Source organism: Pseudomonas sp. 29, assembly GCF_002754355.1.
GTDB lineage: Bacteria > Pseudomonadota > Gammaproteobacteria > Pseudomonadales > Pseudomonadaceae > Aquipseudomonas > Aquipseudomonas neuropathica.
The window spans coordinates 850,001-963,095 of the sequence record NZ_PEEY01000001.1 but is presented as its reverse complement, the minus strand read 5'-3'; the positions used below and the strand labels follow the sequence as shown (position 1 = coordinate 963,095).

Annotated in this window: 102 protein-coding genes and 1 rRNA gene (2 of these 103 cut by a window edge); 43 read left to right on the top strand and 60 right to left on the bottom strand. The window is 59.9% G+C overall.

The window, feature by feature from the left end; all coding sequences use genetic code 11:
* Nucleotides 1-352: the 3' portion of a universal stress protein gene (locus CLU80_RS04460; protein ID WP_099756851.1), read on the top strand. 152 nt of this gene lie to the left of the window's left edge; the window shows 352 of its 504 coding nt (coding positions 153-504); the start codon falls outside the window, past its left edge; the stop codon is at nt 350-352.
* 113 nt (nt 353-465) lie between these two features.
* The gene (gene cysB, locus CLU80_RS04455) at nt 466-1,440 is read left to right on the top strand and encodes an HTH-type transcriptional regulator CysB (protein ID WP_003183769.1); all 975 of its coding nucleotides are present in this window, start codon (nt 466-468) and stop codon (nt 1,438-1,440) included.
* A 9-nt stretch (nt 1,441-1,449) separates the two neighbouring features.
* Here the strand turns inward: cysB and CLU80_RS04450 are convergent, their stop codons facing one another.
* Both CLU80_RS04450 and CLU80_RS04445 read right to left on the bottom strand, forming a co-directional pair.
* Nucleotides 1,450-1,932 (bottom strand): GreA/GreB family elongation factor, encoded by a 483-nt coding sequence (locus CLU80_RS04450; protein ID WP_034155245.1) that lies wholly within the window; start codon nt 1,930-1,932, stop codon nt 1,450-1,452.
* A 2-nt stretch (nt 1,933-1,934) separates the two neighbouring features.
* Entirely contained in the window at nt 1,935-2,342 is a 408-nt protein-coding gene (locus tag CLU80_RS04445) for a hypothetical protein (RefSeq protein WP_093435173.1), read from the bottom strand.
* Nucleotides 2,343-2,466: 124 nt separating this feature from the next.
* Here CLU80_RS04445 and earP point away from each other — a divergent pair, with 124 nt between their 5' ends.
* On the top strand, nt 2,467-3,609 hold the full coding sequence (earP, locus tag CLU80_RS04440; RefSeq protein WP_099756850.1) for an elongation factor P maturation arginine rhamnosyltransferase EarP: 1,143 nt from the start codon (nt 2,467-2,469) through the stop codon (nt 3,607-3,609).
* Between the two features lie 48 nt (nt 3,610-3,657).
* On the top strand, nt 3,658-4,227 hold the full coding sequence (locus CLU80_RS04435) for an elongation factor P (RefSeq protein ID WP_007908599.1): 570 nt from the start codon (nt 3,658-3,660) through the stop codon (nt 4,225-4,227).
* Nucleotides 4,228-4,417: 190 nt separating this feature from the next.
* On the opposite strand, the gene CLU80_RS04430 is transcribed toward CLU80_RS04435, so the two are convergent.
* The 3 genes from CLU80_RS04430 to CLU80_RS04415 form a co-directional block, all read right to left on the bottom strand.
* Complete coding sequence (locus CLU80_RS04430) at nt 4,418-4,837, bottom strand: organic hydroperoxide resistance protein (protein ID WP_093435168.1); 420 nt, start codon at nt 4,835-4,837, stop codon at nt 4,418-4,420.
* A 327-nt stretch (nt 4,838-5,164) separates the two neighbouring features.
* Entirely contained in the window at nt 5,165-5,620 is a 456-nt protein-coding gene (locus CLU80_RS04420; RefSeq protein WP_257355723.1) for a MarR family winged helix-turn-helix transcriptional regulator, read from the bottom strand.
* 72 nt (nt 5,621-5,692) lie between these two features.
* The gene (locus CLU80_RS04415) at nt 5,693-6,649 is read right to left on the bottom strand and encodes a LysR family transcriptional regulator (RefSeq protein ID WP_099756848.1); all 957 of its coding nucleotides are present in this window, start codon (nt 6,647-6,649) and stop codon (nt 5,693-5,695) included.
* A 109-nt stretch (nt 6,650-6,758) separates the two neighbouring features.
* Here CLU80_RS04415 and CLU80_RS04410 point away from each other — a divergent pair, with 109 nt between their 5' ends.
* Nucleotides 6,759-7,508, top strand: coding sequence for a sulfite exporter TauE/SafE family protein (locus CLU80_RS04410; protein WP_175553567.1), 750 nt, complete (start codon nt 6,759-6,761; stop codon nt 7,506-7,508).
* Here the strand turns inward: CLU80_RS04410 and CLU80_RS04405 are convergent.
* Entirely contained in the window at nt 7,498-8,352 is an 855-nt protein-coding gene (locus CLU80_RS04405; protein WP_007908606.1) for a LysR substrate-binding domain-containing protein, read from the bottom strand. The genes CLU80_RS04410 and CLU80_RS04405 overlap by 11 nt on opposite strands.
* Nucleotides 8,353-8,448: 96 nt before the next feature.
* Here CLU80_RS04405 and CLU80_RS04400 point away from each other — a divergent pair, with 96 nt between their 5' ends.
* Together CLU80_RS04400 and CLU80_RS04395 are read left to right on the top strand one after the other, a co-directional pair.
* Nucleotides 8,449-8,670, top strand: a complete 222-nt coding sequence (locus CLU80_RS04400; protein WP_093435156.1) for a DUF1127 domain-containing protein — start codon at nt 8,449-8,451, stop codon at nt 8,668-8,670.
* 80 nt (nt 8,671-8,750) lie between these two features.
* Entirely contained in the window at nt 8,751-9,977 is a 1,227-nt protein-coding gene (locus CLU80_RS04395; RefSeq protein WP_099756847.1) for a winged helix-turn-helix domain-containing protein, read from the top strand.
* Nucleotides 9,978-10,075: 98 nt separating this feature from the next.
* On the opposite strand, the gene CLU80_RS04390 is transcribed toward CLU80_RS04395, so the two are convergent.
* Nucleotides 10,076-11,422: a class II 3-deoxy-7-phosphoheptulonate synthase gene (locus tag CLU80_RS04390; RefSeq protein WP_077573929.1), complete on the bottom strand. Its 1,347-nt coding sequence runs from the start codon at nt 11,420-11,422 to the stop codon at nt 10,076-10,078.
* Between the two features lie 153 nt (nt 11,423-11,575).
* Between CLU80_RS04390 and CLU80_RS04385 the strand changes: the two genes are divergently transcribed.
* Nucleotides 11,576-12,331 (top strand): spermidine synthase, encoded by a 756-nt coding sequence (locus tag CLU80_RS04385; RefSeq protein ID WP_095125136.1) that lies wholly within the window; start codon nt 11,576-11,578, stop codon nt 12,329-12,331.
* A gap of 132 nt (nt 12,332-12,463) precedes the next feature.
* On the opposite strand, the gene CLU80_RS04380 is transcribed toward CLU80_RS04385, so the two are convergent.
* Complete coding sequence (locus CLU80_RS04380; protein ID WP_034155234.1) at nt 12,464-13,255, bottom strand: crotonase/enoyl-CoA hydratase family protein; 792 nt, start codon at nt 13,253-13,255, stop codon at nt 12,464-12,466.
* A 422-nt stretch (nt 13,256-13,677) separates the two neighbouring features.
* Here CLU80_RS04380 and CLU80_RS04370 point away from each other — a divergent pair, with 422 nt between their 5' ends.
* Nucleotides 13,678-15,351, top strand: a complete 1,674-nt coding sequence (locus tag CLU80_RS04370) for a DEAD/DEAH box helicase (RefSeq protein WP_008088238.1) — start codon at nt 13,678-13,680, stop codon at nt 15,349-15,351.
* A 105-nt stretch (nt 15,352-15,456) separates the two neighbouring features.
* On the opposite strand, the gene CLU80_RS04365 is transcribed toward CLU80_RS04370, so the two are convergent.
* On the bottom strand, nt 15,457-16,224 hold the full coding sequence (locus CLU80_RS04365) for a DODA-type extradiol aromatic ring-opening family dioxygenase (protein WP_099756846.1): 768 nt from the start codon (nt 16,222-16,224) through the stop codon (nt 15,457-15,459).
* A gap of 103 nt (nt 16,225-16,327) precedes the next feature.
* Between CLU80_RS04365 and CLU80_RS04360 the strand changes: the two genes are divergently transcribed.
* Nucleotides 16,328-16,975 carry a thiopurine S-methyltransferase gene (locus tag CLU80_RS04360; RefSeq protein WP_099756845.1) on the top strand — a complete coding sequence of 216 codons (648 nt, stop codon included), beginning with the start codon at nt 16,328-16,330 and terminating at the stop codon, nt 16,973-16,975.
* A 201-nt stretch (nt 16,976-17,176) separates the two neighbouring features.
* Here the strand turns inward: CLU80_RS04360 and htpX are convergent, their stop codons facing one another.
* Together htpX and CLU80_RS04350 are read right to left on the bottom strand one after the other, a co-directional pair.
* A complete protein-coding gene (gene htpX, locus CLU80_RS04355) occupies nt 17,177-18,064 on the bottom strand; it encodes a protease HtpX (protein WP_007908619.1) in 888 nt (295 codons plus the stop codon).
* Between the two features lie 303 nt (nt 18,065-18,367).
* Nucleotides 18,368-19,579 (bottom strand): pyridoxal phosphate-dependent aminotransferase, encoded by a 1,212-nt coding sequence (locus CLU80_RS04350; protein ID WP_007908620.1) that lies wholly within the window; start codon nt 19,577-19,579, stop codon nt 18,368-18,370.
* 224 nt (nt 19,580-19,803) lie between these two features.
* Here CLU80_RS04350 and msrB point away from each other — a divergent pair, with 224 nt between their 5' ends.
* The 3 genes from msrB (at nt 19,804) to CLU80_RS04335 (ending at nt 21,251) form a co-directional block, all read left to right on the top strand.
* Nucleotides 19,804-20,199 carry a peptide-methionine (R)-S-oxide reductase MsrB gene (gene msrB, locus CLU80_RS04345; protein WP_093435141.1) on the top strand — a complete coding sequence of 132 codons (396 nt, stop codon included), beginning with the start codon at nt 19,804-19,806 and terminating at the stop codon, nt 20,197-20,199.
* A gap of 108 nt (nt 20,200-20,307) precedes the next feature.
* On the top strand, nt 20,308-20,793 hold the full coding sequence (locus CLU80_RS04340; protein WP_016985485.1) for a glutathione peroxidase: 486 nt from the start codon (nt 20,308-20,310) through the stop codon (nt 20,791-20,793).
* Nucleotides 20,790-21,251, top strand: coding sequence for a MarR family winged helix-turn-helix transcriptional regulator (locus CLU80_RS04335; RefSeq protein ID WP_093435139.1), 462 nt, complete (start codon nt 20,790-20,792; stop codon nt 21,249-21,251). Before CLU80_RS04340 ends, CLU80_RS04335 begins: the two co-directional genes overlap by 4 nt.
* Here CLU80_RS04335 and CLU80_RS04330 read toward each other — a convergent pair.
* Nucleotides 21,235-23,556: a hybrid sensor histidine kinase/response regulator gene (locus tag CLU80_RS04330; protein ID WP_099756844.1), complete on the bottom strand. Its 2,322-nt coding sequence runs from the start codon at nt 23,554-23,556 to the stop codon at nt 21,235-21,237. The genes CLU80_RS04335 and CLU80_RS04330 overlap by 17 nt on opposite strands.
* A gap of 167 nt (nt 23,557-23,723) precedes the next feature.
* On the opposite strand from CLU80_RS04330, the gene CLU80_RS04325 reads away from it, so the two are divergent.
* Together CLU80_RS04325 and msrC are read left to right on the top strand one after the other, a co-directional pair.
* On the top strand, nt 23,724-24,614 hold the full coding sequence (locus tag CLU80_RS04325; RefSeq protein WP_093435135.1) for an ATP-binding protein: 891 nt from the start codon (nt 23,724-23,726) through the stop codon (nt 24,612-24,614).
* Entirely contained in the window at nt 24,611-25,093 is a 483-nt protein-coding gene (gene msrC / locus CLU80_RS04320; protein ID WP_093435133.1) for a free L-methionine (R)-S-oxide reductase MsrC, read from the top strand. The genes CLU80_RS04325 and msrC overlap by 4 nt, the downstream gene beginning before the upstream one ends.
* Here msrC and CLU80_RS04315 read toward each other — a convergent pair whose 3' ends face one another.
* From CLU80_RS04315 to CLU80_RS04280, 8 genes are all read right to left on the bottom strand, one after another.
* Nucleotides 25,094-28,039 (bottom strand): HD domain-containing phosphohydrolase, encoded by a 2,946-nt coding sequence (locus tag CLU80_RS04315; protein ID WP_099756843.1) that lies wholly within the window; start codon nt 28,037-28,039, stop codon nt 25,094-25,096.
* Between the two features lie 47 nt (nt 28,040-28,086).
* Nucleotides 28,087-31,731, bottom strand: coding sequence for a transporter substrate-binding domain-containing protein (locus CLU80_RS04310; protein ID WP_099756842.1), 3,645 nt, complete (start codon nt 31,729-31,731; stop codon nt 28,087-28,089).
* Between the two features lie 8 nt (nt 31,732-31,739).
* On the bottom strand, nt 31,740-32,366 hold the full coding sequence (locus CLU80_RS04305; protein ID WP_007908640.1) for a response regulator transcription factor: 627 nt from the start codon (nt 32,364-32,366) through the stop codon (nt 31,740-31,742).
* 367 nt (nt 32,367-32,733) lie between these two features.
* Nucleotides 32,734-34,062 (bottom strand): deoxyguanosinetriphosphate triphosphohydrolase, encoded by a 1,329-nt coding sequence (locus CLU80_RS04300; protein ID WP_093435126.1) that lies wholly within the window; start codon nt 34,060-34,062, stop codon nt 32,734-32,736.
* A 76-nt stretch (nt 34,063-34,138) separates the two neighbouring features.
* On the bottom strand, nt 34,139-35,302 hold the full coding sequence (locus tag CLU80_RS04295; RefSeq protein ID WP_099756841.1) for an EAL domain-containing protein: 1,164 nt from the start codon (nt 35,300-35,302) through the stop codon (nt 34,139-34,141).
* 123 nt (nt 35,303-35,425) lie between these two features.
* On the bottom strand, nt 35,426-35,764 hold the full coding sequence (locus CLU80_RS04290) for a hypothetical protein (RefSeq protein ID WP_093435122.1): 339 nt from the start codon (nt 35,762-35,764) through the stop codon (nt 35,426-35,428).
* A complete protein-coding gene (locus tag CLU80_RS04285; protein ID WP_093435120.1) occupies nt 35,761-36,147 on the bottom strand; it encodes a phage holin family protein in 387 nt (128 codons plus the stop codon). Before CLU80_RS04285 ends, CLU80_RS04290 begins: the two co-directional genes overlap by 4 nt.
* Nucleotides 36,148-36,149: 2 nt before the next feature.
* The gene (locus CLU80_RS04280) at nt 36,150-36,464 is read right to left on the bottom strand and encodes an ElaB/YgaM/YqjD family protein (protein WP_007908653.1); all 315 of its coding nucleotides are present in this window, start codon (nt 36,462-36,464) and stop codon (nt 36,150-36,152) included.
* 305 nt (nt 36,465-36,769) lie between these two features.
* Here CLU80_RS04280 and CLU80_RS04275 point away from each other — a divergent pair, with 305 nt between their 5' ends.
* Nucleotides 36,770-37,978, top strand: coding sequence for an ammonium transporter (locus tag CLU80_RS04275; protein ID WP_095048442.1), 1,209 nt, complete (start codon nt 36,770-36,772; stop codon nt 37,976-37,978).
* Here CLU80_RS04275 and CLU80_RS04270 read toward each other — a convergent pair.
* Nucleotides 37,975-39,687, bottom strand: coding sequence for a cation:proton antiporter (locus tag CLU80_RS04270; protein ID WP_095048441.1), 1,713 nt, complete (start codon nt 39,685-39,687; stop codon nt 37,975-37,977). The two genes, CLU80_RS04275 and CLU80_RS04270, sit on opposite strands and share 4 nt — an antisense overlap.
* 207 nt (nt 39,688-39,894) lie before the next feature.
* Between CLU80_RS04270 and CLU80_RS04265 the strand changes: the two genes are divergently transcribed.
* The 3 genes from CLU80_RS04265 to CLU80_RS04255 all read left to right on the top strand — a co-directional run bounded on the left by CLU80_RS04265 (nt 39,895) and on the right by CLU80_RS04255 (nt 41,522).
* Complete coding sequence (locus tag CLU80_RS04265) at nt 39,895-40,131, top strand: glutaredoxin family protein (protein WP_099756840.1); 237 nt, start codon at nt 39,895-39,897, stop codon at nt 40,129-40,131.
* 112 nt (nt 40,132-40,243) lie between these two features.
* A complete protein-coding gene (locus CLU80_RS04260; RefSeq protein ID WP_093435111.1) occupies nt 40,244-40,561 on the top strand; it encodes a transcriptional regulator in 318 nt (105 codons plus the stop codon).
* Nucleotides 40,562-40,631: 70 nt separating this feature from the next.
* Nucleotides 40,632-41,522, top strand: coding sequence for a pseudouridine synthase (locus tag CLU80_RS04255; protein ID WP_099756839.1), 891 nt, complete (start codon nt 40,632-40,634; stop codon nt 41,520-41,522).
* 79 nt (nt 41,523-41,601) lie between these two features.
* On the opposite strand, the gene CLU80_RS04250 is transcribed toward CLU80_RS04255, so the two are convergent.
* The gene (locus tag CLU80_RS04250) at nt 41,602-41,823 is read right to left on the bottom strand and encodes a YgdI/YgdR family lipoprotein (RefSeq protein ID WP_007908660.1); all 222 of its coding nucleotides are present in this window, start codon (nt 41,821-41,823) and stop codon (nt 41,602-41,604) included.
* Nucleotides 41,824-41,901: 78 nt separating this feature from the next.
* The gene (gene mobA / locus CLU80_RS04245; protein ID WP_093435107.1) at nt 41,902-42,504 is read right to left on the bottom strand and encodes a molybdenum cofactor guanylyltransferase MobA; all 603 of its coding nucleotides are present in this window, start codon (nt 42,502-42,504) and stop codon (nt 41,902-41,904) included.
* A gap of 81 nt (nt 42,505-42,585) precedes the next feature.
* Between mobA and moaB the strand changes: the two genes are divergently transcribed.
* Together moaB and CLU80_RS04235 are read left to right on the top strand one after the other, a co-directional pair.
* A complete protein-coding gene (gene moaB / locus CLU80_RS04240; protein WP_099756838.1) occupies nt 42,586-43,125 on the top strand; it encodes a molybdenum cofactor biosynthesis protein B in 540 nt (179 codons plus the stop codon).
* Nucleotides 43,109-44,335: a molybdopterin molybdotransferase MoeA gene (locus tag CLU80_RS04235; protein ID WP_093435103.1), complete on the top strand. Its 1,227-nt coding sequence runs from the start codon at nt 43,109-43,111 to the stop codon at nt 44,333-44,335. The genes moaB and CLU80_RS04235 overlap by 17 nt, the downstream gene beginning before the upstream one ends.
* A 61-nt stretch (nt 44,336-44,396) precedes the next feature.
* Here the strand turns inward: CLU80_RS04235 and CLU80_RS30120 are convergent, their stop codons facing one another.
* Nucleotides 44,397-44,705 carry a hypothetical protein gene (locus CLU80_RS30120; RefSeq protein WP_175559630.1) on the bottom strand — a complete coding sequence of 103 codons (309 nt, stop codon included), beginning with the start codon at nt 44,703-44,705 and terminating at the stop codon, nt 44,397-44,399.
* A 312-nt stretch (nt 44,706-45,017) separates the two neighbouring features.
* Between CLU80_RS30120 and yegS the strand changes: the two genes are divergently transcribed.
* Nucleotides 45,018-45,935, top strand: coding sequence for a lipid kinase YegS (gene yegS / locus CLU80_RS04225; protein WP_099756837.1), 918 nt, complete (start codon nt 45,018-45,020; stop codon nt 45,933-45,935).
* Here yegS and CLU80_RS04220 read toward each other — a convergent pair.
* The 3 genes from CLU80_RS04220 to CLU80_RS04210 form a co-directional block, all read right to left on the bottom strand.
* A complete protein-coding gene (locus CLU80_RS04220; RefSeq protein ID WP_093435094.1) occupies nt 45,919-46,578 on the bottom strand; it encodes a response regulator in 660 nt (219 codons plus the stop codon). The genes yegS and CLU80_RS04220 overlap by 17 nt on opposite strands.
* Nucleotides 46,575-47,468, bottom strand: a complete 894-nt coding sequence (locus CLU80_RS04215) for a sensor histidine kinase (protein WP_093435091.1) — start codon at nt 47,466-47,468, stop codon at nt 46,575-46,577. Before CLU80_RS04215 ends, CLU80_RS04220 begins: the two co-directional genes overlap by 4 nt.
* Before the next feature lie 487 nt (nt 47,469-47,955).
* Nucleotides 47,956-48,423 (bottom strand): hypothetical protein, encoded by a 468-nt coding sequence (locus CLU80_RS04210; protein WP_093435088.1) that lies wholly within the window; start codon nt 48,421-48,423, stop codon nt 47,956-47,958.
* A 454-nt stretch (nt 48,424-48,877) separates the two neighbouring features.
* Between CLU80_RS04210 and CLU80_RS04205 the strand changes: the two genes are divergently transcribed.
* Complete coding sequence (locus CLU80_RS04205; protein ID WP_064391361.1) at nt 48,878-49,813, top strand: chemotaxis protein CheV; 936 nt, start codon at nt 48,878-48,880, stop codon at nt 49,811-49,813.
* Nucleotides 49,814-49,980: 167 nt separating this feature from the next.
* Entirely contained in the window at nt 49,981-50,787 is an 807-nt protein-coding gene (locus CLU80_RS04200; protein ID WP_099756836.1) for an MOSC domain-containing protein, read from the top strand.
* Nucleotides 50,788-50,858: 71 nt separating this feature from the next.
* Here CLU80_RS04200 and ppnP read toward each other — a convergent pair whose 3' ends face one another.
* From ppnP to CLU80_RS04160, 8 genes are all read right to left on the bottom strand, one after another.
* A complete protein-coding gene (gene ppnP, locus CLU80_RS04195; protein WP_003226701.1) occupies nt 50,859-51,143 on the bottom strand; it encodes a pyrimidine/purine nucleoside phosphorylase in 285 nt (94 codons plus the stop codon).
* 105 nt (nt 51,144-51,248) lie between these two features.
* Nucleotides 51,249-51,791 carry a 3'-5' exonuclease gene (locus tag CLU80_RS04190; protein ID WP_099756835.1) on the bottom strand — a complete coding sequence of 181 codons (543 nt, stop codon included), beginning with the start codon at nt 51,789-51,791 and terminating at the stop codon, nt 51,249-51,251.
* Nucleotides 51,792-51,861: 70 nt separating this feature from the next.
* Complete coding sequence (locus CLU80_RS04185) at nt 51,862-53,823, bottom strand: acetyl/propionyl/methylcrotonyl-CoA carboxylase subunit alpha (RefSeq protein WP_099756834.1); 1,962 nt, start codon at nt 53,821-53,823, stop codon at nt 51,862-51,864.
* 119 nt (nt 53,824-53,942) lie between these two features.
* Entirely contained in the window at nt 53,943-54,740 is a 798-nt protein-coding gene (locus CLU80_RS04180) for an enoyl-CoA hydratase/isomerase family protein (RefSeq protein ID WP_099756833.1), read from the bottom strand.
* The gene (atuD, locus tag CLU80_RS04175) at nt 54,737-55,894 is read right to left on the bottom strand and encodes a citronellyl-CoA dehydrogenase (protein WP_099756832.1); all 1,158 of its coding nucleotides are present in this window, start codon (nt 55,892-55,894) and stop codon (nt 54,737-54,739) included. Before atuD ends, CLU80_RS04180 begins: the two co-directional genes overlap by 4 nt.
* Before the next feature lie 30 nt (nt 55,895-55,924).
* Nucleotides 55,925-57,541 carry a geranyl-CoA carboxylase subunit beta gene (gene atuC, locus CLU80_RS04170; protein ID WP_099756831.1) on the bottom strand — a complete coding sequence of 539 codons (1,617 nt, stop codon included), beginning with the start codon at nt 57,539-57,541 and terminating at the stop codon, nt 55,925-55,927.
* A 3-nt stretch (nt 57,542-57,544) separates the two neighbouring features.
* Nucleotides 57,545-58,414, bottom strand: a complete 870-nt coding sequence (locus CLU80_RS04165; RefSeq protein ID WP_099756830.1) for an SDR family oxidoreductase — start codon at nt 58,412-58,414, stop codon at nt 57,545-57,547.
* Nucleotides 58,415-58,426: 12 nt separating this feature from the next.
* Nucleotides 58,427-60,211, bottom strand: coding sequence for an acyclic terpene utilization AtuA family protein (locus tag CLU80_RS04160; protein ID WP_099756829.1), 1,785 nt, complete (start codon nt 60,209-60,211; stop codon nt 58,427-58,429).
* Between the two features lie 184 nt (nt 60,212-60,395).
* On the opposite strand from CLU80_RS04160, the gene CLU80_RS04155 reads away from it, so the two are divergent.
* The 3 genes from CLU80_RS04155 (at nt 60,396) to CLU80_RS04145 (ending at nt 63,010) form a co-directional block, all read left to right on the top strand.
* Complete coding sequence (locus CLU80_RS04155; RefSeq protein WP_099756828.1) at nt 60,396-61,019, top strand: TetR/AcrR family transcriptional regulator; 624 nt, start codon at nt 60,396-60,398, stop codon at nt 61,017-61,019.
* A gap of 92 nt (nt 61,020-61,111) precedes the next feature.
* The gene (locus CLU80_RS04150; protein ID WP_093435061.1) at nt 61,112-61,909 is read left to right on the top strand and encodes a substrate-binding periplasmic protein; all 798 of its coding nucleotides are present in this window, start codon (nt 61,112-61,114) and stop codon (nt 61,907-61,909) included.
* Between the two features lie 87 nt (nt 61,910-61,996).
* Entirely contained in the window at nt 61,997-63,010 is a 1,014-nt protein-coding gene (locus tag CLU80_RS04145) for a GNAT family N-acetyltransferase (RefSeq protein WP_099756827.1), read from the top strand.
* A gap of 134 nt (nt 63,011-63,144) precedes the next feature.
* Here CLU80_RS04145 and CLU80_RS04140 read toward each other — a convergent pair whose 3' ends face one another.
* Nucleotides 63,145-63,699, bottom strand: a complete 555-nt coding sequence (locus CLU80_RS04140; protein WP_099756826.1) for an RNA polymerase factor sigma-70 — start codon at nt 63,697-63,699, stop codon at nt 63,145-63,147.
* 370 nt (nt 63,700-64,069) lie between these two features.
* Between CLU80_RS04140 and CLU80_RS04135 the strand changes: the two genes are divergently transcribed.
* Nucleotides 64,070-77,068 (top strand): non-ribosomal peptide synthetase, encoded by a 12,999-nt coding sequence (locus CLU80_RS04135; RefSeq protein WP_099756825.1) that lies wholly within the window; start codon nt 64,070-64,072, stop codon nt 77,066-77,068.
* Between the two features lie 182 nt (nt 77,069-77,250).
* On the top strand, nt 77,251-78,066 hold the full coding sequence (locus CLU80_RS04130) for an alpha/beta fold hydrolase (RefSeq protein WP_099756824.1): 816 nt from the start codon (nt 77,251-77,253) through the stop codon (nt 78,064-78,066).
* Nucleotides 78,067-78,217: 151 nt separating this feature from the next.
* Here the strand turns inward: CLU80_RS04130 and dsbG are convergent, their stop codons facing one another.
* From dsbG to CLU80_RS04110, 4 genes are all read right to left on the bottom strand, one after another.
* Complete coding sequence (gene dsbG, locus CLU80_RS04125; RefSeq protein ID WP_095048419.1) at nt 78,218-78,988, bottom strand: thiol:disulfide interchange protein DsbG; 771 nt, start codon at nt 78,986-78,988, stop codon at nt 78,218-78,220.
* Nucleotides 78,964-79,845 (bottom strand): TlpA disulfide reductase family protein, encoded by an 882-nt coding sequence (locus CLU80_RS04120; RefSeq protein WP_093435049.1) that lies wholly within the window; start codon nt 79,843-79,845, stop codon nt 78,964-78,966. Before CLU80_RS04120 ends, dsbG begins: the two co-directional genes overlap by 25 nt.
* Nucleotides 79,845-81,602: a protein-disulfide reductase DsbD gene (gene dsbD, locus CLU80_RS04115; protein WP_099756823.1), complete on the bottom strand. Its 1,758-nt coding sequence runs from the start codon at nt 81,600-81,602 to the stop codon at nt 79,845-79,847. Before dsbD ends, CLU80_RS04120 begins: the two co-directional genes overlap by 1 nt.
* Before the next feature lie 97 nt (nt 81,603-81,699).
* Complete coding sequence (locus CLU80_RS04110) at nt 81,700-82,392, bottom strand: hypothetical protein (RefSeq protein ID WP_093435045.1); 693 nt, start codon at nt 82,390-82,392, stop codon at nt 81,700-81,702.
* 246 nt (nt 82,393-82,638) lie between these two features.
* Between CLU80_RS04110 and CLU80_RS04105 the strand changes: the two genes are divergently transcribed.
* The 5 genes from CLU80_RS04105 (at nt 82,639) to CLU80_RS04085 (ending at nt 87,205) form a co-directional block, all read left to right on the top strand.
* A complete protein-coding gene (locus tag CLU80_RS04105) occupies nt 82,639-83,319 on the top strand; it encodes a response regulator (protein ID WP_034155191.1) in 681 nt (226 codons plus the stop codon).
* Nucleotides 83,319-84,641: an ATP-binding protein gene (locus tag CLU80_RS04100; protein WP_093435043.1), complete on the top strand. Its 1,323-nt coding sequence runs from the start codon at nt 83,319-83,321 to the stop codon at nt 84,639-84,641. The genes CLU80_RS04105 and CLU80_RS04100 overlap by 1 nt, the downstream gene beginning before the upstream one ends.
* Nucleotides 84,642-84,856: 215 nt before the next feature.
* The gene (locus tag CLU80_RS04095) at nt 84,857-85,342 is read left to right on the top strand and encodes a GNAT family N-acetyltransferase (RefSeq protein WP_099756822.1); all 486 of its coding nucleotides are present in this window, start codon (nt 84,857-84,859) and stop codon (nt 85,340-85,342) included.
* Nucleotides 85,343-85,484: 142 nt separating this feature from the next.
* Nucleotides 85,485-86,897 carry an aspartate aminotransferase family protein gene (locus CLU80_RS04090; protein WP_099756821.1) on the top strand — a complete coding sequence of 471 codons (1,413 nt, stop codon included), beginning with the start codon at nt 85,485-85,487 and terminating at the stop codon, nt 86,895-86,897.
* Between the two features lie 83 nt (nt 86,898-86,980).
* On the top strand, nt 86,981-87,205 hold the full coding sequence (locus CLU80_RS04085) for an MbtH family protein (RefSeq protein ID WP_038364139.1): 225 nt from the start codon (nt 86,981-86,983) through the stop codon (nt 87,203-87,205).
* Between the two features lie 104 nt (nt 87,206-87,309).
* Here CLU80_RS04085 and CLU80_RS04080 read toward each other — a convergent pair whose 3' ends face one another.
* From CLU80_RS04080 to CLU80_RS04045, 8 genes are read right to left on the bottom strand one after another with little or no spacing between them, the layout of a single operon-like run.
* Nucleotides 87,310-88,215 carry a metal ABC transporter substrate-binding protein gene (locus CLU80_RS04080; protein ID WP_099756820.1) on the bottom strand — a complete coding sequence of 302 codons (906 nt, stop codon included), beginning with the start codon at nt 88,213-88,215 and terminating at the stop codon, nt 87,310-87,312.
* Nucleotides 88,216-89,115 (bottom strand): metal ABC transporter permease, encoded by a 900-nt coding sequence (locus CLU80_RS04075; protein ID WP_007917717.1) that lies wholly within the window; start codon nt 89,113-89,115, stop codon nt 88,216-88,218. It lies immediately after the preceding gene.
* A complete protein-coding gene (locus CLU80_RS04070) occupies nt 89,115-89,975 on the bottom strand; it encodes a metal ABC transporter ATP-binding protein (protein WP_099756819.1) in 861 nt (286 codons plus the stop codon). Before CLU80_RS04070 ends, CLU80_RS04075 begins: the two co-directional genes overlap by 1 nt.
* Nucleotides 89,972-90,901, bottom strand: coding sequence for a metal ABC transporter substrate-binding protein (locus CLU80_RS04065; protein WP_093435032.1), 930 nt, complete (start codon nt 90,899-90,901; stop codon nt 89,972-89,974). The genes CLU80_RS04070 and CLU80_RS04065 overlap by 4 nt, the downstream gene beginning before the upstream one ends.
* Nucleotides 90,902-90,936: 35 nt before the next feature.
* Nucleotides 90,937-91,512 carry a DUF6162 family protein gene (locus CLU80_RS04060; protein ID WP_099756818.1) on the bottom strand — a complete coding sequence of 192 codons (576 nt, stop codon included), beginning with the start codon at nt 91,510-91,512 and terminating at the stop codon, nt 90,937-90,939.
* Nucleotides 91,509-91,850 (bottom strand): hypothetical protein, encoded by a 342-nt coding sequence (locus tag CLU80_RS04055; protein ID WP_093435028.1) that lies wholly within the window; start codon nt 91,848-91,850, stop codon nt 91,509-91,511. The genes CLU80_RS04060 and CLU80_RS04055 overlap by 4 nt, the downstream gene beginning before the upstream one ends.
* On the bottom strand, nt 91,847-92,389 hold the full coding sequence (locus tag CLU80_RS04050; RefSeq protein WP_099756817.1) for a PA2404 family protein: 543 nt from the start codon (nt 92,387-92,389) through the stop codon (nt 91,847-91,849). The genes CLU80_RS04055 and CLU80_RS04050 overlap by 4 nt, the downstream gene beginning before the upstream one ends.
* The gene (locus tag CLU80_RS04045; protein ID WP_095048408.1) at nt 92,386-93,585 is read right to left on the bottom strand and encodes a PepSY-associated TM helix domain-containing protein; all 1,200 of its coding nucleotides are present in this window, start codon (nt 93,583-93,585) and stop codon (nt 92,386-92,388) included. Before CLU80_RS04045 ends, CLU80_RS04050 begins: the two co-directional genes overlap by 4 nt.
* A gap of 405 nt (nt 93,586-93,990) precedes the next feature.
* On the opposite strand from CLU80_RS04045, the gene leuC reads away from it, so the two are divergent.
* Both leuC and leuD read left to right on the top strand, forming a co-directional pair.
* Nucleotides 93,991-95,409, top strand: a complete 1,419-nt coding sequence (gene leuC / locus CLU80_RS04040; RefSeq protein ID WP_099756816.1) for a 3-isopropylmalate dehydratase large subunit — start codon at nt 93,991-93,993, stop codon at nt 95,407-95,409.
* On the top strand, nt 95,406-96,020 hold the full coding sequence (gene leuD / locus CLU80_RS04035) for a 3-isopropylmalate dehydratase small subunit (protein ID WP_099756815.1): 615 nt from the start codon (nt 95,406-95,408) through the stop codon (nt 96,018-96,020). Before leuC ends, leuD begins: the two co-directional genes overlap by 4 nt.
* A gap of 125 nt (nt 96,021-96,145) precedes the next feature.
* Here leuD and CLU80_RS04030 read toward each other — a convergent pair whose 3' ends face one another.
* The 4 genes from CLU80_RS04030 to soxR all read right to left on the bottom strand — a co-directional run bounded on the left by CLU80_RS04030 (nt 96,146) and on the right by soxR (nt 99,263).
* Nucleotides 96,146-97,060 (bottom strand): LysR substrate-binding domain-containing protein, encoded by a 915-nt coding sequence (locus tag CLU80_RS04030; RefSeq protein ID WP_186620664.1) that lies wholly within the window; start codon nt 97,058-97,060, stop codon nt 96,146-96,148.
* Nucleotides 97,061-97,121: 61 nt separating this feature from the next.
* Entirely contained in the window at nt 97,122-97,997 is an 876-nt protein-coding gene (locus CLU80_RS04025) for an alpha/beta fold hydrolase (RefSeq protein WP_099756814.1), read from the bottom strand.
* Between the two features lie 249 nt (nt 97,998-98,246).
* Complete coding sequence (locus tag CLU80_RS04020; protein ID WP_099756813.1) at nt 98,247-98,705, bottom strand: VOC family protein; 459 nt, start codon at nt 98,703-98,705, stop codon at nt 98,247-98,249.
* Nucleotides 98,706-98,810: 105 nt separating this feature from the next.
* The gene (gene soxR / locus CLU80_RS04015; RefSeq protein WP_099756812.1) at nt 98,811-99,263 is read right to left on the bottom strand and encodes a redox-sensitive transcriptional activator SoxR; all 453 of its coding nucleotides are present in this window, start codon (nt 99,261-99,263) and stop codon (nt 98,811-98,813) included.
* Nucleotides 99,264-99,356: 93 nt separating this feature from the next.
* Here soxR and CLU80_RS04010 point away from each other — a divergent pair, with 93 nt between their 5' ends.
* Nucleotides 99,357-99,710 (top strand): antibiotic biosynthesis monooxygenase, encoded by a 354-nt coding sequence (locus CLU80_RS04010; protein WP_099756811.1) that lies wholly within the window; start codon nt 99,357-99,359, stop codon nt 99,708-99,710.
* Here the strand turns inward: CLU80_RS04010 and CLU80_RS04005 are convergent.
* The 4 genes from CLU80_RS04005 to msuE are packed head-to-tail and all read right to left on the bottom strand — an operon-like array spanning nt 99,707 to nt 103,809.
* Nucleotides 99,707-100,810: a sigma-54 interaction domain-containing protein gene (locus tag CLU80_RS04005; protein WP_099756810.1), complete on the bottom strand. Its 1,104-nt coding sequence runs from the start codon at nt 100,808-100,810 to the stop codon at nt 99,707-99,709. The two genes, CLU80_RS04010 and CLU80_RS04005, sit on opposite strands and share 4 nt — an antisense overlap.
* A 36-nt stretch (nt 100,811-100,846) precedes the next feature.
* Nucleotides 100,847-102,034 (bottom strand): acyl-CoA dehydrogenase family protein, encoded by a 1,188-nt coding sequence (locus CLU80_RS04000; RefSeq protein WP_099756809.1) that lies wholly within the window; start codon nt 102,032-102,034, stop codon nt 100,847-100,849.
* A 55-nt stretch (nt 102,035-102,089) separates the two neighbouring features.
* On the bottom strand, nt 102,090-103,235 hold the full coding sequence (ssuD, locus tag CLU80_RS03995; protein ID WP_007949711.1) for an FMNH2-dependent alkanesulfonate monooxygenase: 1,146 nt from the start codon (nt 103,233-103,235) through the stop codon (nt 102,090-102,092).
* 10 nt (nt 103,236-103,245) lie between these two features.
* Entirely contained in the window at nt 103,246-103,809 is a 564-nt protein-coding gene (gene msuE / locus CLU80_RS03990) for an FMN reductase (protein ID WP_093434995.1), read from the bottom strand.
* Nucleotides 103,810-104,199: 390 nt separating this feature from the next.
* Between msuE and CLU80_RS03985 the strand changes: the two genes are divergently transcribed.
* The 4 genes from CLU80_RS03985 (at nt 104,200) to CLU80_RS03970 (ending at nt 108,410) form a co-directional block, all read left to right on the top strand.
* On the top strand, nt 104,200-104,457 hold the full coding sequence (locus CLU80_RS03985) for a hypothetical protein (protein ID WP_099756808.1): 258 nt from the start codon (nt 104,200-104,202) through the stop codon (nt 104,455-104,457).
* A gap of 101 nt (nt 104,458-104,558) precedes the next feature.
* On the top strand, nt 104,559-105,173 hold the full coding sequence (locus tag CLU80_RS03980) for a LysE family translocator (protein ID WP_034155169.1): 615 nt from the start codon (nt 104,559-104,561) through the stop codon (nt 105,171-105,173).
* A gap of 205 nt (nt 105,174-105,378) precedes the next feature.
* The gene (locus CLU80_RS03975) at nt 105,379-106,545 is read left to right on the top strand and encodes an aminotransferase class V-fold PLP-dependent enzyme (protein ID WP_099756807.1); all 1,167 of its coding nucleotides are present in this window, start codon (nt 105,379-105,381) and stop codon (nt 106,543-106,545) included.
* A 56-nt stretch (nt 106,546-106,601) separates the two neighbouring features.
* Nucleotides 106,602-108,410 (top strand): aminopeptidase P family protein, encoded by a 1,809-nt coding sequence (locus CLU80_RS03970; protein WP_099756806.1) that lies wholly within the window; start codon nt 106,602-106,604, stop codon nt 108,408-108,410.
* Nucleotides 108,411-108,453: 43 nt separating this feature from the next.
* On the opposite strand, the gene CLU80_RS03965 is transcribed toward CLU80_RS03970, so the two are convergent.
* A complete protein-coding gene (locus CLU80_RS03965) occupies nt 108,454-109,050 on the bottom strand; it encodes a 2-hydroxychromene-2-carboxylate isomerase (protein ID WP_093434986.1) in 597 nt (198 codons plus the stop codon).
* A 35-nt stretch (nt 109,051-109,085) separates the two neighbouring features.
* Nucleotides 109,086-109,814: an SDR family oxidoreductase gene (locus CLU80_RS03960; protein WP_099756805.1), complete on the bottom strand. Its 729-nt coding sequence runs from the start codon at nt 109,812-109,814 to the stop codon at nt 109,086-109,088.
* Nucleotides 109,815-109,905: 91 nt separating this feature from the next.
* Here CLU80_RS03960 and CLU80_RS03955 point away from each other — a divergent pair, with 91 nt between their 5' ends.
* The gene (locus CLU80_RS03955; protein WP_099756804.1) at nt 109,906-110,469 is read left to right on the top strand and encodes a TetR/AcrR family transcriptional regulator; all 564 of its coding nucleotides are present in this window, start codon (nt 109,906-109,908) and stop codon (nt 110,467-110,469) included.
* Between the two features lies 1 nt (nt 110,470).
* Here CLU80_RS03955 and CLU80_RS03950 read toward each other — a convergent pair whose 3' ends face one another.
* Both CLU80_RS03950 and rhtA read right to left on the bottom strand, forming a co-directional pair.
* The gene (locus tag CLU80_RS03950) at nt 110,471-110,752 is read right to left on the bottom strand and encodes a hypothetical protein (RefSeq protein ID WP_093434980.1); all 282 of its coding nucleotides are present in this window, start codon (nt 110,750-110,752) and stop codon (nt 110,471-110,473) included.
* Between the two features lie 168 nt (nt 110,753-110,920).
* Nucleotides 110,921-111,808 carry a threonine/homoserine exporter RhtA gene (gene rhtA, locus CLU80_RS03945; protein ID WP_093435527.1) on the bottom strand — a complete coding sequence of 296 codons (888 nt, stop codon included), beginning with the start codon at nt 111,806-111,808 and terminating at the stop codon, nt 110,921-110,923.
* A 613-nt stretch (nt 111,809-112,421) separates the two neighbouring features.
* On the opposite strand from rhtA, the gene CLU80_RS03935 reads away from it, so the two are divergent.
* A 16S ribosomal RNA gene (locus CLU80_RS03935) occupies nt 112,422-113,095 on the top strand; it runs 863 nt beyond the window's last position.

Sequence of the window (113,095 nt, the reverse complement as noted above, 5' to 3'; positions counted from 1 at the left end):
GAGCTATCTCGACGAGCAGGCATTGAACGAATTTCATAGTCAGGGTCTGAAAACTGTCATTGCCAATATCGAGCAGCGGGTGCTGGACAGTTTTCGCGAAGAACTGGGGGATGAAGGCGAACAGGATCTGCAGCGCATTCGCGCCGTGCGCGTGCTGCAGGGCGATCCGTCGCAGGTGATTCTCGACCAGGTGCAGAAACTCTCCGTCGATCTGCTGATCGTAGGCAGTCATAGCCATGGGGTGGGCGCGGAAACGCCGTTGGGGCGCACGGCGGCGCGGGTCCTGCAATTGGCCAAGGTGCCGGTTTATCTGGTGCCGTTATTGGAGCGGCGGCGGCGGGAGGATCGCTAAGGCAGGAATAATGGCGCTTTGATAAAAAAGTTCTAGATTTATTATTCAAACCATTAATATAGTTATATACCGTCGCTGATGCCCGTGGCGTCTACCTGCTTTGAGGGATTCATATGAAGCTTCAACAATTGCGCTACATCTGGGAAGTGGCGCACCACGACCTCAACGTTTCCGCTACAGCCCAAAGCCTTTACACCTCGCAACCGGGCATCAGTAAACAAATCCGCCTGCTGGAAGACGAACTCGGTGTCGAAGTGTTTGCCCGCAGCGGCAAACACCTGACCCGCGTGACCCCGGCCGGCGAGCGCATCATCACCACCGCCGGTGAGATTCTGCGCAAGGTCGAAAGCATCAAGCAGATCGCCCAGGAATTCTCCAACGAGAAGAAAGGCACCCTGTCGATCGCCACCACCCACACCCAGGCACGTTATGCACTGCCGCCGGTGATCAGCAATTTCATCAAGCAATACCCGGACGTGGCGCTGCACATGCACCAGGGTTCGCCGATGCAGATCGCCGAAATGGCCGCTGATGGCACTGTGGATTTTGCCATCGCCACCGAAGCGCTGGAGCTGTTCGGCGATCTGGTGATGATGCCGTGCTACCGCTGGAATCGTTGCGTGGTCGTACCGCAGGGCCATCCGTTGACCAAGTTGCCAAAGCTGACTCTGGAAGCGCTGGCCGAATACCCGATCGTGACTTACGTGTTCGGTTTCACCGGCCGTTCGAAACTCGACGAAGCCTTCAGCCATCGCGGCCTGACGCCGAAAGTGGTGTTCACCGCCGCCGACGCCGACGTGATCAAGACTTACGTGCGTCTGGGTCTGGGCGTGGGCATCGTCGCTAAAATGGCAGTCGACACCAAGCTCGACAACGATCTGGTGGTACTGGATGCCAGTGAATTGTTCGAATCGAGCGTGACCAAGATCGGTTTCCGTCGCGGTACTTTCCTGCGCGGCTTCATGTGCGACTTCATCGAGAAGTTCGCCCCGCACCTGACTCGGGAAGTCATGGCCAAAGCCATTCAGTGCCACAACAAGCAGGAACTGGAAGAGCTGTTCGACGGCGTCGAGCTACCCGTTCACTGATCAGTTGCCTCAGAGTACCTCGGTGACAGCAAACTGTTGCCGAGTGCCCGCCACCAGAATCTCCACCTCATCACCTTCGCACTTGCCCAGCAGACCTTTGCCCAGCGGCGAGCGCGGAGTGATGACGGTAATCGGCTGACCGACCACATCGACTTTCAGGCCTGCTGCATCCGGCGCCAGAAACAGCCATTGCTCGCGACCCTTTTCGTCCTCCAGGCCGAGCAGGGCACCGACTTCGATACCACGGTTTTCATCGTAGGCCCGCAGCGTCAGGTTCTGGCACAACGCCAAAGACTGACGGATTTCCTCGACCCGTTTTGCTTGCCCGGCTGCCAGATACGACGCTTCCAGACCCAGCGTGTCGTACTTGTTTTCGGCGATGTTTTCTTCGTGCGTCGCGGTTTCGTAAGCGGTTTGCGCGGCGCGTTCGGCGATGTCGAGGTCGATGCGCAGTTTGTCGAGAATCAGTTGGTGGACGATGTGCTTGTTCATGATCAATCGCAGAATTGCAAAACGTTGGCGCGGCTTTTCTCGCTCGGGGCCGTCTGATCCTGTTGCAGCCAGAACTGGCACTTCGGATTGGACAGGTTACGCGTGCTGCCGCGTGCCTGATCCAGACGTGCCTGTTGTTCGTTCTTGCGCAGGTTTTCTTCGTACTGCTGGAACTGCGGGCTCGGCGGCGGAATGTCCGGTTGCACCTGCACGGCCGGTGGATTGGCCAGTTGCTGCACCGCTTGCGCAACCGGTGCCAATTGCTCCTTGAACAAAAAGTGCGATAGCAGCCAGCAGGTCAGCGCAATGGCGACAAAGCCCAGCCACATGCCCAAGGCAATGCTGCCGGTCAAATGCAGCGCGCTAAGCTGAACAGGCAACGGGCGACGCGGATTGGGGCGATAGGGCATGGCTGCCTCCTGGCGGATGATTGCGGGCAAGTGGCGATTGTCGCACGAAGATTAATCGCCGTCGGCTCTTCTGCGCGAGGTGATTTATGCGGACAATCGCAGCTTTTGCCAACGGGAGTCTTGAATGCCGCAATTGAAACCCCGCTGGGATATTTTCTGCACGGTGGTCGACAACTTTGGCGACATCGGCGTGACCTGGCGTCTGGCTCGGCAATTGGTGGCTGAGCATGGTTTGGCGGTGCGCTTGTGGGTCGATGATCTGCGCGCCTTCGAACGCATTTGCCCGGCGATTGATATCAACGCCGCACAGCAATCGCAACAAGGCGTTGAAGTGCGGCACTGGCCGGCTGACTGGGTGCACACAGAGGCGGCGGATGTGGTGATTGCAGCGTTCGCTTGTCAGTTGCCCACTGACTACATGGACGCGATGGCCACGCGAGAGCCGCCGCCACTGTGGATGAACCTCGACTATCTCAGCGCCGAAGACTGGGTGATTGGTTGTCACGGCTTGCCGTCGGTCAAATACAAATCGGTGCAGAAGTTCTTTTTCTTTCCCGGATTCCAGCCAGGCACTGGCGGGCTGTTGCGTGAGCGCGGCTTGCTCGAGCAGCGTCGGCAGTTTCAACAGGATGCCGAAGCTCAACGGCAATTCCTGCAAGGTCTCGGGATCGCTCCTGCGTCTGACGCCCAGCTGATTTCGTTGTTTGCCTACGAGAATGCCGGGCTGGCCAGTTGGCTGGACGTTTTGGCGGCGGACGCTGCGCCGACTCACCTGTTGGTGCCGGAGGGGCGGATTCTTGGCGACGTGGCGCGCTGGCTCAGGGTGGAAGCCCTGACGGTGGGCGAGATCAATGTGCGTCAGTCGTTGACCGTGCAGGTGTTGCCGTTCGTCCGACAGGATCAATACGATCAGTTGCTCTGGTGCTGTGATTTCAACGCGGTGCGTGGTGAGGACTCGTTCGTGCGGGCGCAGTGGGCGGGGCGGCCGATGCTCTGGCACATCTATCAGCAGGACGAAGACATCCATCTGGACAAACTTGATGCCTTCCTCGCGCTTTACACAAAAGGTCTGTCACCGGCCGCTGCCGAGGCGATGAACGGTCTGTGGCGAGCCTGGAGCGCCGGTCAGCCCATCGGTGAACACTGGCTCGAAGTCCGCAATCATTGGCCAGAACTGCAAGAAAATGCCGAAGCGTGGTGTCTGGAACAAGGCTTGCAGGCCGATCTTGCCGCAGCGCTGGTACAGTTTTACCTAAATTGGATATGATACGCGGCCTAGATTTTTGTAAATCCCATCCAAATTCGGATATTCGCAATGAAAACTGGTAAAGAACTGAAACCCGGTACCGTGATCCGTCTCGAGAACGATCCTTGGCTGGTTCAGAAAGCTGAATTCACCAAGTCGGGCCGTAACAGCGCGATCATGAAGACCAAGCTGAAAAACCTGCTGACCGGTTACAAGACCGAGATCGTTTACAGCGCTGACGACAAACTGGACGACGTAATCCTCGACCGCAAAGAAGCGACCCTGTCCTTCATCAGCGGCGACACCTACACGTTCATGGACACCACTGACTACACCATGTACGAGCTGAACGCTGAAGACATCGAAGCTGTTCTGCCTTTCGTTGAAGAAGGCATGACCGATGTTTGCGAAGCGATCTTCTTCGAAGAGCGTCTGGTTTCCGTAGAGCTGCCGACCACCATCGTGCGCGTAGTTGACTACACCGAAGGTTCGGCTCGTGGCGACACTTCCGGCAAAGTCATGAAGCCAGCCAAGCTGGCCAACGGTACTGAGCTGCAAGTTGCTGACTTCATCGAAATCGGCGACAAGATCGAAATCGACACCCGCGAAGGCGGTTCCTACAAAGGCCGTGCCAAATAAGCACTGCTTTTTACGGAAAGAAAAAGCCCGGCCATTGAGCCGGGCTTTTTTGTGCCTGCGATTTCTCATTAACCACCGACTCCTGTGGGAGCGAGGCTGCTCGCGAATGCGGGGCGTCGATCAATGAAATGTTGACTGACAGGACGCCTTCGCGAGCAGGCTCGCTCTCACAGGGGGTTTGTGTCCGGTTTCAGACGGTGGTGTGCAGACGTACATCGACGTTGCCACGGGTGGCGTTGGAGTACGGGCAAACCTGGTGAGCGGCGTCGACCAGCGCTTGCGCATCGGCTTGTTCCAGGCCTGGCAGACTGATGTGCAGGTCGATGTCCAGACCGAAACCGCCAGGGATCTGGCCGATACCGACGTGGGCGGTGATCGAGGCGTCGTCAGGGATTTTGCGTTTGGTCTGGCTGGCGACGAATTTCAGTGCGCCGATGAAGCAGGCCGAGTAGCCGGCAGCGAACAGCTGCTCAGGGTTGGTTGCCGCGCCGCCGGCACCGCCGAGTTCTTTCGGAGTGGCGAGTTTGACGTCGAGGATGTTGTCGCTGGAGACCGCACGACCGTCACGGCCGCCAGTGGAGGTTGCGATTGCAGTGTAGAGAGTTTGCATGGTGTGAGCCTCGTTGAGTGTGATTGCGTGCGCTAATTGTTTGCGCGCCAAGTAAGTGCTAGATGAATGTATCGCGCAAATATTTAGTGTGCAAGATAAATTTCGAAAAATGTCCCGCTGGACTGATCTGGCTGACTCGTCCATCGGCTGGAAAGATTCGACTTAGAGGGGATGGCGAGACAATGGGAGCGCTGAAAAATAATTTTCAGTCGATGAAATCAAATGTAGGAGTGAGCCTGCTCGCGATAGCGGTGTGCCAGTCAACTCAGAAGTCGACTGAACCACCGCTATCGCGAGCAGGCTCACTCCTACAGGGATTGGTGGGCCTTAAATAAGGCTTTCTTGTAGATGGCTGCGCAGCGCCTGCAACTCCGCTTGCAGCTTCTGCAGCCGTTCCAGAGTGAAACCGCTGGCGCCGAGGATGCATTGCGGAACGGTCTGGGCTTTTTCTTTCAGCGCTCGGCCTTGCTCGGTCAGCTCGACAATCACTACCCGCTCATCCTCACGACTGCGCGTGCGGCTGAGCAACCCTTCGCCCTCCAGGCGTTTGAGCAGTGGCGTCAGCGAACCAGGATCGGTCAGTAGTCGAGTGCTGATTTCTCCGACCGTCAATCCATCCTTCTCCCACAACACCATCATCGCCAGGTACTGCGGATAGGTCAGGTTCAAGGCTTGCAGCAGCGGTTTGTAGACCTTGGTCATCATCAGCGAAGTGGAATGCAGGGCGAAGCACGCCTGGTTATCCAGCAGCAGGTCGTCGCAGGTGTCGCGTTGGGAAGTCATGTCAAAGCCTTGTTCGGTGATGGTCATGAATCTAGCGCTCGAATCTTTAATGCGCCAGATAATTCTCCGGATCTAATGGCGGCCGAGATCCCGTTGCAGCGCCAGATCCCACGGCGGCACTGGACTGAAACGAGTTTTGAGGTATTCAAGCAACAAGCGGCTGCGCGAGTTGGTTTGCTGTTCCATGCGCAGTGCGTAGATGCCGGTGGATTCCGGGGCCGGCAGACCGTTCTCGCAGAACAGCGGGACCAGTTCACCGCGCAGCAGGTATTCGCTCGCCAGCCAGGTCGGCAAATGCGCAATCCCTAATCCCGCCAAAGCCCCACACACCAGCGCTTCGGCATTGTTGGCGCTCATGCGGATGCGCGTCGGGCGGTGCAAATGCATCTGGCCGTCCTGCTCGAACCGCCAGGCAAAAGGCGGGGCGAGGCCTTCCCAGTCCAGACCGTCATGCTCGCCAAGTTGCGCCGGACTGCCGGGCACACCCCGGCGTTTGAGATAGTCAGGACTGGCACAGGCTATGCGCACCATGCTCGCCAAAGGCGTCGCCACCAATCGCGTGTCAGCCATTTGCCCGGCACGCAGCACCAGGTCAACCTTGCCCAGGTTCGAGCCGCCCATGTCGACGAAACTGTCGATCAAGTGCAACTGCACATCCAGCCCCGGGTAGAGGACGAGAAAGTCGGCGATCACCGGTGCCAGATGCCGTCGCCCGAACGCGGCGGGGGCGTCGATGCGAATCAAGCCTTCCGGCGCGCTGCTCAAGGACACGGCTTCGGCCCGCGCCAGTTGCAACTCGGCGACAATGCGCCGGGCACGTTCGGCAAACGCCAGACCGGCGGGTGTGGCTCTGACGGCGTGGGTGCTGCGTATAAATAACTGGCTGCCGACGGCGCTTTCCAGGCTGTCGATCCGTCGCGCAACGGCCGAAGGTGTCAGCGGATGACGGCGCGAGGCGGCGGAAAAACTGCCACTCTCCAGCACATCGAGAAACAGCCCTAATTGTTCAGTCAGTTGGTTGGGGTTCATGAGAATTCACGCTTGTGCGAAATCGGCATAGCCATTGTGCGTTGCTGTGCGTTTCCCCGCCAGCCACGACTGCGTAGGATGAATCGCCTGACGTAAGAGGAATTCAGCTGTGATGGAGTTTTTGTTGTACCTACTGTTCGGCGCCGCGCTTGGCACACTTGGCGGCATTTTCGGCATCGGCGGCGGCTTGATTGCTATCCCGCTGCTTGGTGTGTGGTTCGGCCTCGATCAGCAGATTGCCCAAGGCACCGCGCTGGTCATGGTGGTGCCGAACGTGATGCTGGCGCTGTGGCGCTATCACCAGCGCAATCGCATCGAACTGCGGCATGCGTTGCCCTTGGCGGTGATGGGTTTTTGCTTTGCGTGGATCGGTTCGATCTGGGCGGTGGGTATCGATGCGCAAACCATGCGCATCGGTTTTGTCGCTTTCCTGGTGGTGCTCTCGGCGTACAACCTGCTGAAGATGTTCGGCAAGCAACCCGCTGCGACTTCCGAGATGCGCTATTCCTGGCCTTGGCTCGGCGTTCTCGGTGCGGCGTCCGGAACCATGGGCGGCTTGTTCGGTGTCGGCGGTGCCGTGGTGGCAACGCCGGTGCTGACCAGCCTCTTCGGCACCACGCAAGTGGTCGCTCAGGGCTTGTCGCTGGCGCTGGCGTTGCCAAGCACCGGCGTGACCCTGGTGACCTACGCGGTACATCACGAAGTGGACTGGATGATCGGCCTGCCGCTGGCCATCGGCGGTCTGGCGAGCATCAGTTGGGGGGTGAAAGTTGCCCACGCCATGCCGGAAAAGCTTCTGCGCGGGCTGTTCTGCGGTTTCCTGGTGCTGTGTGCGGTGATGCTCGCGTTTAAAGTTTAAAACCTTCGACGATATGCTCGGCCAGGCACTCGGTGATCGGCGACGGATTGTTCAGGTTGCGGATCAGCATGATGCTGGCCTCGGGCAACAGCGGCAGATCTTCGGCGGCGCCGAGAATGCGCATGTCCGGGGTGATCAGGCTTTCCAGTTGCGCGGTGATCGCCAGACCCGCGCTCACCACTGCCATCAACGCCGAGAGGCTGGTGCTGTTATATGCGATGCGGTATTCGCGGCCCATCGCATCCAGTGCGTTACACGCCCACAAGCGGCAGAAACAATCACTGTTGAACATCGCCAGAGGTAGTGGCGTTTGTTCGTGGGCGCTGAAATTCTGCGCCTCGGCCCAGACAAAACGCTCCTTGCGCAGCAACTGACCGATTTCGTTGCCCGGTTCACGGGTGACGATCGACAAATCCAGGTCAGTACGCTGCAACAGTTGTTTGGTCGATTCGCAATGCACTTCGATCTGGATCAGTGGATAGAACTGCGCAAACCGCGACAGGATCCCCGGCAGAAAACGCATCACGTAGTCATCCGGCGTGCCGATGCGCACGGTGCCGACCATGTGCGGCTCGCGCAAGGTGTTGAACACTTCGCTGTGCAGCTTGAGGATGCGCCGCGCGTATCCGAGCAGCACCTGGCCTTCAGCGGTCAGGCGCACCTGGCGTCCGTCGCGCTCAAACAACTGCCGCTGCAACACGTCTTCTTCCAGACGCTTCATCTGCATGCTCACCGCCGACTGCGTGCGGTTGACCATTTCGCCGGCGCGGGTGAAACCGCCCTGATCGGCAATCGCGACAAAGGTGCGCAGGACATCGGTATCGATACTGGGGTAGGCCGACAATTGATGAATCTCCGTGATGCATGCCATCAGAAACATTCGTTGGATTGATCTTAGCGCCGGCGCGAGACTTGAGCCATCCACAAAGGAGGCAACACGATGAAAGGTCAAAGAGAGTATGTAGACGACGCAAAATTTTCCGGCCACGGCCATCTCGTTTCCGACCTGCTGCACAAGTTTAGCCGCTGGTACGAATTGCACCGTGAACGCGAGCTGCTTGCCAGTCTGAGCGACGAAGCGTTGAAAGACATCGGCGTCAGTCGTGCCGACGTTGAACACGAGTCCGTGCGGCCGTTCTGGGATGATCCGATGCATAAATGACCCGCTGCATAAATGATCAGCAGAACGCTACACAAACCCTCTTCCAGTGAGGTAGGTTGCGAGCAGACAAGGAGATGCTCATGCCCGCGACTCTGGCCTTTTCCCTCAAACAGGCGCGACGACTGGCGCTGGCTGCCCAAGGGTTCAACGGGCGCCAGCCGCCGACCGTCAAGGCGCCACACGTCAACCGGCTGATCGAAAGGCTGGGTTTGCTGCAAATCGACTCCGTCAACGCCGTGGTGCGCTCGCACTACCTGCCGCTGTTTTCCCGTCTCGGCTCCTATTCTTCCGATTTGCTCGACCAGGCTGCCTGGAGTTCGGGGCGACGTCGCACGTTGTTCGAATACTGGGGACACGAAGCCTCGTTGCTGCCGATGTCGATGTATCCGTTGCTGGGCTGGCGCATGCAGCGGGCCAGGCGTGGCGAGGATATTTATCAGCAACTGGCCAGATTCGGTCGCGAGCAGCAGGACGTGGTGCGTCGGGTCTTGAGTTCGGTGCAAGAGCAGGGCGCGTTGGGCGCCGGCAGCCTTTCAACCCGTGCAGACAAGGCCGGGCCGTGGTGGGACTGGAGCGCGGAAAAGCATGCGCTTGAGTGGCTGTTCGCGGCGGGTGAAGTGACGGTGGCGGGGCGGCGTGGTTTTGAGCGTTTGTATGATTTGCCGGAGCGGGTGATCCCTTCATCGATCCTGCAACAGGCGTTGCCTGATGAAGCCGAAGCGCAACGTGGCCTGCTATTGCACGCGGCACAGGCCTTGGGTGTCGGTACTGAAAAAGACTTGCGTGATTACTTTCGCCTGAATCCGACGGATGCGCGGCCACGTCTCGCGGAACTGATTGAAGCTGGGCAGTTGCAGATGTGCGAAGTCGCCGGTTGGCGGCAAATCGCCTATTGCCTGCCGGAGCCGAGCGTCCCGCGCAAGGTCATGGCCAGTGCGCTGCTGTCGCCCTTTGATTCGTTGATCTGGGAGCGTAGCCGGACTGAGCGCTTGTTCGATTTTCGCTATCGGCTGGAGATTTATACGCCACAGGACAAGCGAGTCTACGGCTATTACGTGTTGCCCTTCTTGCACAACGAGAGGATCGCCGCACGGGTCGATTTGCGCGCCGAGCGGGCGGCGGGGCAGTTGGCGGTGCATGCGCTGCACGAGGAGGAGCCGGGGCTGGATGAGCAGGGGATGCTGGCGCTGGCCGTGAATCTGCGGCAGATGGCGGATTGGTTGGGGCTGGCGCGGGTGCAGTTGAATTGTCAGCGCGAGAGTGCGGCGCGGTTGCGGGTGGCATTGGCCGAGATCGGTGGTGACTGAGTTGGCCCCTTCGCGAGCAAGCTCGCTCCCACACTGGATCTGTGTCGTACACAAAACCTATGTGGGAGCGAGCTTGCTCGCGAAGGGGGCGACGCGGTCTAGCGGCGAACCTGTTTCAGGGTTTCAGCGATCAAAAACGCCAACTCCAGCGACTGATCAGCATTCATCCGTGGATCACAGTGCGTGTGATAACGATCCGACAAGCCATCTTCAGTAATCGGCCGCGCACCACCGATGCACTCGGTGACATTCTGCCCGGTCATCTCGATGTGAATGCCGCCGGCATAACTGCCTTCCGCCTCGTGCACCTGGAAGAACTGTTTAACCTCGCCAAGGATCTGCGCGAAGTCGCGGGTCTTGTAGCCGCTGCTGGCCTTGATGGTGTTGCCGTGCATCGGGTCGGAACTCCACAACACCTGCTTGCCTTCACGCTGCACTGCGCGGATCAGCGCCGGCAGGTGATCGCCCACCTTGTTCGCGCCCATCCGCGCAATCAGGTTGAGGCGCCCCGGATCGTTGTCCGGGTTGAGCACGTCGATCAGGCGGATCAGGTCATCGGGATCCATGCTTGGGCCAACTTTGACGCCGATCGGGTTGTTCACCCCGCGCAGGAATTCGACATGCGCGCCGTCGAGCTGACGAGTACGGTCACCGATCCACAGCATGTGCGCCGAGCAATCGTAGTAATCGTTGGTCAGGCTGTCGCGGCGCACGAAGGCTTCTTCGTAGTTCAGCAGCAGTGCTTCGTGGGCGGTGAAGAAGCTGGTTTCGCGCAGTTGCGGCGAGCTGTCCATGCCGCAGGCGCGCATGAACGCCAGGGTTTCATCGATGCGGTCGGCGAGGTGACTGTATTTTTCTGCCAGCGCCGAGTTGGCGATGAAATCGAGGTTCCATTTGTGCACTTGGTGCAGGTCGGCAAAACCGCCCTGAGCAAACGCGCGCAGCAGGTTCAGGGTCGCGGTGGACTGGTGATAGGACTGCAGCAGGCGCTCTGGATCCGGCACGCGGCTCTTTTCGTCGAAGCCGATGCCGTTGACGATGTCGCCCCGGTAAGCCGGCAGCGTCACGCCGTCGATGGTCTCGTCGTTGGCCGAACGTGGTTTGGCAAACTGACCGGCCATGCGCCCGACTTTGACCACCGGGCAGCCGGCGGCGAAGGTCATGACGATCGCCATTTGCAGCAACACTTTGAACGTGTCGCGAATCTTCGCGGCGGAGAATTCGGCAAAGCTTTCCGCGCAATCGCCGCCCTGCAGCAGGAATGCCCGGCCCTGGGTGACTTCGGCAAACTGGCGGCGCAGTTCGCGCGCTTCGCCGGCAAACACCAGTGGCGGATAACTGGCCAGCGTCTGCTCGACCTGGCGCAGATGCGCCGCGTCAGGATATTGGGGTTGTTGCTGGATCGGCAGGGCGCGCCAGCTATCAGGACTCCACGGTTGGCTCATCACGGTCTCTAATTGGTTCTACGCACGGGAAGCCCATGGTAGCAGCAATTAGTGCGTGACCTGCTCCCGCCCCATCGCCGACAATCGCCGCTTTGCCACGGCGCCACAGCGGTGCCATCGCGTCACCGCGCCCGGTGACCATCAGGAGACGAAATGACTGAGGAGCGCGTCGAGCATCTGCTCGCCGAAGTACAGGATGAGTTCGGCGTGATTCGCGTGCTGGAAGTGGCCGATTACCGCTTTCTCGAGTTCGGCGATGCGATCGAGCAGAGCTGCGTGTTCACCGCAGATCCGAGCTGGCTCGAATACGATTACACCCGGGCGATGCTGATCGGCGCGTTGTGCCACGAGCAGCCGGAGAGCGCGCTGTTTCTAGGACTCGGCGCCGGTACATTGACCCAGGCCTGCCTCAAGTTCCTGCCGCTGGAAGATGTCGAAGCCATTGAACTGCGTCCGGATGTGCCGCGCCTAGCCATCGAATACCTTGGCCTGGACGATGATCCGCGGCTGTACATCCGTGTTGGCGATGCGCTGGAGTTACTGCCGACGGCTGAGCCGGCGGATCTGATTTTTGTCGACCTGTATACCGATGTCGGCCCGGGCGTCGGGCATCTGGCCTGGAGTTTTCTCGGCGACTGCCAGAAGCGTCTGAATCCGGGTGGCTGGCTGGTGATCAATCAGTGGGCCACCGATGACGGCAAGCCTCTGGGCGCGGCGTTGTTGCGCGGGCTCTATCACCGGCATTACTGGGAATTGCCGGTGAAGGAGGGCAACGTGATTCTGATTGTGCCGGCGGACCTCGATCAGGAGTTGGACATGCAGGCACTGACGGCCCGGGCTGAAGCGCTGGCACCGCGGTTGGGGTATTCGTTGCAGTCGTTGATCAACAGTATTCGCCCAGCCACCTGAGGCGTCAGTGCTGTCCCCATCGCTGGCAAGCCAGCTCCCACAGGGTTCGCGCCGTACGCAAAATGTGTGAACGACTCGGTCACTGTGGGAGCTGGCTTGCCAGCGATGGCGCCCTGACAGGCGCCATAATTCTCAGATCCCCTTGAATATGCCAGGCCGCCGCTCCACCAGCGACCGCACCCCTTCCTTGGCATCCTCACTCGCCAACAATTTCTTCACCAACGCCGGTAACCCTTGCGCGGCCGCCGTCTCACCCTCATACCTTGCCTGCCGCGCCGACATCAACGTCGCCTGCACCCCCAACGGCGCCTGCCGGGCAATCCGCTCAGCCAATTCAATCGCCCGCGGCAACAGGTCTTCGCTGGCCATGACTTCCTGCACCAACCCCAGGTGCAACGCTTCGTGCGCATCAAACTCATCGCCGGTCAGCAGCCAGCGCATCGCGTTGCCCCAACCGGCGATCTGCTGAAAACGTAAAGTCGCACCACCAAAAGGAAAGATCCCACGCTGCACTTCCATCTGCGCGAAGCGGGTATTGCTCGCACACAGGTTTATATCGGCTGCCAGCATCAGCTCGATGCCGATGGTCAGGCAGTAACCCTGCGCGGCGACAATCACTGGCTTGCTCACCCGTGGCCCGACGAAAACACCCCATGGATCGCAACCGCCGGTCGGAACCTGCCAGCCCTGGGCGAGGGCGGAACTGGCGTTGACCAGATCCAGGCCAGCGGTAAAGTGCTCGCCATGCCCGAACACTACCGCCACCCGCGCTTCGCTGTCGGCCTCGAACTCGCCGTAGGCCAGGCTCAGCTCGTTGAGCAGGTCGAGGTCGAAAGCATTGCGCTTGGCCGCTCGATCCAAGCCAATCAGATGGACGTGACCACGACGTTCACGGCTGACGCGGCCGGGGCAGGGCTGATTCATGGCGAAATCCTCGGGCGGGAAGGGCGGGTGCAGCGACGGTATGCCGCACATCAGTGAATCGTTTAAGCGTCATCGCCCGCAGGGCCGGGCCTTTGAAAAATAGACCTTCGCGCGATTATCCGCAAAACCCCGTTACACAGCGGTGACACGCTCATTCAGGCAATAAAAAAAGCTCCCTTTTTGGGCAAAATCCGGTATAGTGCGCGCCGGCCTTTAACCGGGCCGCGTTTAGGTAGCGCATTTCCCGAAGTCAGCTTCGGCTGCACGTCCGCATTGCGGGCTCTTCCCGGACGATTCTTTTTTTCATTCATTCGTTTTCGCAAATCCCCGCCGACAAAGCTGCCAGGGCGACTCTTGAGTCTCAACACGGCATGCGCAGCTTTGGAGCATGGGTCTTTGCGGATGCACTTAGAGGCAGACCCATGACCCAGGAAACCGGCGGATTCGCCGCTTTTAATCTTAACCCGAATATTCTTGCAGCCGTCGCAGCGACTGGCTACGAAGAGCCTTCGGCGATTCAGCAGCAATCGATCCCGATCATCATGGCCGGCCAGGACATGATTGGTCAGGCGCAAACCGGTACCGGTAAAACCGCCGCGTTCGCACTGCCTATTCTGCACCGCATCGATCCTGCCAAGCGCGAACCGCAAGCCCTGATCCTGGCGCCAACTCGTGAGTTGGCGCTGCAAGTAGCAACCGCTTTTGAAACCTACGCCAAGCAAATGCCGGGCGTTACCGTTGTGGCCGTTTACGGCGGCGCGCCTATGGGCCCACAACTGAAAGCAATCCGTAATGGCGCACAGATCGTTGTCGCCACTCCGGGCCGTCTGTGCGACCACCTGCGTCGCGACGAAAAAGTTCTGTCGACCGTGAACCACCTGGTTCTCGACGAAGCTGACGAAATGTTGAAACTGGGCTTCATGGATGACCTGGAAGTCATCTTCAAGGCTCTGCCAGCGACCCGTCAGACCGTTTTGTTCTCGGCTACCCTGCCGCAGTCGATCCGCGCCATTGCCGAACGCCATCTGCGCGATCCGCAACACGTGAAGATCCAGACCAAGACCCAGACCGTTACCGCGATCGAACAGGCTCACCTGTTGGTTCACGCTGACCAGAAGACTTCGGCCGTTCTCAGCTTGCTGGAAGTGGAAGATTTCGACGCTCTGATCATGTTCGTACGCACCAAGCAAGCGACCCTGGATCTGGCCAGCGCCCTCGACGCCAAAGGCTACAAAGCCGCGGCGCTTAACGGTGACATCGCCCAGAACCAGCGTGAGCGCGTTATTGACTCGCTGAAAGATGGCCGTCTGGACATCGTTGTCGCGACCGACGTAGCTGCTCGTGGTCTGGACGTTCCGCGCATCACTCACGTGTTCAACGTTGACATGCCGTACGACCCAGAGTCCTACGTTCACCGTATCGGCCGTACTGGCCGTGCCGGTCGCGAAGGTCGTGCACTGCTGCTGGTGACTCCACGTGAGCGCCGCATGCTGCAAGTGATCGAGCGTGTAACCGGCCAGAAAGTTGCTGAAGTACGCCTGCCGGACGCTCAAGCCGTTCTCGATGCACGCATCAAGAAACTGACCAACAGCCTGTCGCCGCTGGTCGCTGATGCCGAATCGACCCACGGTGAGCTGCTCGATCGTCTGACTGCAGACATCGGCTGCACCCCGCGTGCTCTGGCTGCTGCGCTGCTGCGCAAAGCCACCAACGGTCAAGCGCTGAACCTGGCGGCGATCGAGAAGGAACGTCCACTGGTGCCGAACAACGCACCGCGTGGCGACCGTCCTGAGCGCACTGGTGATCGTCCTGATCGTGGTGACCGCGAGCGTCGCGCGCCAATGCCTTTGGGCGAAGGCCGTGCTCGTTGCCGTACCGCGCTGGGTGCGCGTGACGGTATCGCTGCGAAAAACCTGCTGGGCGCCATCCTCAACGAAGGCGGTCTGGCCCGTGAAGCGATCGGTCGCATCCAGGTGCGTGACAGCTTCAGCCTCGTCGAGCTGCCGGAAGATGGTCTGGACAAACTCCTGACCAAACTGAAGGACACTCGCGTTGCTGGCAAGCAGTTGAAGCTGCGTCGCTATCGCGAAGATTGATCCGCCCTTGGGCTGATTGATCGAACATAAAAAATCCCCGACTGGTTCGGGGATTTTTTTTGCCTGTTTTTTGCCTTTGTGGGAGCGAGCCGGCTCGCGAAGGCATCAACCGAAGCGGTAAATATCCATGCCCAGCGCACCCATTGTGAATCCCTTGTGCGCCACGCTGAACTCACCCCCCGCACCCCGGGCAAAATACAACGGCAACAAATGCTCATCACTCGGATGACTGCGCACCGCATGCGGCGCCTGCTGACGATAATCGTGCAGCGCTGCCTCATCGTCGGCCGCGAGCTTGTCGATCACCCAGTCACGGAAATCCCGCGCCCAGGGCTCAACGCTTTCCGGGCCGGCGTGCCAGTCCAGTTCGCGCAGGTTGTGCGTGATGCTGCCGGAGCCGATCAGCAAAATGCCCTGATCACGCAGACTCGCCAGTGCCCGGCCGACTCGGGTTTGCAGCGCCGGGCCGCCACGGCTCGGCAGAGAGATTTGCACCACCGGGATATCCGCCTGCGGATACATCAGCGACAACGGCACCCAGACGCCATGATCGAACGGGCGTTGCGGGTCGAGACGGGCAGGCAGGCTGTTGGCAGTCAGTAGATCAGCCACCTCGGCAGCCAGTTGCGGATTACCCGGTGCCGGATACTGCACTTCAAACAGCGCCCGGGGAAAGCCGCCGAAGTCGTGCCAGGTTTCCGGTTGCGCATGACTGCTGATCAGCAGTTCCTGGCTTTCCCAGTGCGCGGAGACGATAACGATGGCTTTGGGTTTCGGCAATTCGGCGGCCAGACGAGCCAGAGCCGGGCCACTGGCGCCGGGCTCCAGGGCCAGCATGGGTGAACCATGGGAAATGAACAGGCTGGGCAACATGATGGGTTCCTGAGCGTTAAGATGGCTTCATCTTCAGTCAGATCATTGATCTAAATCTAATATAAGTTTTAACGCTTTTTGATCGAATTATTGGGAGTGATGCATGCAGCCTGAGTTTTGGCACAAGAAGTGGGCTTCGGGGCAGATTGGTTTCCATCTGCCTGAGGTAAACCCGTATCTGCAGCGGCACTGGGCGGTACCGGCAGCGGCGCGAGTACTCGTGCCTTTGTGTGGGAAAAGTCTGGATCTGGCGTGGCTGGCCGGACGCGGTCATCAGGTGCTCGGAGTCGAACTGTCGGAAAAGGCTATTGAGGACTTTTTCAGTGAACATCAGGTGCAGCCGCAGATCAGCCAGAAGGGCGCGTTCAAGCTCTATCGCGGTGAAGCCATCGAGCTGTGGTGCGGTGACTTTTTTGCGCTAACGGCGAGCGATGTGGCCGATTGCACCGCGTTGTACGACCGCGCCGCGCTGATTGCCTTGCCGGCGACGATGCGTGAGCGCTATGCGGCGCATCTTCAGCAGATTCTGCCGCAGGGTGTGCACGGGTTGTTGATTACGCTGGACTACGATCAGGCGCAGATGCCGGGGCCGCCGTTTGCGGTGGGGGATGATGAGGTGCAGCGGTTGCTGAGTGGTGCCTGGCAGGTGCAGATGCTGGAAGAGCAGGATGTGCTGGGGGAGAGCGGGAAGTTCCTTCAGGCTGGCGTGACGCGGCTGGAGGAGCGGGTCTACCGGGTTTCTTCCCGATAGTTTGTTGGCGCCGTTACGGGCCTCTTCGCGAGCAAGCTCGCTCCCACAGTGATTTGTGCTATGTCACAGATCGCCTAAACACCGCAGAACCCTGTGGGAGCGAGCTTGCTCGCGAAAGGGCCGGCACTGTCGGCGCACAATCCAAAGATGTAAAAAAGGCCCGCATCACTGCGGGCCTTTTTCATTGTTACACCAGTCGGATCAACCGCGACGACGCAGGGCGTCGATACGCTCTTCCAGCGGCGGGTGGCTCATGAACATGCGGGCAAAGCCCTGTTTGATACCACCGTTGATGCCAAAGGCGTTAAGGGTGTCCGGCATGTGCACCGGCAGGCCCTGTTCGGCGCGCAGGCGTTGCAGTGCGCCGATCATTGCGCTGGTACCGGCCAGGCGGGCGCCGGCTTCGTCGGCACGGAATTCGCGCTTGCGCGAGAACCACATGACGATCGCACTGGCGAGAATGCCCAGCACCAGTTCGGCGAAAATGGTCGCCACGTAGTAGGCGATGCCCTGGCCTTCTTCGTTCTTGAAGATCACCTTGTCGACGAAGTTGCCGATGATCCGCGCAAAGAACATCACGAAGGTGTTCACCACGCCCTGGATCAGCGCCAGGGTGACCATGTCGCCGTTGGCGACGTGGCCGATTTCGTGGGCCAGCACGGCTTTCACTTCATCGGGTGAGAAGCGCTCGAGCAAGCCCTGGCTGACCGCGACCAGCGCGTCGTTCTTGTTCCAGCCGGTGGCGAAGGCGTTTGCTTCGTAGGCCGGGAAAATACCGACTTCGGGCATCTTGATCCCGGCTTCGCGGGACAGTTGCTCGACAGTTTGCAGCAGCCATTGCTCATGCCGGGTACGTGGCTGGCTGATGATCTGGGTGCCAGTGCTCATCTTCGCCATCCACTTGGAGATGAACAGCGAGAACAGCGAGCCGGCGAAACCAAAGACTGCACAGAAAACCAGCAGCTGACTAAGGTCGAGATCAACCCCGTTGGCCGCCATGAACCCGTTGAAGCCGAAAAGGCTCAGGGTGATGCTGGCTATCAGCACGACCGCCAGGTTAGTGGCCAAAAACAGCAGGATGCGCATCATGGTTGTAGAAATCTCCTCAAGCTAAAGATGTAGCGTACTGCGGGGTATATAAGGTGCTGCACCGGGCTATTCAACTGAGTGACTATTTCAAACTGTGTCCTACAGCGGATTCTTCGGTGCCCGGCACATTTCCCACGACAGATAACGATAGGGATGACGGCCAGCCGCGACCCGTCGCCATTAAGCTGGACGCAGGTAAACGGTACGAATCGCAAGTGTAGAAGGCGTGCGCGGACGCGGAACGCAGAAGTGTTGCTGAATCAGACAGTGCGCAACGTTTGGCCGTTGCGCACTGCTGGCCAGTTACTGGCGGTAGGACTTGAGGAAGTTGCCGATACGGCCGATGGCCATTTCCAGATCGTCGACGCGGGGCAGGGTGACCACGCGGAAGTGATCCGGCCACGGCCAGTTGAACGCCGTGCCCTGTACCACCAGCAGCTTCTCGGAGAGCAGCAGGTCGAGGACGAATTTCTCGTCGTTATGGATCGGGCAGACTTTCGGGTCGATCTTCGGGAACGCATACAGCGCGCCCATCGGCTTGACGCAGCTCACGCCTGGAATGTCGTTAAGCAATTCCCAAGTGCGGTTACGCTGTTCCAGCAGGCGACCCTGCGGCAGCACCAGGTCGTTGATGCTCTGATAGCCGCCCAATGCGGTCTGGATCGCATGCTGGCTCGGCACGTTGGCGCACAAGCGCATGTTGGCCAGCATGTCGATGCCTTCGATGTAGCTCTGCGCGTTGTGCTTCGGCCCGGAAATGGCGATCCAGCCGGAGCGGAAACCCGCCACACGGTAGGACTTCGACAGACCGTTGAAGGTCAGGCACAGCAAGTCCGGGGCTAGCGACGCGGTGCAGATGTGCACGGCATCGTCGTACAGAATCTTGTCGTAGATCTCGTCGGAGAACACCACCAGGTTGTGCGCGCGGGCGATTTCCAGCATGCCCAGCAACACTTCCTTCGAATACACCGCGCCGGTCGGGTTGTTCGGGTTGATGATCACCATCGCTTTGGTGTTCGGGGTGATCTTGGCCTTGATGTCGGCCAGATCCGGGAACCAGTCGGCGCCTTCGTCGCACAGGTAATGTACGGCGTTACCGCCGGCGAGGCTGACGGCGGCGGTCCACAGCGGATAGTCCGGGGCTGGCACCAGCACTTCGTCGCCGTTGTTGAGCAGCGCCTGCAACGACATCACGATCAGTTCGGAAACGCCGTTACCCAGATAGATGTCTTCGATGCCGACACCTTCAACATTCTTCTGCTGGTAGTACTGCATCACCGCTTTACGCGCGCTGAACAGACCTTTGGAGTCGCTGTAGCCTTGCGCGGTCGGCAGGTTGCGGATCACATCCTGAAGAATTTCGTCCGGCGCTTCGAAACCAAACGGCGCCGGGTTGCCGATGTTCAGCTTGAGGATGCGCTGGCCTTCCTCTTCCAGTCGTTTGGCGTGCTTGAGCACCGGGCCGCGAATGTCGTAGCAGACGTTGGCGAGCTTGTTCGATTTGCTGAACTGCATGGCGATGTGATCCCGAAAATGAACGATCCAGGCGGCGGATGGACAACCGTACTGGGATTCCTGCGTCTTCACACAGGCGGACGTCTTGAGCCGTGGCTCCCATAATCCGTTTGAATGCGCCCGGTCTGGCTGCCAGACTGGTGCGTGACGAGGCGCAATCATACGTGCCGCCCGATCCGTGGAAAAGGTACAGATCGGGCTTTTTCAGCCGCTGAGGTGTGATGATGGAAAAGTTGGAAAAAACCCTGGAAGAATGGCGGGCGATGCTCGACCCTGAGCAGTACAACGTTTGTCGTCTGAGCGCGACCGAGCGCCCGTTCTCCGGTAAATACAACGACACCAAGACCGATGGTATCTACCACTGCGTCTGCTGCAACGAGCCGTTGTTCGACTCCAAGACCAAATTCGACTCCGGCTGCGGCTGGCCGAGCTTCTACGCGCCAATCGGCGAAAGCGCGATGACCGAAATCCGTGACATCAGCCACGGCATGATCCGCACGGAAGTGAAGTGCGCGCGCTGTGATGCGCATCTGGGCCATGTGTTCCCGGACGGCCCGCCGCCGACTGGTTTGCGTTATTGCATCAATTCGGTTTGCCTGGATCTGGTTCCACGCGCATAACGAATGAAGGCGACCTTCGGGTCGCCTTATTATTCGATAATTAAATTGCACACAATTTAATTGCTCGCTATGTTTGGTCTTTCTTGACTGTCTGCGGAGCCCGACGCCATGAGCGACAACCTGTTGAACATTCCGTGCACCACCATCAAGGGGGAGCAAAAGACCCTCGCCGATTTCGCCGGTAAAGCGGTTTTAGTGGTCAACACCGCGAGCAAATGCGGTTTCACCCCACAGTACAAAGGCCTCGAAGAACTGTGGCAGACCTACAAGGATCAGGGCCTGGTGGTCCTGGGCTTTCCGTGCAATCAGTTCGGCAAGCAGGAGCCGGGTAACGAAGGGGCGATCAGTGAGTTCTGCGAGCTGAACTTCGGCGTCAGCTTCCCGCTGTTCAAGAAGATCGACGTTAACGGTGGAGACGCGCATCCGCTGTTCGTGCAGCTGAAAAAACGCGCGCCGGGCCTGCTTGGCTCCCAAGGCATCAAGTGGAACTTCACCAAGTTCCTGATTGGCAAGGACGGAAAACTGGTCAAGCGTTTTGCCCCGACCACCAAGCCGCAGGAGCTGAGCGGTGAGATCGAAGCCCTGCTCAAATGAACAGCTTGCCGGTCGATTCGCTGAAGCTCGACAACCAGTTGTGCTTCAAGCTGTACGCCGCCTCTCGGGCGGTGATTCGTGCCTACAAACCGATGCTCGATCAGCTCGGCCTGACGTACCCGCAATACCTGGCGATGCTGGTGTTGTGGGAATGGCAGGACGCTGCGCCGGAGCAACCGACGGTCAAGGCGTTGGGCGAGCGTCTGGCACTGGACTCGGGCACGCTGACGCCATTGCTCAAGCGTCTGGAACAGTTGCAATGGGTACAGCGCCAGCGTTCAACGCGTGACGAGCGCGAAGTGCACCTGAGTCTGACGCCGGCGGGGCAAGCCTTGCGCGAGCAGGTCGGGCCGCTCAAGGCCCGTCTGCTGTGTGACAGCGGGGTGGATCTGGACCGCCTCAATGACCTGCGCAAGGGTCTCGATCACTTGCTGGGGCAGATCAAAGCGCTGTCGTAGTCGGGATCCACTGATCGAGCAGCGCCGCCAGTTCTTCTCGGCGGAACGGCTTGGCCAGATAGTCACTCATGCCGGCTGCGCGGCAGCGTTCGCGTTCTTCGGACATGGCGTTGGCGGTCAGAGCGACGATGGGCAGGTGCGGCCAGCGCCCGCTTTGACGGATCTGTCGGCTGGCTTCGTAGCCATCCATCACGGGCATGTTGCAGTCCATCAGCACCAGATCGAATTCGTGATACTCCAACTGATCCAGTGCTTCGGCACCGTGGGCGGCGACGATGACCTCGCAGCCCAGTTTGCCGAGCATGCCTTTGGCCACCAGTTGGTTGACCGGGTTGTCCTCGACCAGCAACACCCGCCCGCGCCGCACCGAGGGAGACGTTTCCAACTGCGCATCGTTAACGGCGACCACGTCCGGTTGCAGGGTACGTCGCAGGTTCTGGTACAGCGCATTACGCGCCAATGGTCGGGCCTGTTGCTGCAGAGGCGCGAGTGCGGCGGCTTCTTCGCTGGGCAGGAAACTGCCGTAGGCGGTTACCAGCAAAATCGGCGCCACAAGCGTCGGGCGCAAACCGAACAGGCACTCCGGACAATCGGTGATCACCACGTCCGGCGTCAGGCCCAGCAGTGAGTCATCGATGGTGCGCTGCTCATATGTAAGTCCCCACACCGGCAGCAGGCTCTGCAACAGTTCCGCCAGTCCACTGCTGGCAGCGGTGATGGCGAGGATTTTTCCGTGCAGCGGCGCCGGAACCAGTGCGCGGGTATGACACGGCAATGGCAGCTCGGCACAGAACTGACTGCCGAACCCGGTTTCGGAACTGATGGTCAGACGCCCCTGCATGGCTTCGCAGAGGTTGTAGGTCAGCGCCAGACCCAGCCCGGTGCCGCCGTATTGTCGAGTGATGCCGGCGCCCGCTTGAGTGAACGGCTGGAAGATTTTCAGCTGCGCGTCTTGGGCGATACCGATGCCGGTGTCGCAGACCTCGATGCGCACGCCATCCTTGTAGGTCGACAAGCGCACATCCACCCGGCCGAAGCGGGTGAATTTCAGCGCGTTGGACAGCAGATTGCTGACGATCTGCCGCACGCGGGTCGGATCGCCCAGCACCAGTGCCGGGAAGTGCGGATCGATCAGGCAGGTCAGTTCGACGCTCGGCGCGGCGTTCTGCGACAACAGGTTGGCGGTGTCTTCAATCAACGAGCCAAGATCGAACGGGATGTGCTCAAGCTCCAGTTGCCCGGCATCGAACTTCGACAGGTCGAGAATATCGTTGAGCAATTCGACCAGCACCTTGCCCGAGTCGTGGGCGATCGACAGTTGTTGCTGCTGTTCGGCATTCAACGGACCGTCGAGTGACAGCGCGATCATTCCCAGCAGGCCGTTGAGCGGCGTGCGGATCTCATGGCTCATGTTGGCAAGGAACGCCGAGCGGGCCTCGGCCATTTCCAGGGCGGTGCTGCGGGCGACTTCGAGTTCCTGATTGGACTGGCTCAGCCGTGCGTTGATCGCCTTGAGTTCAGCGGTGCGCGCCGAGACGATGTTTTCCAGTTGTCCGAGGTAGTCGGTCAGACGGTTTTCGGCGTTGCGTCGCTGCTGGATCTCGGTGGCAATGTTCTCGAATTGCTGATTGGCGACTTTGACCAGCACGCCGATTTCATCGTTGCCGTGGCCGGACGGGCACTCCAGCGTGGTCGGCTCGGCGCTGCGCGGGTCGCGCCCGCTGAGTTCGCGGATGACCCGCACCAGTGGTTTGGTCAACATCACATAGAACAGCGCCAACAGGATGCCGGTGAGAATCAGGCTGCGGGCGAAGCCATTGAGCAGGGTCACCTCGGCGCGGCGCAGGAAGCGGCTGCCGAAGGCATAGGTGTCGACCTCAAGGCTTAACACGCCCAGCGATTCATTGGGCAGATGATCCAGATACAGACGGTCTTCGAACTGGCGCTTGGCGCCAAACAGGAAGTCGCTGATGACCCGATAGCCGCTTTGCAGTTCCGGGCGTTTGACGCTGGCCAGCACCGTATTGTTGTTGTCGATCAGTTGCGCAGAAATGATCGCCGGCGAGCGCAACAGGCCCAGGGTCAGTTCCTGCGCCAGTTCGGCGTCGATGTTGTAGGCGATCCGTGAGGCCGGGTTGTGGCTGATTTCCAGCAAAGACAGGATTTCACGGTTGATGGAGGCGTCTTCACTGGCATAATCGATGCCGATTTGCAGCAGGCTGAGCAGCGTGCCCAGAATGAACCCGACCAGCACGGTAAGCCTGGCTTGCTTGTAAGACAGCCGGTGGGTGAATTTGATATCCATGGGGTGTTGAACCACTTCCGTTTCCCTTCGCTGCTCAAGCATAGTCGATCATGTATGGATACCGAGGTTCCCGAATCGCCTTGTAACAAGGCTTGGTAGGGTGATTTTTATCTGTGTGTCGTCGCAGGATTCACCATCATCACTGTGAACGTGCCCGAGGAGAAGACGTGGATTCCCGATTAAATGCTTTTCTTGAACGCGCCGAGTCGGTTCTGGCGCGTATCGAACCGTTGTTGCCGGCACCACGGCCGGTGATCGACTGGGGCACTTGTCTGGCGGCGCGCTGGCAACGCGACGGGCGCAGCGGCTATCTGATGCCGCTGGAAGTCAGCCTCGACATGCGCTTGTCCGACCTGATCGGCGTTGACCGTCAGCTCGAACAGCTGGGGCGCAACACCCAGCAGTTTCTCGATGGCATGCCGGCCAACCATGCGTTGCTCTGGGGTTCGCGCGGTACCGGCAAGTCGTCGCTGGTGCGGGCCTTGCTGGCGGAACACGCCGCCACCGGCCTGCGCCTGATCGAGATCGAGCGTGATCATCTGGCGGATCTGCCGCGGGTGGTCGAGCAGATCGGCAAGCTGCCACAACGCTTCGTGCTGTTTTGCGATGACTTGTCGTTCGAATCCGGTGAAGGCGATTATCGCGTTCTCAAAAGCGTCCTCGACGGCTCGCTCGAGCAGGCCCCGGACAATGTCTTGCTGTACGCCACCTCCAACCGCCGCCACCTGGTGCCGGAAAAGGAGAGCGATAACGAAAACTGGAAACGCGTCGACGGCGAACTGCATCCCAGCGAAGCCGTTGAAGACAAGATCGCGCTGTCGGACCGTTTCGGTCTGTGGCTGTCGTTCTATCCGTTTACCCAAGAACACTTCCTTAACGTCGTCGAACACTGGATCGGCCAGTTGGCCGCCAAGGCCGGCCTGAGCTGGCAGCGCGACGAAGCACTGGACATCCTCGCCGTGCGTTGGGCCACCGGCCGCGGTAATCGCAACGGACGTTGCGCGTACCAATTCGCCCGTTACTGGGTGGGACTGAAATTGTTGGAGCACAAGGCATGATTGATTTGCAACAAAGCGGCCAGGGCCTCGAAGGCTATGGCATGTTGGCCGCACAACTGGAATCGCTGCTGGCGGACGAGCGCGATTTCATCGCCAACGCCGCGCAGTTTTCGGCGTTTCTGTTCAACCAGCTCGATGACCTGAACTGGGCGGGCTTTTACCTCAATCGCAACGAAGAACTGGTGCTTGGTCCGTTCCAGGGGCAGATCGCCTGCGTGCGCATCCCGTTTGGCCGTGGTGTGTGTGGCGCGGCGGCGGCCACTCGGCAAACCCAGCGCGTTGAAGACGTACACGCGTTCCCGGGGCATATCGCCTGCGACAGCGCCTCGAACAGCGAGCTGGTCGTGCCGTTGGTCAAGGACGGTCGCCTGATCGGTGTACTCGACCTCGACAGCCCGAAGCTGGCGCGTTTTACCGCGCAAGATCAGGCTGGCATCGAGCAACTGGCAGCGATTTTCCTGCGTCTGACCGACTGCTGATCATGCGGTGAGGCCAGCCTTGTGCAACAGGCTGGCCGGATCGACGTTATCGATCTGTGCGGGATCGAGAAAGCGCACGGCGTACTGCATGTAAACGCCTTCGTTGATGAACAATCCGAATAGCTGAGCATCGATGTGCGCCTCACGGCACATGGTGGCCATGATCGCCAAGGCCTCGCTCAGGGTTTTGGCCTTTTTGTACGGGCGATCGGCTGCGGTCAGCGCCTCAAAGATATCGGCAATCGCCATCATTCGCGCGGGCAGGCTCATGTCCTCACGCTTCAGGCGTTTCGGGTAACCGGTGCCGTCCATTTTTTCATGATGACCGCCGGCGATTTCGGCAATGCTGTCGAGGTGGCCGGGGAAGGGCAGGTGGCTGAGCATCATGATCGTCTGCACCATGTGGTGATTGATCATGTAGCGCTCTTCGCGGGTCAGGGTGCCACGGTTGATGCTCAGGTTGTACAGCTCGCCGCGATTGTATTTGTAGTGCGGTACATCCAGTTTGAAGCCCCATGGATTGTCTTCGGGGATCAACTCGTTCGGGTCGCGTTCAAGCAAGTGCTCTGGCTTGTCTGCCAAAAGCTTTTCACTGACCGGCAGATTCGGTGCCGGCGTGCGCGCCTGACGCCGGTTCTCTTCCCATGACACGCCCAAGCGGTCATCAAGGGTGCGTAGCCAGGTGCGTTGCGCCAGATGGTCAAGGCGCTGCAGATCCGCCTCTGCCATCGCTTCACTGCCCAGATTGCAGCGCGCGACAAACGTAAAATCGTCGTCCAGCGCCGTCAGCGTGGCATCGCGCAATTCGGCCAGTGCAGTCTCATCGCCGCCCAGAGCGCACGCCTGCCAATAGCTGATCCAGGCATCACGCTTGAGCACTTCGAAACGCGTGCGAATTTCATGAATACGGTCGTTGATGGTTTCCAGTTTGGTGGCCTTGTCGACCACGTATTCCGGCGTCGTCACCTTGCCGCAGTCGTGCAGCCACGCGGCAATGTGCAAGGCTTCCCATTCATCCTCGCTCGGTTGGTAGGCACTGAACGCCGGCGCCTCGCTTGCCGCTGCCGCCTGAGCGAGCATCAACGTCAGCTCTGGCACGCGCTGACAATGGCCGCCGGTGTACGGACTCTTGGCGTCGATGGCGCCAGCGAGCAGTTGAATGAAGGCGTCGAGCAATTGCTTTTGGCGGGCTTGCAGGCGTTGGCTCTCGATGCTGACCGCCGCCGCGCCGGAGACAGCCTGGAGGAACGCGATGCGATCAGGGCGCAGTTTTTCCAGATCGGCTGCCGTGCCGCTGTCGCTCACCAGCAGAATCAGCAGGCCGATGGTTTCGTCGTGGCGGTTGTGCAGGCGGATGCCGATCAGATGGATGCGGGGCGATTGCATTGCCAGCAGGACCTTCTGCAAGTCGCCGGCCTGATCGACGCCGAAGTTGCTCACCACGTTATTGGCGCCGACCAATTGTTCAAACCACGCCGGCCCTTTGTTCTGCTGCAGGTCGTGGCCCTGAATGTCGAATGCTTCCAACGCCTGAGACGTACCATCGATCACCAGCCCGTATGGCTCCATGCGGCTGCTGTCGCTTTCACGCAGATAGATCAGCCCTGCCTGCGCCTGCGCAATCTGCACCGTTTCAAACAGCACCCGTTGCAGCAGCGGGGCGAAGCGGGTTTCGGCGCCGAGGGTGTCGGTAATCCGGAAGAAACTCGCCAGAGTGTCTTTCATCCGCGCCATCGACACGCTCAACTGGTCGACTTCAAGCACCGGCGAGCGGCGGGCCAGAGGAAAGTTGAAATCGAAACTGCGAATCGCGTCGGCTTCCTTGACCAGTGCATGCAACGGCTTGACCAGAATTCGCGAAATCACCCAGCCCAGCGGCAGGCACAGCAGCAGGGTCGCGAGGGTGATCAGCGCGCCTTGCCAGCGCAGGCGGTAGGCATCGATCAATAACTCGTCCTCGGGCACCAGCAGCGCCAACTGCAAACCTTTCGGACCGCCCTCCTGAATGTTGCTGCGGGCGACGATCCACTGGCGACCATCGGCTTCCAGGCGATTGCCTGTGGCTGCGCCGGACAACAGCGCATGCAAGCCCGGACTCAGATCCGCCGCTTTGGCCAGATGCGCGCCGCTACTGTCGACGATCAGGCGTTCGCTGTCGGGATAGGCCACAGCGTTGCCGTCGGCATCGAACAGGGCAATTTCGGTGGAGGGTGTGACGACATGTTTGCTCAGCGCCGCCGACAGGGCGACCAGCGTCAGGTCAGCACCGATGACGGCGTTCTCGCCGCTGCGTCGGGCCAGCGTCGTGCCGACATTGCGCGTGGAGAAAAACACGTAGGGCTCGGTGGTGATTTGTTCGTTTTGCTGGCGAGCATGGTTGAACCACGCGCGGCTACGCGGATCGTAGCTGTCGTCGGGGTTGTCCTGACGGCTGATCAGCGACAATGTCTGGTCAAAAAACAGCGATTGCGAGTGCATCGCGCCCTGCGGGTCATGTTCGATACTCCAGACCTGATACGCCGCCGCTTCAGGGGCCTTGAGCAATGTCTTGATGGCGGCGCTGCGCAGCGGACGCACCATGAAAAAATCGCCATTGGCATAACCCAGATATAGCGACGCCAGATTGGGATTGTCGCTGAGCGACTGGCTAAACGGTCGGAGCAAGGGCAAGCGTTGTTCAAGGCGCGCGGCCTGAGTGGCGGGGTCATCCGCCAGCAAACTCAGCAGGTGCCGAATCGGCTGATAGGTGGCGGACATGTCCAGACGTACGTCTTGTTCGATCCTGTCGAACAGCTTTTCGCTGCTCGACAGGATGATCTGCGTGGTCTGGTGATAATTGAACAGGCCCAGTACGACCCCGGTGAGCAGCAACAGGAATGTGAACATGACGCTGATGTGCACATGCAGCGGAAACCGGCGTTGCTCCGGGCGCAGTGGGCTGGGCATTTCGGACTCTCCATGATGGTTAACTCACTGCTCAGCGCCAAGCATAGTTAAGGCAAGCTCATTGTGCTTCGATCCGACACCGCCAATTGTTGCTGTAGTGCCTGCTCCAGTTCGAGCATGGCGCGGTTGCTCGCCTCGCAACGGCGAGCGACTTCGTCTGTCGCCATGGCCTCGGCGCAGGCCTGCTCAAGGGCATCGCAACACTCGATCACGCGCGATGCCTGCGCGATACGTGCCGCACCCTTGATTTTGTGAGCGACCACCGCCAGCGCCCCGCGATCCTGTTCCGGCGACAGTGCGAGCAGTTCCTCTCGGTCGATACGGCTGCTTTTGAGCAATTCCGCCAGCAGACGGCGAGCCTGGGCCGGATTGCCACCGGTCAGCATGTTCAGGTTTTGCAGGTTGAAAGCCGGCGGCGCTGATGTCGGTGTGATGCCATCGACCCACTGGCTGAGCAGGCTCAGGCTCAGGGGTTTGAACAGGCAGTCGTTCATGCCGGCCTGCTTGCAGCGCTGGATTTCTTCGGGCTGCGCATTGGCCGTGAAACCCAGCACGGTGCATGGCGGACAGCGCGCCTGCAGTTCCTGCTGTCGAATGGCGCGGGTCAGTTCATAGCCATTCATCAACGGCATGTTGCAGTCGACAATCACCAGATCGAAGTGGCCGGTTTTCCACAGTTCCAGGCCGCTGCAACCGTTCTCGGCAATGCTGAAGTGATGGCCGAGAAACTCCAGTTGTTGACACATCAGCAGGCGATTGGCGGGATGGTCGTCCACCACCAACACGCGTAAGGGGGTCTGCGATGCCTTGATTGGGGATTCACTTTTGACCGTGCTCAGCTGTATCGGCAGCGTTTCCAGTGCCAGCGAGACGCAGACCTGGGTGCCGATGCCAGGCTGGCTGCTCAATTGCAATTGCCCGCCCATCATTTCGCACAGGTTCCGGCTGATCACCAGCCCCAGGCCGGCACCACCTCTGCCTTGCTGGCTGCTGTTTTCCGCTTGGGCGAACGGTTCGAACAAGCGCTGCTGATCCTCGGCACTGATACCGACGCCGCTGTCCTGTACGGTCAGCTGCATCAGGGCGCGGGCAGGTACATCGGTGTTCATGAGGTCGAGGGTGATCCGCACATGCCCCTGCTCAGTGAATTTGATCGCATTGCTGACCAGATTCGACAGCACCTGCTTGAAACGCAGTGGGTCCAGATGCACATCGACGGCCAGATCCGGTGGGTTGAAGATGACTTGCAGGGAGAGGTTTTTCTGCCGGGCGAGACCGTCGAAGATCCTGGCGACTGACGTCACCGTATCGACCAGATTGACCCGTTCCGGGCAAAGACTCAGACGCCCGGATTCGATCCGTGCGATGTCCAGAATGTCGCCGATCAAACCCAGCAAGTCCTTGGCCGAGTGGTACGCGGTGTCGATGGATGAGCGATCCGGATGCTGCGGATCCATGCGTTTGAGCGTCAGTTCGAGCATGCCGATCACCGCGTTCATCGGCGTGCGGATCTCGTGGCTCATGGTCGCCAGAAAGGTGCTTTTCGCCCGGTTGGCCTCATCCGCCCGTTCTTTGGCCGTACGCAACTCGTCGAACAGCTGGCGGCGCTCGCTGATGTCGATCCAGCCGCCAATGATGCCTTTCACCTCACCGCTGGAGTCGCGGTACGGCAGTATCCAGTGATAGATCGTCAGACGCCGGTTGCCGATGTGCAGGGGCCGGTCGACGACCATCGGCGTGCCTTCGGCGATGACACGCTGGTAATCGGCCTGAAAGGCCTGGGCCTCGAAGGCATTGCTCAGGGAGCCATCGATGACGTTTTTGCCGATGACATCCTCGCGGCGGGCATTGAATGCTTCGAGATAGCTCTCATTGCAACTTTGCAACCGGCCCTGGCGGTCGCGCACGTAAATTGGATGCGGTGTGCCGTCGACCAGCGAACGCATGAATTCGAACTGGTCGTTCAGCGCTCGTTCGGCAGCCTGGCGTTTTTTGATCTGGTGGCGCATGTAAGCGTTCCAGACCAGCAGCAACAGCAGTAACAGGAAAGCGCCGATGATCACTTGATAGAACAGGCGTTGGTAGTTGTGCCAGATGTTCTGCGAGACAGTCGAGTAACCGCGCCAGCGTCCATTGATCACCCCCAGTTCGTCGGGGGCGATGCTCAACAACGCCTTGTTGATGATCGACGTCAGTTCCGTGTTGTCCCGCGCGGTCGCCAGTGAAAACGCCGCCTGGCCCGTGCCGATCGTGGTGGTGATCTGCAGCGCCTGATTGAAGATTCGTGAAGAAATGAAGTAGTTGGCAATCACCAGCGAGTTCACCGCACCGTCGACATGGCCTTCGGCGAGCTGGGACACCGCGCTGAACGTATCTGCCGTTTCGATCAACTGGATGCGCGGATATTCCCGACGCAGGTACTCGACCATCGGATTGCCTTGGGCAATCGCCAGTCGCTTGCCTTTGAGCTTGCCCAGATTGGTCGGACCATCCGCGCTTTTGCGGGTCAGCAGAACGTAGGAGTTTTCCAGATAGGGACGACTGAAATTGAGGGTTTTCTCGCGCTCCGCCGTCGGCAGTAATGCGGCGATCAGATCGGCTTGATGACGGTCGATCTGCTGGATCATTTCCGCGTCGTTGCGGCTGCGACGGATCTCGAAACGCAGGCCGGTGCGCAGGCGGATCAGCTCGAGCAGGTCGGCACTGATGCCGCGAAAATTACCGTCGTTGTCAAAGAATGTCAGCGGCGCGAACGCTTCATTGACCACCACACTGACCACCGGATGTTGTTTGAGCCACGCTTCTTCGCGCTGTGTCAGTTGCAGTTTCCGGTCGGTGAGCAGCAGATCGCTGCCAGCGCTCCAGCGCTTGGCAATATTGTCACGCTCACTGGCCGGCACAGCTTTTAGTACTGCATCGATGATCGCCAGCAGTTGTGGGTTGTTGCGGCGCACGGCGAAGCTGAATCCCTGGGCTTCCTGCTTGCCGAAATTGGCCATGCGCACGTTGTTCAGATAACCCTTGTTGATCATGTAGTGAGTTGAAAGCGTGTCGCCGAGAAACACATCGGCCTGATCGAACGCCACGGCGTTGATTGCATTCTGGTAGGAGGGGTAGCAGGTGATGAGCGCTTTGGGGTACAGCGCTTTGACTTCGGGCAACGGCAGATAGTGATAGACCATGCTCAATCGCAGCCCGGCCAGGCCTTCGGTGAGTGAGCGGGTTTCGTCCTCGCGGGTAACCAGCACCGGCATGTCAACGGCGTAGGGTATCGACAGCGCCAGGTTGGCATTGCCCGCTTCGAAGCCGTTCGCGGTACCGAGCAGGTCGATCCGGCCATCGACCAGTGCGCTAATCGCCGCGTCCCGAGAGGGAAAGCGCTGCACCCGGATCGGTAGACCGGTGGCCTGGCCGAGGAGCCCGGCGTAATCGGCCGTCAGACCTTCGTAATCCTTGCCGCTGGTCGTCATGTCAAAAGGCGGGTAGTCGGGCGCGGAGGTGCCCACGACCAGTTCGTTACGTGTCAGCAGCCACTGCCGTTGGGAGTGTTCGAGCGTGACCGGAACTGGCTCGTCCGCCGACCGGCTGAGCAAGGCGTAGTCAGGTGACGTGCCGGGCATGGCGAACACATTGGCGCTCAGGTAAAAACCTGCGCTCAACGCAATTAAATAGTCCTTTAAACGGCTAGGCATGCGGGCTCTCACACGAGTGCGTTTCGTTTGGCCATCTCGATAAGTTCTACAAGGGATTTGGCCTTGAGTTTTTGCATCAGACGTTTTTTGTAGGTGCTGACGGTTTTATTACTCAGAAACATGCCCTTGGCTATTTCCTTGTTAGTGCGACCCTGGGCGAAAAGTTGCAAGACCATCAACTCGCGATCATTAACGGATTTGAATAATTCAAGTTCGGCAAAACGGATGTCGTCGCTGCGCACCGGATTCAATGCCTGGCTGGGGAAATAGTTGTAACCGGACAGTACCGCTTTGATCGCACTGACCAGTTCACTCAAATCTTCCTGTTTACAGACATAACCCGATGCGCCGGATTGCATGCAGCGAATGCCGAACAGCGTCGGACACTGTGCCGTCAGGATCAGGATCTTTAACGGGGAACCCATGGCATTGAAGCGAGCCAGTACTTCGAGGCCATCCAGCTTGGGGATGCTCACATCGAGAATGACCAGATCGGGCATGCACTCGCGCACCATTTGCATGGCATCGACTCCGTTATCGGTTTCACCGACGACCTTGTAACCTTCATGCTCCAGTAGCATTCGAACGGCGAGACGGATGACCGGGTGATCGTCGACAATAAAAACGGAGTTCATAATCAAATCCCATGCAAGCACGAATAAAGCGCGCACCTTAGCTCAGTTGAATGAGCACTCGCATGAAGTGACATGGCTTCAGTCACGATATCGGATTAATCCTACAATTAATGAAGAAACGGACTACAACCAAACTAGGTTTGACGTAAGGAAGTGCTGGATTTGAACGGGCTTATAGTTTGACTTGAATGATTTGCAAGTACTGGCCGTAAATGGCTTTTTAAAGATGTTTAAAGTTGCTGATTCGTCGGCGCAATAATTGCCGCTATTTCAGCCATATCAGACGCCAGTCGACACTTGTGGGTCGATAATCACAGGCTGTGTGGATACGGGCGGCCATCGTTATGGCCGCCCGTAGGCGAGCGGGTCAGTGACTGGAGCGCCCGGTCATTTCCAGCGCCATGTCGCTGGCGTAGCTGTCGGTCATGCCGGCGATGAAATCGATCATGCGCAGAAACGACGTGTGTAACGATCCCTGCGGATCCGGTGCGTTACTGCCCAGCAGATCGAGAATGCGCCGGCTTTTGAATGACGGTGTACGACCGTTGTGTTGTTCCAGCGCCGCGCCGCAGAACGAGTTGAGCAGAATCTCGAGCGTGGTATAGGCGCCGATTTCATGCAGGGTTTTGCGTTTGTCCTGAAAGATTTTCTTGCGGGCGATGTCCTTGGCATTCAGCACGCAACGCTTGGCCGGGCCGTGCATGTGCTCGACCAGATCGCCGTGCAGCGTGCCGGCGAGGAGGGCGTCCTGTTGCTCGACAAAGGCCCGTGCGGCGGCGTTGGTCAAATGCTCGATGGCCTTGCCACGCAGGATCGCCAGTTTGCGTCGGCGCGAATCCTGCGGGCCGAGCTGGCGATAGGTTTCCGGCAGATCATCACCCACCAGCCCGAGCAGCAGCGATTCGACTTCGGCGTACTCCAGCAGCTCCATTTCGAGACCGTCTTCGAGATCAATCAGCGCGTAGCAGATGTCGTCGGCGGCTTCCATCAGGTACACCAGCGGATGACGCGCCCAGCGCTGGTCTTCGATTTGCGGCAGGCCCAGTTTGTGGGCGATCTGCTCAAGCAGCGGCAACTCGCTCTGATAGCAGCCGAATTTGTGTTTTTTGTAGCCCAGGGAGTCGGCGTGGCGCGCGGTCCACGGGTACTTCAGGTAAGTGCCGAGGGTGGCGTAGGTCAGTCGGGTGCCGCCGTCGAACTGGTGATACTCCAGCTGAGTCAGGACCCGGAAACCCTGGGCATTGCCTTCGAAATTGAGGAAGTCGGCGCGTTCGGCTTCGCTCATGCCGTCGAGCCAGCCGCGTCCGGCGGCCTGCTGGAACCAGTGGCGGATGGCGTCTTCACCGGAATGACCAAACGGCGGATTGCCAATGTCGTGGGCCAGACACGCCGATTGCACCACCATGCCGAGATCGGCCGGGTCGCACCATTCGGGCAAGGCATTGCGCAGGGTTTCCCCCACCCGCATGCCCAGCGAACGGCCGACGCAACTGACTTCCAGCGAGTGGGTCAGGCGCGTGTGAATATGATCGTTGCTGGTGACCGGGTGGACCTGGGTCTTGCGCCCGAGACGGCGGAAGGCGCCGGAGAAGATGATGCGGTCATGGTCTTTGTGGAAAGGGCTGCGGCCAAGTTCTTGCGGGCTGTGCAGCGGCTTGCCGAGGCGTTCGCGGTTGAGCAGGGTGTGCCAATCCAAGGCTGATTCTCTCCGTCAGGTGACTGGGGGCGTTGGCCCCTAGCTTCCCGGTTCACGTCCGCCCCTGCAAGCGGAACTACAGTCCGGCGGCGTCAATGTCGATCAGCAGCAAACGTTCACCGTTGTCGAAAAACTGCCCGGCTGTCAGGCAGTACTGATTGCTGGTGGCATCGCGGTAGGTATTGGAGAGCGTCAAGCGCCGCTCCTCCCAACCTTCGGCGAGCAAATGATAGAAGTACGGGCGCCACGACCAGTTGTGCCCCAGATAGCGATTGTCGGCGACCCAGCCATGCTGCCGCCATTCCAGATTGGGCGTCAGTTGCGTGCCGTGGCGATCGCATTGATAAAACCGCAGCAGCCAGGGGAAGGCGTCCAGTTGTGGCAAAGCGCTCAAAGGGGCATGAGCCTGAGCCCAGGCTTGCAGGATCGACATCAGTTCAGCGAGTTGCTGGCGCATTTGCATCAGCCGCCCGCGCTCCACGAGTTTCTGCCGGACATAGCGCTGGCGCAGCTCGGCGAAGCGTTGGACGAACGCGTCACTGGGGAAAAACGCCTCCTGTGCCCGTGCGAAGAGGAATCCCTGCACATAGCGCGATCCGCATTCTAGGGCGAAATTCAACTGCGCTTCGGTCTCGACGCCTTCGGCGATGATCCAGCAGCCGGTCTTCTCGGCCATCTGCGCGAGGGCCTTGACCACGTCGCTGCTCGGCCCGCCCAGTGCCGCGGCCTGGAACAGGCGCATATCGAGTTTGAGAATGTCCGGTTGCAGCGCCAGCACCCGATCCAGTTGCGAGTAGCCGGCGCCAAAGTCGTCGATGGCGATTCTTGCTCCCGCCTCGCGATAGCGCGCGACGACTTCGGCCAGACGTTGACCATTGCCACCCAGTTCGGTGATCTCGAAGACGATGCGTTGCGGATCGATGTCGTAGCGTGCCAATTGCTTGAGACTGGGCAAGGCCTGATCGGCGCGCAGGCGACTGATCCAGCGTGGCGACATGTTCAGGCTGAGAAACCAGTCTGCCGGCGCTTCATGCAAGCGGCTCAAGGCGTTATCGCGGATCTGCCGGTCGAGACGGCGCAGGGCAATGGCGGGCGTGCGCGGGTCGGCGAATAGAGGCCCAACCGAGTTCAGTTGACCGTCGGCCTGGCGCAGGCGCCCCAGCGCTTCGACGCCGGCAATGCGTCCGGTGGCGGTATCGATGAAAGGCTGAAAGCAGGCGAGCGGTTGCCCGTCGATCACGGGGCCTCCTTAATGGTTCTTGTTCTGGTGAACCCCGCCGACCGGGTAGGCGCGCGGGATTGAACCTCCGGATAAAGAGGTTCATCCCGCCGACAGTGCAAGAATGTAGCCAGATGTATCCGTTCAGCGTTTCGCCGAGCTCTGCATCACCAGTTTGATCAGCGGCCCGAGGCTGGTGCCGAGCCGGATCAAGCGGGTCAGGCCACCGACACCGCCGCTTTTCGCGCCTTTGCCAGTGATGAATCCCAATAGCGTAACGGCGGCCACGCCCCACAAAGGCGCGTGTTTGATGCCGAAACCACCTTGCAGGTTTTGCGACATGCCGCGCATGCGCTGCAGAGGCTGCAACACTTGCCCGGCTTCATGGCGGATTTCCTGACGATGCATTTCCATGCGCAGGCGGATCAACGCCTTGCGCATTTCCCGACGCGAGCTGTTGTGTGGCAGTTCAGGCAGGCTCATGGCAGCAGGCGCTCCCGGTCGTTGGCCAGCTCTTCGAGCGTGCCGTGGAAAGGCGAGGACTCATCGAAGATCGCAGCCTTGAGGCGCAGCGCGCAGAAGATCGAGGCCAGGGTATAGAACACGCACAGGCCAATGATCGCAGCAAGGCGATAAGTGTCCCAGAACACAATCATCACCAGTGTCGATAAGCCCACCAGTAATAACAGGGCAAAGACCAACGCCAGGCCTGCGAACAGTAACAGGCTGACGGTACGTGATTTCTGCTCCTGCAATTCAATGCCGAACAATTCGACATGGCTGTGCAGCAGACCGAGAACGGCGGCGCCCAGGCGTCGCGTGGAAGAGGCGGTGCCCGCAGCCGGGCCGGATTCACCGATCGACATAATCAGCGCCGGGTAGCCAACAGGCCGATCAGGAAGCCGACACCGGCGGCAATACCGACGGACTGCCAAGGGTTGGCCGAGACGTAATCTTCGGTGGCAGTGACCGCCGCCTGACCGCGATCACGCAAGGTTTCTTCGGTCAGTTTCAAGGTTTCGCGGGCGCGCAGCAGGCTGTCGTGAATCTGCTCGCGCAGCTCATCGGCCTGATCGCCGGCCAGGGTGGCGGTGTGCTCGAGCAAGCGCTCGGTGTCGGCGACCAAAGTCTGGAAGTCGTTCATCAGGATTTCTTGAGCGGTCTTTGCCTTGATGCTGGCCATGGGTGGATCTCCGTAAGTGACGTCTGAAGCGTTCGAGTATGAGCCTTGCGCGAAGGTTCAGTACAAATGACTGGTACAACTTTTGCTGTGTCGTGGTGCGTTCCCCGGCGGTTGTGCGCTGTTGCCGGGCGTGCGCCTCGAGAAACCTTATCCCAAACAAGCCCGGTTCGTGTCAGGACATCGATCTCGTGCGCCAAAGCGGTTCGTCGGACCTTCGGATCTGTGACTGCGTGGTCGCAACTTGGTGCATGAAATGTGCGCATGAACCGCTTTGGTGCCTTTTTCGCCTTTAGGTCTGCCTGCTTATGGAAAATCTGCAAAGCGCTGTGGACACCCTGGTTCACAGTTCCAATACCTTGTTCATTCTGATCGGTGCGGTGATGGTGCTGGCGATGCATGCCGGTTTCGCCTTTCTGGAAGTCGGCACGGTGCGCCAGAAAAACCAGGTCAATGCACTGTCGAAAATTCTCAGTGATTTCGCCGTCTCGACCCTGGCCTATTTCTTTATAGGCTATTGGATTTCCTATGGCGTGACCTTTATGCAGCCGGCGGCGGTGCTGAGTGCCGATCACGGTTATGGACTGGTGAAGTTTTTCTTCCTGCTGACCTTTGCCGCAGCGATCCCGGCGATTATTTCCGGCGGCATTGCCGAGCGCGCGCGTTTCGTGCCGCAGTTGTGCGCCACGGCCTTGATTGTCGCGTTCATCTACCCCTTTTTCGAGGGCATGATCTGGAACGGCAACTACGGTTTGCAAGCGTGGCTGACGGCGCAGTTTGGTGCCGCTTTTCATGACTTTGCTGGTTCCGTGGTGGTGCACGCCATGGGCGGTTGGCTGGCGCTGGCGGCGGTATTGCTGCTGGGGCCGCGTAATGGCCGTTATCGCGACGGTCGTCTGGTGGCGTTCGCACCGTCGAGCATTCCCTTTCTGGCCTTGGGTTCGTGGATTCTGATTGTCGGCTGGTTCGGCTTCAACGTGATGAGTGCGCAGACGCTGCAAGGCGTCAGTGGCCTGGTGGCGGTCAATTCGTTGATGGCGATGGTCGGCGGCACCATGGCGGCGCTGCTCGTCGGACGTAATGACCCGGGCTTCCTGCATAACGGTCCATTGGCCGGTCTGGTGGCGATCTGTGCCGGGTCGGATCTGATGCATCCGGTCGGCGCGCTGGTGACTGGCGCGATCGCCGGTGCACTGTTTGTCTGGTGCTTTACCGCCGCCCAGGTGAAATGGCGCATCGACGATGTCTTGGGTGTGTGGCCATTGCACGGGTTGTGCGGCGTGTGGGGCGGGATTGCCTGCGGGATTTTCGGCCAGACTGCGCTCGGCGGTATTGGCGGCGTCAGCTTGATCAGCCAGTTGATCGGCACCGCGCTGGGTGTTGCGGTGGCGCTGATCGGTGGCTTCGCTGTGTACGGCGTGATCAAGGCGCTGCACGGGCTGCGCCTGAGTCAGGAACAAGAGTATTACGGCGCCGACCTGTCGCTGCACAAGATCGGCGCGGTAAGTCAGGATTAAGTCTCGGCATCGTCGCTACCGGGATAAAAACCGTGGAGCAGGCGATACCGGTCGATGCGCACCTGATCGACTTTTTCCTGCACCTGATGCGCCGGCAAGCCGAGCATGATCAAGGCGTGAGAGGCGAGCATCAGGCTCGATTCCAACAGTTCCGGCACCACTTCGGTGGCGCCGGCGGCTTTCAGTTCGGCCCACTGGCTGTCGTCGCGGGTACGCACCAGTATCGGTACGTGGGCGTTGAGCCGACGTGCTTCCTTGAGGATACGCAGGGCAATGTCGCTCTGATCCACAGCAACCACCAACAGTCTGGCGCGTAGCAGGCCCACGGCGGTCAGCAGATCGCCGCGCGACGAGTCGCCGTAATGCACGTCGCTTTCTCCACTGGCGGCTTCCTGTACCCGCACCGGGTCATTGTCCAGCGCAATAAAAGGCTGCTTGGCGTTGCGCATGAAACGACCGATGGATTGGCCGACGCGGCCGTAGCCGCAAATCACCACATGCTGGTTGAGGTCGGCATTGAGTGCGCTGATCTCTTCGATCTGCGCCTCCTGATTGGGTTTGCGATGCAGCACTGCTGCGATGCGTGGCGCTGCGCGCAGCAACAGGGGCGTCAACAACATCGAGCAGAACGTCGCTGCGAGCAGCAGGTCGCTCAGTGCTTCGGGCATCATGCTGTGTTGCTGCATCTGTGCCATTAGGGCGAAGCAGAACTCGCCCCCCTGGGCCAGCGCCAGACCGCTGCGCCATGCTGTTTCGCTGTCACTGCCGCGCCACTTCACCAGCAAGGCCACGACGATACCCTTGATCACCATCAAACCGACGGTGAGCCCGAGGATCAGCAGGCTGTGACTGACGAACAGTTGCAGGTCGATGAGCATGCCGATGCTGACGAAAAACACCCCGAGCAGAATGTCGCGGAACGGCCGGATATCCGCCTCGATCTGGTGTCGGTAGTGGCTTTCACCGAGCAACATGCCGGCCAGAAATGCACCAAGGGCAGGGGACAGCCCCAGCAGGTGCGTCAGCCAGGCGGTCAACAGCACAATCACCAGCGCCAACAGCACAAACAGTTCTGCCGAGCGTGACGCGGCCACTTCATGAAACAGCCTCGGCAGTAACCAGCGACTGGCCAGCAGCAGACCGACAAACAGCACCACGGTTTTTGCCAGGGTCAAAGGCAACGCCCAGTACCAGACTTGCTCGCTGCTGCCGGCAAACACCGGCACCAACGTCAGCAGCAATACCGCGATAACGTCCTGAAACAGCAAAACGCCGACAGCATTCTGGCCATGACTGCTGAACACCTCGCCGAGGCTGCCCAACTCTTTGGTCACAATCGCCGTTGAGGACAGCGAAAGCCCGGCACCGAGCAACAGCGCCGGCGTCATCGGCATGCCCAACAGCATCAGCAGCAAACCGAGCAGCGCGGTGCTGATCAGCACCTGCTGGCTGCCGAGACGAAACACCACCTGGCGCAGGGCGATCATCTTCGACAGGGAGAACTCCAGGCCCAGTGAAAACAACAGAAACACCACGCCCAACTCGGCTACGTCAGGCAAGTGTTCGCTTTCGTTGACCCAGTCGAAGGCACTCGGCCCGACCAGCAGTCCGACGCACAGGTAACCCAGAACCGGTGGCAACCGCAGGCGACGGAACAGGGCAATGACCACGAGGGACGAGGCGAGGATGATCAACAGATTGGCAAACACTGGACACTCCGATGGCAGATCAGGCTTTTCAAGCGTAGAGGCAAAAAGACCGGGAGGATCGCGCAAATGTTTTTTCTGTGGACTGATTTGCGTCAGGGTTTTGCCTGTGACCCTTTGTTGAGGGGCTGGAGCCTTTGGGCGGCGCTGGCTCGACGGGTTTTCAGGTGCGGCCTAGAATAGGCCCACTCATTTTTTGGTTGAGCAATCATGCCTCCTGAATGTCAGCTGTTCGGCACCCTTGGATGCCATTTGTGTGAAGTCGCCGAGGCCGAGTTGATGCCTCTTGTCGAGCATGGTTTGTTGGTTGAACTGGTCGATATTGCTGAGGATGAGGCTTGGTATGCGGCTTACAGCCTGCGAATTCCGGTACTGCGTCGTGTCGACACCGGGGCTGAGCTGGACTGGCCATTCAGCGCTGATGAGGTCGTCGCGTTTCTGGGTTAATCCGCATTTTCTGGTTTATCCCGCCGGTCGCTACTGCCATGCATTCCTTGGCATTTTGCGGTTTCATCGGTTACTGTATGTTCATACAGTAAATGCGTCAGAGGGATGAACCGTGGTCAATGTCGAACAGTTGAAAAACAGCGTGAACCGGATGTCGGTTGACGTGGTGCGCGAGGCCGTTCTCGAATTGCGCCTGGACGGGCTGGTCACGGAAGGCAAGACGCCGTTCAACAAGCTGCATTTCAACACTTGCTTTGCCGAAATCGAGGCCTTGTTTCAGCGTGCCGGTTACCACAAGCAACTGGATGTGGTCGGTTATCAGGGGCTGCTCTACGCCTTGTACGATCCGGGGCGCTGGGAGGCAGTTGATGTATTGCGCTGGCTCAAGGAATTCACTGACGCCGCAGCGCTGAAAACAATTCCGGCCTGAACATTCTGCGCTAGGTTCGTTTCCCTCAGTGCTGGATAATGCCGCCCTGCATTGAGGGTCCGATTTTCGTATGTCCACATCTACATTTTCCGCTGCTCAGAATCAGGCGAGCACACTTTATCTGCCGCCCGGTAAATGGCTGACCGTACTCGATTGTCTATGCGAGCATTTCAGCGCCATTGACCGTGAGCAATGGCTGGACCGCATCGCTCGGGGGCGCGTGCTGGACGGCCATGGCCAGCCGATCCCGGTGGACTTGCCTTACAAGGAAGGTTTGCGGATTCATTATTTTCGCGAAGTGCCGGACGAGAAGCCGATCCCGGTAGTCGAGTCGATTCTGTATGCAGACGAACATCTGGTGGTGGCTGACAAACCGCATTTTCTGCCGGTGACGCCCGCCGGCGAATACGTTGAGCAAACCCTGTTGCGCAGGCTGATTCATCGCCTGGACAATCCTCACTTGGTGCCGCTGCACCGCATCGACCGGCATACGGCGGGACTGGTGATTTTCTCGGCTAATCCGCAAACCCGATCGGCTTATCAGTCGCTGTTCCCCACGCGGCAGATCGACAAGCGTTATGAGGCCATCGCTCCGGCACTGCCCGATCTGAATTTCCCCTTGGTGCACAAAAGCCGTCTGGTCGATGGCGAACCGTTTTTCCGCATGCAGGAAGGCGTGGGTGCCAGTAATACCGAAACGGCGGTGGAGGTTCGGGAAAAGCATGGCGATCTGTGGCGCTATGGTTTGTTTCCGGTGACTGGCAAGAAACATCAACTGCGCGTCCACATGACTGCGCTGGGGGCGAGCATCTGCAACGATCCGTTCTATCCGCAGGTGTTGAAAGACGTCGAGGACGATTACGCCAATCCGCTGAAGCTGCTGGCGCAGGGGCTTCGGTTTGTCGACCCGGTGACCGGTGAGGAGCGCGAATTCGAGAGCCGGATCACGCTGCAGTGGTGACACCGCCTCACTTTTCGAGCGCCCATGAAAAAGCCCGCAATCAATGCGGGCTTTTTTGTATCCGGTGTCGATCCAGAGCTTACAGCTCTTTAACGGTACGAACCTGATCCTTGTTGATGCGGGTTTCTTTGCCGTCCAGCTGTTTGAACTCGTAGAAGCCCGAATCGTCATCGTATTTCGGGGTGTCGACGGCCTGGATTTCGCGACCATCATTCAAGGTGATCACTGTAGGCGACGAGCAACCGGCGAGGGTGGCAAGGCCCAGTGCGAGCATGAAAGTGGCGAGGGTCCGTTGAGTCATGGGTGTGTCTCCGAATGGGAATTCTTTTGGTTACTGAGCTTGAGACGTATACAAGGCGTGAGAGTTCCTTGAATGGTGTCAGTCTGACACAGTGTTGTGGGAATTTAACAGTTCGGGGGTGTTCAGGTTGGCCAGCCGGGGGTCGTTGTCCGGGCACTCCAGGGCAGTGGCGCCGAGACCGCGCATGACCCGGCCGGGGCTGCGTTCACCGGCATTCCAGGCATCTTCGAAGGCCGTTAGAAGAGCCACCGGAATCACACACAGCAAGGGTTCCCAATGCTCGTCATGGCGCAACATTAAAGGTTTTTCAGGATGCTGATTGGCAGTCTCGCGCATGCTTTGCAGCAGCGCGGCGTCAATTCGCGGAACGTCGCACGGCAAAACCAGCAGGTGGCTATGGCGCGCCGCTTTCAGACCGGCACGAATACCCGCCAATGGCCCCGGAAAATCGCCCTCGTCATCGACCACCAATTGATCGGCAAACGGTGCGTAACGCTCGCGGTTGCGGTTGCATGAGATGATCAGGTCGTCAGTCAGCCCGCGTACCTTACGCTGCAAATGTGCAATCAACGGTTCGCCCAGCCACTCGACCAGGCCTTTGTCCTGACCGCCCATGCGTTGGCCGCGCCCGCCTGCCAGGAGCAGAATGGAGCAGGGGGGCAATTGCGAATCGCGGGTCATGGCAGCTCTCCAGAGGGGCGGCGAAAAAATAGGGCGCTGTGATATAACACCGGGCTGTTTCTCCTACAACTGGACGAGCCTATGAAAGCCAAGGCTGATGTAACTTTCGTGCCGCTCAATATTGCGGTGCTGACAGTCAGTGACACCCGAACTCTGGAAACCGACACCTCAGGCCAGGTCTTCGTCGATCGCTTGACGGCGGCGGGCCACCGTTTGGCGGAGCGGGTTTTGCTTAAAGATGACCTCTACAAAATTCGCGCGCAAGTCGCCACCTGGATTGCCGACGATGTCGTGCAGGTCGTGCTGATCACCGGCGGTACCGGATTTACCGGTCGCGACAGCACGCCGGAAGCGGTTGCCTGCCTGCTGGATAAACAGGTCGACGGGTTTGGTGAGTTGTTCCGGCAGATTTCGGTAGCCGATATCGGCACTTCGACAGTTCAGTCCCGTGCGCTGGCCGGTCTGGCCAACGGCACGCTGGTGTGCTGTCTGCCAGGTTCGACCAATGCCGTACGCACCGGTTGGGATGGCATCCTGGGCGAGCAGTTGGACGCGCGTCATCGCCCGTGCAACTTCGTGACTCATTTGAAGCAGGCAGCGCCTTGTGAATCCCGTGGGTAAGCCGGGCAAGACCGGAGCACTGATGCCGGTCGAGCTGGCGCTGGAGCGCCTGCTCGACATGGCCGACGCGTCGCCGATTGTCGAGCATGAGGATTTGCCGCTGGCTCAGGTTCAGGGGCGTGTGCTGAGCGAAGACCTGATTTCGACGCTGGATCTGCCACCCTGGCCAAACAGTGCCATGGACGGTTATGCGCTGAATCTGACCGACTGGACGGGCGAACCGATGCCGGTCAGTCAGAAGGTGTTTGCCGGGCAATCCCCCGAACCGCTGAAGCCGGGCACCTGTGCACGGATCTTCACCGGGGCGCCGGTGCCCGCGGGCGCTGATTGCGTGGAAATGCAGGAAAACGCTGAGGTTCAAACCGATGAACGGGTGCGTTTCCTTGAACCGATGAAGGCCGGGCAGAACATTCGCCCGCAAGGTCAGGAAACCACAGTCGGTGAACTGATCCTGCCCGCCGGAACTCGGCTGGGTCCGATAGAGCAGGGATTAGCCGCATCGTTGGGCTGCGCCGGATTGAAGGTCGTGCGCAAGGTTCGTGTTGCGGTGATTTCCACTGGCGATGAATTGGTCGAGCCGGGCCAGGCCCTGGGGCCGGGACAGATATACAACAGCAATCGAGTGTTGCTGTGCAGTTGGCTGCAACGACTGGGTTGTGAAGTGATCGATGCCGGTATTCTTCCGGATGATTTGGCCACTACCCGCACCCGTCTGGGGGAGTTGCAGGATGTTGACCTGATTCTTTCCACCGGTGGCGTGTCGGTGGGTGAGGCGGATTTTTTGGGTGTCGCATTGCGTGAAGAGGGCGAGCTTGCCCTTTGGAAGCTGGCGATCAAACCCGGAAAACCGCTAACTTTTGGCCATTTCCGCAACGTGCCGGTCATTGGCTTGCCAGGCAACCCTGCGTCGACACTGGTGACCTTTGCGCTGCTCACTCGGCCTTATCTGTTACGCCGTCAGGGCGTTCGGGTCGTCGAGCCGCTGAAGTTCACCGTGCCAGCGGGGTTTGACTGGCCGGTGGCAGGCAATCGGCGTGAGTACCTGCGAGGCCGCCTTGAGCAAGGACGGGCGACTGTCTACCGCAACCAGAGCTCAGGTGTACTGCGTAGCGCCGCGTGGGCAGATGGATTGGTCGAAGTGCTGGAAGGTCGCACGCTGAGCATCGGAGACGAAGTGGTCTTCATCCCGCTGAGTGACTTGCTCGACTGATCGCTATCTCGTAAATGCAGGCGTCGGCTGACTCAGGCGGCGCCTGCAATGACTGATTCAATTAATTGCTGATCAATGTCACAAGCTGATCGAATCGGCTATTGGCCACCCAGCCCAGCAAACCCAGCACTACCGCTGTTGCACCCGCCGAGTACGCAAGCCGGTGTTTGATCGTTCGGACATCACCGCGAATTTCGTCCATGTCCCGTCGAAGGTATTTGAGATGGGTTTCCAGCTCGGTAACACGGGGTTCCATATCAACTTCTCCAGTGGTTCTGGCGCTGTTTTTGAAATCGGACTTGTGATTCGCGCGACTTTCGACAATCGGTCCAACCGGGCTCATGGGTATTCTCGCTTCATGACCAGGCATGGAAGCATCCACCGATTGTTTCAACTGTTTGCTTGCAACCTTTTCCAGCTCTCGAACCGGCAAGAGCCCATAGGGTGTATCCACTCATTACATGCACGTCCTTGTGTGTTGGATTGAAAATCGATACCGCCAACACACGGTGACGCAATGCTCGAACCGGGTCAATTAAGCCGATTCCGCATGTTTTGTAAGAAAAGGTACCGCTGTGTAGGACGTCTGGCGCCAGGAGGCTGAATTAATTACGGGTATGACGGCTTTTTTGCGTGCGCCAGTGGTCAAGATGTCTTAACCGATCGATTTGGGAGTGATGTTATGAGTGAACGCCGGGCGCTGTTGATTCTGCATGGCAAGCAGGCACTCAACGAGGCGGTACGCACCGCTGTCGAGGACAAGCGCAAGCAAGGCTGGGAGCTGGCCGTGCGTCTGACTTGGGAGGCAGGGGACGCACAGCGCTGGGTAGAACAAGCCTTGGCCGATGGCTACACGAAAATCATTGCCGGGGGCGGCGATGGCACCTTGCGCGATATCGCCGAAGCGCTCGCCGCGCATCCTGGCAAAGCCAGCCTCGTACTCCTGCCTTTGGGCACTGCCAACGATTTTTCCCGTGCCGCCGGCGTACCACTGGAGCCTGCCGAAGCCCTTGAGCTGCTCGATGTGCCACCGCGCGCCATCGATCTGGGTGAAGTGGGCGGGCAGATTTTTCTCAACATGGCCACCGGTGGTTTCGGCAGCCAGGTCACGGCCAATACCTCCGAGGACCTGAAAAAAGTACTTGGCGGTGCTGCTTATCTGTTCACTGGCTTGTCACGATTCAGCGAGCTGCATGCCGCTTACGGCGAACTTCAGGGGCCGGATTTTCACTGGCGTGGCGAGCTGTTGGCACTGGGTATCGGCAATGGCCGACAGGCCGGCGGTGGACACGTGTTGTGCCCGGAGGCGCTGGCCGATGATGGCTTGCTGGATATCAGTATTCTGCCGGCACCACAGGAGTTGGTGGGCACTTTGAAGACGCTGCTCAGCGATGGTTTCGGGATCGACAACATGTTTGTTCGCACCCGTTTGCCATGGGTCGAAATCAAGGTCGCCGAGGGGCTGTGCATCAATCTTGATGGCGAACCGCTCGAAGGTGACAGCATGCGGTTCGAGGCGCGTCCGGCGGCGTTGCGCGTGCATTTGCCGGAACATTCTCCCTTGTTGAGCAGCGCCGGGCTGATCAGTCGTCCAGGCTGATGATCTGCTCACGCACGGCGAACAGCACCAGACCCGCCACGTCGTAGATTTGCAGACGCTTCATGATCTGTGAACGGTGGGTCTCGACAGTCTTGATGCTCAGGCCCAGGCCATTGGCGATTTCCCGGGTGGATTTTCCGCGCACGATCAAGCGCAGGATTTCCAGTTGGCGCGCGGTCAGATTGTGCGAGTCGGCTGCCTCCGGCTGCTGCTTCTGATTACGGGTCAGGGCCTGATTGATCACGGTATGGGCGATGGCCGGGCTCAGGTAGCGCTCGTTGTTGCGCAAGGCTTCCAGTGCATGCTCAAGCTCTGTCGCTGTGGTGTCCTTGAGCAGGTAGCCGTGGGCGCCGGATTCCAGCGCCTGCATGATCAGCGCCGGATCGGTGTGCATCGACAGGATCAACACCTTGCTCTGCGGGCGTACCCGCTTGAGCCGTTGCAGGGCTTCCAGGCCACCGGTTTCTTTCATGGAGATATCCAGCAACACGATATCCGGATTCAGTTGCTCGACCATTTCGAGCAGCTGCGAACCGTCATTGGCCTCGCCAATCACCGCGTAACCGGGAATATCCAGTACCAGAGCGCGCACGCCGGCCCTGATCAGCGAGTGGTCATCCACCAGAAGTAAGTTGCAAGTCAACGCATAACCTTATTCGTACTGGCCCGCTCGAGTGCGCGTGGCGCCCACGGGAAGAGTGCTTCGATTTGAGTGCCTTTGCCCGGTTCGCTGATGACGTTCAGGGTGCCACCCAGTTGCTCGATTCGTTCGGCCATCCCGGCCATGCCTCGTTGTCCTTCACGACCGGGGTTGGCCGCCGGGGCGAATCCCAGGCCGTCATCGCTGATCAGCAACGTCAGACCTTTGGGCAGACGTTGCACGCGTATCACCAGATTTTTTGCCTGGGCATGACGCAGGATATTGGTAACAGCCTCTTGGGTAATACGAAAGGCGGCGACTGCCATTTCTTCCGGAATGCCATTGAGCCGCTGCTGGCAATCGAGGCTCCAGTGCACGTTAGTGTTGGCCAATGTCTTGAGCAGGTGCGCACGCAGGCTGGCTTCAAGTCCCAGGCTGGTCAACTGGCGCGGGTTGAGAATGGCTGAAACGTCGCGCACCTTGTTGAGGGTTTCTTCCAGGGTGTCGCACAGCGCGGTGCATTGTTCCTGCAAGTCGTCGGGCATGCGCCGCTTGAGCCATTCGCTTTGCAGTTTGGCGGCCGTCAGCAGTTGGCCGATATCGTCGTGCAGTTCGCGGCTGAGGCGATGACGCTCGTTTTCCTGGACTTCCAGCAAGCGGTCAGCGAGTTCCTGCGGCTGAAACTTGATCGATTTGCGTGACAGTCGATATTGCACCCAGACGCACGCAGTAGCAGCGATATCGAGCAGCAGCAATCCCAGGCAAAGTGGTGTTGAAAGAGCGTAGGTCAGCAAACTGCCGAGCGTGGCCGCGACACACAGTATGAGTGTGAACCGGCGAGCATTTTCGCGGGAGGGTGGCCATGTAGTGATTGACTTGAGGCTGGCGTACATAACGGATGGAGCCAATGGATGTTCGCTGCGGGCAGACCGGCCGGAGGCTGACGGGTCTCTGTCTGAAAATGCTATCAATTATGTTATTGATTTCAACGCGGTTCAGTAAACGTATTGGCCGCCCAATTATCAGTGGATAGCGATCTCTGAGATCACTGTGCCACTAATTTGAAAGCAACTAATGGGCGGCATAATACCACTTAAGATACCGTTGGTCGCGTTTGCTATATATGTCCATTGAGTCAGGAAATACGTGATATTGGACGCAAGTTCCATAATGGAAAAGTCGATTTGTTGTGTTCGATAGATGTCAGTGTTGCCTGAAGTTGTGCTTGTTTGCACACAGGTAAACCCTGAGGCCGGCAAAAAATATCGGCGTCGGCTTTCAGTGATTATTTAGTTCGACTTGTCGCTGGCAGGTATGAACTATTCAATTGCGACATTCAACGCTTGTGTACCAAGTGCTTGCGCGGGTACCGAGTGCGGGTCAGGCTTGTCCCGAGTAGGGCAGTTGGGGCAAACGTTTGCCCGTCCGGGGCGGTTGATGGCGGCTTTGGTTGACCTGGAAGGCGAATGCTTCGAGCAGCGAAGCCTGCTCACTTTCATCCAGACTCAGTTGCCCTGTCTGCTGATCGACCAGTTCAAGCTGCCAGGCCATCAATGTGAAGCAATCCTGCAAGGCTTGCAGGGCCTGTTCGTGAAGGTCGACGTGATCCTGATTGAGGTTGAGCAGACTGTAAATGTGCAGGGAAAACTCGGAAATTGCCTCCAGCGCCAGGGCTTCAGCCCTGCGTGCGAGTTTCAGCAGAGTACCGAGCATGCACTCGATGGCGTCCTTGTCATTGCTGATCAATTGCAGATGGCTGAGGCATTCTTCGGACTTGGCCAGGAGTTGCTCGGCCTCGACAAGGAATTCGGGGAAGCGTTGTACCCACTCTTTGCGGTCCATTGGCATGCTTATCTCCACAACGTCATGTCTGATGAGGGAATGCCGTGTGTGGCGACGATCGTGAATCGTCGGGAGATCGCGCCCAGACGTGCAAGTGCACAGACTGAGAGGTTCCAGAGGGCTTGTTTCCACTGAACTGCGATCGCACACAATAGCCTGACTCCGTTCATGCAATGAGAATGGCGTCACATTAATGGCTATTGGATATTGCGAATATCAGGTTGGGCCTGATTGTTACTAGGGGAATCCCTTAGACGCGGGAACCTACCGTGCAAACCGAGGTCGCGCCGCAGAGAATGTAGCAGATGAAAATCACCGGGCCAGTAAACCATGATGTTAATGTGACATCAATGCCTGTTCATGGCATTTTTGATGGGGTCGGGTATGGCAATCAAGAACTGCGATTTGCCGCCGATAACCTCACATAGTGAATTCATCAGAACAAGCCCAGGAGTCATTGATGGCCGGCATTCTCGACACGGTAGACCAACGCACGCAACTGGTGGGTGAGAATCGCCTGGAAATTCTCATGTTTCGACTGGCCGGGCGGCAGTTGTTCGCAATCAACGTGTTCAAGGTTCAGGAAGTGCTGCAACTGCCGAAGCTGACCTTGATGCCGCAGCGTCATCCGTTTGTGTGCGGAGTGGTCAATCTGCGCGGTCAGACCTTGCCGGTCATTGACCTGTCGCAAGCGATCGGTATGCGTCCGTTGGTGCCGGGGCCGAACAGCACGATCATCGTCACCGAATACAACCGCTCGGTGCAGGCCTTCCTGGTGGGCGGTGTGGATCGCATCGTCAACATGAACTGGGAAGCCATTCTGCCGCCGCCGACCAGCGCCGGGCGTCAGCACTATCTGACCGCGATCAGCAAGGTCGACGATCAACTGGTGGAAATCATCGACGTCGAGAAAGTCCTCGCCGAAATCGTTCCGTACAACGCCAAGGTCTCGCGTGAAAAACTCGATGATCCGGTGCTCGAGCGCGCCCGTGGCCGTGAAGTGCTGCTCGTCGACGACTCCAACGTCGCGCTTTCGCAATTGCGCGACACCCTCGGCCAGCTCGGGGTAAAAATGCACATTGCCAGCGATGGCCTGAAGGCGCTGAACATGCTCAAGGCCTGGGCCGATACCGGCGTGAACATGACCGACAAGCTGCTGATGATCTTTACCGATGCGGAAATGCCGGAGATGGACGGTTATCGGCTGACTACCGAAATTCGTAACGATCCGCGTCTGCGTGGTTTGTACGTGGTGCTGCATACCTCGCTGTCCGGTAGCTTCAACGACTCGATGGTGAAGAAGGTCGGCTGCGACAACTTCCTCTCCAAATTCCAGCCGGACAAACTGGTCGACGTCGTTCGCCAGCGTCTGATGCTCGACGAAGTTCCGGCCTGATCACACACCCATTGCAGGAGTGAGCCTGCTCGCGATAACGGTTTGTCAGCCCCGAATCATTACCTGGCACACCGCTATCGCGAGCAGGCTCACTCCTGCAGTTATTGCTCTTTGATTCCTGATCAAGCTCGTATAGGGTGGCGTTTTTACCCTCCAGGGAGCTGGCCATGCTGCGTCTGAGCGCGCTTTATCGTTACCCGTTGAAATCCGGCAAAGTCGATGTGCTGCAAAGCGTCGACCTCGACAAGCTGGGGCTTGATGGCGACCGACGCTGGATGCTCGTGGACGAAGCGAGCGGCCGCTTCCTGACCCAGCGCGCCGAAGCGAAGATGAGCCAGTTGTCGGCCGTGTGGAACGCGCAGGGCGGTCTGACCCTGAGTGCCCCGAAACAGTCCTCGATCGACATCGCCTTGCCGGGCAACGATGCGGAACTGCGCGGCGTGACGATCTGGCGCGATACCTTGCGTGTGCCGGATGCCGGTGATGAGGCAGGCCGTTGGGTCAGCGATTTTATCGGCAAACCGACCCGTCTGGTGCAGGTGCCGCTGGATCGCGCCCGGACCACCCAGGCAGGCTTCGGCAAGGATGACGATCAGGTCGCGTTCGCTGATGGATTTCCGCTGTTGTTGATCGGCGCGGCCTCTTTGCAGGACCTTTCGCAACAGGTCGGACGACCATTGGAAATGCTGCGTTTTCGGCCGAACCTGGTGATCGAAGGCAGTGAGGCTTATGCCGAAGACAGTTGGAAGCGCATTCGCATTGGCGATGTTGAATTCCGCGTGGTCAAGCCGTGTTCGCGTTGTATCCTCACCACCATCGACCCGCAAACCGGTGAGCGCAGTGCCGACCGCGAACCTCTGGCCACCTTGCAGAAATACCGCGCCGAAGCCGATGGTGCGATGTTCGGCCAGAATCTGGTCAACGACAACAATGGCCGACTCGAAGTCGGCATGCCGGTGGAGATTCTCGAATAATCCGTCTCTGAAACGAAAATGCCCGTGTCCTTGGACACGGGCATTTTTTTATCGCAGTGAAAGCCGTGGGTTTAGCCGCGGTACTCGCACAGGTAAGCGGTGTCGACCGCAACTTTCAGCTGGAACTTGCTGTTGGCCGGGACGTTGAACTGGCTGCCGGCGGCGAAGGTTTCCCAGTCGCTGCTGTCGGGCAGTTTGACGGTCAGTGCGCCGGAAACCACATGCATGATTTCACGCTGAGCGGTGCCGAATTCGTATTCGCCCGGGGCCATGACGCCGATGGTCGCCGGACCTTCAGCGGTGCCAAAGGCGATCGACTTGACGGTGCCGTCGAAGTACTCGTTGACTTTAAACATGGGCGATTCCTCGAAAAGGGTTAGAAATTGGAGGCGGCCAGTATGCACAAGGCTTTTCGCGCCGTCACCTGCCCGGCGTCTTTCCGGTGAGTTCTCGAATTGACCCTAGAGTGGCAACACCAGTGGCAACAACCGCGCGGTGTTGCGCGCATCTTCCAGTGCCCGATGCTGCTGGCCGCTGAACTGCATGCCGGCCAATTGCAGCGCACCGTTGAGGCCTAATGGACGCTCCAGGCGGCGGGCCTTGGCGAAGCGTTGTTTGAGATTCATGTGCGACACTTTGCTCAAGCCACTGTCGATTTGCAGACGCTGCCATTCCTGCAACAACTGCTTGCGGTCGTAATCGCCCCAACTGGCCCAGCCTTCAAGGCGTGTCTGATGTTGCGCGAGCCAGCGTTCGAACGCCGGCCAGACTTCAGTCAACGGCTGCGCCGAGTCGATATTGGCCTGAGTGATGTGCGTGAGTTCACGACAAAAAGGCGTGAGCAACGGCCGTCGCGTCGGTTTGACGAAACGCTGGAAGTGATCCTGCTCGCGTCCGGCGCGATCGACCAGGGTGGCGCCGATCTCGATAATTTCCATTTCGGTGACTGGCCAGCCACCCTCATCGGTGGTGGCTTCCAGATCTATGACCAGCCAGTGAGGCATCGCAGGGTTCCTGATTTCCGCGTTCTGATAACTCAGAGCGTAGTCAAAACCCGCACGGGCGTGTGGCTGACTACTCGACCTGCAACAGAACCTGACGATTTTTTACCTGATCGCCGACCTTGACCTGCACCCGCTTGAGCACGCCGTCGATACCGGCCTTGAGCGGGTGCTCCATTTTCATTGCCTCCAGCACCACCAGCAACTGACCTTTACTGACCGGACTGCCTTCGCTGACCAGTACGTCGACGATGGCACCGTCCATGGGTGCTTTCAGGGTGCCGGAGCTGACGCTGGTCTGACTGTCGATCACGGCGTGAGTTCGATCCTCAAGGTGCAGACTGCCGGGATGGCAGAACAACCAGAGTTGCTCGTCATTCAGGCGGTAGGTGTGGCGCTGACGAAGACCGTCAACTTCCAGCGTGACCGACTGGGCATCGTGGTCGATAAGTTTCAATTCAAGCGTGCGGTCGGCTATCTGCACTTTGAACACGCCTTGTGCCTCAGCGAGCAGTTGCACGGTCCAGGTCTGATCGTCGAGGCCGAGGCGATAATGCAGCGGCACATTCGCGTTGTTGCGCCAGCCGTTAAGTGGTGCGCGGTGGCTGCGGGCGCTGGTTTGATAGAAAAGTACCGTTGCGATCGCCAGCTGCTCGGCATCCGGAATGGAGCGGTGCAGGCAAGGGTGATCACTGAAGTGCCGGGCGATGAAGGCAGTACTGAAGTCGCCGCTGATGAACTGCGGGTGTTGCAACAGACTGGCGAGCAGGCGCTGATTACTCTGTACACCCAATAGCACCGTGTCCTGTACCGCGCGCAACAGTTTGCGTCGGGCTTCCTCGCGAGTCGCACCCCAGGCGATCAGCTTACCGAGCATCGGGTCGTAGAACGGGCTGACCGATTGCCCTTCAAGCAAACCATGGTCGATTCGCGTACCGTGCTGCAGCGCCGGTTCCCAGGCTTGCACTCGGCCTGTTTGTGGCAGGAAGTCTTGCGCGGGATCTTCGGCGTAAAGCCGCACCTCCATGGCATGTCCGTTGAGCTGAACCTGATCCTGGGTCAGCGGCAACGGCTGCCCTTCGGCAACGAGCAATTGCCATGCGACCAGATCCAGCCCGGTAATCAGTTCTGTTACCGGGTGCTCGACTTGCAGACGCGTATTCATCTCCAGAAAGTAGAACTGGCCGCGTGTGTCGAGCAGAAACTCAACGGTGCCGGCGCCGACATAGTTCACTGCGCGCCCGGCTTTCAATGCCGCTTCACCCATGGCCTGACGCAACTCGGCGGTCATCACCGGGCAGGGCGCTTCTTCGATGACTTTCTGGTGGCGACGCTGGATTGAACAGTCACGTTCGCCCAGGTAGATCAGGTTGCCGTGCTGATCGCCGAACAGCTGCACTTCGACATGCCGCGGTTCGATCAGCGCCTGTTCGAGGATCAGTTCGTCGCTGCCGAACGCGTTCAATGCTTCGGAGCGCGCGGTGCGCAGTTGCGCCGGCAGATCAGCCGCATTTTGCAGCAGACGCATGCCGCGCCCACCACCGCCGGCACTGGCCTTGATCATCAATGGGTAGCCGATTCGCTCGGCTTCACGCAGCAGGGTGGCGTCGTCCTGTTCGGCGCCTTGATAACCGGCGATGCACGGCACACCCGCTTCGAGCATGGCGATTTTTGACTGGCGTTTGCTGCCCATCAATTCGATGGCTTCGACGCTGGGGCCGATGAAGATCAGCCCGGCCTTTTCGCAGGCGCGGGCGAATTCGGCGTTTTCCGAAAGAAAGCCGTAGCCGGGATGGATCGCGTCAGCGCCGCTGCGGCGAGCGGCGTCGAGGATCGCAGGGATGTTGAGGTATGACTGTTGAACGGGGGACGGACCAATGCGAACGGCTTGGTCAGCCATCTGAACGTGCAGGGCATCGGCGTCTGCATCGCTGAAGACGGCGACGGTGCGATAGCCCAAGGCTTGGGCGGTGCGCTGGATGCGGCAGGCGATTTCACCGCGGTTGGCGATCAGGATTTTGTGGATGGCGGGCATGGGCTATTTCCTCAGAAGTTGCGTCGCAGGTGCTGGCCTCTTCGCGAGCAAGCTCGCTCCCACAGGGGATTTATGAACGATACAAATCCAATGTGGGAGCGAGCTTGCTCGCGAAGCTTTTAAGAGGCCCACCGAGGTTTGCGTTTCTGCATGAATGCCATGGTTCCCTCCACACCTTCGGCGCCAGTCACTGCTTCGCTAAACCACTGCGCCGCCTCATCGAGCAATTCACTTGAAGGCTGCCCGGCACTCGCCAACAACAATTTCTTGGTCATGGCATTCGCCTCCGGCGCGCAACACAGCACATGTTGCAACACCTCATCCAGCCGCTCAGCCAAGGCCTGCGAATCCTCTTCGACGAAATGCACCAGCCCCAGACGGCGTGCCTGGTGCCCATCGAAACGTGCGGCGGTCAGTGCCAGTCGACGGGTTTCGGTGAGGCCGATGCGCTGCACCACAAACGGCGCAATCTGTGCCGGCAGCAAGCCGAGGCTGGTTTCCGGTAAACCGAATTGCGCCTGATGGGCGGCAATCGCGATGTCGCTGACACAGGCCAGACCGAAACCACCGCCGAGCACCGCGCCTTGCAGCACGGTGATCAGCACTTGCGGCGTGTGCTGGGCTTCTTCCAGCAGGGCGCCGAACGCCCGGTTCAAAACGCGATAAGCCTCGGTGCCCTGAGCGCGGGCGTTGGCCATGTCCTTGATATCGCCGCCGGCACAAAAATGCCCGCCGGCACCGCTGAGCACCAACGCCCGAACAGCGCGGTCATCACGCACAGCCGCCAGCACCGTGCGCAGTTCGCTGACCATCTGCAGGCTCATCGCATTACGACTGTCCGGCCGATTAAGGGTGACGTGCAGCACGCCGCCATGCAGCTCCAGCAACAGCGTCTGGCATTGCGGCAGGCTGCTCATTTCTTTTTCCCCGGGAGGATGCCCATCAGTTTGCAGATAATCCCCAGCATGATCTCGTCGGCGCCGCCGCCAATCGATACCAGCCGGACATCGCGGTAGGCGCGGGCCACCGGGTTGTCCCACATGAAACCCATGCCGCCCCAATATTGCAGGCAGCTGTCGCTGACTTCGCGGCCGAGGCGCCCGGCCTTGAGCTTGGCCATCGACGCCAGCCGCGTGACGTCCTGGCCTTTCACGTATTGCTCGGTGGCCTGATAGACCAGCGCGCGCAGGCATTCGATTTCGGTCTGCAATTCGGCGAGGCGGAAGTGAATGACCTGATTGTCGATCAGCGGATTGCCGAAGGTCTTGCGCTCCTTGCAGTACTCGATGGTGCTGTCGACGCAATATTCCAGGCCCTTGATCATGTTCGCCGCGCCGAACAGACGTTCCTCCTGAAACTGCAGCATCTGCATCATGAATCCGGCGCCTTCATGGCCGATGCGATTGCGCTGTGGCACGCGCACGTTGTCGAAAAACACCTGGGCGGTTTCCGAGCTGCGCATGCCGAGCTTGTCCAGGTGCGAGCTGAGGCTGATCCCCGGCGTGTTCATCGGCACCATGATCAGCGATTTGTTGATGTGTGGTTTGTCGTCCGAGGTGTTGGCCAGCAGGCAGATGAAATCGGCGCTCGGCGAGTTGGTGATCCACATCTTGCTGCCGTTGATCACATAGTCGTCGCCGTCCTTGCGCGCGGTGGTTTTCAGCCCGGCGACGTCGGAGCCTGCACCGACTTCGGAGACGCCGATGCAACCAACCTGCTCGCCAGTGATCGCCGGGCGCAGGAACTCTTCGCGCAATTCATCGGAGCCGAAACGGGCGAGGGCAGGCGTACACATGTCGGTCTGCACGCCGATCGACATCGGAATGCCGCCGCAATGAATGGTGCCGAACTCTTCGGCGGCGACAATCGAATAGCTGTAATCGAGGCCCATGCCGCCGAATTTTTCCGGTTTGGAAATCCCCAGCAAACCGAGGTCGCCGGCCTGGCGGAAAATCTCGTGGATCGGGAAGCGTCCGGCTTTTTCCCATTCGTCGACGTGCGGATTGATCTCGTGCTCGACAAATTGGCGGACGGTACGGCGCAGGGCTTCGTGTTCCGGGGTGAAGATCATTGTTATTGTTCTCCGTAGGGTCCGTGGCGGTCAGAACCGGCTGACGCCGAAGCTATTGGGTTGCAGCTTGCGAATGTCGGCCTCGTGGCAGATGTCCAGCAAGTAGCCGAGCAGGGTGCGTGTGTCGCGGGGATCGATCAGCCCGTCGTCCCACAGGTTGGCGCTGCCATAGAGAGCGGTGGACTGGCTGTCGAGTTTCTGCGCGGTGACTTGTTCGAGCATGTCGAGCATTTTCGGGTCTGGCGTCAGGCCGTCCTTCAACTGCTTGGCTTCGGTAACGATGCGCAAGACTTTGCCGGCCTGCGCACCGCCCATCACCGCCGTGCGGCTGTTCGGCCAGGCGAAGATGAAGCGCGGATCGAGTCCGCGTCCGCACATCGCATAGTTGCCGGCACCGTAGGAACCGCCGACGACCATCGTCAGTTTAGGCACCCGTGCATTGGCTACCGCTTGAATCAGTTTCGAGCCGTGTTTGATCACGCCTTGCTGCTCGGATTCGGTGCCGACCATGAAACCGGTGGTGTTGTGAAAGAACAGCAGCGGCGTCTGGCTCTGATCGCACAACTGAATGAACTGCGCCGCTTTGCTCGCGCCGTTGGGTGTGATTGGGCCGTTGTTGCCGATGAACCCGCAGGCGCGGCCCTGAATCTTCAACTGGCCGCAAACAGTTTGCTGATCGAACTCGCCCTTGAATTCGACGAAGCAGGATTCGTCGGCAATGCGCGCGATGATTTCGCGCACGTCGTAAGGTTTTTTCGGATCGTCGGGGATCAGCCCGAGCAATTCATCGATGGGGTAGAGCGGCTCTTTGTATTGCGGCTCCGGCAACCACGGCAGTTGCTCGTTCCACGGCAACATACGGAGGATTTCACGGACCTGATGCACGCCATCGGCATCGTTTTCAGCGAGGTATTCAGCCGTTCCGGCGACCTGTGCGTGCATCTCGGCGCCACCGAGTTCTTCATCGGTGGCGACTTCGCCGGTGGCCGCTTTCAGCAGTGGCGGACCGGCGAGAAACAGCTTGGCCTTGCCGCGCACCACCACCACGTAATCCGACAGCCCCGGCTGATAGGCGCCACCGGCCGTGGCCGAACCATGCACCACGGTAATCTGCGGCAAACCCATTGCCGACATCCGCGCCTGATTGGCAAAACTGCGCGCGCCTTCGACAAAAATCTCGGCGGCGTAATTGAGGTTGGCGCCGCCACTTTCGGCAAGGGTGATCACCGGGAGTTTGTTTTCCTGGGCGATCTGTTGCAGGCGCAGGGATTTTTTCAGGCCAGTGGGCGAGATCGTCCCGCCCTTGATTGCGCTGTTGTTCGCCACCACCATCGCGCGAATGCCGCAGACGTAACCGATACCGGCGATCAGTCCGCCACCGGCGGAACTGCCGTCCTTGTCGTCGTGCAACTTGTAGCCGGCGAGGCTGGCCAGTTCGAGAAACGGCGCGCCGGGATCGAGCAACAGATTCAAGCGCTCACGGGGCAGCAGTTGCCCGCGCTTGTCGAACCTGGCTTTGGCTTCGGTGGCCTTGTTCAACAGGCTCTGTTCGAGTTGCTGCACATGTTCGATCGCCGCGAGCATGGCCGAGCGGTTGCGGGCAAACGCTTCGCTGTGCGGGTCGAGTCGGGACTGGATCTGCGGCATGGCTTACTCCTTGTCCTTCAGCACATCGGGTAAATAGGCGCGGTGAAAGCCGTTGAACGACTCGCTGTGGGTCGCCTTGTGCAACGGCCATGCACGGCTGCCGAGGCTGGCCGCGCCGTCGATTTTCAAGGTGCTGCCACTGATAAATGCGGCGGCCGGGCTCAGCAAAAAAACAATCGCCGCACTGACTTCCGACTCGGTGCCGATGCGCTTGAGCGGCACATGTTCACGCAGGGTCGGAATCACCGCTTTGAATGCGCCTTCGTAAGTGTCCATGCCGCTGGAGGCAATCCAGCCCGGCGCCACCGCGTTGACCCGCACGCCGGCATAACCCCATTCGAACGCGGCAGTTTTGGTGAAGTTGTCCATGCCCGACCGCGCCGCGCCAGAGTGACCCATGCCGGGCATGCCGCCCCACATGTCGGCGAGCATGTTGACGATGTTGCCGCCGTGTTTGCTCATCGACTGGTTGAACACTTCCCGCGCCATCAGAAAACCGCCGACCAGATTGGTGCGCAGCACGGTTTCGAAACCTTTCTGATTGATCGAGGCCAAGGGCGACGGGTACTGGCCGCCGGCATTGTTGACCAGACCGTGGATCGGTCCGTGTTCAGCAATCAATTCGCTGACCAGCTGTTTTACCGCTTCTTCATCGCGGATGTCGCAAGCCTTCCAGTGCGCGCGGCCACCGTCCTCGGCGATTTCGTCGGTGACCTTTTGCAGTTTCTCCGGCTTGCGCCCGACCAGCAGTACATTGGCGCCGAGGGCCGCCAGTTCATGGGCGGTGCAGCGACCGATGCCACTGCCGCCACCGGTGACGATGATGGTCTGGTCGCTGAACAGATCGGCGTGGAAAATCGACGCGTAAGCCATGCAAACAATCCTCTAGTCGAGCTGTTCGGCGATGCTCTGCGGCACCGGGATCTGGATTTCCAACAGTTGCTGGGCGAAGGCTTTACCTTGCGGATCGATGCGCAGACTGGCCACGCCGCCACCGCCGAGGGCGTTTTCCAGGAGAAAGTTGAGGCTGTGGGTGCCAGGCAGATACCAGCGTTCGACCCGGCCGTGGATCGGATCGAGTACATGGCTCATCCAGTCGACGATCACCGCCGGGGTCAGTGCTTCGGCGATCCACGGCAGGTATTCGGGTTTGCGCGGCATCACGCCAATGTTGCTGTGATTGCCCTTGTCACCGGAGCGCGCGACGGCCAGTTTCACCAGCGCCACACTGGCATCGGCGCGGCCCTGTGGTTTGGGCGGCTGATGGGGCAGGGGCAAATCCGCGCTGTCGAGTGCGCTGAGCGAAGGCAGGGCGCATGGATAACGTTGACCGGCCATGTCGATCTGTACTGTGCAGGCGCTTTTATCGATCAGGAATGAAAACAGACGAATCAGCGGATACACCGTTGGCCGCCCGCCGATGATGCCGGTCAGCCCCGGCGCCATGCCGGTCGCGGCTTGGGCAATTTCCCGGGAGAACAGTACCAGCGCCTGTTTGCTCGGGTGGCGCACGGCGAGCTTGATCACCACTTCGCGGCTGTCACGGCGCTGGCCGTGGGGGCCGTAGGTGGCTTCGCTGCCGAGCAGTTCGATGTTGATTTCGCTATAGGGCGCCCAGCCGCGCTGGGTGAACATTTGCGAAGTCTTGTCGATGATCGACCGACTGACGCGCTGCGCTTTTTCCACTGCATCGATACCGGCGATCAGGCAACTGGCGGTGCAACGAAACCCGTCCGGGTAGGTGGCGCTGACCTTGTATTTATCGCTCGGTGGCAGGCCTTTGGCGCCGTGGACGTGCACGGCATTCTTGCCTTGTTGCTGAAGTCTGACCCCAGTGAAATCACAGACCACATCAGGCAACAGATACGCCTGTGGATCGCCGATTTCATACAGCATCTGTTCGCCGACAGTCAGCGGGGTGACCAGTCCGCCGCTGCCTTCGGGCTTGCTGACGATGAATTGGCTGTCGGCGCTGACTTCAACGATCGGAAAGCCGATGTGCTCGTAATCCGGCACTTCGCGCCAATCGGTGAAATTGCCGCCGGTGCATTGCGCGCCGCATTCGATGATGTGCCCGGCGAGCGCAGCCTGGGCGATTTTGTCGTAGTCGTGCCATGACCAGTCGAATTCATGCACCAGCGCCGCACTGACCACCGCGCTGTCGACCACGCGCCCAGTGATGACAATGTCGGCCCCCAGGCGCAGCGCTTCGACAATGCCCGGCGCGCCAAGGTAGGCGTTGGTCGACACGCACATTGGCGGCAGCGGGGCGCCGCTGAACATTTCGGTGATGCCGCTGAGCTGTTTGAGCTGTGGTTGCAGATCATCGCCCAGTAATACGGCGATTTTCAGTGCGACGCCGGCCTTGTCGCAGGCCGCTTGCAGGGCGGCGGCGCAGGCTTGCGGATTGATCCCGCCGGCATTGCTGATCACGCGGATGTTCTGCTCGGCCAGTTGCGGCAGCAGCGGTGTCAGCACGTCGATGAAGTCGCCGGCAAACCCCGCCTGCGGGTCCTTCATGCGTGCCCCGGCCATGATCGACATTGTGATCTCGGCCAGGTAATCGAACACCAGATAATCCAGCTTGCCGCCCTCCACCAGTTGCGCGGCGGCGGTGGACGTATCTCCCCAGAATGCACTGGCGCATCCGATGCGAACGGTGGTGGGCATTTTTATCTCCGACTCAGCAACCTGCGACAGAAGTGCTCTGAGGCTACCAAGCAAGCGCTTGGTTTGTAAACAGTTGAAACTATCTTCTGCCCAAGCGCTTGCTTGGTTGCCGCTGGCGGCTTAAATTGCGCGCAACCCTGCGGTTTCAGGGGGCAACAGACTGATCGACTGTAGGAGAGAACGGGTGGACGAGCAAAAAGCCCTGAGGGTCATGCGCGATTTGGTTGATGAAGGCCAATTGACCGACCCCGACAGCGCCCGCGGCAAATTGCTGCAAGTGGCCGCTCACCTGTTCCGCAACAAAGGCTACGAACGTACCACGGTGCGCGATCTGGCCGGCGCCGTCGGCATCCAGTCGGGAAGCATTTTTCATCACTTCAAAAGCAAGGATGAAATCCTCCGGGCGGTGATGGAGGAAACCATCCGCTACAACACCGCGTTAATGCGGGCAGCTCTGGCCGATGCGGCCAATGTGCGCGAACGCGTGCTGGCGCTGATTCGCTGCGAACTGCAGTCAATCATGGGTGGCAGCGGTGAAGCCATGGCAGTGCTGGTTTACGAATGGCGTTCGCTGTCCGAAGAAGGCCAGACCCAAGTGCTGGCACTGCGCGATGTCTACGAGGACATCTGGCTGCAAGTGCTGGGTGAGGCCAAGGACGCAGGATTTATCCGTGGCGATGTATTTATTACCCGACGTTTCCTCACTGGCGCACTGTCCTGGACGACCACCTGGTTCCGTGCCGGCGGCAGTTTGAGCCTCGATCAGTTGGCCGACGAGGCGCTGATTCTGGTCCTCGAAGCGCGTTGAAGCACTTTCTATCCGGCCGGGAAACTGGCTAACTGGGCGAAACCGCCTAGCTTGAATGCATTGATCGGTATTTTTTCGGGGAGTGGGGTGTTTTGAAGTCTTTGCCAATTCGGACGGCCGCGGGCTTGATGCTCGCAGCGCTGGCTGCATTTTGGGTATTGCCCGCTCAGGCAGCGCAATTGGTCCGGGTCGGCGCGGCGCATTTTCCGCCTTACACCGTTCGCCCGGAAAACGGTGCCGACACAGGCCTTCTGCCGCAATTGGTCGAGGCCCTCAATCGCCTGCAAAGCGACTATCAGTTCGTCCTCGTGCCCACCTCGATTCCCCGGCGTTTCGGTGACTTCAAGCAGGGCCGGATCGACATGGCAATTTTCGAGAATCCCGATTGGGGCTGGAAGGAAATTCCCCACACAGATGTCGACATGGGCCTTGAGGATGCGGAAATTTTCGTCGCACAACGCGAAGATGGCCGGCAGCAGAATTATTTCGCCGACCTCACTGGCAAGCGCCTGGCTCTGTTCAGCGGTTATCACTACGAGTTCGCCAACTTCAACGCTGACCCGAAATACCTCGCACAGAATTACAACGCCACGCTGACCTATTCCCACGACAGCAACCTGCTGATGGTGCTGCGCGGGCGCGCCGATGTTGCCTTGGTGACCCGTTCCTATCTGTTCGATTACCTGCTGCGTAACGAAAAAGTGCGCGACGAGTTGCTGGTGTCGCAGCGCATCGATCAGGTCTATCACCATTACGCGATTCTTCGTCCGACCGCGCCGATCACCGGCGCGGCGTTTGGCAAGTTGTTGCAGGGTTTGCGCGACAACGGTGAAATGCTGAAGATTTTCGATCCGTACAAGATTGCCGTAGTGCCGGTGCCTCACCACTGAGGCAGCGATTTGCGGGCAAAGCCTAAATTTTCCCTCCCGGATCACGTCCCATCGTTGAACTGTCGACGATTATCGTGAGCCCGACCCATGTCCAATCTGAATGACCTGACTTCCCTGGCCTTGCCTGCGGGCAGTCAACTGATCGCTGATGTCAGCGAAAGCCGTCTGAGCCTGAGCCTGGACGGACAACCGCTGATCCGCTTGCGCCTCGATCAAGACGTAAAGGGGCCGATCCAGATCGATGAGCGTTTTGCGTTGCCGCCCGGGCAGGCGTTGTGGGCAGCCTGTTACTGGCTGTTCGCGCGGGATCCGGCGTGCCGGCAATTGACCTGGCAACTCGATCAGCCACCGACCGAAGCGTTGCTCAGTGGCTTGCTGGTGAGCACCGAAGTGGCTGGCGAATATCGCTGCGAGCGCACGCTGTTCTGGCAATTGCCGCAACCTTGGCTTGGGACTTCGCTGACGGGCAGCTATCCGCAGCAAATGGTCATCAGCCAAGGTAAACGTCATCCGCTGCGGCCAGTCAAACCGCGCGGTGAAGTGTATCGGCGTTTCGATGCCCGCCTTGGTGCGTGGATTTCCCTGCGCACTGTAGAGATCGAAGCAGACCTGGCGCGCTTCAACCGCTGGCAGAACAGCCCGCGCGTCGCCAGTTTCTGGCAGGAAGAGGGCAGCCTCGAGCAGCACCGCGAATACCTGAGCAAGCTCGATGCTGACCCGCATACGCTGACGCTGATTGGCTGTTTCGATGATCAGCCGTTTGCCTATTTCGAAGCCTACTGGGCCAAGGAAGATCGCATCGCGCCGTTCTACGATGCCGACAACTACGATCGCGGTATTCACATGCTGGTCGGCGAGGAAGAGCACCGTGGCCCGCATAAAGTGGCGAGCTGGTTATCGGCGCTGGTGCATTACCTGTTTCTGGATGATCCGCGCACTCAGCGGGTGGTCGCCGAGCCACGGGCCGACAACGCGAAGATGATCGGCCATATGCAGAATCAGTGTTTTCACTGTGAGAAAGAGTTCGACTTCCCGCACAAGCGCGCGGCGCTGATGATGTTGGGGCGTGAGCGATTTTTTGATCGGTGCAGGTTGGCGTGAGCTGATCGGGCTCAGGATCTTTGTGATTTTGAGTCCGTCTTCGCGAGCAAGCTCGCTCCCACATGGTTTCTGCATACGCAGATCTAATGTGGGAGCGAGCTTGCTCGCGAATGGCTTGACGCCGAATTCAGATCCTAGCGACGACCCGCAATCACCGCATCCCGCCGACTGCCCGACACCTTGCGGCAGTGCACCAGTGCATCACGAATCATGAAGTTGACCAGGGTTGGCGAAACACCCAGTTCCTTGGCGATGTCCTTTTGCGGCACGCCGTGCAGGCGGTACATCTCGAACGCATAGCGCGTGCGGCTGGGCAGTTCGGTCAGCGCGTCGGCGATGTTTTCCAGGGTCGAGAAATTGATATGCGAGGTTTCCGGCGAAGCACCCTGGATGACCACATTCAGCCCTTCCTCTTCAGGGCCGGAGTACTTCTGCTCAAGCGCCTGTTTGCGGTAGTGATCGATGGCGAGGTTGCGCACGATCTGGAACAGATAGCTCAGTTGAGCCTTGATCGACGACGTGATCGGTGGCGCCGATTGCAGTCGGAAAAACGCATCCTGCACCACATCTTCGGCGCGCGAACGGCAGCCGGTAATGCGGGCTGCAATCTTGACCAGAATCAGTCGATTGTCGACGAATGCATGAAGTAGCGGTGAATCGCACTTGCTTGTGGATACTTGTTCCGTCATGGAAATCACCTTGCTGCCAAATAGGTTCGTGGGGCGCCTTGGGGGAGGGGCGTCCTACACATCGAGCGACAAATTATGTTGAATGATAATGATTGTCAATTGAGAAAGAGAAGTAATGCGCTACAAAAGTGCGTTCTGAGAACTGCGACACGCCGCCGCACCCCGGCCGCATTGGCGCTCCTGCCCGCCGACTAATTATTTCAAGACGTCATCCGTTCTCATTGGTGAATGGTTCCGGGCGCACAACCCCGGCCACACCACATTCCGCAGCCTTGCGTGGTCGGCACAGACCGCGCCCTGCATGCCCTTCGAGGGGCGTGACGCAGCAAACCCGATTCCATTAGCAAGCCGAATTCAGGCAGGAAACCTCATGACCGACGCGTTCGAACTCCCCAGCACCCTGGTCCAAGCCCTCCAGCGCCGCGCGGCCCTGACGCCGGATCGACTGGCCTTGCGTTTTCTCGCCGAAAACGAAGAGCAGGCTGTGGTACTCAGTTATCGTGAGCTGGATGAGCGCGCACGCACCATTGCGGCAGCGCTGCAAGCCGAGGCTGCCTTCGGTGACCGCGCGGTATTGCTGTTTCCCAGCGGTCCGGATTACGTCGCGGCATTTTTTGGCTGCCTATACGCCGGCGTGATTGCAGTGCCGGCCTATCCGCCGGAATCCGCGCGCCGTCACCATCAGGAGCGTTTGCTGTCGATCATTGCCGACGCCGAACCGCGTCTGCTGCTGACCAGCGCCGACCTGCGCGACGCCTTGCAGCAGATCGAGGGTGCGCCGCCGTTGTTGTGTGTCGACACTCTCGACAAGACACTGGCGCAAAACTGGGTTGAACCGAGCCTGCCGCAAGACCATATCGCCTTCCTGCAATACACCTCCGGTTCGACTGCACTGCCCAAAGGCGTGCAAGTCAGCCACGGCAATCTGGTCGCCAACGAACTCCTGATCCGTCACGGTTTCGGCATCGACGTGAACCCTGACGATGTGATCGTCAGCTGGCTGCCGCTGTACCACGACATGGGTTTGATCGGTGGTCTGCTGCAGCCAATTTTCAGCGGCGTGCCATGCATTCTGATGTCGCCGGCGTACTTCCTCGGTCGGCCATTGCGCTGGCTGGAAGCGATCAGCGAATACGGCGGCACCATCAGCGGCGGGCCGGACTTCGCCTATCGCTTGTGCAGCGAACGGGTCAGCGAGTCGGCGCTGGAACGTCTCGATCTGAGTCGCTGGCGCGTGGCCTATTCCGGTTCCGAGCCAATCCGTCTCGACACCCTTGAGCGCTTCGCCGAGAAGTTCGCCGCATGTGGTTTCAGTGAGCACAGCTTCATGGCCTCGTACGGTTTGGCCGAAGCCACGCTATTCGTCGCCGGCACCCCGCGCGGCACCGGTATTCCGGCACTGCGCGTGGACGATCAGGCGCTGGCACAAAACCGCGCCGAGCCGGGCGATGGCAGCCCAATCATGAGTTGTGGTATCAGCCAACCGGAACACGCGGTGCTGATCGTCGAGCCGAACACGCTCGTCGAACTCGCCGACAACGCGGTCGGCGAAGTCTGGGCCGCAGGCCCGAGCATCGCCCACGGCTACTGGCGCAATCCTGAAGCGAGCGCCAAGACCTTCGTCCAGCACGCCGGCCGCACCTGGCTGCGCACCGGCGACCTGGGCTTCATGCGCGACGCGGAGCTGTTCATCACCGGACGCCTGAAAGACATGCTGATCGTGCGCGGCCACAACCTGTATCCACAGGACATCGAAAAAACGGTCGAGAACGAAGTGGAAGTGGTGCGCAAGGGTCGCGTCGCTGCATTTGCGGTCAATCAGGATGGCGAGGAGGGCATCGGCATCGCGGCGGAAATCAGCCGCAGCGTGCAGAAAATCCTCCCGCCGGAGGCATTGATCAAAGCCATTCGCCAAGCCGTGGCTGAGGCTTGTCAGGAAGCCCCGAGCGTGGTGGTGCTGCTTAATCCCGGCGCCTTGCCGAAAACTTCCAGTGGCAAATTGCAGCGCTCGGCGTGCCGCAATCGTCTGGCCGATGGCAGCCTCGACAGCTACGCGGTGTTCCCGTCGAACACCGTTGAAAGCCAGGATGCAGTCACCAGCGCCTCAGAACTTGAAGGCTTGATCGGCAAGATCTGGGCTGAGCAACTCAACGTCAAACAGGTCAATGCCGACGACCACTTCTTCCTGCTCGGCGGCAACTCGATCGCCGCTACGCAGGTGGTCGCCCGCGTGCGTGAAGAACTCGCGCTTGAGCTGAACCTGCGGCTGTTGTTCGAAGCTCCGACCCTGGCGGCGTTCGCCGCAGCCGTTGCGCAACAGCAGCAGGACGGCGGCAGCGCCCAAGGTGCAATCACCGCGTTGTCGCGCAGCGAGCCGATGCCGCAATCGCTGGCGCAAAACCGTTTGTGGATCACTTGGCAACTCGACCCACAGAGCAGCGCCTATAACATTCCCGGTGCCCTGCGTTTGCGTGGCGAACTGGACGAAGACGCTTTGCGTGCCAGCTTCCAGCAACTGATCGAACGCCACGAATCCCTGCGCACGCGTTTCTTCGAGCGCGACGGCGTGGCCCTGCAACAAGTGACTGTCGGCGCCAAATTCAACCTGCAACTGATCGACATCAGCGACTTGCCGGCGCCCGAGCGCGAGGCCCGTGCGCAACAAATCCGCGAAGACGAAGCACGCACCCGGTTCGACCTGGAAAAAGGTCCGCTGCTGCGGGTGACGCTGGTGCGTCTCGACGACGAAGATCACCAATTGCTGGTGACGCTGCACCACATCATTGCCGACGGCTGGTCGCTGAACGTATTGATCGACGAATTCTCGCGCCTGTACGCCGCCGCTTCGCAAGGGCTGACGGCCAACCTCGCGCCATTGCCAGCCCAGTACGCCGACTACGGCAGCTGGCAGCGTCAATGGCTGGCGCAAGGCGAGAGCGCGCGGCAACTGGCCTGGTGGAAAGCGCAGTTGGGCGACGAGCATCCAGCGCTGGAACTGGCCACCGATTACCCACGCTCCGCCAAGCAAACTCACAGCGCCGCACGCCACACCGTGCGTCTGGGCGCGAGCCTCAGCGATGCGCTCCGTAACACGGCACAGGCTCAGCAATCGACCCCGTTCATGCTGTTGCTCGCGGCATTCCAGAGCCTGCTGCATCGCTACAGCGGTCAGCGCGACATCCGCATCGGCGTACCGAATGCCAACCGTCCACGCCTGGAAACCCAGGGCCTGATCGGCTTCTTCATCAACACCCAAGTGCTGCGTGCAGAGATCGATTCGCGCCTGTCATTCGTTGCGCTGTTGGCTCAGACCCGCAACGCCGCACTCGGTGCCCAGGCGAATCAGGATCTGCCCTTCGAACAACTCCTCGAAGCCTTCCCGCAGGCCCGCGAACAAGGTCTGTTTCAGGTCATGTTCAACCACCAGCAACGTGATTTGAGTGCGCTCAAACGTCTGCCGGGTCTGCTCGCCGAAGAACTGCCGTGGCACAGCCGCGAAGCCAAGTTCGACCTGCAATTGCACAGCGAAGAAGACCGTAACGGTCGCCTGACCCTGTCGTTCGACTACGCCAGCGAACTGTTCGATGTGGCGACCATCGAGCGTCTGGCCGAGCATTTCAGCAACCTGTTGCACGACGTCTGCGAACGTCCGGAGCAAGCCATCGGTGATCTGCAACTGCTGACCGCCACTGAGCACGATCAGCAACAACACTGGGGCGTTGCGCCATGCACCCCGGCGCAACAATGGCTGCCAGAACTGCTCAACGAACAGGCGCGCCTGACCCCGGAACGCACCGCGCTGGTGTGGGACGGCGGCAGCCTCGACTTTGCCGAATTGCATACGCAAGCCAACCGCCTTGCGCATTATCTGCGCGACAAAGGCGTCGGCCCGGATGTCTGCGTGGCCATCGCTGCCGAGCGTTCGCCGCAACTGTTGATCGGCCTGCTGGCGATCATCAAGGCCGGCGGCGCCTATGTGCCACTGGACCCGGATTATCCGGCCGATCGTCTGGCTTACATGCTCCGCGACAGCGGCGTCGAACTGCTGCTGACCCAGACTGAATTGCTCGGCCGCTTGCCGGCCAGCGACGGCGTCAGCGTGATCGCCATGGACGCGCTGCACCTGGAAAACTGGCCGAGCCAGGCACCGGGTCTGCACCTGCACGGTGATAATCTCGCCTATGTGATTTACACCTCGGGTTCCACCGGCCAGCCGAAAGGCGTCGGCAACACCCACGCGGCACTGGCCGAGCGTCTGCAATGGATGCAGAACACCTACCGCCTCGATGAAACCGATGTGCTGATGCAAAAGGCACCGATCAGTTTCGACGTGTCGGTGTGGGAATGCTTCTGGCCACTGATCACCGGTGCGCGACTGTTGATTGCCGGCCCCGGCGAACATCGCGATCCGCATCGCATCGCCCAGTTGGTTCAGGCCTATGGCGTGACCACGCTGCACTTTGTGCCGCCGCTGCTCTCGCTGTTCATCGACGAACCGCTGAGCGCCGAATGCATCAGCCTGCGCCGGGTGTTCTCCGGCGGCGAAGCGCTGCCCGCCGAACTGCGCAACCGCATCCTCGCGCAACTGCCGGCGGTGCAATTGCACAACCGTTACGGCCCGACTGAAACCGCGATCAACGTCACCCACTGGCATTGCACCACTGCCGATGGTGAGCGCTCGCCGATCGGTCGTCCGCTGGGCAACGTGATCTGCCGCGTGCTCGACGCCGATCTCAATCCGCTGCCGGCCGGTGTGCCGGGTGAATTGTGCATCAGCGGCATCGGCCTGGCTCGCGGTTACCTTGGTCGTCCATCGATGACCGCTGAACGCTTTGTGGTCGATCCATTGGGCGAGCAGGGCGCTCGGTTGTACCGCACCGGCGACCGCGCGCGCTGGACATCCGATGGCGTGATCGAATACCTCGGCCGCCTCGATCAGCAAGTCAAACTGCGTGGCTTCCGCGTCGAACCGGAAGAAATCGAAGCACGCTTGCTCGCCCAGGACGGCGTCGCCCAAGCCGTGGTGCTGGTGCGTGAAACCGCTGCCGGTGCGCAGCTGATCGGCTACTTCACCGCGACCGATGCCAGTGAAAATCCTGACGAGCAAATCACCCGGCTGAAAACCGCGCTGGCCGCCGAGCTGCCGGAGTACATGGTCCCGGCGCAACTGATGCGTCTGGACGCAATGCCCCTCAGCCCCAGCGGCAAACTCGACCGCCGCGCCTTGCCCGAGCCGCAATGGCAAGTGCGTGAACACGTCGAACCGGTCACTGCACTGGAACAGCAGATCGCCGCGATCTGGCGCGAAGTGCTCGGTCTGCCTCAAGTCGGTCTGCGCGACGACTTCTTCGCCCTTGGTGGCCACTCGCTGTTGGCAACGCAAATTATCTCGCGTACTCGTCAGGCCTGCGACGTCGAGCTGCCATTGCGCGCGTTGTTCGAGCACAGCGAACTGGCTGATTTCGCCGAACAGATCCGCTTGATCCAGGCCAGCGGTCGCACCAACAAACAGCCACCGATCGACAAGGTCGATCGCAGCCAACCGGTGCCGTTGTCGTACTCGCAACAGCGCATGTGGTTCCTCTGGCAGATGGAACCGGACAGCCCGGCCTACAACGTTGGCGGCATGGCGCGCCTGCGCGGCGTGTTGCATGTCGAGTGTTTCGAGGCCGCGTTGCAAGCGCTGATCCTGCGCCACGAAACCCTGCGCACCACCTTCCTGAGCGTCGACGGCGTCGCCCGCCAACAAGTGCATGGCGAAACCGGTGTGCGCATGGGCTGGAAGGATTTCTCAAAACTTGCCGCCGATGTGCGTGAGCAAAAGGTTCAGCAACTGGCCGATGACGAAGCGCATCTGCCGTTCGATCTGGAAACCGGCCCGCTGCTGCGCGCCTGTCTGGTGAAGACTGCCGAGCACGAACATTACTTTGTCCTGACTCTGCACCACATCGTCACCGAAGGCTGGGCGATGGATATTTTCGCCCGGGAACTCAGTGCGCTGTACGAAGCCTTTGTCGATGACCGTGATTCGCCGCTTGAGCCGCTGCCGGTGCAGTACCTCGACTACAGCGTCTGGCAACGCAACTGGCTGGAATCCGGCGAGCGTCAGCGCCAACTCGACTACTGGACCGCGCAACTCGGTCGTGAACATCCGCTGCTGGAATTGCCGGGGGACCGTCCGCGTCCCCCAGTGCAAAGCCATCAGGGTGAGCTGTTCCGTTTCGACCTTAGCGACGACCTCGCCGCGCGGGTTCGTGCGTTCAATGCGCAAAACGGTCTGACCCTGTTCATGACCATGACCGCCGCACTCGCGACGCTGCTTTACCGCTATAGCGGCCAGACCGATCTGCGCATTGGCGCGCCGGTGGCCAACCGCATTCGCCCGGAAAGTGAAGGGTTGATCGGTGCGTTCCTCAACACCCAAGTGCTGCGTTGCCAGCTCGACGGCATGATGTCGGTCGGCGAACTGTTCGAGCAGGTGCGTCACACCGTGATCGAAGGCCAGTCGCATCAGGATCTGCCATTCGATCATCTGGTTGAAGCCTTGCAACCGCCGCGCAGCGCTGCGTACAACCCGCTGTTTCAGGTGATGTGCAACGTGCAGCGCTGGGAATTCCAGCAGAGCCGCATGCTCGCCGGCATGACCGTCGAGTACCTGGCCAACGATGCACGAGCGACCAAGTTCGACCTCAACCTGGAAGTCACCGACCTCGACCATCGCCTCGGTTGCTGCCTGACTTACAGCACCGATCTGTTCGACGAGCCGACCATCGCGCGCATGGCCAAGCATTGGCGCAATCTGCTCGAAGCGCTGATCGCCGATCCGCAGCAGCGCCTGAGTGAATTGCCGCTGCTCGATGCGCCTGAGCAACAGCACCTGCTCGACAACCTCGGCATCGAGTCGGGCGAGCATCGTCTCGATCAGTGCATTCATCACCTGTTCGCCGAACAGGCGCTGGCCCGCAAAGACGCGCCGGCCCTGACCTTCGCCGGGCAGACCCTGATCTACGCCGAACTCGACGCCCGCGCCAATCGTCTGGCCTGGGCCTTGCGTGAGCGCGGTGTCGGCCCGCAGGTGCGGGTCGGCCTGGCGCTGGAGCGTTCGCTGGAAATGGTCGTCGGCCTGCTGGCGATTCTCAAGGCTGGCGGTGCGTATGTGCCGCTGGACCCGGAATACCCGCTCGACCGTCTGCATTACATGATCGAAGACAGCCGCATCGGCCTGCTGCTCAGTGATCGCGCCATGTTCAAAGCCCTTGGCGATCTGCCGCCAAGTGTGGCGCGCTGGTGTCTGGAAGAAGACAGCGCGGCACTCGCCGCTTACCCGGCTCGCGAGCTGCCGTTTATCAGCCTGCCGCAGCATCAGGCGTACCTGATTTACACCTCGGGTTCCACCGGTAAACCAAAAGGCGTGGTGGTCTCCCACGGCGAAATCGCCATGCACTGCCAAGCGGTGATCAAGCGGTTTGCCATGCGCCCCGACGACTGCGAACTGCATTTCTATTCGATCAACTTCGACGCGGCGACCGAGCGCCTGTTGGTGCCGTTGCTCAGTGGCGCGCAAGTGGTGTTACGTGCGCAGGGGCAGTGGGACGCGGAAGAAATCTGCGATTTGATCCGCACGCATAAAATCAACGTGCTTGGTTTTACCCCGAGCTACGGCAGTCAGTTGGCGCAGTTCCTCTCGACGCAAAACGAGATCTTGCCGGTGCGGATGATCATCACCGGCGGCGAAGCGCTGACCGGTGAACACCTGCAACGGATTCGCGCGGCGTTCCAACCGGCGATGTTCTTCAATGCCTACGGCCCGACCGAAACCGTGGTCATGCCCCTGGCCAGTCTGGCGCCGGAGGTGCTGGACGAGGGCGCCGGCAGCGTGCCGATCGGCAGCGTGATTGGCGCACGCGTGGCGTACATTCTCGACGCCGATCTGGCATTGGTACCGCAAGGTGCAACCGGTGAATTGTTCGTCGGCGGCGCCGGTCTGGCCCAGGCCTATCACGACCGTCCGGGCATTACCGCCGAGCGTTTTGTCGCTGACCCATTCGCCACCGATGGCGGGCGCATGTATCGCACCGGTGACCTGGTGCGCCAGCGTGCCGATGGTTTGGTGGAATATTTGGGACGAATCGACCATCAGGTGAAAATCCGTGGATTCCGTATCGAACTGGGCGAAATCGAAACGCGTCTGCTCGATCACGAGTCGATCCGCGAAGCCGTGGTGCTCGCACTGGATGCCCCGAGCGGCAAACAACTGGTTGGCTATCTCGTCACCGAGGTTGCCGAGCAAAGTGAAGCCCGTCAGGCTGAACTGCGCGACGCCCTCAAGGCGCACCTCAAGGCACAACTGCCGGATTACATGGTGCCGACCCACCTGATCCTGCTGGCGAGCATGCCGCTGACCGCCAACGGCAAACTCGACCGCCGCGCGTTGCCTGCGCCGGACCCTGAGTTGAATCGTCAGGACTACGTCGCGCCGAGTAACGAACTGGAGCAGACCCTGGCGCAGATCTGGTGCGAAGTACTCAACGTCGAGCAGGTCGGCCTCAACGACAATTTCTTCGAACTCGGTGGCGACTCGATTCTGTCGATTCAAGTGGTCAGCCGCGCGCGGCAGCAAGGCATTCATTTCAGCCCGCGTGATCTGTTCCAGCATCAGACCGTGCAAACCCTCGCCGCTGTGGCCAGTCGTACCGAGCAGGTGACGGCCGAGCAAGGCCTGGTGGCTGGCGAATCGGCCCTGACGCCGATTCAGCGCTGGTTCTTCGACACGGAAATCCCTGAACGTCAGCACTGGAACCAGGCGTTGTTGCTGGAGCCAACTGTGGCGCTGGAACCGCATCGTCTGGAGCAGGCGCTGCTGGCGGTGATTGAGCAGCATGACGCCTTGCGTCTGCGCTTCACCGAGGCCGACGGCCAATGGCAAGCGACGCATCAACCAGCCTCCGATGCGGTGGTGTTGTGGCAAGTGCGCGTGACCTCGATGGACAAGTGTGAAGCACTGTTCGCTGATGCTCAGCGCAGTCTCGATCTTGAACAAGGCCCGTTGGTGCGTGCCGTGCTGGTCGATGGCCCTGAAGATCAACAACGCCTGTTTATCGCCATCCATCACTTGGTGGTTGACGGCGTGTCGTGGCGCGTTCTGCTCGATGATCTGCAAACCGTGTATCGCCAACTCGACGCCGAACAAGCGGTAAAACTGCCGGCGAAAACCAGCTCTTTCAAGGACTGGGCTGCGCGTTTGCAGGCCTACGCCGGCAGCGAATCCCTGCGCGAAGAACTCGACTGGTGGCAGACCCAACTGGCCGGGCCGAACGCTGATCTGCCCTGCGAAAATCCGCAGAGCGGCCAGCAGAATCGTCACGCACAAACCGTCAGCGTGCGCCTCGATGCCGAGCACACCAAACAGTTGCTGCAACAGGCTCCGGCGGCTTACCGCACGCAGGTCAACGATCTGCTGCTGACCGCACTGGCCCGCGTACTCTGCCGCTGGAGTGGGCAACCGTCGGCGCTGATTCAACTGGAAGGCCACGGCCGCGAAACCCTGTTCGACGAGATCGACCTGACCCGCACCGTCGGCTGGTTCACCAGCGCTTACCCGTTGCGTCTGACCCCGCACAACATCGAAGAAGCCGCCGGGCAGGGCGCTTCGATCAAGGCAATCAAGGAGCAACTGCGCGCGGTGCCGCACAAAGGCCTCGGCTACGGCGTGCTGCGTTATCTCGCCGATGACCTCAGCCAGCGCAGCATGGCCGCGCTGCCGCAGGCGCCGGTTACCTTCAACTACCTCGGCCAGTTCGACCAGAGCTTCGGCAGTGATGCGCTGTTCCGTCCGCTGGACGAGCCGGTCGGTGCCGCGCACGATCCGCAGGCGCCATTGCCCAACGAGTTGAGCATCGACAGCCAGGTTTACGGCGGTGAATTGCTCCTGCGCTGGACCTTCAGCGGCGAGCGTTATGACGCGCAGACCATCAACGATCTGGCCGACGCTTACCTCGGTGAGCTGCAAAGCCTGATCGCCCATTGCCTGCAAGACGAGGCCGGCGGCCTGACGCCATCGGACTTCCCGCTGGCCAGGCTGACTCAGGCGCAACTCGATGCCTTGCCGGTGCCGGCCGCGCACATCGAAGACGTCTATCCGCTGACGCCGATGCAGGAAGGCATGTTGCTGCACACCTTGCTCGAACCGGGCACCGGCCTGTACTACATGCAGGATCGCTACCGCATCAACAGCGAACTCGACCCGCAGCGTTTCGCTCAGGCCTGGCAAGCGGTGGTCGCCCGTCACGAAGCGCTGCGTGCCTCGTTCTGCTGGAACGTTGGCGAAGACATGCTGCAAGTGATTCATACGCCGGGTCGTACGCCAATCGAATATCTGGACTGGAGCGCCATCGCTGAAATCGAGCAGGAACCGAAGCTGCAAGCGCTGCTGCAACGCGAGCGCGAGGCCGGTTTCGATCTGCTCAATCAGGCGCCGTTCCACTTGCGCCTGATCAAGGTCGGCGCGTCGCGTTACTGGTTCATGATGAGCAACCACCACATCCTCATCGATGCCTGGTGCCGCTCGTTGCTGATGAACGACTTCTTCGAGATTTACACCGCGCTGGGTGAGGGTCGTGAAGCGCAACTCGCCGTACCACCGCGTTACCGCGATTACATCGGCTGGCTGCAACGCCAGAGCCTCGCCGAAGCGCGGCAGTGGTGGCAGCAGAACCTGCAAGGGTTCGAGCGCACCACGCCGATTCCGAGCGACCGTCCATTCCTGCGTGAACATGCCGGTGAAAGCGGCGGCATGGTCGTCGGCGACCGCTACACCCGCCTCAATGTCGAGGACGGTGCGCGTCTGCGGGAACTGGCGCAGGCGCATCAACTGACCATCAACACCTTCGCCCAAGCGGCGTGGGCCTTGGTCCTGCGGCGCCTAAGCGGTGATCGTGACGTGCTCTTCGGCGTCACCGTGGCCGGGCGTCCGGTGGACATGCCGGAGATGCAACGCACCGTCGGTCTGTTCATCAACAGCATCGCGCTGCGGGTGAAAATGCCCGGGGACGATCAGCGCAGCAGCGTGCGTCAGTGGCTCAGTGGTTTGCTCGACAGCAACATGCAGCTGCGCGAATACGAATACCTGCCGCTGGTGAACATTCAGGAACAAAGCGAATTGCCGAAAGGCCAGCCGCTGTTCGACAGCCTGTTCGTCTTCGAGAATGCCCCGGTGGAAGTCTCGGTACTGGACCGTGCGCAGAGCCTGAATGCGACCTCGGACTCGGGCCGAACGCACACCAACTTCCCGCTGACGGCGGTGTGTTACCCGGGCGATGACCTCGGTCTGCACCTGTCGTACGACCAGCGTTATTTCGACGAATCGACCATCGAGCGCATGCTCGGCGAGTTCAAACGTCTGCTGCTGGCGCTGGTCGATGGCTTCCATGGCGACATGGCCGATCTGCCGCTGCTGGGGGCCGAAGAACAGGACTTCCTGCTGCACGGTTGCAACCAGAGTGCCCACAATTATCCACTGGAGCAAAGCTACGTGGCGCTGTTTGAAGCGCAGGTTGTCGCGCATCCGCAGCGCATCGCCGCCAGTTGCCTGGATCAGCAACAGAGCTATGCCGAGCTGAACCACAACGCCAACCGTCTCGGCCATGCACTGGTCGCCGCCGGTGTGCAAATGGATCAACCGGTGGCCTTGCTCGGCGAACGTAACCTCGATCTGCTCGGCATGATCATCGGCAGCTTCAAGGCTGGCGCGGGTTATCTGCCGCTGGATCCGGGCCTGCCGAGTCAGCGTCTGCAACGCATCATCGAATTGAGCCGCACGCCGGTGCTGGTCTGCTCCAAAGCATGCTTTGAACAGGCGCAGACCTTGCTGGATGAATTCAGCTGCGCCAATCGCCCGCGCTTGTTGGTCTGGGAAGAGATTCAAGCGGCAGCGACAGCGGCGCAGAACCTCGGCATTTACAGCGGCCCGGACAACCTCGCTTACGTGATCTACACCTCGGGTTCGACCGGCCTGCCGAAAGGCGTAATGGTCGAACAGCGCGGCATGCTCAATAACCAGTTGAGCAAGGTGCCGTATCTGAACCTGAGCGACGCCGATGTGATTGCGCAGACCGCTTCGCAAAGCTTCGATATTTCGGTCTGGCAATTCCTTGCCGCGCCATTATTCGGCGCGCGGGTGGACATCGTGCCGAACACCATCGCTCACGATCCGCAGGGTTTGCTGGTGCATGTGCAAGCGCAGGGCATCACCGTGCTGGAGAGTGTGCCATCGCTGATTCAGGGCATGCTTGCCTCGGAGCGCCTGAGTCTGGATGGCTTGCGCTGGATGCTGCCAACCGGCGAAGCGATGCCACCGGAACTGGCGCATCAATGGCTGCTGCGTTATCCGGACATTGGTTTGGTCAACGCGTACGGTCCGGCGGAGTGCTCGGACGACGTGGCGTTCTTCCGTGTCGACATGGCGTCGACGCGCGGCAGTTACTTGCCGATCGGCACGCCGACCGACAACAACTTGCTCTATCTGGTCGATGGCGCGCTGGAACTGGTGCCGTTGGGCGCGGTAGGTGAGTTGTGTGTCGCCGGGACCGGCGTCGGGCGCGGTTATGTCAGCGATCCGTTGCGCACCGCGCCGGTGTTTGTGCCCAACCCGTTCGGTGCGCCGGGCGAGCGTCTGTATCGCACCGGTGACCTGGCGCGGCGTCGCAGCGACGGTGTGCTGGAGTACGTTGGCCGTGTTGACCATCAGGTGAAGATTCGCGGTTATCGCATCGAGCTGGGTGAGATCGAAGCGCGCCTGCATGAACAGCCGGAAGTGCGCGATGGCGCGGTCGCTGTGCAGGAGGGCGTCAACGGTAAACACTTGGTCGGTTATCTGGTTGCGGCCGATTCGGCACTCAATCCGAGCGAACGCCTGGAGCGGATCAAGCAGCGCCTGCGCGCCGAACTGCCAGAGTACATGGTGCCGCTGCACTGGTTGTGGCTAGAGCAAATGCCGCTGAACGCCAACGGCAAGCTCGATCGCAAAGCCTTGCCGGCGCTGGAGATCGGCCAGTTGCAGAGCGAGGATTATCTGGCCCCGCGCAATGATCTTGAACAGACGTTGGCTGATATTTGGGCTGAGGTGCTGAAGGTCGAAAAGGTCGGTGTACGCGACAACTTCTTCGAGCTGGGCGGGCATTCGTTGCTGGCCACGCAGATCGCCTCGCGGGTGCAGAAAACCCTGCAGCGCGATGTGCCGCTGCGAGCGATGTTCGAGTGCAGCACGGTGGAGGAGTTGGCTGAGTACATCGATGGACTGGCGGCGAGTGATATCACCGAGGAGAAGGTTGATCGGTTGAATGATCTGATGGCGGAGCTGGAGGGCCTCTGATTCTCTAGTGTCTGCACTGGCCTCATCGCGAGCAGGCTCACTCCTACAGGGGAACGCATTCCAAAATGTAGGAGTGAGCCTGCTCGCGATGAGGCCGGTACATTCATGTACATTTCCAAGGTTGACGATAAAGAACCGGCAGCTCAGTCTGCCGGTTCTCTTTTTTGTCGCGGGGGTGGTCGATGCCTTTTTTCACGGTGGACGGACAAGCGCTGCATTACATTGATCAAGGCACTGGTCCGGCAGTTTTGCTGGCCGGCAGCTATCTGTGGGATCACGCGATGTGGGCACCGCAGATCGCCGCGTTATCGCCGCACTATCGGGTGATTGCACTGGATTTGTGGGGCCATGGCGAATCGGGACGGTTGCCTGAAGGCACGACCTCACTGGACGACATCGCCCGTCAGGCGCAGGCTCTGCTCGATCATCTGGATATCGACCGTGTCACGCTGGTTGGCCTGTCGGTCGGCGGCATGTGGGGCGTGCGTCTGGCGTTGTCGGCACCGCAGCGGATCAACGGTCTGGTGTTGATGGATACCTACGTCGGCGTCGAACCTGAACCCACCCGTCAGTATTACTTTTCGCTGTTCAAGCAAATTGAGGAAACCGGCGAAATCTCCGAGCAATTACTGGATATCGTCGTGCCGATCTTCTTCCGTCCGGGCATCGATCCGCAGTCGGCGCTGTATCAGGATTTCCGCGCGAAACTGGCGGCGTACTCTTCGGATCGGCTGCGCGAAAGCATCGTGCCGATGGGGCGAATCACCTTTGGCCGTGATGATTTGTTGCCACGGCTGGGCGAATTGAACGCAGCGACCACGCTGGTAATGTGCGGCGATCAGGACAAGCCGCGACCGCCGTCCGAAGCAAAGGAAATGGCCGAGTTGATCGGTTGCCCGTGGGTGTTGGTGCCGGAAGCGGGGCATATCTCCAATCTGGAGAATCCGCAGTTTGTCACCGAGGTGTTGTTTACCTTCCTCAGCGAGCGCAACCGTTAGACCGAGTAATCGTTCTTCGTCGGAACGCCGTCCGGAGACAGGCTCGCTCCCACAGTGACCGCATTGAACACAGAGTCTGTGAACACATTCGATCCCTGTGGGAGCGAGCCTGCTCGCGAAGGCGTCATTTCAGGCGCCAACAAACCCGGAATTATTTAGGCCCGAGAATCTTCACCAACTTGTCCGGCGAAGGCGCGCCTTGTTGCTGTTGCAGCTCGCCCTTGTCATCCATGTAGAAAATCGCCGGCGTCGCCTGCAAGTCGAGGTCTTCCATCAACTGCATGTTGGCCGCCAGTTTGGTCTGCACGGCCGCCGGAATATCTTTCAGCGCTTTCAGTGAGCTGCCCTTGCCAGCCTTCTCGTGATCTTCCAGTGCCTTGGCCGGGTCTTTCGCCGCCAGCAACGCGGCCGATTTGCCCGGGCTGTCTTCGCGAATGATGCCGACCATGATGTGCCGCAGTTGCACCTTGCCAGCCTTGACCCATGGCCGCGCCTGTTCCCAGAACATATTGCAGTACGGGCAGTTCGGATCGCTGAACAGGTACACCGTGCGCGGTGCATCCTTGTTGCCGTCCTGAATCCAGTTGCTCGCCTCGAATTTGGCCCAGACTTCCTTGGCCATCGGCGCATAGACCAGTTTTTGCAGTGGCTCGCTGCTCAGATCCTTGCCGTCGGCGTCGTACAGATTACCCAGCAAAACGTGTTTGCCGTCAGGGGTCAGGTACAGCGCCATGCCTCGGTTCTGATACTGCGCCGCATAACCGCGCAGACCATCGGGGGCATCGAACTGGCCGACGATTTTCGCGCCTTTGGCTTCGATCTGTTTGATCGCCGCAGGCAACTCTTCAGCAGCCTGCACCGACGGCAAGTGCAGCAGGGCGGTGCCCAGAGTCAGCGTCAGCAGGTGGCGGAGGCGGGGCATGGCAGTTTCCTTGCAGAGGTGGCCGGTGCAGTGGCCGGGTTCGAATTCGGGGTTGGGGCGGCGAAGTTTTCCAGCGCGCGCGCCAGGCTGGCGTTGGACAGCTCACCCAGGTGGCTGGTCAGCAGCCGACCGTCAGGGCTATAGAACAGCGTAGTCGGCAATGCCATGGAACCGACGGCCTGACCCAGCCGACCACTGCGGTCGAACAGCACGTTATTGAGGCTCAGGCCCTGGGTTTCGAGAAACGTCGCCACGCTCTGCATGCTTTCGGCTTGGTTGACGAACAGGAAGGTCAGGTCCGGGCGTTGCATCTGAGCGTTTTCCAGCACCGGCATCTCGCGCCGGCACGGCGGGCACCAGGTCGCCCACAGATTGATCACCAGTGGACCGCCCTGATAATCACGGAGCTGAATGGTTTCCCCGGCCGCATTGCGCAGGGAGATGTCCGGCAGCCGGGTGCCTTGTTCGTAGAGGTTCAACGACAGTGTCGCCAACAGCCAGAACGCCAGGCCGCTGGCCACGCCAAACCCCAACGGGCGACGCAGCCCTGGACGGCGCCAGCCGCGATACAGGGCGACCAGCAACAGCACGATCACCCCCGGCCAGGCGAGGAAACCACCGTCGCGCAAATCGATGATCTGCCACGGGTCATTGCGATAGTGCGACCAGTACAGCAGCACAAAGGCAATTCGCGCCGCGAGCATGCCCAGCAGAAACAGGCTGAACAATGCTGACTCGGGGTTATCACCGCCACGCTTGGCCACCCGCCAGCCGACAAAGGTTGCCAGCGCCAGGGCACTGATCAGCAGCAGGTGGTTAAGCGCGATGGCAAAGGTGCCGAGGGTGAAAGTCAGCATTAATGGGCATCTCGGGTGGCAGTCCAGTGTTGCAGGAATGTCTCGGCGTCGACTTCGCCGGTGATGCGCTGGCTGCGGCGTTCTTCGCCATCGGTGCCGATCCAGACGAAGCTCGGCGGCCCCGGTACTTTGTAGCGGCTGAGCAGTTCGCGGCTGGCGGCATTGTCGGCAGTCACATCGAGCCGCAGCAGGCGTACATCACTCAACGCCTGCATGACCTTGTCCTTGCCGAACACCTGCTTCTCCATGACCTTGCACGACACACACCAGTCGGCGTAGTAGTCGAGCAGCACCCACTGGCCTTGAGCCTTGGCGGCATCGAGTTCGCGTTGCAGCGCCGCCGGCTCCTTGATCGTGGTGAACGCATCGTGAGCCGACGACGCCGCTGTGCCGGCGCGGCCGGCACTGTAGACCTGCAACGGTTGATACGGATCATCGCTGCCGCCCGCCGCACCGATCACCAGCAGACTGCCCCACAACCCGAGCAGCAACGAACTGGCGCCGAACAACTGCGCAACGCGGCCAAAACCTTCGGACTGTTTCCAGGCGCAGAACGCGGCGATCAACAGCAGCGCACCGCACAGGCCCAGCCATAACGACGCATCCAGCACCGGGCGCAACATCACCAGCGCAGTGGCGAGGAAGAAGAATCCGAACACGCCTTTGAGCAGGTTCATCCACGCACCGGGTTTGGGCAGAAAGCCATTGCCAACGGTCACCAGCAACAGCAGCGGCACACCGATGCCGATGCCCAGCGAAAACAGAATCAAACCACCGTGCAGCGCGTTGCCGGTCTGCGCGATATACAGTAAGACACCCGCCAGTGGCGCGGTCATGCACGGGCCGACCAACAGACCGGACAATGCACCGAGCGCTCCGGCACCGATCACGCTGCCACCGCTGCGACTGCGCGAGGCGTGTTCCAGGCGATCGCGCAGGGCCACCGGCAATTGCAGTTCAAAGAAGCCAAACATCGGCAACGCCAACACCACGAAGATCGCGGCAAAGGTCCCCAGCAGCCATGGATTTTGCAACCAGGCCTGCAGGTTCGCGCCGAGCAGCGCGGCAATCACGCCCATCGCCGCATACACCAGCGCCATGCAAATCACATAACTGCCGGCCAATACGAATCCGCGACGCGGAGTGGCACCACTGCCGACGACCATACCGGCCAGAATCGGCAGCATCGGCAATGAGCACGGCGCAAATGCCAGCAGCAAGCCGAAACCGAAAAACGCCAGCAAGCTCCAGCCCAACGCGTGTTCTTGCAGGCTGCTGGCCAGGGCTTGATCCGGTGCCTGGTCGTTCGTTGTCGCTGTTGTCGCCGGTGTTGTCGTGGCTGGCGCTTTACCGCCCAGGTCGATGATCCGGGTTTGCGGTGGATAGCACAGGCCGGCGTCGGCACAGCCCTGATAGCCGACCTTGATCTGCCCCGTGGCCGAGGCTGGAATTTTAATTTCCAGCCCTTGGCGATAGACCGGTTGCTCACCGAAAAACTCGTCGCTGTGGGATTCGCCTTCAGGGAGTGTCGGCTGCTGTGCTGCGCTCAGTCCGTCGAATTTCAGGCGTTTCTGATACAGGTAATAACCGTCGGCGATTTGCCAGAACAATTGGGTCTCACCGGATTCCAGGCGCTCGGACGTCAGCACGAATGCCTGGTCGACCAGGAGAAACTCCGGTTTTGTCTCAAATGGATTGTTCCCGGCCTGGGCCAGGCTGGAGATCAGCAGAGCAAACAAAAGAAAAAAATGACGCATGGAGGAGCCTTGTCCCTGTGCAAGTAAGACGCAGAATGGGCGGCGGCGATTAACCGATAATTAACCGTATCCTACAAGGCCCTCCGGCTTCGGCCAATCAGCCGCGCAGCAGTCCGGGCCAGTTCTCGTCATTGATGGTTTGTGGGCCGGAGACCAGACGGTCGGACTGAATGTTGTAAGTCAGGTATTGGTTGTTGGTCAGGAAGATGTACCAGTAGCTGTCGGCAAAAGTCCGGTCATTTTGCGCTGCCGTGATGATCCGGTCCTTGTACGGTTGCAGCGCGCCAAGTTGATGATCCCCGAAGGATTTGTAAGTCAGGGTCTTTGCCTTGTAGTTAAACGATAGATAGTGCCCATCGTTGAGGATGAATCTGAACAGGAACGGGTGACCGGTTAGTTGAAACCAGGTGCCTGCGATGATTTTGTCGAAGTAGGGCAGTATTGGCTTCCAGATTGAATCGGAAACTTTATAGAAGGCATCGACCTTGTCTTTGTCTTGATTGTATTTACACACCACGGGTGTTGTTCCCTGATAGAAGAACAACCAGGCAATATCTTCATCGGTCGGGGTGTTCCAGCCGAATGAAGTGGTTGTCAGTCCGAAACGCAAGCCTTTGGCATAAGGACCAAAGCTGTCCCAGCTATCGGTAACCGGGGCGGGGTAGTTGGTGGATACCTTGTTGTCAGCGAGATCGAATCGAGAATAGGTGTCGCTGTCCTTGAAGAAGAAATAAATACGGTCGGGGCCGGAGCGCCAATCGATCGCGACGAAGTTTTTTAGTTGAGGCATGTTCATTAAGTCCTTTTAAAAGTTGTAGGTAATCGCCAGCTGAAAACTAAATGATTGAAGGCGTCTTACAAAGGGAGGAATTGTTTCTTTATTCGTGGGGAGAAGTTTTTAATGCGGCGTGACTATAGATTTGCGCAATCGGGCGGCACCGGCTTTTGCGCCCGGCTTCCCGTATGCGTCGGTGACGGCCATAATTGCGCCTTAATCCTCGCCTGTTTCACTCGCCTTTTTGTTTCCGGAGTACCCATGCACGTACTGGTTTGCGAAGACGATGAACTGATCGCCAGCGGTATTGTTGCGGGACTCAGTGCCCAAGGCCTGACCGTCGAACACGTCAACACGGCATCGAAGGCCCGCGCGATACTTAAAGTCGCCGAATTCGACGTGATGGTGCTCGATCTTGGCCTGCCCGACGAAGATGGCCTCAAGTTGCTGCAACAACTGCGTCAGAGTGGCCTGGAGATTCCAGTGCTGATCCTGACCGCGCGCGACTCGGTCACCGACCGCGTTGACGGCTTGCAGGCCGGGGCTGACGATTACCTGCTCAAGCCGTTTGATCTGCGCGAACTGTTCGCCCGCCTGCAAACCCTGTTGCGCCGGGTTGCCGGGCGCAGCGTCAACCTGATCGAGCATGGCGCGCTGACGTACGATCCGAGCAGCCGCGAAACCACCCTGGCCGGGCAACCGGTGGACTTGTCGCGCCGCGAGCAATCGCTGTTGCAGGCGCTGCTGCACAATCGTGGCCGGGTGCTGTCCACCGAGCAGTTGAAGGACAGCGTCTACGGCTTCAACGATGAACTGGAAAGCAACGCGCTGAACGTGCACATCCATCACTTGCGCAGCAAACTGGGCAAAGGCATCGTCGAAACCGTGCGCGGTCTGGGCTATCGCCTCGGCCCGGCCGACGGTGGAGATCAAGGCAAGTGATGAGCCTGCGACTGCGCCTGAGCCTGACCCTCGGCGCTGCGTTTGCGCTGATCTGGGCGCTGGCGGCGGCCTGGATGCTCAGTGACCTGCGCAATCAGATGATGTTCTCTCTCGACCAGCGTCTGGTGGCCTCGGCGCGCATGGTCGCCGGGCTGCTGGAACAGTTGCCGACGCTGCCGAGCAAGGGCGAGGGCACGCATTTCAGTGCCGAACAACTGAATATCCCCGGCGGCATGGCCTGTCAGGTCAGCTCGTTGCGCGGGGAAATACTCGCGCGCAGTCACAATAATCCCGAACAAGCGCTGGAAGCCGAGAAAATGGGCTTCCATGACCAGATGATCGATGGCGCGCCGTGGCGCAGTTTCACCCTGGCGCGGGGCGATGTGCGCATCACCACGGCCGACCGGCAGATCGAGCGCGAAGCCCTGAACATGTCGATCCTGCTGGCGGCGTCGGTGCCGGTGGGCGTGGCGCTGCTCGGCTGCCTGTGCCTGTTGTGGCTGGGCATCGGCCAGGGGCTGGCGCCGCTCAACCGTCTGCGTGAGGCGCTGATGCGGCGCAATGCCGACTCGCTTGAGCCGTTGCAGATCCAGACCTTCCCCAGCGAATTGAAGCCGCTGCTGGAAACGCAAAATCAGTTGTTTCAACGCATCGGCAAGACCATCGAGCGTGAGCGCCGTCTGACCGGTGACGCAGCACATGAACTGCGCAGCCCGCTGACGGCGATCAAGACCCACCTGCAAGTTGCGCGCATGACCGACGGCAGTGCCCGCGATCAGTCACTGGCGCGGGCCGAGGAGGGCGCCGATCGCTTGCATCGCACCCTCGAACAGTTGTTGTTGCTGGCGCGGGTCGAGGGCAGCCTGTCGTTCGATGACGGTTCGCAGTGCAGCGCCGAGCAAGTGGCACGCCTGGCGATCCAGGACGCCACCGGTGGCGAGCACCAGCGCATCAAACTGCAACTGCCGGCCGGGCTTAGCGCTGCACCGCTGCACATGCCGGCGGTGCTGTCGATCGCGGCGCTGCGCAATCTGCTCGACAACGCCTTGCGCCATACCCCTGAGGACTGCGCAGTCGAACTGAGTCTGGAAACCATTGGCAACCGCGTGCGGTTTGTCGTGCGTGATCATGGCCCGGGCATTGCACCGGATGATCTGCAACACCTGACCCAACGCTTCTGGCGCAACGGCCAGAGCACTGGTTGTGGCCTCGGCCTGGCGATTGTCCAGGCGATCGTTCAGCGCTGCGACTGCGCCCTGCATTTCGACAGCCGCCCGGATGGCCTGCGCGTCGAGCTGACCATGCCATTGCAACCTGTCTGACCTGACCACAAATCCCCTGTGGGAGCGAGCCTGCTCGCGAAGACGGCGGCACAGTCAGCATCCAAGTGGCTGACAAAACGCGTTCGCGAGCAGGCTCGCTTCCACAAGGGCGGATGTTTTGGCACATCAAATGTAACTTTTCGACATTCGCTATCCGGCGGGGGTGGGGGTAAGGTCAACGCAGCTTTGACTCAATGGATTGAGGGAATTGCGCCATGGAAGCACCCATCTGCATTCGTCCCGCCACACTGGCCGACGCCGGCATCATCAGCCGCATCATCGAACGTTCGATCCGCATCGGTTGTGCACTCGACCACCGCAACGATCCGACACGGGTCAGCACCTGGATCACTCAGCAATCCGCCGACTTCATCAGCGCCCGCCTCGCCGACCCGCACTTCTATTTATCCATGGCTTTACTGGCGGACAAACCGGTCGGCGTCGGCATGGCACAGGCCTGTGGTGACATTTCCCTGTGTTACGTGCAGCCAGAATCCTTTCGCCGGGGCGTCGGGCGCGCGTTGATGTACGATCTGGAAGGCTGGTTGCGGGTTCGCGACGTTGCTCAAGCGAATCTCAACAGCACGCGCACCGGTCGTGCTTTTTATCGCCGTCTGGGCTATCGCGAGTCAGCGCCGCCCGTCGAATACCAAGGCGTGCAGACCCTGCCCATGCACAAGTCGTTGGCAGCGCCGGCCTGACAACACGATCACGGGCTAAATCCTCAGGCCCCTTAAGCGTTTCCAGAACAGGAAAACCTGCAAGTGCGCTCCGCGATTGGAATGCGCACCTGTCCGGTGTGCTGTTTTGGTCACTATCCATAGCCAATTGAGGGGTCGAGAGATGTCAGTCGCCACCAGCCTTATCGAAGAGTCGTCGGCCCGGGTTACCTCGGCGCCGGCCGAAACGCTGTACCAGTTCAACGAATCGCCATTGCTGGCTCGTCAGGCCCGGCAGGAGTCCAACGCGCGCAGCTATCCACGACGCATTCCATTGGCACTGAAGCGCGCTAAAGGCCTGTATGTCGAAGACGTTGAAGGGCGCACGTTCATCGACTGCCTCGCCGGGGCCGGCACGCTGGCGCTGGGGCATAACCACCCGGTGGTGATCGAAGCGATCCAGAAGGTACTGGCCGATGAATTGCCATTGCATACCCTCGACCTGACCACGCCGGTCAAGGATCAGTTCGTCCAGGACCTGTTCGGCCTGCTGCCGCCCGCCCTGGCGGCGCAAGCGAAAATCCAGTTCTGCGGCCCGACCGGTACCGATGCCGTGGAAGCAGCATTGAAGCTGGTACGCACGGCGACCGGGCGCAGCACCGTGCTGTCGTTCTCCGGTGGTTATCACGGTATGAGCCAGGGCGCGCTGAGCCTGATGGGCAGTCTGGGGCCGAAAAAACCGCTGGGTGCGTTGCTCAGCAATGGCGTGCAGTTCATGCCGTTCCCGTACGACTACCGTTGCCCGTTCGGCCTTGGTGGCGCGGCGGGCGTGAGGGCTAACCTGAGCTATCTGGAAAACTTGCTCAACGACCCGGAAGCCGGCGTGCAACTGCCCGCAGCGGTGATCGTCGAAGCGGTGCAGGGCGAGGGCGGTGTGATTCCGGCGGACATCGAGTGGCTGCGCGGCTTGCGCCGGATCACCGAAAAGGCCGGCGTGGCGTTGATCGTCGACGAGATCCAGAGCGGTTTCGCCCGCACCGGCAAGATGTTTGCCTTCGAACACGCCGGTATCACCCCGGATGTGGTGGTGTTGTCCAAAGCCATCGGCGGCAGCCTGCCATTGGCCGTGGTGGTTTATCGCGACTGGCTCGACACCTGGCAGCCGGGCGCGCACGCCGGCACCTTCCGTGGCAATCAGATGGCCATGGCGGCAGGTTCTGCGGTGATGCGTTATCTGGTTGAGCATAAGGTCTGCGAACACGCTGCTGCCATGGGCGAGCGCCTCAGCGAACACCTGCACATCCTGCAACGGGACTTCCCGCAACTGGGCGACATTCGTGGTCGCGGCCTGATGCTCGGCGTCGAGCTGGTCGAGCCGAACGGCCCACCGGATGCGCTCGGTCATCCGCCGGCGTCTGCGCGACTGGCGCCGCTGGTCCAGCGTGAATGCCTCAAGCGTGGGCTGATTCTGGAGCTGGGCGGTCGCCATGGCGCAGTAGTACGTTTCCTGCCGCCGCTGGTGATCACTGCCGCCGAAATCGACCGTGTCGCGGAAATCTTTGGCCGTGCTTTGGCCGCTGCCACCGCTGCGCTGTAAATTTTTCGCCGCGCCGAACGTTCTTTCTACATACCCGGCTGCACTCAGCGTGCAGCCCACCCTTATAACGATGGAGAACCAGCATGACGTCAGTATTCGACCGCGAGGACATCCTCTTTCAGGTCGTGGTCAACCACGAAGAGCAATACTCGATCTGGCCGGACTACAAAGCCGTGCCGCAAGGCTGGCGCACCGTGGGCAAGAGCGGCCTGAAAAAGGAATGCCTGGCCTATATCGAAGAAGTCTGGACCGACATGCGTCCGCTGAGTCTGCGCCAGAAGATGGAAGCCCAGGCCGCCGCGCAATAAGCGGCCGGGCAAAAACAAACCCGCTGGACTGGAAACAGTCAGCGGGTTTTTTCATTCCTTGGGTTTGTGTTTGCTGGGCTGGCCTCATCGCGAGCAGGCTGAAACTAAGCCCCGCTCAAGCCCTTGAGCAGCAAATCAACATTGCCCTCCAGCTCCGTCACCGGATCTACCGCATCGGTACTCAACACCACCAAACGACTGCCTGACTCGACAATTGCCGCTTTCAGCGCCTCCGATGGCTGACGATGATGCAGCACCACCGCCACATCATTGTCCTTGAGCGTCGCCGTCAGTTTTTTCAGATCCTGCGGCGTCCATTCCGCATCAGGGCGTGGATCCTGGCCAACCAGCTCCAGATTCAGACTACCGATCAGATAACCAAAGTGATCACTCAAACTCATCACACTCAGATTGTCGGCACTCGCCAACCGCGCCTCGCTGTCGGCGCTGAGCTTCAGCAAACGCTGCTTCAACGTCGCCAGATTCGCCTCGATCGCAGGCTTGGCGCTAGGTGCCAGGCGCACCAGATCCGCCGCCATCACGTCCGCCATGCGCCCCATGTTGTTGCTCGCCAGCCATGGCTGGCTGTTCAAACCATCAACCTTCAGATCCGGTTGCACGGCAATGCCCGGCAGGGCGCCGTCGACCGGGCGCGCCGCGTCGACTTCAACGATGCGAATATTGCTGCGACGGGCGATCGGGTACAACGAATCATCGGCCCACAGCGAGCGCACGCCAATCACCGCATCGGCGCTCGTCGCCAACTTACTCAGCGCCGGTGCACCGCGCCCGGTGAAATAAGCGTTCTGCCGGCTGCCCGGCAAGTTCGCCGGTGCCGCACGTTCAAGCTGGACGTCAGTGCCTTTGAGCAGCACTTCGCCCAAGCCATACGTGATCGGCAACGAGGCCAGCACTCGCAGCGGTTTAGTGTTTTCGGCGGCCATCAACGGCGTGCAGATCACGCTGCTCAGGGTCATGGCCAGGGTCAGTTTGCGCAGTGAAAAAGTCATTTATCCAAGATTCCCTTTCAGGCTCGGGACAACCCCGCGCGCGATGGCGGCGAGGGCGAAGGCTATGCCGGCGACCAGAATGATCGCGGCGCCGGACGGGATCGGCAGATCAAACACGATCGGCGCGAGGATCCCGCACAGTGTGCTGACCGTGGCGATCAACACCGAGCACCAGAAGAAGCCCTTGAGCGACTGGCTGAGCAAACGTGCCGCCGCCGCTGGAATCACCAGCAGCGCGCCGACCAGAATCGCGCCGATGACTTTCACCGCAGCGACGGTGATCAGCGTCACCAGAATCACGAACAGATAGTCCAGAGTCTTCACCGCCACCCCGCGCACCGCCGCCAGTTGCGGGTTGAAACTGGCGAGCATGATGCGGTTGTACAGCGGCAGGGCCAGGGCCATGACCAGCGAACCGACGATGGCCAATACCGCCAGATCGTTGCCGTTAACCGTGAGTACCGAACCGAACAGCACGTTCTCGAGAATGTGCACGTTGATCTTGCCCGCGAGAATCAGCAGCAGACTCGCGCCCAGTGCCAGTGACACCGAGAGGAATACGCCGATCAAAGTGTCCGGTGCCAGACCGGTACGGTTGCGCAGGTAATTGAGCAGGATGCCGAACAGCAGGCAGTAGCCGAACAGGCTGCCGTAGGGCCCGGTGTAAGGCTCGCCGAGCAGAATGCCGATGGCTACACCGGTGAGCGCCGCATGGCCCACCGCTTCGGAAAAAAACGCGAAGCGCTTGACCACTACCAGCGTGCCAAGGCCGCCGAGTACCGGGCCGATCAACAGGCCGGCAAGCAACGCATTGACCACAAAACCGTAGGCCAGCGCTTCCGGCAGATAACCAGACGAGGCCCAGCCTTGCACCATCAAACGAAAGGCTTCGTAACTCATCAGGCAGCGCTCCGTGGATGGGTCGAGAACAAGGTCAGCAGACGTTCCGGGGTCAGCGCCTCTTGCGGTGAGGCATCGAACAGCACGCGGCGGTTTAGACCCGTGACACGGCTGGCCAGACGCCCGACCCCTTCCAGATCGTGCTCGATCCAGAGAACGGTGATGCCCGCTGCACGCCAATCGCCGAGCAGACGTTCGAATACCTGAATCCCGGCTTCATCGAGGGCCGACATCGGCTCATCCAGCACCAGCAATTGCGGCGCCGGGATCAGCCCTTGGGCGAGTAGCACCCGCTGCCGCTCACCGCCAGACAGCGCACCCATGCGGCGCTTGCGTTTGTCTTGCATGCCGACGCGTTCCAGCGCTTCACCAATGGCGCCGGCGTAACGCTTGCTCAAACCGAGAAACGCCGGACGTCGCTGGCACATGGCAGCCATGAAATCGTCGACGGTCATCGGCAGACCGCGATCGAATTCCAGCGCCTGCGGTACATAACCGATGGTGCCGGGTTCGCCGGGCCATTGCAGGCTGAGCTGGCCCTGATGGGGCATTTGCCCGAGCAGGGTCTTGATCAGCGAACTCTTGCCGCCACCGTTTGGGCCGACCAGGGCATGTACGCTGCCGGGCTGCACCTGGAAGGTGACGTTATCCAAAATCGTCGTGCGCCCCAGCGTCAGACAAACCTCCGCAAAATCCAGCGTCGGCCCGCAGGTCTGTGGGAGCGACGGTGCGACGATTCGACCTGCTCGCGAATGCGGCGTGTCATTCAATACAGATGTTGGCTGATCCGGCGCCTTCGCGAGCAGGCTCGCTCCCACAGGGGACTGGAGTTCGGTCGAGATCGTTTCTCTGGAAGTCATGCGCCAGACTCCTGAATCGCCCGCACCACGGTGTTGAGGTTGCCGGTCATTTCCTTTTCGTACTTGTCGGCGGTGTACTCGCCGTAGGAAATGTGCGACAGCGGATACAGCTTGACGCCAGACTCACGCTGAATGGTGTCGACGTAAGTGGACGGGAAATCCATCTCCGAGAAGATCACTTTCACGTCCAGTTCACGCAACTGGTCGATGGTCTTCTTCAACTGGCTTGGGCTCGGCTCGATACCGTGGGCCGGCTCGACCACGGCGGTCACTTCCAGGCCGAACTCACGCAGCAGATAGTCGTAAGCCGCGTGCACCGTGGCCACGCGCAGTTCCGCGTTCGGCGCTTGCGTCAGTTTTGCCAGGGCGTCGGCGCGCATCTGCCGCAGGCGTTTGCCGTAGGCGCGGGCGTTCTGGGTGTAGGTCTTGGCGTTGTCTGGATCGAGTTTGCCCAGTTCGCGGGCAATGTTGTTGACCTGGGCAATGGAAGCGCTGATCGACAGGAACGTGTGCGGGTTCACCACTTTGCCGGCCCCGCGCGCGGCAACCCCGGTGGCCGCCAGCAACGGCACGTTTTCGTTGGCTTCGATGGTTTTGATGTTTGGCGTTTCGCTGGCGGCGATCATGCGGTCGGCGAAGTCGTCATGGCCAACGCCGTTGAGCACGATCACATCCAGCCCGCTGATGCGTTTGATGTCTTCGGCCCGTGGCTCGTAGGCATGCGGGTTGAAACCGGCCGGGATCAGCGGCACCACCTCGGCCTTGTCGCCGACGATGTTGGCCACATAGCTGTAGTAAGGGTGCAGGGTGATGCCGATGCGCAGGCGTTTGGCCTGATCGGCACTGGCCAACGGGCTCAGCAGGCAGGCACACAGGCCCAATAAAAAGAGGCGTAACAATGGACGGCGTGGCGATGAAATAGACATGGGCAAGCGGTCTTCTCTCGGAGGAGGGCGAGGAATCAATGGCGATGTTCGCGGGTAACCCCGGCATCGTATTGTGCGATGATCTGTTTCCAGCCAGCAGCGGACAGCGCCGCCGCAGTGAGTTGCGCCGGGGCTTGAGCGGCAGCATCGCGGCTGAGCCAGATGTCCGGCGCAGCCTTGTCGTCGGCGCTGAGCAGCATCACAAACGAACCGGCGACGGCCGGATTCTGGCTTTGGCCGAAATACGCGGCGTCCGCCAGCAATTGCCAGGCATGACCACCGCGGCTGACCGAACTCGCATCCTGGGCAAATGGCGCAAACCCTTCGTCGGCCAGATTCTGCGGCGTCGGCAGGGCTTGTTGTTCCTCGCGCAGCAAGCGGATTTCATCGAGGGTCACCCGCAGGTCGGCATAGATGCCTTGCTCGGCAGCACTGAGGTCGCGGCGTGCGTCGAGCTGGTGAGTCGCCACTGGCTCGGGCTCATGGGAAACCCCGCGCCACGCGACCACGGAACCGGCGACCGCGAGGATCAACAGGCACAACAGCAGCACATTGAGGGTTTCATGACCGGCACCGGCCGGGCGCACGATTTGGCTGGTGGGCGTACTCATGGGGCTTCGATATCCGCTTGGTCGATTTCCACCACGTGGCCCGGGCCCGCGTCGAACAGCACGTAAAATTCGCTGCCGGGTTTCTTGAACGTCAGTGTGGAATCGGCGCCGAGCTTGCCCGGCACCAGAATGGTTTCGTCGTAACCGATCACATCGAGGGTCACCCCCGGCGCACCGCTGCCGTCGGAGAACCCGCCGGTGCATTTGATCTGTTCGGCGTCGATGGCGGTGCATTCGCACATCGGATTGTGGGCCAGCGCACTGGCGCTGAAACCGGCGCACAGCACCAGCAGCGCGGCCTTCAAGCGCAGGCGGGAAGAGCGTTGGGAACACGTCATGGTTTGACTCCTTGTTTGTTCAGCCAGGCGAAGGTGGCGGGGGAGGCCTGACTCAGGGGAATCGAAGCCTGATGCATGCTGCCGTCCCAGCCTTCCATGGTGATCCACAGTTCGGCGTCGGGTCTGGTCTTCTCCGGGATCGGCATCTGCGTGCCCATGCGGTAAGGCGTGCCGAAGAAAATCGTACCGGCGGCGCGCAGGCTGCGTGGCTTGCCGATGCGCAGGTAGGTGGCCTTGACCTGCTCGACACAGGCATCGCACAGGGCCGCGCTGAAGTCTTTCATGTAGCCGGCCGGGCCAGTGAGCACCGGCGCTTCGTTGCGCAGTTCGGCCAGGCGCAGGCTCCACGGGCCAACCTGGATATTGCCGATTACATGTTGGCCCAGGCCGCTGTCACCGCGAAACAGCGAGGCGTCGGCGAAGTATTTGGGCATGAACCCCAGCGGGATCAACAGCAGCAGGACATTGATGTGGAAGCGCCATGTGTGCCAGAAACGCGCGAGTCGAGAAGGCTGTGCCTTGGTGATGGATTTGCTCACAGGCTGGCCTCCGAGGTTTCACGGCTCATCGCCGGTTGTGCCTTGAGGCGGTGTTTCTTGTCTTCGCGCTTCAACGCGTTGGCGGTGGCCAGCGCGGTGCGTTTGGTCCAGATCAACAAGCCGCTGAGGATCATCATGCTCAGGATCAAACCGAAGAAGAACCAGATCAGCTTGATCCAGATGCCGCCGAAGTCGCCGGTGTGCAGTGGCCGCATGGACTCGGTGACGAACTCCAGCGACGAACGATCGGACAGAAGCCGTGAAGCGGCGATGTCGCCGTTGTACGGATTGAGCGTGGCGGTCTGGAACATCAACGGATACCAGCCGCGCCCACCGACGCTCATGTGGCTGTAGGCATTGCCCGGCAGGCTGACGAAGCTGGCTTCCAGCCCCGGAATCTTCTCTTGCGCGAGCTCGACGGCACGGTCCAGGCTGATCCGTGGCGGCGGTGTGCCGGCGGCAGAGATCGGCACGCTCTCGCGGGACATGGCCGGAATGATCGGCTCGCTGGAAATGGCGATCTGGTTGTCGAACAGAATCGCCCGAATCAGAAACCAGATCCCGGTGATGGAAATCACCGCAATGAACCAGATCGACCAGATACCGCACAAGCGGTGGAAGTCACCCCAGAAGATCCGCGCGCCGTGACGCACGCGCAGGGTCGGACGCAGAAAACCTTTCCAGAAGCGCTTGTAGACCACCAGGCCTGTGATCAGCGACACCAGCATCGGCACGCCGAGGAACGACACCAGATACCAGCCCCAACTGAAACCGTTGGTGAACGGCACCAGCCACCAGCCATGCAGGGCGCGGGTGAAGGCCTTGAAATCGAACGTCGGGGCAGGGCCCTGAATCACCCCGGTGTAAGGATTGACGTAGACCGTCTGCGAACGACCGTCCGGATAGCTGACCGCAACGTCGAGGGCGAAGTGGGATTCGTCGGGACGACTGATGCTTTCAACGATGGTCTGCGGTTCGGCTGTTTTGATCGCTGCCATGATCTGGTCATAGCTGAGCAGCGGCGCATCGTCCGCAGGCTGGCTGGCGCGCATCTGCGGGTTGGCCAGCCAGACGATTTCCTGGCTGACCACCGCCAGCGTGCCGGTGACACAGACGATCAGGACAAAGAACCAGATCGGTAACGCCAGCCAGCTATGAACGAGGAACCACAGTTTGGAGCGGGATTTCTTCGACATGATTGCGCGTCTTGATAGCGGTGAAAGGGCGCGTGGCTACGGGCTTCGCAGCACGGCAGACCCCGAAAGACCGAACGTGGCTTTTGCCTACGCGAACGGCCTGCATCTCTATAGGACGAATGAGCGGGACAAATCCCGAAAGGTGATATGAAAGCAAATGTTTCCCAATTCCCCGATCACCACAAATCACCTTGTGGGAGCGAGCTTGCTCGCGAAGGTGCCGGGTCAGTCACTTCATCCGTTGCCTGATCCACCGCTTTCGCGAGCAGGCTCGCTCCCACAGGGCTTTGCTGCGTACAGGGATCAAACACGATTCATGATCCACGCCATCACTGTCTGCCAATTGATGGCCGACCCGCGCTCCCTATGATGGGAATCACCTGATTTCTCTGAGTGAGCGCCTTGATGACCGCCAGAACCCTCTATGACAAACACATCGATTCGCACACGGTGTGCCGCCTCGACGATCAGGGTCATGTCCTGTTGTATATCGATCGTCAGGTGATCAACGAATACACCAGCCCGCAGGCTTTCAGCGGTTTGCGCGCGGCCGGGCGCGATGTCTGGCGGCCGGGCACGGCGCTGGCGGTGGTCGATCACGTCAACCCGACCACGCCTGTGCGTATCGCAGCAATGCCCGATGCGGGCGGCGCGCGGCAAGTGTCGTATCTGGCGGAGAACTGCCGGGACTTCGGCATCGAGTTGCTGGACATCCTCGACAAGCGTCAGGGCATCGAACACGTTATCGCCCCCGAGCAGGGCTTTATTCTGCCCGGTATGGTCATTGCCGCTGGCGACAGCCACACCACCACTTATGGCGCACTCGGTGCTTTCGGTTTCGGCATCGGCACCTCCGAGATCGAACACCTGCTGGCTTCGCAGACCCTGGTCTACAAACGTCTGAAAAGCCTGCGCGTGACCGTCGACGGCGGGTTGGCGCCGGGTTTGACCTCGAAAGACGTGATCATGGCCCTGATCGGCCGCATCGGTGCTTCCGGGGCCAGCGGTTACGCGATCGAATTCTGCGGCTCGACCATAGATGCCCTCAGCGTTGAAGCGCGCATGACCATTTGCAACATGGCTGTCGAGGCGGGTGCGCGCGGCGCATTCATGGCCCCGGATGACAAAGTCTTCGCCTATCTCAAGGGCAAGCCGCGAACGCCGCAAGGAGAGCTATGGGAACAAGGCGTGAAGAAGTGGCGCGAACTGCGCAGTGATCCCGGTGCGCGGTTTGACCGCGAGATTCACCTCGACGCCAGCGTCCTGGAACCGATGGTCACCTGGGGCACCAGCCCCGATCAGGCCGCTGCAATCGGTGCGCGGGTACCGGATCCGCAAGCGATCAGCGATCCGGTCCTGCGTCAGGACATGCGCCGTGCCCTCAGTTACATGGGCCTCGAAGCGGGTATGGCGCTCAGCGACATTGTTATCAGCCACGCCTTTATCGGCTCGTGCACCAACGCGCGGATAGAAGACCTGCGTGATGCCGCCAGCGTCGTAAACGGTCAACACGTGGCCGGGCATGTGCGGGCGATGATCGTCCCCGGCTCCAGCGAAGTTCGCGCTCAGGCCGAGGCCGAAGGGCTGGCGCAGATCTTTATCGATGCCGGATTCGAGTGGCGTCAGTCCGGCTGCTCGATGTGCCTGGCGATGAACGACGACGTACTTGCGCCCGGCGACCGCTGCGCGTCGAGTACCAACCGCAATTTCGAAGGCCGTCAGGGCGCCGGTGCGCGTACTCATTTGATGAGCCCGGCCATGGTCGCCGCCGCTGCGATCTGCGGTCGACTCACCGATATTCGCCAATTTGGAGAACGCCCATGAGCCTGCAACCCTTCACCCACATCAGCGGTCGGGCCGCACCGTTACTGGCGGCCAACGTCGACACGGACGTGATCATGCCCAAGCAATTCCTCAAAGGCATTGATCGCCAAGGACTCGATCGCGGGCTGTTTTTCGATCTGCGGTTTCTGCGCGATGGCAGCCCCGATCCCGATTTTGTGTTGAACAAACCGACATGGCAGGGCGCGAGTTTTCTAGTAGTCGGAGCGAATTTTGGCTGCGGTTCCAGCCGTGAACACGCGGTGTGGGGTTTACAGCAGATGGGCATCCGCGCATTGATCGGCAGCAGTTTTGCCGGGATCTTCTACGACAATTGCCAGCGTAACGGGGTGTTGTTGATCACGCTGGAGGAGGCGCAGGTGCAACGCATCGGACAACTTGTCAGTGAGCCTGAAACGGCGCGGATCGCTATTGATCTGCAGGCTCAGCAGATCAGTCTGGCGGATGGCACGGTGATCGAGTTCCAGATTGATACCCTGCGCAAAACCGCATTGCTGCTCGGCCTGGATGCCATCGGCAGCACCCTGCAACGGCGCGAACAGATCAAGGCCTTCGAACGCGAGCATCTGGCCAACAACCCTTGGCTCTCCTGACCCACCGCTGATCCCTTGTGGGAGCGAGCCTGCTCGCGAAAGCGGTGTGTCAGATACAGCACTTTGACTGATTCACCGCTATCGCGAGCAGGCTCACTCCTACAGGGGGGGAGTGGTGTTTTGGGCTACAGCGACAATCCTTTGAAATGCGCCTGCAAAAACTCCACACACGCGCGCAGTTTCCCCGAGTGTGCCAGCCGCGTCGGGTACACCGCCCAGACATTGGCGCTCTGGCTGTAATCGTCCAGCACCTGCACCAAGCGTCCTTGCTCCAGTAGCGGCTTCACATCCCACAGCGAACGCAACAACACCCCGCGCCCATCCAGCGCCCATTGCAAAACGATTTCGCCGTTGTTTGACGATAACGGCCCGCTGACCCGCACGCTTTCTTGCCTGCCGTCGCGATCCAGATTCCAGATCCCAAAGGCGTTGTCGCGCTCCTTGATCACCAGGCAATCGTGCTGTTGCAACTCGTCCAGCATTTGCGGCGTACCGCGCCGTTGCAGATAACCGGGAGCGGCGCACAGCACCCGCCGGTTACTGGCCAGGCGTCGACCGATGTGCTGGCCGGGCAGGTCATCGCCGACGCGGATCTCCAGATCGAAGCCTTCGTTGATGATGTCCACCACCCGGTCAAACAGGTCGAGGCGAATCTCCAGGTCTGGATAACGTTCGGCCAGCAACGACACCGCCGGGGCTACGTGATTGCGACCGAAACCGAAACTGCTGCAAATGTGCAAACGCCCACGCGGGCTGTCGTGGGCGTCGGACAGTTCATCGTGCAACTGCTGGAAATCATCGAGAATGCGCAACGCCCAGCGCTGCACGCGCTCGCCGTCCTCGGTCAGCGAGACGCGACGGCTGGTGCGGTGCAACAGACGCGTGCCGAGGGTGGTTTCGAGAATCTGGATGCGTTTGCTGACGTAGGCCGGTGACAGGCCTAGTTCATCTGCTGCAGCGGCAAAGCCGTTCTTGCGGATTACGGTGAGCAGTACGCGCAGGTCTTCGGGCAGGGGCACGGTGTCTTTCTTCTGGGACATGTCAAAAACGAACACTGGCGGCAGAAGCCGCCAGCATAGCACCGAGATCCGGCGGCTCGACTCAGCGCAAAAAGGCCAATGCTTCGGCGAGCAACCGTTCGGGAGTTTCTTCGGCAATGTAATGGCCAGCGGGCAAGGCCTGGCCGCTGACGTTGGTCGCCACTTGCTGCCACTCCTTGAGCGGATCGAAGCAGCGTCCGACCGTGCCTTCGGCGCCCCACAACACGCGCAGCGGTAGATTCAGCTGATGCCCGGCGGCGATGTCGGCGCGATCGTGCGCAAGATCGATGCCGGCGCTGGCGCGATAGTCTTCGCAGATGCCGCGAGCGCTGCCCGGTCGTTGCAGGCAGCGTAGGTATTCGCCAAAGGCTTCATCGGTAAACGGCTTGAGTCCTGCGCTGCGGCTGCCCATCACGCTGCGCAGATAGCCTTCCGGATCCGCTTTGATCAGGGTTTCCGGCAGTGGTGCCGGGCGGATCAGGAAGAACCAGTGCCAATACGCGCGGGCAAAGGCTTCGTTGGTTTGCGTATACATCGACAGGGTCGGGGCGATGTCGAGCAGCATCATGCGCTGCACGGCGTTCGGGTGATCAAGCGCGAGACGATGGGCGACCCGCGCGCCACGGTCGTGAGCGAGAATCGAAAACTGCTCGAAGCCCAGCGCCTGCATCAACTCGACATTGTCGCGGGCCATTTCGCGTTTCGAGTAATGGGCGTGCAGCTCATCAGCGGCCGGGCGACTGCTGTCGCCGTAACCGCGCAGGTCGGCGGCGACCACGGTGAAGTGTTCGGCCAGTTGTTCGGCAATCTTGTGCCAGATCACATGGGTCTGCGGGTGCCCGTGCAACAGCAACAGGCCCGGGCCGCTGCCGCCGAGGCGGTAGGCAATGTCGACGCCGTTGACGTGACGCTGGTCTTTGCGGAATCCGGCAAACATCGGGCTGATCCTTTTTCAGGGTTCTGGTTGGCTGCATCCTGAAATCGTCCGGCGTTCGCGGCAAGGGGCAAAGCGTGGTCGGCAGGTTCATGAAGTGTGTTGATGGGGTTATGTGTTTTCGGTGCCGGCCCCTTCGCGAGCAAGCTCGCTCCCACAGTAATTTCCGGTGTGACGATTATCTATGCCACCCAGCGAAACCCTGTGGAAGCGAGCCTGCTCGCGAAGAGGCCAGTCCAGACACTGAAATGCTCAACCCTGCTGAAACATCTCCATCGCCCGCTGCTTGATCTGTTCTTCAGTCAGATCTTCCTTGCGCGAGGCCAGAAACCACAGATGCCCATATGGATCCTTCAACGTGCCGCTGCGATCACCGTAAAACTGATCCTTGACCTCGGACACCGTCGTCGCCCCCGCGTCCAGCGCGCGCTGAAAGGACTTGTCGACATCGGTCACGTACAGATGCAAACCAACTGACACGCTTTTATCAGGATTGCTCAACGGTCCATGATCGCACGGCGAGCCGAGCATGATCGCGCTGTCGCCGATGCGCAGTTCGGCGTGGCCGATGCCGCCGTCGGGCATGGCCAGGCGCATGACTTCGGTGGCGCCGAAGGCTTTTTTATAGAAATCGATGGCCTCGGCGGCTTTGTGGATGCCGAGATACGGGGTAATGCTGTGATACCCCTCGGGGATGGGTTTGACGCTCATGACGTTCTCCCTGAATTGTTGTTCTATGGGACAGGACTCCACCGGATTTGTGGAAGATTCACTATAGAACCGTCCTCGCCGTGCAGGTTTTTGCCCGACGAGCAGTCAATCCTTTGGAAAGTGCGGCCCCGGGCCTTGTTCGCCGAGTACATCGCCCTGATTGCGCAGCGGGCAAGCCTCCATCGACAAACACCCGCAACCGATGCAGCCATTGAGCCGGTCACGCAGTAGCGTCAGTTGTTCGATCCGTTCATCCAACTCTCGGCGCCATTGCTCCGAGAGGATTTTCCAGTCGGCCGCGCTGGGCGCACGATCATCCGGAAGGATTTTCAGCGCCTCGCCAATCTCCGCCAATGGAATCCCCAGCCGCTGCGCGACTTTGATCAACGCCACCCGGCGCAGCACTTCCCGCGGATAACGGCGCTGATTGCCGGCATTGCGCTGGCTCTTGATCAAGCCTTTGGACTCATAAAAGTGCAGGGCGGTGACGGCGACACCGCTGCGCGCCGCGACTTCGCCGACTGTTAACGGCTTGTGCACATTTTCTTTGCTGATCATCTGCAGACAGCTCTTGACCTTGACTTAACTAGAGGTTTTACCCTGCAGGTCTTCGAGTCGCAAGGCTCGTCTTACACTGAGTGGGGGCATTCCATGAACAACCGCAGTTTTACCCAACTGATCGAATTTGAAATCGAACCACGCCAACAACCTGCGCTGGTGACTGCACTATCGAGGCAAACCGAGCGTCTGGCTCAGCGCTACGACGGTTTTGTCAGTGCCAGTGTGCAGGCCAGCGATGACGGCCGGCGCGTGCTGAGTTTTCTCCAATGGCAGACCCGCGAGGCGGGGGAGGCGGCGTTTCGCAGCTTTGAAAGCGGCGAGCAGGATTTCTGGCAACTGATTCACACCCATCAGGCGAAAACCATCACCTTCAATTCGTTTCAGGTGTTGAGCAGCATCGCCCGCAGTCACGACGATGTGCTGCACTGCCACCTGGTCGGCTAGATCGACAGCTGGATCAAGCGCTCGCCTTGCAGATTTTCCGTGAGTCGCCGCTTGTTCACCGCCAGTTCGCCGATCTTGATCAGTCGCGTGCGGGTGACGTTGCGACTCAGACCGAGCAACGCGGCGGTGTGCACTTGGTTGTAATGGCAAAAGCGATACGCCGCGCGCAGCAAGGCGTCTTCGACTTTCTCGTGCAAAGCACCGGCCTGTTGCGCGAACAGTTTTTGAAAGGCCTGTTCCAGCAACGCTTCCGGTGAATCATCGGCGCTGCTGTGATGATCGTCCGGGCGCTCGATACGCAGGTTCGACAGGCGCAGATCATCGCGTTCGATCACGCCATTGCGGCAGATCAGCAGGGTGTGATGGATGACGTTTTCCAGTTCGCGAATGTTGCCCGGCCAACTGTAGCCGCGCAGTTTGTGCTCGGCACCGGGACTGATGCTGACGCGGCCATAACCGAGGCGCTGGCTGTAGGCTTCGATGAAATGGCGCGTGAGCGGGAGGATATCGCCGGGACGCTCACGCAACGGGCTCAATTCCAGATTGACCACGTTGAGGCGGTAATACAGATCCTCGCGGAAATGGCCGGCATTGATGGCCTTCTCCAGCTGCACGTTGGTCGCTGCCAGCACCCGCACATCGATGGGAATGCTTTTGCGCGAGCCCAGCCGCACCACTTCGCGCTCCTGCAACACCCGCAGCAACTTCACCTGAATCGCCATCGGCAGATCGCCGATCTCATCGAGAAACAACGTGCCGCCATCCGCTTCCTCGAACCATCCGGCCTTGGCGCTCAGCGCACCGGTGAACGCGCCTTTTTCATGACCGAACAATTCTGCCTCCACCAGCGACTCGGAAAACGCGCCGCAATTGACCGCGATAAACGGCCGATGACGGCGGTTGCTGAGGTTATGAATATGCCGCGCTACCAGCTCTTTGCCGGTGCCGGTCTCACCGATGATCAGCACACTGGCTTCACTCGGCGCGACCTGTTGCAAATGCGCGAGCAGGGCCTGGGATTTCGGGTCTTCGAACACCTGCGCGGTGGCGCGGATCGACGTGGCGAGCGCGGGGGAGGGCGGTAGGGTCAGCAGTTGCATGGGCTCGTCCTTCTTTTTAGTTCAAATGCAGGCAAGTCAGGAATAGAAAGTCGGCACCGGCAGCGACTGGTTCAGCGCCCAGTCGCCCAGCTCATGGAGTTTGTAGTCCAGCGGGTCGTGCAGGGTTTGCGTGCGCAGGTTGCGCCAGTGGCGATCGAGGCGCAGGGAAGCGTGGGTGGAACGCGCGCCGGTCACTTCGAACAGACGGCTGCAAATCTCCAGGCCCTGACGGCTGGCGGCAACTTTCGCGGTGGCAATCGCTGTCGCGACTTGGCCGCGCTCTTCGGCACTGAGATTCGCACCCTTGGCCCAGGCTTCATCAAGCAATGCGGCCGCGCGTTCGACCAGCAGACGAATACCTTCCAGCGCCACCCAGAACTCGCCGTAATGCGCGAGCACGTATGGATCTTCGCGCACATCGCGCGCCGTGGATTTATGCCAGAGCCGGGTTTCGCTGAGGGTGTATTGCCGCGCTTCTTCAAAGGCGCCTTCGGCAATCCCGAGAAACATATGCGTGAACGTCAGCTGCGCGATCAATGGCCGCAGGCAGGCGAACGGCGTGCTCAGCGGGCCGGGATCGAGGAGCAATTCCGACTCTTCGACCCGCACCCGTTCAAAGGTCGCGCTGCCGCTGTCGGTCTGGCGCTGGCCGATGTTGTTCCAGTCGTTGTGCAGGGTGATACCACTGCGGCCGCTGGGAATCGCCGCGATCAGCAATTTGCCGCCAGCGCTCTCATCGACGGCCGAGGCGATCAGCATTTGTGAGTCGCTGGCGCCGGAACAGAAGCTTTTCTTCCCGGAAAACTCGCGCCAGCCGCCGAGATCCTTGACCACGGTGCGAGTGTCGAGCGGGTTGAGCGCATTGCCCCAGAACCAGTTCTGCCGCGCGGTCTGTTCGAACCACGGCTGCCATTGTTCCGGCCGGGAAAACAGGCGCACGGTGGCGAGCATCAAATGATGAAAACCGAAAACGTGGGCGATCGAGCTGTCGACCTTGGCGAATTCACGAACGACCTGCAGGGTTTCACTCCAGCTCGCGCCGAGGCCGCCGTAGCGGGTGGGAATGCTCAGGGCCAGCAGGCCGCTGTCGCGCAGGGCATCGCGCTCGACTTTTGGCGTGCCACCACGTTCGTCACGCTCGACGGCGGTCAGGGCAAACTCGGCAGCCAGTTGGCGCGCGGTCTGCAATGGGGATAACAAAGTACTTTGCGGTTTGGCGGTCACACCAACACTCCTGAATTCACTCAGCCTGCGGCAGCTCTTACACAAGAGATCCGGTTTACGCCGAGGCTTTTGTGGGCAGCACATCATTGGCAATCATTTCGCCAAACGGCCCGGTCAGATTGGTCACGCCACGCCCGGCCAGACTGGCGTAAGGCTCGGGCAGCAGCGGGAACACCAGCTCGGCAAAGCGGTAAGCCTCTTCCAGATGCGGATAACCGGAGAAGATGAAACTCTCGATGCCCAGATCCGCGTATTCCTTGATCCGCGCCGCCACTTGCTGCGGATCGCCGACCAGCGCCGTACCGGCACCGCCACGCACCAGACCGACACCAGCCCACAGATTCGGAGCGATCTCGAGGTTATCGCGACGACCATCGTGCAAAGCCGCCATGCGCCGTTGACCTTCCGAGTCAAAGCGCGAGAAGGATTTCTGCGCGGCCTCAATAGTCTCGTCGCTGATGTGTTCGATCAGTTTGTCCGCTGCTTTCCACGCCTCTTCAGCGGTCTCGCGCACGATCACATGCAAGCGGATGCCGAACTTCACCTTGCGCCCATGCCGCGCCGCTCGTTCGCGCACGTCGGCGAGTTTTTCCGCAACTGCGGCGGGTGGTTCGCCCCAGGTCAGATAGACATCGACCTGTTCGGCGGCCAGATCATGCGCGGCATCGGAGGAGCCGCCGAAGTACAGCGGCGGATAGGGTTTCTGCACGGGCGGATAGAGGGCTTTGGCGTTCTGCACCTTCAGGTGTTTGCCGTCGAAATCCACCGCTTCGCCTTGCAACACGCGGCGCCAGATTTTCAGGAATTCATCGGTAACTTCATAGCGCTCGGCGTGACTGAGAAAACTGCCGTCGCCACGGTTCTCGTCCGGATCGCCACCGGTCACGACGTTGATCAGCAAACGGCCGTTGGATAACCGGTCAAGCGTCGCAGCCATGCGCGCCGACACCGTCGGCGAGATGATTCCCGGACGGATCGCCACCAGATAACGCAGACGTTCGGTCAACGGCACCAGCGCCGAGGCGATCACCCAGGAGTCTTCGCAGGAGCGTCCGGTGGGGATCAGCACGCCGTGGTAGCCGAGGCTGTCAGCCGCCTGCGCCACTTGTTTCAGATAGTTGAGGGTGACCGGGCGCGCACCTTGGGTAGTGCCCAGATAGTGGCCATCACCGTGGGTCGGCAGGAACCAGAAAACATCCATGAACGGCTCCTCAGGCGATTTTCAGCAAAGGTTTGATTTGGGTGGCGAACAGCGGCGCTGCGCGTTCGGCCGCGAGGCGGATGCGCGCCTTCAACAGTTCGCTGGTGATCTGGTAATCGGCGAAGTCGGCTTCGGTGGCGTACACGCCGATTGGCAAAGTCATGGCCTGAAAGAAGCTGAACAGCGGCCGCAACTGGTGATCGAGCACCAGCGCATGGCGTTCGCTGCCGCCGGTAGCGGCGAGCAGCACTGGGGTGTCGATCAAGGCGTTGAGGTCGATCAGGTCGAACAAGTGCTTGAGCAGGCCCGGGTAGGAACCGCGATAAACCGGCGCGGCAACGATCAGCAGATCGGCCTGTTCAATGGCTTGCAACTCGGCTTCAACCTCTGCACTGAGTTCCTGACGCGACAGCGCGCCGCCGAGCGGGCGAGCGATATCACCGAGTTCGATCAAATGGCTTTCAATGGACAAGTGCTCGGCCAGTTCGGCGATCAAAGCTTGGGTCAGTACCAGGGTGCGGGACGGACGCCAGGTGCCGCCGGAGAGGGCGACGACTTTCAGGGGACGCGACATGATCAGTTCCTTTTTTCAACAGTTGCTCAGCGAGCAGTGAGTGAGTCACCGGGTCAGAGCAAGCGCTGTACCAAGTCCTGGAAGCCCCGGTTTACAAGGCGTTGAGCGTTAGCGCGGCGGTCACCCCTGTGAGTAGCAGGGCGCTTTGTTGAATCAGTGTTGGCTGAGCAACAGTTGCTGGAGCAACAGTGCTCAGCCCATGCAGGGAGTTATAAAGGCAGTTTGTTATTCCGTAAAAGAACGTTAATTGATATTTATAGATCGTTAAGAGATATGTGCCAGCACGTGTCGATTTCCTGATAGCCACTATTGAGAGCGTTGATTTCTGCGCAAGCGTGCCCGGGCGTAGCCTTTGTCCATCGACTCCCCATTGCTCGCCAGGACGCTCCCATGAATCGTTTACTGACTGTCTCCCTGTTGCTCGCTGTCTCCGTACTCGCCGGTTGTGTTGGACATGTATCACCGGAACTGCGCCCTTACACCGATGAAGAATCCCGCGAATTGGCGATGGAAGCACTGAATCGCAGCGGCTTGTCCTTCGACGAATACCACGCGAAAAAAGCCCAACTGCTCGGTCAGTCGCAGTTCGACAAGAAAGCTGAAATGAGTGCCGAACGTGCCGTACAGCTGCACGGTCGTCCTAGCTGAAAACAAACTGTACTGCTGGAAGTTTTCCCCAACTGTCCGTGGGCTTGCCGGGCGGTGTGGGATAGGGTCTACACCTGAATGACCCTGATGGATTGCCTGCCATGAACCTCTCGCTTGACCTGCTGTTGGGCTTTGCCCTGTTTGCCCTTGTCACCTCGATTACGCCGGGGCCGAACAACACCATGTTGCTGGCATCGGGAGTTAATTTCGGCTTCAACCGCACCATCCCGCACATGCTCGGGATCACTTGCGGCTTCTTCGTTCTGGTCGTGGCCGTGGGCTTTGGCCTCGGTGCGGTGTTTCAGACCTACCCGATTCTCTACACGGTTCTGCGCTATGTCGGCGCGGCCTATCTGCTGTATCTGGCGTGGAAAATCGCTCACTCGGGACCGGTCGGTGACAGTGCCGAAGGCGAGGCCAAGCCGATCAGCTACCTCGGCGCCGCCGCGTTTCAGTGGGTCAATCCCAAGGCGTGGATCATGGCCATCGGGGCCATCAGCACCTACACGCCGATGCAGGGCTACTTCACCAATGTCGTGGTGATTGCTGCAGTGTTCGCCATCATTAACCTGCCCAGCGTCGGCGTCTGGGCGGCCTGCGGTACGTTGTTGCGCAATGTGCTGAAGGATCCGCGCTGGTTGCGCGTGTTCAACTGGGGCATGGCCGCATTGCTGGTGATTTCGCTGTACCCGTTACTTCTCGAAAGCTTTAGCTGACGCATCGCTTCAACCGCAGGCCGGATGCCTGTTAAGCTCGACTTCAGGAGCGTTCCTACGCACTTTTAAATGAAGTTGTTCTTCTTTAACGGCATCCGATCAGGTATTGATGACGCTCTCGAACCGACGCGCAGCTCACAAGGCTGCGCCGTGCCGTTTGCAGACACGAGCCTCCTGATCCCGGAACACGCTCTGCGAGTCATTTATGAACACACGTCCGTTGTATTTCGATTACGCCGCCACCACCCCGGTTGACGAGCGGGTCATCCAGGTGATGATCGAGTGTCTGGGGTTTCACGGTAACTTTGGCAACCCGGCTTCCAGCTCCCACGCGTTCGGCCAGCAAGCCCGACACACGGTCGAGCAGGCCCGCCGACAGGTCGCCGAACTGGTCGGCGCCAAGGCTGAGCAGATCGTCTGGACCTCCGGTGCCACCGAGTCCAATAACCTTGCCCTCAAAGGCGTGGCGCAGGCCCGCGGTGTCTCCGGCGGCCACATCATTACCAGTCAGATCGAACACAAAGCCATTCTCGATACCGCCCGCCAATTGCAGGACGCCGGCGTCGCCGTAACCTATCTGGTGCCGGATGTCGATGGCCTGATCACCCCGCAAGCGGTCAGTGAAGCCATGCGCGACGACACCTTTCTGGTGTCGCTGATGCTGGTCAACAACGAGTTGGGTACCGTCAATGATGTTCAAGCGATTGGCGAAGTGGTGCGTAGTCGCGAGGCGTTGTTCCATGTCGATGCGGCGCAGGGCGCCGGCAAAGTGGCAATCGATCTAGGGCAATGGCCGGTGGATCTGATGTCCTTCTCCGCACACAAACTCTACGGCCCCAAAGGCATTGGCGCGTTGTATGTCGGCCCACGGGCGCAGCAGCGGTTACAGGCGCAGATTCACGGCGGCGGACATGAAGGTGGCTTGCGCTCCGGGACGTTGGCGACGCACCAGATTGCCGGCATGGGCGCAGCGTTCGCGCTGGCCGCAGAGACGTTCGATGATGAGAAAAAAACGATCGTCGCGTTGCGTGAACGCTTGCTCGAACAACTGCTCAGCCTTCCGGGCGTACGCCTCAATGGTTGCGCCACTCAACGCATTCCGCACACCTTGAGCCTGACCTTCAGCGAAGGTGAGTTCAACAGCGCGGCGTTGAGCCATTCGATTGCCTTTTCCGCGACCTCGGCCTGCAACTCGGCCAGTAACACGCCATCCCACGTGTTGTTGGCGCTGGGGCATGACGCGCACCTGGCCGGTCGCACCATTCGACTGAGCCTCGGCCGCTTCACCACCGCCGAAGATATCGATAAGGCCGTGCAACTGATCAAGACCGCCTGCGCCAGTGCTCCGGCATTCTGGGCGACCGGGCTTTAAACGAGCCGACCTCTCGGCTACGAACAATAACGATGAAGTGATTAGCAGGAGACATGATGAGTACCCAGACCTCGACCGAAGGATCGGTGCCCCAGCGCCTGGCGCAGACCCGTGAACTGATGCGCCGTGAAGGCATTCATGCGCTGTTGGTGCCGTCCGCCGACCCGCACTTGTCGGAATACCTGCCGGGTTACTGGCAGGGCCGGCAGTGGTTGTCGGGCTTCCATGGTTCGGTCGGGACGTTGATCGTCACCGCTGATTTCGCCGGTGTCTGGGCCGACAGCCGTTATTGGGAGCAAGCGACCAAGGAGCTCAAGGACAGCGGCATCGACCTGGTCAAACTGCAACCGGGTCAGCCGAGTCCGCTGGACTGGCTGGCCGAGCAAACACCGGAAGGTGGTGTGGTCGCAGTTGACGGTGCGGTGATGGCCGTGGCGTCGGCGCGTACCCTGAGCAGCAAGCTGGAAGCACGCGGTGCGCGCCTGCGTACCGATATCGATCTGCTGCAGGAAGTCTGGAGCGATCGTCCGGGCCTGCCGAATGCACCGATCTATCAGCATCTGCCACCGCAGGCGACGGTCAGCCGTGGCGAGAAACTCGCCAAACTTCGCGAAACTTTGCGGGAGCGCGGGGCCGACTGGCATTTCATCGCCACCCTCGACGACATTGCCTGGCTGTTCAACCTGCGCGGCGGCGATGTGTCGTTCAACCCGGTGTTTGTTTCGTTTGCCTTGATCGATCAGCATCAGGCGACGTTGTTCGTGGCGCTGAGCAAAGTTGATGGCGAATTGCGCGCAGTGCTGGAACAGGATGGCGTAACGCTGCGCGATTACAGCGAAGTCGCTGATGCCCTGCGTGCCGTTCCGAGTGGCGCGAGCTTGCTGGTCGATCCGGCACGAGTGACCAGCGGTTTACTGGATAATCTCGACAGCGCAGTGAAACTGGTCGAAGGCTTGAACCCGACCACGCTGGCCAAATCGCAGAAAAGTGAAGCCGATGCTCAACACATCCGCCAAGCGATGGAGCAGGACGGTGCGGCGCTGTGCGAATTCTTTGCTTGGCTGGAATCTGCGTGGGGCCGCGAACGCATTACCGAACTGACCATCGATGAGAAGCTCACAGCTGCTCGCGAGCGTCGTCCGGATTATGTCTCGCTGAGCTTCAACACGATTGCCGCGTTCAACGCCAACGGCGCCATGCCGCATTACCATGCGACCGAAGAAGAACACGCGGTGATCGAGGGTGACGGCTTGCTGCTGATCGACTCGGGTGGACAGTACCTGGGCGGCACCACGGACATCACGCGGATGGTGCCGGTCGGTACGCCGAGCGAAGAGCAGAAGCGTGATTGCACGCGCGTGCTCAAGGGCGTGATCGCGCTGTCGCGCGCGCAGTTCCCGAAAGGCATTCTCTCGCCGCTGCTGGACGCCATCGCCCGTGCGCCGATCTGGGCCGACAGCGTGGATTACGGCCACGGCACCGGTCACGGCGTTGGCTATTTCCTCAATGTCCATGAAGGCCCGCAGGTGATTGCCTATCAGGCCGCGCCGGCACCGCAGACGGCCATGCAGCCGGGGATGATCACGTCGATCGAGCCGGGTACATATCGTCCGGGCCGTTGGGGTGTGCGTATCGAGAACCTGGCGATGAACCGCGAGGCGGGTAGCAGCGAATTCGGTGAATTCCTCAAGTTTGAAACCTTGACGCTGTGCCCGATCGATACCCGATGCCTGCTGCCGGCGCTGCTGACTGAGGAAGAGAAACAATGGTTCAACACCTACCACACAGAAGTGCGTGAGCGCTTGAGTCCGTTGCTTGAGGGTGCTGCGCTGGAATGGTTGAACACCCGTACTGCCGCCATCTGACTGGTTGCAATTCAGGCGCTGTTACCAGCGCCTGAATGATCGCCTAGCCCTGGCGCAGGGCTTCTTCAACGAAGTCGAGCCGATCCTGGCCGAAGAACAGCTGATTACCGATGAACATGCTCGGTGCGCCGAACACGCCGCGTTTAACCGCCGTTTCGGTGTTCTCCTTAAGCGCTGCTTTGACAGATTCATCGTTGCTCAGCGCCAGAACTTCCTGCGGGTCGAAACCGTGTTCGCTCAGTACAGCGGCGACAGTCGCGGGCTCGTCGAGGCTGCGTCCTTCAACCCACAGCGCCGTGAACAGACAATCGATAAACGCCTCAAAGCGTTCTGGCTGACGCAACTGGATACCCGTGACCGCACGCATCAGCATCAGTGTGTTGATCGGGAAATGCGGATTGAATCTCAGCGGCACCCCGTAGCGTTTCGCGTAGCGATCCAGATCCTGAAACATATACCGACCCTTCGCCGGAATCATTGCCGGTGACGCGTTGCCGGTTGCCTTGAATACACCACCGAGCAGCATCGGGATGTAAATCAGTTCACTGTTCGTCTCGGCACAAATCTTCGGCAATTGGGTGTAGGCCAGATAGGTGGCAGGGCTGCCAAGGTCGAAATAGAACTCCACGGTTTTAGTCATTTTCGCGTCTCTGTCGTTATTGTTATGGCGTTGGCTTACCAGCGTTCATTCCAGGGGCGCAGATCCAGCTCGAACGACCAGGCATCCCGCGGCTGACTGTGTAGATACCAGTAGTTCTCGGCGATGTGCTCGGGATTGAGGATGCCATCCTGATCTTTGGTCGCGTACTTTTCCGGAAAACCGTTGCGAATGAAATCGGTGTCGATCGCTCCATCGACCACCACATGGGCGACGTGGATGTTCATCGGCCCAAGTTCCCGCGCCATGCTTTGCGCCAGTGCGCGGATACCGTGCTTGGCACCGGCGAAGGCGGCGAATCCGGAAGCACCGCGAAGTCCGGCGGTAGCACCGGTGAAGAGAATCGTGCCGCGATTGCGCGTGACCATGCGTTTGGCCACTTCACGGGCATTGAGGAAGCCTGAGAAACAGGCCATTTCCCAGATCTTGAAATACTTGCGTGCGGTTTCTTCAAGAATGCTGCACGGCACATTGGCGCCGATATTGAACACAAAAGCTTCGATCGGACCGAGGCGAGTCTCGATGTCTTCAATCAGAGCGATTACGTCTTCTTCTTTGCGCGCATCGCAGGCAAAACCGTGGGCTTCACCGCCTTCAGCCTTGATCGCGTCCACCAGCGGCTGCAATTTGTCGGCGCTGCGTCGGGTGACGCAGGCGATGAATCCTTCTTTGGCAAAACGCTTGGCAATCGCCCCTCCCGTGGCATCGCCAGCGCCAACCACTAATACGACCTTCTTGTTAGTCATGGGTAGATGCCTTTATTAAACGATCGTTAAGTGAACGAACGTTATGCTAGGATCCAGACCACGTCAAGGCAGTCGATTCGAGGGCAAACACATGCGTTACTCCGCCAGTCACAAGTTGGAAACCCGGGAAAAGCTATTGCAGAGCAGCTCGCTGTCAGCAAAGCGTTCGGGGTTTTCCACGGTAGGCGTCGACGGCTTGATGAAGGCTATCGGATTGAGTGGCGCGGCGTTCTACAGTCACTTTTCGTCGAAAGATGCGTTGTTCACTGCCATCGTCGAGCGCGAGTTGGGTCAAAGCCTTGAACGATTGGGCGGGGAGGGCGCGCGGGATCGTGAGCGACTGGAGCGCTGTCTCAAGCACTACCTGAGCATGGCTCACGTAGAGCAACCTGAGGCCGGTTGCGCGTTGCCGGCGTTGGGCGCAGAAATTGCTCGATCGGATGTTCGGGTGCGCGAGCAGGCCGAGCTGTGGATTTGCCGGCTTCAGGAGCGTTGGGCACAGATACTTGAGAGCGAGACCCTGGCGTGGTCGGTGCTGTCGCAATGCGTTGGGGCATTGGTGGTGGCGCGCATGTTGGCCACGCCGGACGTTCAGCAAGCGGTGCTGAAGTCCAGCCATGAAGAAATTGGCCGGCAGATTGCCGCGCAGCGCTGATCTATTTACAGATGACAATCATGCTGCGACTGGTGTAACCCGCAGGATTGAGACCGAACGGGTAATCGCCGGGCTCTTCGACGGTGTCACCGGATTTGGCGATGACCTTATAGCCTTTCGGCAAGCAAGCATTGGCGGCGCTGGCGTAGCATTTGTCCCAGGAGGACGATAGCCCTGAGCAGTTGATGTGCAGCCCTTTTTTTCCGCGTTTTACCTTGGTTTCCGAAGTCGCCGCACAACCCGCAATAGCCAGTATGGCGATCAGTATCAAAATTCGTTTCATTACCGTCCTTATAGCGGCCACGAGTCTAATGCCCGGGTTTGCCTGTGTTCGCCTGCGCTCTAAGCGTTTTGAAATCCCTGTCCGAAAAAATCCATGTCTGGCATTAGGTTACAGGTCTAAACATGGCCTAAATACGCACCAATTGCCAGACCTTCGTCAAAACCTCTTTCAATCAGCCGCTATTGCAGGCTTCGCGGCGCTACCCATGGTCATGGTTGCGCCGACAGACGCCAGAATAATGCACAGGATCGCCATCCATTGTGACAGTGTGAGGAATTCGTGCAGAAACAGCAGGCCCGATAAGGCTCCGAAAGCCGGTTCGATACTCATCAGTGTGCCGAATGTCCGTGCCGGCATGCGGGTAAGGGCGACCATCTCCAGTGTGTAGGGCAGGGCGGTGGATAGAATGGCGACGCCAATGGCAATGGGAATCAGGGAGGGGGTCAAAAGCGCTGAACCAGCATGCACGATGCCAATAGGGGCCACGAACAATGCCGCGATCATTACGCCTAATGCTGCGGTCGTCACACCGTTATCGGCACCTGCCTTCTGGCCGAACAGGATATAGAGCGCCCAACAGATACCGGCTCCCAGTGCATACCCAGCACCGACCAGATCGATTCCGGCGCTGGTGGCACCTGTTGGAATCAGCAACGTCAATCCTGCGGCGGCGAGAGCGATCCAGAGAAAGTCGATAGCACGACGGGAGGCATAGATGGCTACGGCCAGCGGCCCGGTGAACTCGAGGGCAACGGCAATCCCCAGCGGTACAGTGCGCAATGACATATAGAAGAGGAAATTCATTCCGCCTAGAGCCATGCCGTAAACGATGACCGTGCGTAGCGACTTGGCGGTCAGCCTGGCTCGCCAGGGACGCAGTATCAACAGCATGATGACACTGGCAAAGATCAGCCGCAGCGTAGTGGTTCCCTGAGCGCCAACGATGGGGAACATGCTTTTGGCAAGTGAGGCGCCGGACTGGATTGATGCCATGGCTATTAATAGCAGGCCAACCGGGAACAGCATTGAGGCAAGAGAGCGTGGCTGGTCATTCATTGCGCGGCATCGTCCAAGGTAAAAAAGCAGGGTTTTATTTTGATAGTGGGCAATATACTGCGCATTCGTTGCCATCACGTCTATATAAAGGCCGTCTTTTCCGCCTATCGATAGAAAAGTGAAATTAACGGTTGACGGCAGATTCAGGATGTCTATAATTCGCCCCACTTCCGGCGCAGTCGAAACGGAAAACTCCTTGAGATTCAATGAGTTATGCAGGTTTCGGCAGCAGGTTGCTTCAGTTCATCGAAGCCAGAAGGAAGTTGAAAAAAGAGGTGTTGACAGCAGCGTGTAACGCTGTAGAATTCGCCTCCCGCTGACGAGAGATCGGAAGCGCAAGTGGTTGAAGTTGTTGAAGAATTCTTCGAAAACTTCTGAAAATAATCACTTGACAGCAAATGAGGCTGCTGTAGAATGCGCGCCTCGGTTGAGACGAAAGATCTTAACCAACCGCTCTTTAACAACTGAATCAAGCAATTCGTGTGGGTGCTTGTGGAGTCAGACTGATAGTCAACAAGATTATCAGCATCACAAGTTACTCCGCGAGAAATCAAAGATGTAACCAACGATTGCTGAGCCAAGTTTAGGGTTTCTTAAAAACCCAAAGATGTTTGAACTGAAGAGTTTGATCATGGCTCAGATTGAACGCTGGCGGCAGGCCTAACACATGCAAGTCGAGCGGATGAGAGGAGCTTGCTCCTGGATTCAGCGGCGGACGGGTGAGTAATGCCTAGGAATCTGCCTGGTAGTGGGGGACAACGTTTCGAAAGGAACGCTAATACCGCATACGTCCTACGGGAGAAAGCAGGGGACCTTCGGGCCTTGCGCTATCAGATGAGCCTAGGTCGGATTAGCTAGTTGGTGAGGTAATGGCTCACCAAGGCGACGATCCGTAACTGGTCTGAGAGGATGATCAGTCACACTGGAACTGAGACACGGTCCAGACTCCTACGGGAGGCAGCAGTGGGGAATATTGGACAATGGGCGAAAGCCTGATCCAGCCATGCCGCGTGTGTGAAGAAGGTCTTCGGATTGTAAAGCACTTTAAGTTGGGAGGAAGGGCAGTAACTTAATACGTTGCTGTTTTGACGTTACCGACAGAATAAGCACCGGCTAACTCTGTGCCAGCAGCCGCGGTAATACAGAGGGTGCAAGCGTTAATCGGAATTACTGGGCGTAAAGCGCGCGTAGGTGGTTCGTTAAGTTGGATGTGAAATCCCCGGGCTCAACCTGGGAACTGCATTCAAAACTGTCGAGCTAGAGTATGGTAGAGGGTGGTGGAATTTC

Excerpts from the sequence above, each read along its gene's own strand:
- CLU80_RS04085 (WP_038364139.1), top strand. The coding sequence starts at position 86,981 with ATGACGTCAGTATTCGACCGCGAGGACATCCTCTTTCAGGTCGTGGTC.
- CLU80_RS04080 (WP_099756820.1), bottom strand. The coding sequence starts at position 88,215 with ATGACTTTTTCACTGCGCAAACTGACCCTGGCCATGACCCTGAGCAGC.
- CLU80_RS04415 (WP_099756848.1), bottom strand. The coding sequence starts at position 6,649 with ATGAACCCCAACCAACTGACTGAACAATTAGGGCTGTTTCTCGATGTG.
- CLU80_RS03960 (WP_099756805.1), bottom strand. The coding sequence starts at position 109,814 with ATGACTAACAAGAAGGTCGTATTAGTGGTTGGCGCTGGCGATGCCACG.
- CLU80_RS04210 (WP_093435088.1), bottom strand. The coding sequence starts at position 48,423 with ATGCCAATGGACCGCAAAGAGTGGGTACAACGCTTCCCCGAATTCCTT.
- CLU80_RS04435 (WP_007908599.1), top strand. The coding sequence starts at position 3,658 with ATGAAAACTGGTAAAGAACTGAAACCCGGTACCGTGATCCGTCTCGAG.
- CLU80_RS04450 (WP_034155245.1), bottom strand. The coding sequence starts at position 1,932 with ATGAACAAGCACATCGTCCACCAACTGATTCTCGACAAACTGCGCATC.
- CLU80_RS04275 (WP_095048442.1), top strand. The coding sequence starts at position 36,770 with ATGGAAAATCTGCAAAGCGCTGTGGACACCCTGGTTCACAGTTCCAAT.
- CLU80_RS04135 (WP_099756825.1), top strand. The coding sequence starts at position 64,070 with ATGACCGACGCGTTCGAACTCCCCAGCACCCTGGTCCAAGCCCTCCAG.
- CLU80_RS04285 (WP_093435120.1), bottom strand. The coding sequence starts at position 36,147 with ATGTCGATCGGTGAATCCGGCCCGGCTGCGGGCACCGCCTCTTCCACG.
- CLU80_RS04330 (WP_099756844.1), bottom strand. The coding sequence starts at position 23,556 with ATGGATATCAAATTCACCCACCGGCTGTCTTACAAGCAAGCCAGGCTT.
- CLU80_RS04365 (WP_099756846.1), bottom strand. The coding sequence starts at position 16,224 with ATGTTGCCCAGCCTGTTCATTTCCCATGGTTCACCCATGCTGGCCCTG.
- ssuD (WP_007949711.1), bottom strand. The coding sequence starts at position 103,235 with ATGGATGTTTTCTGGTTCCTGCCGACCCACGGTGATGGCCACTATCTG.
- msrB (WP_093435141.1), top strand. The coding sequence starts at position 19,804 with ATGGAAAAGTTGGAAAAAACCCTGGAAGAATGGCGGGCGATGCTCGAC.
- CLU80_RS04360 (WP_099756845.1), top strand. The coding sequence starts at position 16,328 with ATGCAGCCTGAGTTTTGGCACAAGAAGTGGGCTTCGGGGCAGATTGGT.
- CLU80_RS03965 (WP_093434986.1), bottom strand. The coding sequence starts at position 109,050 with ATGACTAAAACCGTGGAGTTCTATTTCGACCTTGGCAGCCCTGCCACC.
- atuD (WP_099756832.1), bottom strand. The coding sequence starts at position 55,894 with ATGATCTTCACCCCGGAACACGAAGCCCTGCGCCGTACCGTCCGCCAA.
- CLU80_RS04160 (WP_099756829.1), bottom strand. The coding sequence starts at position 60,211 with ATGCCCACCACCGTTCGCATCGGATGCGCCAGTGCATTCTGGGGAGAT.
- atuC (WP_099756831.1), bottom strand. The coding sequence starts at position 57,541 with ATGCCGCAGATCCAGTCCCGACTCGACCCGCACAGCGAAGCGTTTGCC.
- CLU80_RS03975 (WP_099756807.1), top strand. The coding sequence starts at position 105,379 with ATGAACACACGTCCGTTGTATTTCGATTACGCCGCCACCACCCCGGTT.
- CLU80_RS04200 (WP_099756836.1), top strand. The coding sequence starts at position 49,981 with ATGCTGCGTCTGAGCGCGCTTTATCGTTACCCGTTGAAATCCGGCAAA.
- CLU80_RS04075 (WP_007917717.1), bottom strand. The coding sequence starts at position 89,115 with ATGAGTTACGAAGCCTTTCGTTTGATGGTGCAAGGCTGGGCCTCGTCT.
- CLU80_RS04120 (WP_093435049.1), bottom strand. The coding sequence starts at position 79,845 with ATGCTGACTTTCACCCTCGGCACCTTTGCCATCGCGCTTAACCACCTG.
- CLU80_RS03980 (WP_034155169.1), top strand. The coding sequence starts at position 104,559 with ATGAACCTCTCGCTTGACCTGCTGTTGGGCTTTGCCCTGTTTGCCCTT.
- CLU80_RS04305 (WP_007908640.1), bottom strand. The coding sequence starts at position 32,366 with ATGAACTCCGTTTTTATTGTCGACGATCACCCGGTCATCCGTCTCGCC.
- mobA (WP_093435107.1), bottom strand. The coding sequence starts at position 42,504 with ATGACCCGCGATTCGCAATTGCCCCCCTGCTCCATTCTGCTCCTGGCA.
- CLU80_RS04090 (WP_099756821.1), top strand. The coding sequence starts at position 85,485 with ATGTCAGTCGCCACCAGCCTTATCGAAGAGTCGTCGGCCCGGGTTACC.
- CLU80_RS04100 (WP_093435043.1), top strand. The coding sequence starts at position 83,319 with ATGAGCCTGCGACTGCGCCTGAGCCTGACCCTCGGCGCTGCGTTTGCG.
- CLU80_RS04385 (WP_095125136.1), top strand. The coding sequence starts at position 11,576 with ATGACTGAGGAGCGCGTCGAGCATCTGCTCGCCGAAGTACAGGATGAG.
- CLU80_RS04370 (WP_008088238.1), top strand. The coding sequence starts at position 13,678 with ATGACCCAGGAAACCGGCGGATTCGCCGCTTTTAATCTTAACCCGAAT.
- htpX (WP_007908619.1), bottom strand. The coding sequence starts at position 18,064 with ATGATGCGCATCCTGCTGTTTTTGGCCACTAACCTGGCGGTCGTGCTG.
- msrC (WP_093435133.1), top strand. The coding sequence starts at position 24,611 with ATGATTGATTTGCAACAAAGCGGCCAGGGCCTCGAAGGCTATGGCATG.
- CLU80_RS04065 (WP_093435032.1), bottom strand. The coding sequence starts at position 90,901 with ATGTCTATTTCATCGCCACGCCGTCCATTGTTACGCCTCTTTTTATTG.
- CLU80_RS03950 (WP_093434980.1), bottom strand. The coding sequence starts at position 110,752 with ATGAAACGAATTTTGATACTGATCGCCATACTGGCTATTGCGGGTTGT.
- CLU80_RS04030 (WP_186620664.1), bottom strand. The coding sequence starts at position 97,060 with ATGTCCCAGAAGAAAGACACCGTGCCCCTGCCCGAAGACCTGCGCGTA.
- CLU80_RS04145 (WP_099756827.1), top strand. The coding sequence starts at position 61,997 with ATGTCCAATCTGAATGACCTGACTTCCCTGGCCTTGCCTGCGGGCAGT.
- CLU80_RS04215 (WP_093435091.1), bottom strand. The coding sequence starts at position 47,468 with ATGTACGCCAGCCTCAAGTCAATCACTACATGGCCACCCTCCCGCGAA.
- CLU80_RS04400 (WP_093435156.1), top strand. The coding sequence starts at position 8,449 with ATGAAAGGTCAAAGAGAGTATGTAGACGACGCAAAATTTTCCGGCCAC.
- leuC (WP_099756816.1), top strand. The coding sequence starts at position 93,991 with ATGACCGCCAGAACCCTCTATGACAAACACATCGATTCGCACACGGTG.
- rhtA (WP_093435527.1), bottom strand. The coding sequence starts at position 111,808 with ATGAATGACCAGCCACGCTCTCTTGCCTCAATGCTGTTCCCGGTTGGC.
- CLU80_RS04055 (WP_093435028.1), bottom strand. The coding sequence starts at position 91,850 with ATGACGTGTTCCCAACGCTCTTCCCGCCTGCGCTTGAAGGCCGCGCTG.
- CLU80_RS04140 (WP_099756826.1), bottom strand. The coding sequence starts at position 63,699 with ATGACGGAACAAGTATCCACAAGCAAGTGCGATTCACCGCTACTTCAT.
- CLU80_RS04190 (WP_099756835.1), bottom strand. The coding sequence starts at position 51,791 with ATGCCTCACTGGCTGGTCATAGATCTGGAAGCCACCACCGATGAGGGT.
- ppnP (WP_003226701.1), bottom strand. The coding sequence starts at position 51,143 with ATGTTTAAAGTCAACGAGTACTTCGACGGCACCGTCAAGTCGATCGCC.
- CLU80_RS04430 (WP_093435168.1), bottom strand. The coding sequence starts at position 4,837 with ATGCAAACTCTCTACACTGCAATCGCAACCTCCACTGGCGGCCGTGAC.
- CLU80_RS04310 (WP_099756842.1), bottom strand. The coding sequence starts at position 31,731 with ATGCCTAGCCGTTTAAAGGACTATTTAATTGCGTTGAGCGCAGGTTTT.
- CLU80_RS04025 (WP_099756814.1), bottom strand. The coding sequence starts at position 97,997 with ATGTTTGCCGGATTCCGCAAAGACCAGCGTCACGTCAACGGCGTCGAC.
- CLU80_RS04205 (WP_064391361.1), top strand. The coding sequence starts at position 48,878 with ATGGCCGGCATTCTCGACACGGTAGACCAACGCACGCAACTGGTGGGT.
- CLU80_RS04020 (WP_099756813.1), bottom strand. The coding sequence starts at position 98,705 with ATGAGCGTCAAACCCATCCCCGAGGGGTATCACAGCATTACCCCGTAT.
- leuD (WP_099756815.1), top strand. The coding sequence starts at position 95,406 with ATGAGCCTGCAACCCTTCACCCACATCAGCGGTCGGGCCGCACCGTTA.
- CLU80_RS04315 (WP_099756843.1), bottom strand. The coding sequence starts at position 28,039 with ATGCCCAGCCCACTGCGCCCGGAGCAACGCCGGTTTCCGCTGCATGTG.
- earP (WP_099756850.1), top strand. The coding sequence starts at position 2,467 with ATGCCGCAATTGAAACCCCGCTGGGATATTTTCTGCACGGTGGTCGAC.
- CLU80_RS04265 (WP_099756840.1), top strand. The coding sequence starts at position 39,895 with ATGCCTCCTGAATGTCAGCTGTTCGGCACCCTTGGATGCCATTTGTGT.
- CLU80_RS03970 (WP_099756806.1), top strand. The coding sequence starts at position 106,602 with ATGAGTACCCAGACCTCGACCGAAGGATCGGTGCCCCAGCGCCTGGCG.
- CLU80_RS04280 (WP_007908653.1), bottom strand. The coding sequence starts at position 36,464 with ATGGCCAGCATCAAGGCAAAGACCGCTCAAGAAATCCTGATGAACGAC.
- CLU80_RS04250 (WP_007908660.1), bottom strand. The coding sequence starts at position 41,823 with ATGACTCAACGGACCCTCGCCACTTTCATGCTCGCACTGGGCCTTGCC.
- CLU80_RS04380 (WP_034155234.1), bottom strand. The coding sequence starts at position 13,255 with ATGAATCAGCCCTGCCCCGGCCGCGTCAGCCGTGAACGTCGTGGTCAC.
- CLU80_RS04420 (WP_257355723.1), bottom strand. The coding sequence starts at position 5,620 with ATGACTTCCCAACGCGACACCTGCGACGACCTGCTGCTGGATAACCAG.
- dsbG (WP_095048419.1), bottom strand. The coding sequence starts at position 78,988 with ATGCCCCGCCTCCGCCACCTGCTGACGCTGACTCTGGGCACCGCCCTG.
- CLU80_RS30120 (WP_175559630.1), bottom strand. The coding sequence starts at position 44,705 with ATGCCTGGTCATGAAGCGAGAATACCCATGAGCCCGGTTGGACCGATT.
- CLU80_RS04045 (WP_095048408.1), bottom strand. The coding sequence starts at position 93,585 with ATGTCGAAGAAATCCCGCTCCAAACTGTGGTTCCTCGTTCATAGCTGG.
- CLU80_RS04110 (WP_093435045.1), bottom strand. The coding sequence starts at position 82,392 with ATGCCTCAACTAAAAAACTTCGTCGCGATCGATTGGCGCTCCGGCCCC.
- CLU80_RS03955 (WP_099756804.1), top strand. The coding sequence starts at position 109,906 with ATGCGTTACTCCGCCAGTCACAAGTTGGAAACCCGGGAAAAGCTATTG.
- CLU80_RS04070 (WP_099756819.1), bottom strand. The coding sequence starts at position 89,975 with ATGACTTCCAGAGAAACGATCTCGACCGAACTCCAGTCCCCTGTGGGA.
- CLU80_RS03985 (WP_099756808.1), top strand. The coding sequence starts at position 104,200 with ATGAATCGTTTACTGACTGTCTCCCTGTTGCTCGCTGTCTCCGTACTC.
- CLU80_RS04445 (WP_093435173.1), bottom strand. The coding sequence starts at position 2,342 with ATGCCCTATCGCCCCAATCCGCGTCGCCCGTTGCCTGTTCAGCTTAGC.
- CLU80_RS04335 (WP_093435139.1), top strand. The coding sequence starts at position 20,790 with ATGAACAGCTTGCCGGTCGATTCGCTGAAGCTCGACAACCAGTTGTGC.
- CLU80_RS04290 (WP_093435122.1), bottom strand. The coding sequence starts at position 35,764 with ATGAGCCTGCCTGAACTGCCACACAACAGCTCGCGTCGGGAAATGCGC.
- yegS (WP_099756837.1), top strand. The coding sequence starts at position 45,018 with ATGAGTGAACGCCGGGCGCTGTTGATTCTGCATGGCAAGCAGGCACTC.
- CLU80_RS04060 (WP_099756818.1), bottom strand. The coding sequence starts at position 91,512 with ATGAGTACGCCCACCAGCCAAATCGTGCGCCCGGCCGGTGCCGGTCAT.
- moaB (WP_099756838.1), top strand. The coding sequence starts at position 42,586 with ATGAAAGCCAAGGCTGATGTAACTTTCGTGCCGCTCAATATTGCGGTG.
- msuE (WP_093434995.1), bottom strand. The coding sequence starts at position 103,809 with ATGTCGCGTCCCCTGAAAGTCGTCGCCCTCTCCGGCGGCACCTGGCGT.
- CLU80_RS04390 (WP_077573929.1), bottom strand. The coding sequence starts at position 11,422 with ATGAGCCAACCGTGGAGTCCTGATAGCTGGCGCGCCCTGCCGATCCAG.
- soxR (WP_099756812.1), bottom strand. The coding sequence starts at position 99,263 with ATGATCAGCAAAGAAAATGTGCACAAGCCGTTAACAGTCGGCGAAGTC.
- CLU80_RS04005 (WP_099756810.1), bottom strand. The coding sequence starts at position 100,810 with ATGCAACTGCTGACCCTACCGCCCTCCCCCGCGCTCGCCACGTCGATC.
- CLU80_RS04095 (WP_099756822.1), top strand. The coding sequence starts at position 84,857 with ATGGAAGCACCCATCTGCATTCGTCCCGCCACACTGGCCGACGCCGGC.
- CLU80_RS04180 (WP_099756833.1), bottom strand. The coding sequence starts at position 54,740 with ATGAGCAGCCTGCCGCAATGCCAGACGCTGTTGCTGGAGCTGCATGGC.
- CLU80_RS04165 (WP_099756830.1), bottom strand. The coding sequence starts at position 58,414 with ATGGCTTACGCGTCGATTTTCCACGCCGATCTGTTCAGCGACCAGACC.
- CLU80_RS04130 (WP_099756824.1), top strand. The coding sequence starts at position 77,251 with ATGCCTTTTTTCACGGTGGACGGACAAGCGCTGCATTACATTGATCAA.
- CLU80_RS04255 (WP_099756839.1), top strand. The coding sequence starts at position 40,632 with ATGTCCACATCTACATTTTCCGCTGCTCAGAATCAGGCGAGCACACTT.
- dsbD (WP_099756823.1), bottom strand. The coding sequence starts at position 81,602 with ATGCGTCATTTTTTTCTTTTGTTTGCTCTGCTGATCTCCAGCCTGGCC.
- CLU80_RS04105 (WP_034155191.1), top strand. The coding sequence starts at position 82,639 with ATGCACGTACTGGTTTGCGAAGACGATGAACTGATCGCCAGCGGTATT.
- CLU80_RS04010 (WP_099756811.1), top strand. The coding sequence starts at position 99,357 with ATGAACAACCGCAGTTTTACCCAACTGATCGAATTTGAAATCGAACCA.
- CLU80_RS04350 (WP_007908620.1), bottom strand. The coding sequence starts at position 19,579 with ATGCAGTTCAGCAAATCGAACAAGCTCGCCAACGTCTGCTACGACATT.
- CLU80_RS04340 (WP_016985485.1), top strand. The coding sequence starts at position 20,308 with ATGAGCGACAACCTGTTGAACATTCCGTGCACCACCATCAAGGGGGAG.
- cysB (WP_003183769.1), top strand. The coding sequence starts at position 466 with ATGAAGCTTCAACAATTGCGCTACATCTGGGAAGTGGCGCACCACGAC.
- CLU80_RS04395 (WP_099756847.1), top strand. The coding sequence starts at position 8,751 with ATGCCCGCGACTCTGGCCTTTTCCCTCAAACAGGCGCGACGACTGGCG.
- CLU80_RS04185 (WP_099756834.1), bottom strand. The coding sequence starts at position 53,823 with ATGCCCGCCATCCACAAAATCCTGATCGCCAACCGCGGTGAAATCGCC.